Origin of the sequence: Sedimentitalea sp., from assembly GCF_039973035.1 — a bacterium.
In the GTDB taxonomy this organism is placed as follows: Bacteria; Pseudomonadota; Alphaproteobacteria; order Rhodobacterales; family Rhodobacteraceae; genus Sedimentitalea.
In genome coordinates this window covers 1-81,538 of sequence record NZ_JBDWLR010000051.1, presented here as the reverse complement: position 1 = coordinate 81,538, position 81,538 = coordinate 1, and the positions used below count along the sequence as shown (strand labels likewise).

Here is an 81,538-nt window from a genome sequence, read left to right as displayed (position 1 = left end):
CAATCGCATCGAGATCATGTTCGGCAGGTTGAAAGATTGGAGACGGGTCGCGACCCGATACGACAGGTGCCCGAAGGTCTTCCTCTCCGCAATCGCGCTAGCGGCAACCGTCATCTATTGGCTATGAGTCCTGACCCTAGGGCTGAGACCTGCCGACCGCACCTGCAGCATCAGAACCGTGTGCCCTTGGACTCAGCGGGCTCTCTGCCGTTATCTGACAGGTTCACGCAGGCATGCTGAACTCGTGTACGATGCATCGTTTTCAAGCAGGTATCTAATGTCATGTGGAGAACACTAGCGCGATCGACGATCGAACTTGTCTACACCATTCATGTCAACGCCATGTCAACGCACGTACGCCGATTTGGCGCGGTTTGGGCCGGTGAAAGCGGGGCAATGTCGGTGGGTGTCGGAATGGAAAACGCGTGAAAACAAAGGCTTATCTCCTAAGTACTTGAAATCTATAACTTTTTGGAATCGCTGATTTATCGGCTCATAACCTGAAGGTCGTAGGTTCAAATCCTACTCCCGCAACCAAAATCATCACAACATATCAACACGCTAGCGCCCCAAGGGGCGCTGTGCGCGTTCCGGCGTTTCCGCTTGGTGCTACAACGGCGCTACGCTCGGGGCCAAAACAGACGCGCTAAGAACCATTGCAGTGAATGGCACGCAGTCATGGCTAGGGAGACAGTACTGACGATGCTGACGATCAATTATTGAGTTTCTATCCTTATGATGCGTTCACCCGCGCGGCCTTGGCGGTCGGAGGTGATGGATACCCCCTTCCGGAGTTTCCATTCCAATCTTGATGAGGTTTATGAAGACTGCCTCAATCGTCTGGGCAAGCTGGACGATCTGAAGGTGCATCTCTGGTCCACGTTCGAGCAGGGTTTGAACGCGCGCGCCCTGCGCGAATACCTCAAACTGTTGCCGGATTTTGACGATATCGAGGCCGAGGAACAAGCGCTCGATGCTGTCGAAACCGATCCTCGCCTTGGCGCGGCGATCAGCTTCCTGGTCGACTGGCCTGCGCTTGATCGGGCCGCACAGGTCGTGCTGGCACGCTCCGATGAGCTGGACGGTGATAACTACACCACGCTGAGCCACGCCGCGGAGGCGCTGGACGCGCGCCACCCGCTGGCCGCGACGCTGCTGCGCCGCGCGATGGTCGAGGACACGCTGAAGGGTGCGAAATCCACGCGCTACCGCCATGCCGCGCGCCATCTGGCCGAATGCCAGGCGTCCGAACCGGCGATCACCGACTATGGTGCACTCCTGACGCATGAGGGTTTTATCGCAGCGCTTCGGCAGAAACATGGCCGCAAATACGGGTTCTGGTCCCTGGTGGGCGGCTATTGCCAAGTTGCTAAGGTTGAGTGATCCAGCTAGGTCGCGCTAATGAACTTCCCAACGATCATGCCACGCCTGAAGGGTTTTCGCTTTCCTCGTGAGATCATTGCCTACGCGGTTTGGGCTTACCATCGCTTTGCATTGAGCACCGCTGACGTCGAGGATCTGTTGGCTGCGCGGGGCGTGAAGGCGTCCGCCAAGGTGGGCTTGGGCGTCTCTGCCTCTGGGGTCTTGATCGCACGATATAGCAGCGGGTCTTCGTTGCACTGAGCCTCCTCGGCCAAGGCGTCCTTTGCTGCTTCGACGTCTCCTACGATGTCTGAGGTCAGCCGCTCAGCTTCCGCTTCGGCTTCCTTCCAGAGTTGCCTTGGAGACATTCTTGCACGTTCTTCGTCAGAGCGCCTGTAAGCCTCTACGGTGGCCTTAAAAATGTTCATAAAGGCAGCATGCTCGGAGACCAGAGCGGCCCCCTCACGGGCTTTCATAGGCTTCTGCATGAACGACTCACCCAGAGCCTTGCCCACATCCTTGGGCCAACGCCTCCGGAAGCGCTTGCGACCCCCTGCCAGTTCATCAACGTGCTTCAACTTCACGATCATTACCATTTCGATTTGTCCCGTATGTGTCCTGGAAAGTGTCTCGGAACACAGGCGCAAACCCCTGATAGCTAAAGATATATGGGTGATCAAGGTGTGTCGGTGGTGCGGGTGAAGGGACTTGAACCCCCACGCCTTACGGCGCCAGAACCTAAATCTGGTGCGTCTACCAATTCCGCCACACCCGCACGTCTGCACAACAACGCAGTTGGTGTCGTGCAGTACGGCGCTGCTTAGCAAAGCTCTTGGATGGATGCGAGAGGAAATCCGGCATAGCCAGTGTTGGACAGTTCAAAAAATGTAATGACATTGCCTGACGTCAGAGCCGATGGTTCCTAATAGGCGTATCAGCAAGACAATCGAAAGCGCGGGCGAGAACATCGGGGCCGTCACAATCGCCAGCGCGACCAATAAACCCTGCACCCCGAGGCCGCATCGGCACTGTTGCTAACGACCTGCCGTGGTTTCTGGTGGACCGCTTTCCACAGACCCGTATGGAATCAATGCGGACAAGAGTTCGCACGTCTCGATTTTTCCGGCAGGCTGCCCGTCCCTGACGACCATGACAGTGGCGTCAGTCCTGCCCTTGGCAACCCGGATGACCGTCTCAAGCGTATCCTGCCAATCAACTTGCCCGACCACCACCCCGTCCGGGTTACCTTCGGTCGCGATGGTTCCGGCGCGCAGCACGCGGGCGCGGTTGATGTCGCCCACGAAGGCTTCAATATAGGGATCGGCCGGCTGCATCACGATCTGCTGCGGGGCGCCCTGTTGCACAACAGCGCCGTCCTTAAGGATGACCAGATGATCCGCCAGCTTGAGCGCCTCGTCCAGATCGTGGGTGATGAAGATGATTGTCTTGTGCAATTCAGTCTGCAGTTCGAGCAACAGATCCTGCATGTCGGTGCGGATCAACGGATCAAGAGCGGAAAAGGCCTCGTCCAGCAACATGATATCGGTGTCAGCGGTCAGGGCACGGGCGATGCCCACGCGTTGCTGCATGCCGCCCGAAAGCTGTCGGGGATAACGATCCTCGAACCCGGACAGGCCCACGCGGTCGAGCCACTTGCGCGCCTCTGCTTCGCGAACCTCGCGTGCATCCCCGCGAATGCGCGGTGCCATAGCCGCATTTTCCAGCACTGTGTTATGCGGCAGCAAGGCAAATTTCTGAAACACCATCGACATGGATTTGCGGCGCAAGCGGCGCAGGCTTTGTTCGCCAAGCTGCATGACGTCTTCGCCATCCATCAGGATCTCGCCGGCGGTGGGTTCGATAAGTCGGTTTAGATGCCGGATCAGGGTGGACTTGCCCGACCCTGACAGGCCCATGATCACCGAAATCTCTCCGGCTTGCATGTCGATGCTGATATCCTGAAGCCCAAGGACATGACGATGGTTTTCCAACAGTTCGGTCTTTCCGATGCCCTGATCGCGAACGGCTGGCAACACGCGCTGCGGGTGGGGGCCAAAGATCTTATAGAGGTTCTTGACGCGGATTTTGGGTGAGGTCATCGCTGTCTAGTCCGTCTCATGGGTGGGATCGATGCGTTGCAGTGCGGCCTTGGAACAGCGATCAAGCACCACCGCCAGCAAGACGATGCCAAACCCGGCCACCAAACCAACACCCAGTTCAAGATTGCGGATGCCGCGCAGGACCAGCACGCCAAGTCCGGGTGCAGACACCAGCGAGGCAATCACCACCATCGCAAGGCTCATCATGATCGTCTGGTTCACACCGGCCATGATATTGGGCAACGCCAGAGGCAATTGCACCCCGAACAGTTTCTGCCGGTTGGTCATGCCAAAGGCGTCTGCGGCCTCGATCACATCCTGATCCACAAGGCGAATACCAAGGTCGGTCAGCCGGATCACCGGTACGATGGCGTAAAGAATGATCGCGATGCCATAGAGTTTTGGTTCGGTCACCGAAAACAGGAAAATCAGCGGGATCAGATAGACAAAACTCGGCAATGTCTGGAGCATGTCGAGGATGGGCAGCATCACCTTTTGCAAGCGATCCGACCGCGACATCAGGATCCCCACAGGCACACCCAGAAGAACGCTGAGACCGGTGCAAACAAAAATGATCGACAGGGTCTCCAGCGCCACGTCCAGATGATCGATCAAGCCAAAGAACAGGAAGACCGAGGCCACAAAAACAGTGATGCCAACCTTGCGCGTCGCTGCCCACGCAGCCCAGACGAGCAAAGGGATCAGAATCCACCACGGGGTCGTGGTAAAGGCATAGAGCGCCCCTTCGAGCATCCAGGACAGGGGCTGTGTCAGCGGATCGAGCACGAATTTCAGGCTGTCCTTGATTGCAAGGAACCCCTGTTCAACGCTGACGGTCACATCGCGTGTCTGCGGGATCGCATCGCAGGCCTCGTGCAGGGCATCAAGCGATGGAAACGGCAGGACGTCGCCCGTACCATCACCGCCACTGCTCTTGGCGAGGAGTTGGGCCATGCTCATCGGGGACTCCGACGCATCGGCATCACACCAGTCTCGCAATCCCAACCCGTCGAAAATCTGTTCGTAGCTCGACACCTGCATCTCTCCTGCGCGATTTACCTGTGTACCCGGCCGGTTCTGCCCGCCGGGTACGCCCTAAGGTTCATGCTATTTCAGCAGAGCTGACAGTTTTTCGCGTGCCGTATCGTTTAGCCAGTCAGCCCAGATATCCGGGTTACTGGTCAGGAAATACACGGCCCCTTCTTCGGCGGAGGCATTGTTGTCTTCCATCCAGGCCAGAACGCCACCCATCTGTTCGTTGGTGAAGGTGACGTTTGACATCAATTCCGCAATTTCCGGGTTCTTTTCCTGAAAGCTGGTGGTTGCCGCAGTCTTTACCGCCGCCCGTGGATAGGCCGAAATGCCCGGCTCGGCACATTCCTTGCTGCTGTTGCAGGTGTGGGTGTCTGCGTCGTATTCAGCGGTTTCCACCAGAACCATTGGATATTTGCCTAGGATCGCGGTTGGCGCCCAGTAGAAGCCGAACCACGGCTCTTGATCAGCATAGGCCGAGGCGATGGCGGTGGCGAGTGTTTCACCAGATCCGTGGTTGAACACCTCGATGCCAGCGCGCTCCATGTCGATGACGCGGTTCATGTTGTCGTTGACCGTCCGGCATCCCCATCCGTCGGGACAGTTGTCAAACCGGCGTCCAACCAGATCGGGATTGGCGAGAATACCGTCCAGCGTTGCCGCCTCGGGGTTTGCGTCCACAACGTATTGCGGCACCCACCAGCCTTCGATGCCACCGTCAGACAAGACATCGGTCAATTCCACCAGCTTGCCCTCTTCGACCAGCTTGGCATAGGCGGGGGCAGTATTGACCCACAGTTCGGTCAGAATGTCCGGCGTGCCGGTCTCGGCGACCGAGGTCAGCGCGGTGGGGGTCGAGGATGGCACAGTGGTTACGGCGCAGCCATATCCCTGCTCCATCAGGAACTTTGCCACAGACGTCACCACATTCGCCGAAGCCCAATCCATCTGGGTGATCGTGACCTCGCCACAATCTTGTGCCAGAACCGGGGCGGCGAACCCCAGGGTACATACTGATGCCAGAACCAATCGCTTCATGTTCACTCCAATGATATGTGCGCAGCACGGCACGCTGCGGGGCCGCTCATGGTGGGCAAGGCTTCCACGGTTTTTCAGATGGACGGAATGTTTCCGACTTTGTGCGATTTTTTGCGTTTTATGTTCGCAAATTTTGCGATTAAGATGCGCCAATACCCCCTCTGTTCGCCGCAGGTACCATGCCCCGTCAAGCCTCAGCCAAAGACCTCAGCCTCAAGTCACTTGAGCTTTTTCAGATCTGCGCCCAGAAGGGGTCGCTGCAGGCGGCGGCGCGGGAAACAGGGCTGACCGTCAGCACCGTATCGCACCATCTGCGCAATCTCGAAGACCACCTTGGGGTTGATCTGTTCAACCATGCGCGCCGCCCCATGGTGCTGACACCAAAGGGGGCTGCGTTCTTGCGCAACATCGACGGGGCGTTGTTCGCCATCCGCAAGGCCAAGGCCGAGGCCTCAGCTGGCAGCCTGACCGAAGCCAGCTATCTCAGGGTCGGCACGATCGAGGATTTCGACAGCGATATCATCCCGGAACTGGCGGTGTTCCTGTCGTCCTGCATGCCGGCCTGCGATTTCATGTACCAGACCGAATCCAGCCATGCGATCATTGACATGCTGCGCAACCGCCAGCTTGATCTGGGCATCACCGCCGCGCCCGGTGAACGGCTGGGCGAATTGCAGGACAGGCCTTTGCTGCGCGACCCCTTTATCGTGGTGTTGCCGCTGATCAACGAACAATCGCTGTCGGATATTGTGGAAAACCGCACGAAACTGCCCTTTCTGCATTTTTCCGGCAACCTGATGATCGCCCGCCAGATCGAGTCGCAACTGCGTCGCATCGGGGTGACAACACCGCACAAATTCGAATGCAGCAACAACCAGACCCTTATGGCGATGGTGGCCGCCGGTGCTGGTTGGACCATCACCACGCCGCTGCTGTTTTCTCGTGCCAAACGGTTTCAGCCCAAGCTGCGGATGCACCGGTTTCCGGGCAAGAGTTTTTCCAGGACGCTGGCGCTTGTGGCCACACCGGATTGCTCCAGATCGGTGATCGAACTGGTCGATGACAAAATGCGCAACCTGATCCGAAACCATGCATTGACCCCGACCCATCTAAGCAATCCGTGGCTGAAAGACAGTTTCAAACTGCTCAACTGAAACCGATGGTCAAGGTCAGAGAATATTGAACCGGGCACGGATCTCGCTGTCCTGTTCTGGCGTGAGATACTCGGGCTGATGATCCCGCAGAATGGTCTCCGCCTTGCTCCGCGCCCGCGACCAGGCATCTTGCGCGCCTTTTTCGGCCCACGTGCGGGGTTCGTCCCGATCCGCGAGCGACGGATAAAAATAGTCGCGCTCCATCGCCGCATAGGTTTCCTGCGCCCCGAGGAAATGCCCCGGGCCGAGCACCGTGTCACAGATTGCGTCATAGGCAAGGTTTTCGTCTGTCACCTCAATACCCCGCAACGCGCGGTAGGTGTTGGAGTGCATTTCATCATCCAGAACGAACGCCTCAAAACTCGCACCAAGCAGCGAGGCGGTCATGCCCGAGCTTTCATAAATCAGATTGCCCCCTGCGAGCGCGGCCGCCATCGAGGTAATGCCCTTTTCCATCCCATATTGCGCATCTATCGCCTTGGCATCCGTCATCGAGCAGGCCACGCCCGACGGCAGACCCAGCCAGTTTGACAATTGCGCCGAAGCCGCGTTCAGCACCGCGGTTTCCCCGCTGCCGCCGGAAAAGGCACCGGATCGCAGGTCGACCACAAGCGGCCAGTTTGAGAACACCATCGGAAATCCCGGCTGGATCGCGTGCACCATGACAAGGCTGGCCAGCGTTTCCGCCAGCGATTGCGCAAGGAACCCGGCAAGCGTCGCCGGTGCGGTGGCCCCCGCCTGCGCGGCGGTGATGCAGGACATCGGGATGTTGTGCTTGATGCATTCGTAAACCACGTCGACCGCATCCTCGCCATAGCGCATCGGCGAGATGACCGGGCTGATATGGGTCTTCAGGAACGGGCGCTTTGAAAACTCGCCCTCCCCACCCGCTGCGATATCCAGCATTTTGACAATAGGGCCCACATGTTCGGCCAACGTGAACGACGTCGCGGTCGGTTTGGTGGTGTTCTTCAGCAACGCGTAGGCCGTATTTACATCCAGATCGAAATTATCGGGAACATCGGTCGCCACACAGCAACGGGTGAACCAGCTGACATTGGCCAGCGTGTCCTGAAGGCGGGTAAAATCGTGCAGATCCACAAGGGTCGATGGCCGGTACAGACCGCTTGCCATGTCCAGCGTCTGAACAGCAGCACCGCCGGTGCCGAAATGGACCCGGTTGCCGCCAACTTCGATTGACCGGTCCGGATCGCGCCCGTGCAAGACAAATGTCTTGGCCGCCTGATCTACGGCGCTTTCGACAAGGGCGGGCGGAAACGGGACACGTTCGGAACCATTATCGATGGCCCCGACCGCAAGAAGATCGGCGTGCAGGCGCGGCGGCACTTCTCCCATGCCCAGCTTTTCAAGCAGATCAAGCGCGGTGTCATAGATGCGCCGCAGCTCGGTCTCGGACAGCGGTTTATAGCTGCCGCCGATCTGACCGGGCGGACAAGGATCAAGCGTGGGTTTGGCCGAACGCAACGCCATCCGCTCTCGTCTTCCGGTTCTTCTAGCACGGGGCAGTGTCATGTTTCACCTCGCATTTTCTCTAGCAATTCAAGTCGTTTACGCGACCGCCTCGCAATAGGTTCTCGCTTGCGCATATATTATCGAATATAGATTTCGATATTTTCGAATATCATGCGAAGCGTTTGCGATTTCGGGTCATCTCTGCCCCTCTTGGCCGCAACTTGCATCGGAGGCGTTGCCCATGAAATCGCGGACCAAAGTAGTTGTCATCGGCGGCGGCATCGCCGGTTGCTCGACTCTCTATCACCTCACGCAGGAGGGCTGGACCGACGTGGTCCTTGTCGAGCGCAATGAACTGACCAGCGGCACCACATGGCATTCTGCAGCACAGGTGACAAACTTTGGCGGCAACCAAACGATGGTCGGGCTGAAAACCCATTCAATCAATCTCTACAAGAAACTGTCCGAAGACCCGGAATATCCGATCAACTATCACCATGCGGACGGTGGCATCCGGCTCGCGAACACCGAAGAACAGATGCAGGGTTATCGGCACTTTGCCTCGATGGCGCGCGGCATGGGTGTCGAATTTGAAATCATCGACGCCGAAGAATGCGCCCGCAGGCATCCGCTGATTTCTACCACCAACCTGCTGGGCGGGCTTTGGGATCCGCTGGATGGCGATATCGACCCGGCGCAACTGTGTCAGGCGCTCGCCTATCATGCGCGCAAGGCTGGAGCCGAAGTTTACCGCAATACACCAGTCACTTCGCTGACCCAGCACAAGGACGATACCTGGACCGTTCACACGGAAAAGGGCGATATCGACTGTGATGTCGTGGTCAACGCCTGCGGCTATCGTGTGAACGAAGTGGGCGCAATGATGGGTGTGCATCACCCGGTCGCCTCGATGGAGCACCAATATTTCCTGACCGAAGATATCCCCGCCATCGCCGAGGCCGGCCACCGCATGCCGCTCCTACGCTGCCCGATCAGCGACTATTACAGCCGTCAGGAAAAGGGCGGTTTGCTGGTCGGTTTCTATGAACAGGACTGCAAGACCTGGGGCATGGACGGGATCGATCCGAATTTCGTGAATGCCCTGTGTCCCGACGATCTCGACCGTGTCATGGACGTGCTGGCCGGTGCGTTTGAACGTATGCCAGCGCTCGAAGAAACCGGTATCCGCTCCATCGTGAACGGCCCGATCACCTATACCATCGACGGCGCACCACTGGTCGGACCCATCCCGGGCAAGCGGAACGCCTTTTGCATCATCGGCCTGCGTGCCGGTCTGGGCGAAGGCGGCGGGCATGGCTGGCTGCTGGCGCAACAGATCGTGCATGGCGAGGCGTGTTATGACACCTGGTGCATCGATCCCCGCCGGTTCACTGGCCACACCAACGTGGAACTGACCGCGCTGAAGGCGATCGAGGATTACCAGAACGAATTCCGCTTCCACTTCCCGCACGAGCACCGCCCGGCGGGTCGCCCGGCCAAGACCACGCCGCTGACCCCGATCATGGCCGCCGAAGGGGCCGAGTTCACCGTGGTGAACGGCTGGGAACGGGTCGATTACATCAAGCCCACTCCTGATTTCCATCCAACGCTTGGGTTCACGTTTGACGAGGCGTTCGATGTGGTCGCCGCTGAGGTCAGGAATGTGCAGGAAAATGTCGGCCTTTGCGAAGTCAACGGCTTTAACCGGTTCGAGATCACCGGTACCGACCGCCATACGTTCCTTGACCGCATGTTCTGCGGCAATGTCACCAAACGTGCCGGGCGTGTCGGGCTGGGATATCTCTTGAACGACCACGGCATGAACAAAGGCGAAGCGACGATTGCCAACCTGCCCGCCAGTGACCGTGGTCCGGACCGCGTCTGGTACGGGTCAGCTGCCGCCGCCGAATATCACGACATGGACTGGCTGACCGCCCATATCGGCGCAGACGAAGACGTGCAGATCAAATCGCTGACCAATGATCAGACTATTCTGGTTCTGGCCGGACCCAAGGCGCGCGACGTATTGTCGGCCTGCGCCCGGGGCGATTGGTCGAAAGAGGCTTTCCCATGGCTGTCAGTCCGCGAATGTTTCATCGGGTTTTCACCCGCAACCGTGCTGGGCGTCAGCTTTTCCGGCGAACTGGCCTATGAAATCCACGTGCCGAACGCATCGCTCTATGCGGTCTATCTCGCCCTGCGCAAGGCGGGCGAGGTGCATGGGCTGAAACTCTTTGGTGCGCGGGCCGTTGACTCCATGCGCATGGAAAAGGGCTTCCTGCATTGGAAGGCAGATCTGATCACCGAATTTGACCCGTTTGAGACCGGGTTGGACCGCTTCGTAAAACTCGACAAGGGTGATTTTGTCGGCAAGGACGCGCTGGTGAAACGCCACGCCGAAGGCCCGCGCCAAAAGCTGGTCACGCTGAAGATCGACACAACCGATGCACCGGCCTATGGCGGCGGGTCCCTGATGCAGAGCGACAAGGTCGTCGGCACGATCACCTCGGGCGACTGGGGGCATCGGACGGGGATGAACCTGGCCTACGCCTTTGTCACGCCCGATCTGGCCGGTGAAGGCAGCACGATGCAACTCGATCTGTGTGGTCAGATGGTTGCGGCCGAGGTCATCGCGCCATCGCCCTATGATCCGTCTTATGCACTGATGCGCGGGTAAGCGTTGGATGGCACGGGTTTCTGTTACCATTCTGGCTGAACCGGGTTTTGTGCCAACCGAACTGGCGTTGGTGCAGGATGCATTGCGCATTGCAAACCGGCTGGGTCAGGACTTGCAATTCGACGTGCGTATCTGCACCACAACCAAGAGCGATCTTGTCGAAGGTCTCGGCGGCATGCTGGTGCGCACGACGCCCCTGCCGCTGAACGAGGCCGCCTTGTCAGACCACCTTATCGTGCTGGGCGGCAAGGGGATCGGAGCGCGTTTTGATGTGCTTCGCACCCGGCTGCGCTGGTGCGAACGCATGGGTCAGAATATCATCCTGATGTCCGATGCGGCCTTTGAATGGCAACGGCTCAACCCCGATGCAGAACAGATCACGACCCATTGGGAAGATCAGCAGGCCCGGGCAACCTCGATCTGCGAGCCACATAACAAGCTGCCGCTGTTCGCCCGCACCGGACGGGTCACAACAGCGGCTGGCATGATGTCGGCGGCCGATGTCACCCTCAGCCTGATTGTCGCGCCCTGTTCGGCCCTGTTGGCGCAATCGGTGGGCAATATCCTGTTGATGGACCGGATACGTGACGCCGCCGCCGAACAGCCACGCAGCGAAAACGACGTCAACGCCCTGCGGGTGGCCAAGCTGGAAAAAGCGATCGCGGCGATGGAGGCGCATCTCGAAGAGCCGCTCTCGATTACCGAACTGGCTGCGCTTGCCGGCGTGTCGGTGCGCCAGTTTGAGCGCAGGTTCAAGGTGTATCTGGGCCAATCCCCGGCAGCGTTCTATCGTTCGCTGCGCCTGCGCCGTGCCCGGTTGCTGATTGAACAGACCGCTATGCCGGTCGTCGAAATAGGGCTCGCCTGCGGATTTGGCTGTTCCTCGAATTTTGCCAAGCTATTCTCACGTGAATTCGGCATTTCCCCCATACGGCACCAGACCCGATTCCTCGCAATGGCTCATGACGCCAATTCCGACCCAAAACCACAAGGATACCCAGATGCACATTTCCCGCTTTCCCCGTGTTCGCCTCGCCCATCTGCCCACGCCGCTGGAGCCGATGGAGCGCTTGTCCAAAGAGCTGGGCGTTGAAATCTGGATCAAGCGTGACGACTGCACCGGCATGTCCACCGGCGGCAACAAAACCCGCAAGCTGGAATTCCTGATGGGCGAAGCGCAGGAACAGGGCGCCGACATGGTCATGACCCAAGGCGCGACCCAGACCAATCACGGGCGCCAGACCGCCGCCTATGCGGCCAAGCTGGGTCTGGATTGCCACATCCTGCTCGAAGATCGCACCGGCTATGACGACGCCAATTATAACACCAACGGCAACGTCCTGCTGGATCACCTGCACGGCGCGACAACGCAGAAATTTCCCGGCGGCCACGATATGCCCGGTGAAATGGAACGCGCCGCTGAGAAAAAACGCGCCGAGGGCCGCAACGTCTATGTCATTCCCGGCGGCGGATCGAACCCGACCGGTGCGCTAGGCTATGTCAACTGCGCCTTTGAACTGGTGTCACAGGCCAACGACATCGGTCTGAACATTGATCGGCTGACTCACGCAACCGGCTCGTCGGGCACGCAGGCAGGGCTGGTCACTGGCCTGTGTGCGATGAACGCACAGATCCCGGTGTTGGGAATTGGCACCCGTGCGCCGCAGCCCAAGCAGGAGCAGATGGTCTATGATCTGGCCTGCAAGACCGCCGAAAAGCTGGGATGTGCCGGCGTGGCCAAGCGCGAGGATGTGATGGCCAATACCGATTACGTCGGCGACGGCTATGGCCTGCCCACCGACAGCGGCATCGAAGCGATCCGGATGTTTGCCGAACTCGAAGGTATCCTGCTCGATCCCTGCTATTCCGCCAAAGGTGCCGCCGGGTTGATTGATCTTGCACGAAAAGGCGAATTCAAGGACCAGCGCATCGTGTTCCTGCATACCGGGGGTGCCGCAGCACTTGGCGGCTATGATTTCGCTTTTGACAACAGCGCCCGCTGGGTCGAACTGTAGAAAGGAACACCGCCTTGGCACGCAGGTTTACTGGCTCATTCACTCAGCAAGAGGCGATCCCGACCGGAGCTATCGACGCGGCGGTGGCTGTTCTGCAATCAGGTCGCCTGCACCGCTATAACCTCGCCCCCGATGAGATCGGCGAGGTGGCACAACTGGAGTCCGAATTCCGTGATTGGCAAGGCAGCGCCTATTGCCTAGCCGTCACCTCTGGCGGTCAGGCCTTGCAGATAGCGTTACGGGCCTGTGACATCGAACCGGGTGATGCGGTGTTGACCAATGGCTTCACCCTCGCCCCGGTTCCTGGTGCCATCCGCGCAGTCGGCGGCAAGGCGGTTCTCGTCGAGATCGACGAAAATCTGCGACTTGATCTGGGCGATCTGGAGCGCAAGATCGCGGCCTCAGGTGCGCGTATGTTGCTGCTGTCACACATGCGTGGTCACCTCTGCGACATGGACCGGCTCATGGAGATCTGCGATGCCGCCGGTGTCACGGTGATCGAGGATTGCGCCCACACGATGGGTGCGCAGTGGAACGGCAAGCGGTCTGGAAATTTCGGCAAAATCGCCTGTTTCTCCACTCAGACCTACAAACACATGAACTCCGGAGAAGGGGGCTTCCTGACAACCGACATCCCCGACTTCGCCGCGCGCGCGACCATCCTGTCGGGCAGCTATATGCTGTATAATCGCCACGGTGCCGGCCCTGAGGCTGAGGCGTTCGATTTGCCGCGCTATGACATGCCCAACTGCTCAGCGCGGATGGATGCCCTGCGCGCCGCTATCCTGCGCCCCCAACTGGCGCAGCTGGACGCCAATATCGATCGCTGGAACGCTCGCTATCAAGAGGTGGAGCGTGTTCTGAGAGCCTATGCCCGGATTGCCACAATCGCACTGCCCGCTCAGGAGGTGCATGTTGGATCGTCGATCCAGTTTCGCCTGCCGGGCTTTTCCGATGATCAGTGCCGTGCCACGCTTGCATCAGCGGCCGCGCGCGGAGTGGAGCTAAAGTGGTTCGGCGGGAAAGAACCCCATGGTTTCACCTCGTCGCACCACAGTTGGCGCTATGTCGCAGGCCAATCCCTGCCCGAAACCGACCGTATCATGGCGACACTGTTCGACATGCGCCTTCCACTGAGCTTTTCAGAGGCGGATTGCACGTTGATTGCCGAGTTGATCGGGGAAACCGTGGCCGAGGTTTCACAATGACCCGCAATGTCGTCGGTATTCTCGGGGGTATGGGACCGGAGGCCACGATCCTGTTGCAACAGCGTCTGCTGTCGACCGTGCAGGCCCGTGACGATGCCGATCACCTGCCGCTCTTGATCGACATGAACCCGCAGGTTCCTTCGCGTATTGCGCACCTGATCGAGGGCACCGGGATTGATCCCGCGCCTGCGCTTGCCGAAATGGCGCAGCGGCTTGAAACCGCCGGAGCGACAGCGTTGGCAATGCCATGCAATACAGCACACCACTATGCACCGCAGATCGGCGCGGCGGTATCGGTTCCGCTGCTCAACATGGTCGATCTGGCCGTGGCGCGCGCTGCACAGACCATCGCACAGGGCGGCAAAATCGGCATTCTTGCGTCCCCAGCCACACGCATTGCGGGGGTGTTCGATGCGGCGTTGGAAAAGGCAGGACTCCGCGCGGTCTGGCCGGACAACTCTGACCGGATGTTGAGCGCGATCAGATCGATCAAGGCCGATGGGGCAACGCAGGACGCACAGCAAATTCTGTCTGACGCAACGCTCGAACTGACCGGCAATGGCGCAGCACTTGTGCTCGTGGCCTGCTCTGAATTCTCTCTCCTTGCCCCGACCCTCTCCGCCAGCGTTCCGATTATCGACACGATCGATGTTCTGGCCGACGCCATACATGACCACACCCTGACAAGATCGAGTTGACGCCATGGCCATAACCTATCTCAAGACTGCCGCGCCCCGCCCAGCCGTGGAAAACAAGGATGTTCGCGATATCGTCGCCATCATGCTGGCCAATATCGAGCGCGAAGGCGAGGCCGCGGTGCGCGGCTATGCCGAAAAACTCGACGGCTGGACCGGCGAGATCGTGCTGTCGGATGCCGAGCGCAAGGCCGCCTGCGATCGTGTGCCCGATGCGCTCAAGGACGACATCCGGTTCGCCCAGAAAAACATCCGTCGTTTCGCCGAGGCGCAAAAGGCGACGTTGGGCGAATGCGAGATCGAAGTGATGCCCGGCCTGATCGCCGGGCAAAAGCAAATCCCCGTTTCGAGCGCCGGGTGCTACGTGCCAGGCGGTCGGTACAGCCATGTCGCCAGCGCCCTGATGACAATCACCACCGCCAAGGTCGCGGGCGTAAAGCATATTTCTGCAGTGTCCCCCACCCGGCCCGACATCGGCATACCTGACCCGATCGTCTTTGCGATGGACCTGTGCGGTGCGGATTTGATCCTGAACCTCGGTGGCGTGCAAGGGATCGCAGCCATGGCGCAGGGGTTGTTTGGAGGCAAACCCGCGGATATTCTCGTCGGGCCGGGCAACAGCTATGTGGCCGAAGCCAAACGGATGCTGTTCGGAGAGGTGGGGATCGACATGTTCGCAGGCCCGACCGATTCACTGGTCATTGCCGATCACACCGCATCGGCGGATACCGTCGCTTGGGACCTCGTCAGTCAGGCGGAACACGGCATCGACAGTCCGGTCTGGCTGGTCGCGACCGACAAGGTGCTGGCCGAGGCCGTGCTGGACCGTGTCTCGGCCCTGATCGCCAGCCTGCCGCAACCCAACGCCGCTGCCGCCCGCACCGCCTGGGACGAACGCGCCGAAGTGATCCTCTGCGACAGCCGCGAAGAGGCCGTGCAGATTTCAGACCGCTATGCGCCCGAACACCTTCAGGTGCAGGCCGAGGATCTTGACTGGTGGCTTGACCGGCTTTCGGCCTACGGCTCGCTGTTTCTGGGCAAGGAAACCACGGTGGCTTTCGGCGACAAGACCTCTGGTCCGAACCATGTCCTGCCAACCAGCGGCGCTGCGCGTTACACCGGCGGCTTGTCGGTGCATAAGTTCACCAAGACCGTGACTTGGCAGCGCTGCAACGAAGACGCTTCGCACGAGCTGGCCTTGCGCACCGCGCGGATCAGCCGAGCTGAAGGCATGGAAGGGCACGCGAGGTCGGCCGAACTGCGCCTGCGACCCTAGAAGTACGCCCAAGCGCGATGGCCTTTCTCGAGGCCACCGCGCCGGTCCGTTTGGCGGATCACGACGTCTGTGGCAATCGACATCCCTACCGCCACCAGGCTGCGGAACAAAGATGAACGGATCTCTTCCAGGTGCCCCAAAGGGCTAACTCGCGCGTGGCGAGAACCGTATTGTCCGCAACCAGAAACACGAAGTACCCGTCCAGATAGTAGGCGCTGCCCAGATCAATGATCGAGGGGGCATCCGGCGATTCCCTGAAAGGTGTTTCAATCGCGGACGCAAAGTTCACCCTCTCGCCCTGTCATTTCAAATTGCGCAACGGCACTCGGTGTCGAACGCGCAGGCCAACGAGATCATCTCGCGGCATGTCACCCTGGTTCCTGCTCAATGGCGCATTGGGCAGCCCAGCTTGCGTGGTCCAAATTGAAAGTTGGCGTCCACTCAGTCGATGACACTATTCTATGAGCTACTAAGCTCGGCTTTGTTGCAGAGATCGCCGCACCGCTGATATCGTTGCGGTTTGTAGCATTCAGGAATTTGTGAATGCCGCACAAGCTCAACGCTGATCGTCGTGACAAGATCCCAATTCAAAGGCATCGGGTGACCAACTGGGCTGAATACAACGAAGGCCTGCGGCGACGCGGCGATCTGACTGTCTGGATCAGCGAGGACGCGCTTGCCTTGTGGTCGGCCCCGCGCCGAACCACGTGCGGCGGACAGCCGCACTACTCTGATCTGGCGATTGAGATGTGCCTGACGCTGGGCCTGGTCTTCAAGCAGCCGCTGCATCAAACCCAAGGATTGATGCGCTCCCTTGCGAGGCTGCTGGGGGTTGAGATCGCAGTGCCGGACTTTTCCACGCTCTCGCGCCGGGGCAATGGGTTGACGTTGCGCACAAAGCCGAGATCCAAGAGTGACAAACCAGTGCAACTGGTTGTGGACAGCACCGGCCTGAAGGTGATTGGCTTGAGGAGAAGCATAAAAACCGGGCGAAGCGTAAGAATTGGCGCAAGCTCCACCTCGGTCTTGATCTTGTCAGTGGCGAGATCGTTTGCTCCGATTTGACCACAGACGACATTAGTGATCCAACGGCACTGCCAGACCTCTTGGATCAAGTCGACGGTCCGGTTGATCTATTCCTCGCAGACGCGGCTTACGACGGCAGTTCAACCCGTGAACTTCTCGTCGAACGTTTTGGCACAATCGTCAAGATCGCGATCCGGCCCCCCAAAAACGCAACCTTACGCCCGAACGCGGCGCTTCACCCGCACCATCAATCCATGGAAATGAAACCGCTGCGGCATTCGATCTGCCGACTTCGCAGAACCAATGCCAGATGCGAAATGGCCAGCGCAGGTGCTGCGCTGGCCTTTGGTTCAAAGTGTGACCCAAAACTGAAACGCCAGACCGGCCGCGAACGAACCTGAAAGCGCGATGCCAAGGTACAACAGGAACACCGGGCGCTTGACCAGCGCCCAAACCGCGACGGCGGCGGGCAGTGAGGTCACACCACCTGCGACAAGAAACGCCAGCCCGGCACCGGGTGCCATGCCCTGTCCCATCAATCCGCCAACCAAGGGAAGCGCGGCATAGCCGTTAAGGTAGGCAGGAACGCCGACAAGCGTTGCAATTCCGATCGGGGCCAAGCCTGCGCCACCCAGTGTTTGGGCCACCAGGTCTGCGGGCAGCCATGCCAGCATCAGGCTTTCCAGTACAAAGGCAAGCGTCAGCCATTTGGCCAGGAACAGCGTTGTCTTGATACCTTCCTTGGCAAATTTAGAGACCCGCGCATTGTCGCGCCAGAACGCCCAGACGACCGGTTGTGCCGTGCGGACCTTGGCGCCACCACAGCCGCCGTTGCCGACATCTTCGCGCAGCGGGTTCGTCAGGCCACCGGACTTTGCCAGCAGATGCACAACCGTTCCGCCAAAAACGCCGAGACCAATGGCCGCGATGGTCTTGGCAATCGCGAATTCAACACCGAGAACACCGGTGGTCAAAACGAACATCGAAGGGTCCATGACGGGCGAAGCCAACCAAAATGCCATGACCGCCGATAAGGGCACACCCATGGCGAGCAATGCGGCGATCAACGGAATGACACCGCAGGAACAGAAGGGCGACAGGCCCCCGGCCAAAGCCGCGATCAGGATCATGACGGCAGGGGAGCCTGTAAAGGCCCGCGCAATCAACCCGTCCGCGCCGGTTGCGCCGGCATAGGCGGCAATGCCGATCGACAGCACCAGAAACGGAGCGACGTCCAACAGGTTGTTCGCGGTGAACTTTGCACTCTCTGCGCCCTGTTCTGGGGCGAACAGGAACAACAGGATCAAGATCCCCAAAGAGACCAACCAAACCCGTTCCTTTGACCAGATCCTGTGGGCCAAATCGACCGACCAATGCCGGGTGGGTTGCGTGAGTGTACTCATATCCATTCTCCTAGAGAAGTGGTTGTGATTGGTCGCAAAATTTTGACCGGGTATCAGGCGGCGTCATCTCTTGTCAGTTTCACGCCGACACAGCATTCGGCGGTGAGGAACGAAACGGTTTGCTGCATCACGTCAAAATCCACCCGATTGACGATTTGTCGCCCCATGCGTTCCTGAACCACTAGCCCCGCATCAACCAATGACTTCAGGTGGTGGGCGAGCGTCGAGGCGGGCATGGTCAACTCTTGGGCGATGTCGCCGACATTCAGTCCGTCATGCCCAGCCCGGACCAATAGACGAAAGATCGCGAGTCGGGCGTCATGACCAAGGGCGGCGAGAGCGTGAGCAACTGAGGTATTTGTATCCATGCATCAAACATAACTACATTTCTAGTTATGTAAAGACGTTTGTGCACAGCGGCCCAAATTTGCGTTAGCCTAGAGGTCCAATTCCACCGTGCCACCTGCCTGCGTTGCGCGGGATTGGCAGGTGATAATCGACGTCTCGCGTTGCTTTCCGGACAGAACCAGATCGCGATGTTCGACCTCACCGGTCAACAGCCCGCATTTGCAGACACCGCAAATCCCGTCGGAGCATTTGATATCAACGGCGAACCCGTTGGCTTGAAGCACATCCGCGATGCTCTGATCGGCAGGGATATCCAGATCGCGCCCTGACTTGGCAAGATGCACCCGGAAGGGATGGTTTACGTAGTCCGGTGTTTCGGGCACCGAGAAATACTCTAGGTGCCGGGCCTCTTCCGGGAAACCGGCCAGTTTTGCACGTGTCATGACGGCCTGCATATAGCGATCGGCCCCACAGGCATAAATATGCGAACCCGTCTGATAGGGTCCGATCAGCTGGTCAAAATCGGCGCGGCCACCTTCGTTCGAAACATGAAGGCGCACCTGATCGGCCCAGGGAAACTCAGCCAGTTCCGACAGGAACCCGGCATTCTCGCGTGACGGGATCGAATAGTGGAGTTCGAACTCTGCACCCTTGGGGTGCAATTCATGGGCCATCGCAATCATCGGCGTGACACCGATGCCGCCGCCCATCAGCAGGTGACGGCTGGCAGGTTGCGCAACCGGGAAGTGATTGATGGGCCGCGAGATGAAAATCTTGCGTCCTTCGCGAAATATCCGATGCAACAGCTGTGACCCGCCGCGACCTTCATCCTCGCGCAGCACGGCGATCTGATAGCGTGACCGATCCGCCGGGTCACCGCACAGCGAATATTGCCGCAGAAATTCCGGAGCCACCACAATGTCGATATGGGCACCCGCAGTCCATTCCGGCAGGTCGCTGCCATCCAGCGCGCGCAATTCATACTTGGTGATGCCCGGTGCCATTTCCTGTGCCAGCGCAATTTCTACATGTAGGACAGGGCTCGTCACATCTGCCTTGTATTCATGGGTCAGCCCTTCAGTTTGCCCGGCCTCAAGCCGTTTCTGGTATTCCTCGGCGGTGATCATCGCCTGATACGCTTCGATGCCCTGATCGCGATTCATCGGGAACGGATAGGCATAGGGGTGCGGGGCCAGATTGGCGGGATAGACCGCCAATGTCTGATCTTCGTATTTGAGTTCCAGATCCTTTTGCAATTCGCGATGATTGACCGGTGTTGGGGTGGGGTGATAGCCGCCATCCTCGCCCAGTTCCAAATCCCACCACCATTTCTTGACCGGGTTGATTGCGCCCTTGTCGAGCGCATCATCCAGCCACGCGAGCAAAGGGGCCGCCGATGGCATATTCATCGCCGCCCAGCGAAACGGCTTTTCCACAAACAGCCCTTCGAGGTTCCACGGGCAGGTTTTCATGCATCGTCCGCACATCGCCCCGCCTGGCTGCGTGACCCGGTAGGTGGTGCATTTCTGGCTGTCGGATTTCCAGATTTCATAGCCGTTGAACATCAGCTTTGGCCCTGCTGTGATCGCGCCGGATGGGCATTCGCGGGCGCATTTGTTGCAGGACTCGCAGAATTTCTGCAGGCCGAAATCAATTGGCTGATCATGGGTCATCGGCATGTTGGTGGTGACAGCGCCGGATTTCAGGCGGGGGCCGAGAAAGGGGTTCAGGATGACCTCACCAATGCGGCTGACCTCTCCCAACCCGGCGAGTAGCAACAAGGGCGGCTGCAACACCTCTCCATCCATCACCGAATGCGCTTTGGCCTTATAGCCCAGATTGCGCAGCTGCTTGGCCACCACACCGCCAATCAGCGAGAACCGCAGATAGGCCCGCATTGACTGGCTGACCGCGATCCAGTCGTCACCGCTGGCCCCTTCCATGGTTTCAAACCCCTGATCGATGATCATTGACACAGCCTGATCATGTTCGGGCACAATTGGCGCGCCAACGGCGTCATGAGAATACCATGTCCAGTCAGGGCAGGCCGATAGCCCGACCGCATCAGCACCCAGGAAATAGCTGGCCGCCTTGAGGTTGTCGGCGTTGCGGGCCGCGTCGACCGATTGCCGTTCCGCAGCAGGCTCGCCATCCTGCAACAGGGTGAACGCACCCAGCAGTCGACGTTGTGCAAATGACGGGGCCGCCTTGCGCACGTAATGCCCGCCCTTGGCGCTGTCTTGCAGGCGTTTGCCCATTTCGCCGAATTGCGCGCGCGCGAACATGTCGGCCCGCTTTGGCACGCGCGCCACGCGGTCTTCGTCGATGTAGGTCGTGGGTTCTGCCACCCGGCGCAGCGTCTCGAACGGGTGGCCCCCTGCAGCAAAGTCGCGGCTTTCAAACAGGTTCTCTGCCAGTGCAGGGCGCTTTTTCACCCTATTGCCGCTGGCCGACGGGGCGAGGGGCAGATCAGGTTGCATCTCAAACTCGGTGGTCACGACAGCAATACTGAAGCGGCTTCCGACATAGGGGTTCACCAGTTCGCCATTCTGGATGACCGCCAGACCCGAGGCGACGGCGAGTTGGTTCATGCATACATCCGATGTGCTTTGAGTGTGGGCCTGCGCGTCCCAACCCAGAAGCCGGATGTAGTTGGCCATCACCACCGCGATTTCAGATGCGAGGATACAGCCGCGATGGTCTTGGGCGTTCCGGATCCAATCGGCGCCGCGCTCGTCGGGTCGCGGATCGCGCTGGTGTTCGATCAGGATCGTCAGGGCATGGGTATGGGCGGCGATCGACTTTGGCGGAGCCTCCATCGATTCCCGCAGATCAGCCATCACCATGTCGATGCCCGAAGCCAGTGTCTTGGTCTGCTGCGTCTTTAGTGTATCCGCAAGCCGATCAATGTCGGGATTGCGAAAGGGTTGTTCCAGAAGAGACCCGGCGGGTAACCGGGCAATCCCCACCATCGAGGCATCGACAAATTGGCAGAAGGCCTTGATATGATTGGCCCGTTCGACCGGGTCATCCGGGCAGGTGGACTTGCTCTTGTTGACAAACCCGCCGCGGATCGCATCCATCACCGCCTGGTGGTCCCGCATCGCATTTACAATCGATGCCGGATCATCCTCGCGCGAGAATGACAACTGACGGGTTTCGGGAACCTTCGTAAGATCGGGCATGTCCGTCGCCCGTTTCAGCGTTTCAAGCGGGAACCGACCGAGATGGACCGGACGTTTGGCGTTGGAAAAGAAACGGGTCAATGAAGCGCTACCTGACTGCTGAGCCTGACATGATTGCGGCCAACCTATGCGGGAAGCACAACTTCGACAATGCAACAAAGTGCCGATGCACGCCGCGCAAACCAGTCCTATTCGCGGGTCAGAAACGCGCAGATTGCATCGATGGCCGTGCCGAGGTCATTTGAAGACGCATATTCTTCCGGAACATGGCTAACACCGCCTCTACATCTCACGAACAGCATCGCGATCGGGCAGAGGTCCGCCATCGCCGAGGCATCATGGGTCGCGCCAGATGGCAGCGTCAGGGCAGTGCCGCACCGCGCGGTCACGGCCTCGCCAAGCGCACGCGTCAGAACCGGGTCACAGGCCTGCGCGGGCTGCGCATAGGTGCGATCCATCGAAAGGTCGAGCGCCATTCGCGTTGCGGTTTTACTTGCAAATTCACGCAGCGCGGCAGAGGCTGTTTCACGAACGGCATCATCCGGCGATCGCAGCTCGACCGTCATCTGGACAACCTTTGGCACCGCATTGACCACGTTGGGATGCATCTGCAATGCGCCGACCGTGCCCCGCAAATCCGGTGTGGCCGATGCCAACCGGTTCACCTCTGTCACGATCGCCGCCGCGCCGACCAATGCATCGCGGCGTGAGGACATCGGTAATGTCCCGGCATGGCCGGTTTCCCCGGTCAAAGTGATCTGATGGCGTTCGATCCCGCAAATGGCCGTGACAACGCCAAGAGGCTTGCCCGCATCCTCAAGCACGGGACCCTGTTCAATATGGGTTTCCAAATAACCGATTGCGGTTCCGCGATCTCGTTTAAGGGATGTGACCGCATTCGGCGCGAGACCGAAGTCGACCATCGCCTGCCGCAGCGAAATCCCGGCCGTATCGACATAATCCAGAACCGCCGGATCAAATGTTCCAGCCAGTGCACGCGGCCCCATGAGCGCGGTAGGAAAACGCACGCCTTCCTCGTCTGCAAACGCCAACACCTCGACAGAATAGGGCAGGGTAGTGCCGTCTTGTTTCAGACGCTGCATCGCAAGGATTGGCAGCACAATCCCCATGATGCCGTCATAGGCTCCTCCTTGGCGAACGCTGTCCTGATGCGATCCCATATAGAAGGTTCCGCTGCCTTTCGGCCCGGGCTTGCGTCCAATCAGCGTTCCGGCACAATCGAGATTGACACTCAGGCCCGCCTCTTCCATCCATTTGGTCAAGAGTGCGACAGCCTGTTGATGCTCTGGTGTGAACGGCAGCCGGGTGACGCCTGCTCCGGATTCAGAGACTTCAGCGATCTGTGCCAGCCTGCTGGCGGCGACCTTGCACCAATCAGTCAAGGATCCGCTCCCTTTGGGTCAAGGTTGGCACCTGACGACTCCATTCCGCATAGTCCCCAGTCGTTGCGCGTCTATACAGGTCCTCCAACGCCAGAAGGGGTGTTTCGTGATAGTCGACGCGCAAGGTCAACGGGGCATGATCTGGCGAGACGATCAACAGGGCGGCGGATTGAAGCCCGCGCATGTCGCTCCCAGCTTCGTGACCGGCATTCAGGCTGGTCAGGAGGCGCTGGGCGAGGTTGTCCGTAACCTGTTCAAATGTTTCTGCCATCGCGCGCAGAACGTCCTTGTTGGTCAGCATATTGCCAGCGACGATGCCCCCGTTGATCGCGATGCTGCCGTTTTCTCGCAGGTTCTTCGTGCCGGTAAAGGCCGCGCCGTCGCCCGTTAGGCCCAGTGCGGAAAGCTGTCGATGATCTCGCCCGGAGTCGGCCATGACCACTTTGCACACGGCGTCCTCGGCCATTTGCCCTGACCTCATCGCCGCAAGAACATCTTCGCCCCAGAACGTGCTGGGTGACGCGCCTTGGCTGGCGCTCATGCCGGCGCGCGGATCTCCTCGCAACACCCAACCACCTACACACAGGCTGCCGGTGGCGGCAGCACCGCCAATGGCATCTGAATTCATGTCGCGCGCAAGAATTGAAAAGGTCATGGGGCCTCGGTTGAAACGTTCAGCCGTATTTATCATGATAAATTGACGAATGCAATTAATCATGATAAATGCAAACCCAAAACCACCAGGGAGATAGCACAATGAAACCTATGAACTGGACGCGCCGCGGCTTGTGCGCCGTTGCAGGGGCCGCGCTGGCCCTTGGGTCCTTTGCCTTGCCAACCTTTGCCCAGACACCGCCCGGCGTGTTGATCGTCGGCCAGATCGCCGAGCCGAAATCGCTGGACCCGGCCGCTGTTACGGCGGTGAACGATTTCCGTATTCTGGTGAACCTGTACGAGGGTCTGACCCGCTATAAGTCTGGTACGCTGGAGGTCGAACCGGCCTTGGCCGAAAGCTGGACGATCAGCGATGATGGAACCGAATATACTTTCACGCTCAAACCGGGCGTGAAATTTCACGATGGCACCGAATTCAACGCCCAGGCGGTCAAGTTCAATTTCGACCGCATGCTGGATGAAAGCCATCCGTTTCATAATACCGGCCCGTTCCCGCTCAGCTTTTTCTTTGGGTCGGTTGCTTCGACAGAAGTCGTTGATGATCTGACAGTCAAATTCACCCTCAACGCCCCCTATGCCCCGTTCCTATCCAATCTGGCCTATCCCACTGGCCTGATCGTTTCGCCCGCTGCGGTCGAACAACATGGCGCCGATTTCGGGCGTAATCCTTCCGGCACCGGGCCGTTCACCTTTGCCGAATGGCGCTCGAACGAGGCCGTGGTGCTTGAGCGCAACGCCGACTATTGGGGCGATCCCGCCGGAACCGATGTGGTGGTATTCCGCCCGATTACTGATGCCAACACGCGTGTGGCCGAAATGCTGGCCGGTGGCATCGACATGATGGTCGAGGTGCCGCCAACGTCGTTGTCGCAGTTCGAAGGCGATGCCTTTACCGTCGCGCAACAGGCCGGACCGCATGTCTGGTTCCTGATCCTGAACGCCAAGGAAGGGCCGTTTGCCGATGTCCGCGTCCGTCAGGCCGCGAACTATGCGATCAACAAGGAAGCGATTGTGAATGACGTTCTGGAAGGAACCGCAGAGGTTGCTGCCGGGCCGACGCCGCCAGCCTTTGCATGGGCCTATAACGCTGATCTCGAACCCTATCCCTATGATCCCGACAAGGCACGTGAACTATTGGCGGATGCCGGTGCAGAGGGCGCGGAGCTGAAATTCTATGTGACCGAAGGCGGTTCCGGCATGTTGGACCCGATTGCAATGGGAACCGCCATTCAGGCCGATCTCGCGGCTGTTGGGCTGAACGTCAGCATCGAAACCTACGAATGGAATACCTTTCTGGGCGAAGTGAACCCGGGGCTTGAGGGCAAGGCCGACATGGCCGAAATGGCCTGGATGACCAACGATCCCGACACGCTGCCCTATCTTGCCTTGCGTACGGGTGCATGGCCCGATCAGGGTGGCTTCAATTCGGGCTATTACTCCAACCCAAAGGTCGACGAACTGCTGGAAGCGGCGCGAACAGCGACGGATCAGGCAGAGCGCGCGCGCCTCTATCAGGAAATGCAGACCATCGTGCAGCAAGACGCGCCTTGGGTCTTTGTTGCCAACTGGAAACAGAATGCTGTCACCAGCGACCGTGTCGAGGGTTTCGGTCTTGAACCTTCGTTCCTGTTGCACCTGCAAGGTGTGACCAAGAACTGACCTGAATGAATGGGCTGGCATGGGTGGCCCATTCTAAATCTGGGTGGATGAACCGGAGTCCGGTGATATGGCAAGCTATATCCTGAAACGGCTGATCTCTGCGATCCCTGTGCTGCTGGGTATCACGGTGATCGTCTTTCTGATCATGGCGATGATACCGGGCGATCCGGCGACCGCGATACTGGGCGCCTATGCGACACCCGAAAACGTCGAAAAGCTGAACCGCGATCTGGGGCTGGATGCGCCGTTGATCCAGCGGTATTTCATCTGGCTTGGCAATATGCTGACAGGCGATTTTGGCCGTAGCTATTCACTGAACCGTCCGGTTCTGGATGAGATCACAGAACGGTTCAGCGCCACATTGATCCTCGCCGGGGTCAGCTTCGTGCTCTGCTCCCTCGTGGGTATTCTAGCGGGGGTTGTTTCGGCCGCGCGTCAATACGGCTTTGCCGACAAGGCAATCACATTCACGGTTTTGATCGGAATATCGGTCCCGTCATTCTTTCTGGGCATGATGATGATCCTGCTGTTCGCGGTGCGGCTGAAATGGCTGCCAGTCAGTGGCATGTACGCCATTTATGGGGGCGGTGATCTGTGGGACCTGCTTAAACATCTGGTGATGCCCGCTCTGGCCCTGTCTGCGGTCGCGACCGGAGTGATCGCGCGCCTCGCGCGGTCTGCAATGCTCGAAGTCTTGCGGCAGGATTACATACGTACCGCCCGCGCCAAAGGAGCTCCCGAACGACGCGTCGTGATGGGCCATGCTCTGCGTGCCGCGATGGTGTCGATCATCCCAGTGCTTGGCATTCAGGCCGGATTTGTGTTGTCCGGTTCGGTCTTTATCGAGATCGTGTTCCAATGGCCGGGCGTTGGTCGGATGCTGGTGGATGCGATCCTGAAACGGGACCTGCTGCTGGTGCAGGGGGGCGTCGTGTTCGTCGCCGCCTGTTATGTGATGTTCAACATCATGGTCGATGTCGCGCAGAGCATGCTTGATCCGAGGATCAAGACATGACGACGTTTCTCAAGCTGTTGTTTCGCAATCGACTGGCGGCAATGGGCGCGGTGGTGATCTTGGCGATCCTGTTGCTGGTCCTGCTGACACCGCTCTTGCCGTTGCAGGATCCAGATGTCACCGCGACGGCGGATCGATTCCAGCCGCTGTTTTCACCGGGTCATCTGCTGGGAACAGACCATCTTGGCCGGGATCAACTGGCGCGGCTGTTGCACGGCACCCGGCTGAGCCTTGCTGTCGGCATCGCCGCCGCCGCAATCGCCGGAACCATAGGCTCGGCCATTGGCATTATTGCAGGGTACTTCGGTGGCAGAGTCGACAACATCATCATGCGCGGTGTCGATATGTTGATGGCCTTTCCCTACATCCTGCTGGCGCTGGCCATTGTCGCGGCTCTTGGCCCCGGCCTGATGAACGCGCTGATCGCGGTGGCCGCCGTGAACGTGCCATTCTTTGCCCGGAACATCCGAGGGATCACAGTGGGTTTGGCCGGGCGAGAGTTTATTGACGCCGCGCGGCTGGCCGGAATGGGGCACACAAGGATCATTCTATCGGAATTGCTGCCCAATGTTCTGCCGGTCATCATCATTGCGATGTCCACGACTGTGGGCTGGATGATCCTCGAGACTGCGGGCCTCAGCTTTCTTGGTCTTGGGTCGCAACCACCGCAGGCCGATCTTGGCTCCATGCTGGGCGAGGCGCGCTCGGCGCTCATCACCTATCCGTTCACGTCCGTCGTGCCAGGCGTGATGATTTTCCTGATCGTGATGTCGATCAACCTGCTGGGCGACGGGGTGCGCGATGCGCTTGATCCACGCCTGCGCTCCGGCGCGCTGAGCCGTCCGCGTGCGACGACACTGGTTGATCGCAGCGGCCCGGTTCCGCCAGCGACGGATGACTTGTTGGCAATCCAGGACCTGCAAACGCAGTTCCATGTCGGTAACCGCATCTACAAGGCTGTTGGTGGCGTCAGCCTGTCGGTCAGGCCGGGCGAATGTCTTGGCGTCATTGGGGAAAGCGGATCGGGCAAATCCGTCACGGCGCTTTCGGTCATGGGGCTGGTCGCCTCGCCGCCCGGTGTCATCACTGGCGGCGCGGTTTGGTTTCGGGGTGAGGACCTGCTCGGTGCGCCCTACGAGGCTCTGCGCCAGAAACGCGGTGATCGCGTCGCCTATATCTTTCAGGATCCGCTTTCGACGCTTCATCCGCTGTATAAGGTCGGGGATCAGTTGATCGAGGCAATCCAGAGCCACCAAGCCGTCAGCCGGAGCGAAGCGCGCGCCAAGGCGGTCAATCTGTTCAAGGCCGTGCGCATCCCCAATGCCGAAAGCCGTATCGAAAATTATCCTCATGAAATGTCAGGCGGCATGCGGCAGCGGGTTGGGATCGCGATGGCGTTGGCCAATGATCCGGATGTCATTATCGCGGATGAACCTACTACCGCGCTGGATGTTACTGTTCAGGCGCAAATCCTCGCGCTGCTGGATGATTTGCGACGCGACCGGGGTCTGGCGATCATCTTTATCACCCATGACTTTGGCGTCGTTGGCCAACTCTGCGACCGGGTTGCCGTGATGTATGCCGGACGGATTGTCGAGGAAGGGCCGACGCAGGCCATACTCGATGCACCCGCGCATCCCTATACCAAGCGGTTGATCGCTTGTGTGCCCGAGCTGGGGCAAGGGCAGCGCGAGCTTGCAGCCATTCCCGGTCTCCCGCCATCGGTCGATGACCTGCCTCCCGGTTGCGCCTTTGCGTCGCGATGCACCAAGGCAAAAGAGGATTGTCGCTTCGGGGATTTAACCCTTTCCGGGACGTTGGGACGCTCGGTGCGGTGCCTTCATCCCGAGGAGGCGATCTTATGACGGCGCTCAAGATCAGCAACCTATCCAAGACCTTTCCGCTCAAGAAACCACTTTTTGGCAAAGCCCGCGAAGGGGTGCGGGCTGTGCGCCCGATGTCATTTGAGGTTGCCACCGGCGAAACCCTTGGCGTCGTCGGGGAGTCCGGCTGTGGCAAATCCACCTTTGCGCGGATGCTTGTCGGGCTGCTGGAACCTTCGACCGGGCAGATCGAAATCGAGGGCAAGGCCTTGGACAACGCCGACCCGGCGGCGTTCGGCAAGGTGATCCAATATGTCTTTCAGGACCCGACCAGCAGCCTCAACCCGCGCAAGACCATCCGGCAGGTTGTCGAGGCGCCTCTGAAACGTCTGCACGGGATGGGCAAGGCTGACCGGGATGCCCGCATTGCCGAGATTTTTGACAGCGTGAACCTGCGGCAGGAATTCCTGACCCGCTATCCGCACGAATTTTCCGGCGGTCAGGCGCAACGTATCGGCATCGCCCGCGCGCTTGCCGCTGCCCCTCGGATTATCGTGCTGGACGAGCCGGTGTCGGCGCTGGATGTTTCCGTTCAGGCGCAGGTGCTCAACCTGCTGGCCCGTCTGAAGGCGGAATTCAACCTGACCTATCTCTTCATCAGCCATGATCTCGCCGTTGTCGAAGCAGTCAGCCAACGTGTCGTGGTGCTGTATTTCGGATCGGTCGTGGAAATCGGCAAGGCCGAGAACATTTTCAAAGCGCCCAAACATCCTTATACAAAACTTCTGGCTGACAGTGCCCCGGTTGTGGGGCGACCGCTGACAGCACCAGAGCAAAAGGACAGCGAACTGCCCGACCCGCTGAATCCGCCGCCGGGTTGCGCCTTTGCTGGCCGCTGCCCCCGCGCCACGGATCTTTGCCGACGGGACGAGCCGACGCTGACCCAGATGGGAGACGACCAGTTTGCAGCCTGTCACCACCCGATCCAAGGGTGAACCGAAACAAAGCCGCCCTGTGCGTGTTGCCGAAGCCATCAAGGATTGGGTGGTCGAGCAAGGGTTGCAGGTCGGAGATCGGCTGCCGAGCGAGCCGGAACTGATCAGCCGGTTCGGCATGGCTAAGGGTACGATCCGCGAAGCCATGCGCATTCTCGAGGCGCAGGGTCTGGTCAAGACCCGCTCCGGGCCCGGCGGGGGCTGCTTCGTGCACGAGGTGTCCAAAGAGCGCGCGCGCGCCTTGCTGGGCAACTATTTCTACTTCAAGGACCTGACCATCGCCGACATCTACCAGCTGCGCCGCGTGCTGGAGCCGGAACTGGCCGCACAGCTTGCGGGCCAGTTGCCCGAAGATATCCTCGCCCAGCTTGAGGCCAATATCGGGGCCTATTCCGAGCCGGCTAAGACTCTGGATGACGAGCGCGAGCAGCACATTGCCTCGTTGAGGTTTCATGCGCTTCTGGCGGCACAATCTGACAATGACCTGCTGGCGTTTCTCATCGATTTCATGGTGAATATCCTGTCGGATCTGACCGTCTATCGCCGCTTGTATTCTCCGCCCAACATCCAGCTCTGGGCAAACGGACGCGACTATCAAATGCGGTTGGTCGAGGCGTTGCGCCGTGGCGATGCGGACGAAGCGCGCCAGATCATGCGAAATCACATGGAAACCGCGCAGGAACTGATGGAAGGTCAGGAGGCGGAGATGCAGCGCCGGTTCATTTCTGAGTGAACCTTTGTTGGCGGGGTGCTCGCTGTAGTGTGCTGGGCATCAACGTGCATCGCTGATTTGACACGCGGTAAGGGCCTGCTCTGGGTTGGACGAAACCCAAAGCGGCCGATGTGCTGATCGATTCATTTTGCAGTTTCGAAGATGATGTTGCACCGTAACAGGCGCCACTGTCTTGTATTCTTACGAATGAATTGCCCAGCAATCCCAGCGGCAAGGTGCTGAACCGCGACCTTCTTGCTGCTGCCATAACCACAGGAACCGCAGCATGAGCGAGAAACTTCTTTACGAACAGGACGGCCACGTTGTTACGATCACCTTCAACATGCCCGAAACACGCAATGCGCTGACCGACATGGATCTTTGCGCCGCGATTCTTGACACGATGCACAGGATTAATACCGATCAGTCGGTGCGCTGCGCCATCGTGACCGGGGCGGGCAAGGCGTTTTCCTCGGGCGGTAATCTCAAACACATGCAAGAGAAAACTTCGATCTTTGGGGGCGACGCCGTCGACGCCAAGGATGGGTATCGCAACGGCATTCAACGGGTCGCCAAGGCGATGTGGGAATGCGAGGTGCCGCTGATCGCCGCCGCCTATCAGGGCGCTTGTCATCAGACCAAGGACCACGAAGAAGCCGTGGCGTCATTGCTGGAAAAGCGCGAAGCAGAATTCACCGGTCGTTGACTTGAACCCCCTTTGGCAGAGGCCAGAACAATGGGCACCACGTTTTCAGATTTTCTCCACGACACCAAGTATGATGATCTGCCCGAGGAGGTCCGGGCCTTTGCCCGGCGCTGGCTGCTTGATCTGGTCGGAGTGGCAGCGGGAGGCAGTCAGACCGGACTATCTCGGATCATCCGGGATCACGCCGCATCGCAATTTGGCGCCGGTGGGAAATCGGCCCGCATGTTGTTTGACGGCCGCACCGTCAGCCCCGCGGGCGCGGCGCTCGCAGGCGGCATGACCATAGACGCCCTTGATGGCCATGACGGGCACAAGTTGACCAAAGGCCACGTGGGCTGCGGAGTTTTCCCCGCGCTTCTCGCTATGTCAGAGGCCGAAAATCAGACTGATGGTGCCGAGTTTCTGACTGCGCTGGCAGTCGGCTACGAGATCGGTACGAGGGCAGGGCTCGCGTTGCATCGCACCGCAAGTGACTATCACACGACCGGGGCCTGGATCGCGGTGGCGTGTGCGGCGCTTGGCGCGCGTGTTCTGGGGCTGGATGCCACCCGGACCCGCGAGGCAATCGGGATTGCCGAATACCACGGCCCGCGCAGCCAGATGATGCGCTGCATAGACCACCCGACCATGGTCAAGGATGGCTCCGGTTGGGGCGCGATGACCGGCGTGTCGGCGGCGTATCTTGCGGCAGACGGGTTCACTGGGGCGCCCGCGATCACGGTTGAAGGGGATGACGTTTCTGACCTCTGGTCCGACGTCGGGATTAAATGGCGCATTTTCGAACAGTATTACAAACCCCATCCTGTCTGCCGTTGGGCGCAACCCCCACTGCGCGCTGTTCTGGACTTGCGCGCAAGACACAACCTGACCTCGGATCAGGTTGAGCGCATCGAGGTCACGACTTTTCATCAATCGCTTCGTCTGGCTGTGCGTTGCCCGCGCACAACCGAAGAAGCACAATATTCTACGTCGTTCCCCACCGCAGTGGCCATGGTCCGGGGTGATGTCGGCCCCGACGATGTCGCCCAAGGGGCGCTCTCTGATCCCGAGATCCTGCGCCTGTCGGAAAGTATGATCGTGACCGAAAGCGATGCCTATAATGCCGCGTTTCCGGGCAATCGCATTGCCCATGTGTCGCTGGTGCTGAAAGATGGCCGACGGCTGACCTCTGATCCGACCGAAGCCAGCGGCGACCCTGAGACCCCAGCATCGTTGCAAGACGTACGAGAAAAATATTATGCATGGGCAAGCCCGGTGATTGGCGCCGCGCGAACCAAGGCGATTTCCAAAGCCATCGACGCGCTTGGCACGGGTGCTGACAATACGCTGCCTGATCTCATTCTCGCACCTGCAGAGGGACCTGATACATGAACGATCCCGTTCTCTACGAAACGCGCGGCGCGGTCGCCATCCTGACACTGAACCGCCCGGAGCAGCGCAATTCGGTCAACATCGATCTGACCCACGCCTTGCGCGCTGCGCTGGCCCGGTTGGAGGCCGACGAAACGGTGCGCGTCGCGATCCTGACTGGGGCGGGCAATGTGTTCTGCGCGGGTATGGATCTGAAGGCGTTTCTTGACGGCGATGGCGAAACCATCCTTTCGGGCGAAGGGCGATTTGCAGGGTTTGTACAGGCCAAGCGCACCAAACCAATAATAGCAGCCGTCAACGGACCCGCGCTGGCCGGTGGATGCGAACTGGCGCTCGCCTGCGATCTGATCGTCGCCAGCGAAACAGCGTTTTTTGGTCTGCCTGAGCCCGGCGTCGGTATTTTTGCCGGTGCTGGTGGTCCATTCCGACTGGCGCGGAAAATCCCGCTCGGCAAGGCGATGGAGCTTGTCCTCACCGGTGACCGGCTGTCGGCACAGGACGCCCATGCGTATGGCATGGTCAATGACCTCTCTGCACCTGACAAGGTTCTGGATGCGGCGGTATCGCTTGCCGAGCGGATCATCAGAAACGCCCCGCTTTCGGTTTCGGCATCGCTCGAACTGATGCGCGCCGCGAGCCAAGAGGCGGAACAGAACCTCTGGGCGATGAATGATCGCCTTTGGACTGACGTGGTGGCGTCCGATGATGCGCGTGAGGGGCCCAGTGCCTTTATCGAAAAGCGCGCACCTCAATGGAATGGGCGCTAGACGCCTGTACCGTTCGGTTCCCGAGCAATTTCCAGATTAGGCGCGCTAACGGATTCAGCCGGCCATATTCCGCCCGGTGAGGACCTCCGCGTGACGTATGTTGGACAACGTGGGGTGGCGTTTCAGCTTTGAGAGAAATTGTGGTATCGTTTGGCAGGTTCGCCAGCGATGACCGACCAGATTTTATGCAGATTGATTCTGGAGGACCCGCACCGCCGTGACCGGCCAAGCCGGTCGTCGGGATTGGTGATACGTAATCCTGCCGCCGCTGCGGGATCGTGGGGACCGAAATCCTCGCACAATGATCAGGAGGAACGGAGCCGTGTCCGAAACCCGCCCTGTGTCCACTCCGATGGAGGCCAGCGCCGAGGCATCCCAATTAGCCTTGCCTGAAACAACCCTTCCACAAGGCGGTGGTGCGATCCGGGGGCTCGACGAGCGGTTCGCAGTCAATGGCGCGAACGGAACCGCCACCTTTACTGTGCCCTTGCCGGTGTCTCCTGCGCGTGGTGGTGAACCTGCGCTGACGCTGAGCTACAGTTCGGCGGCGGGAAACGGCCCTTTTGGGTTGGGGTGGAGCGTCGATATCCCTTCGATCTCGCGCCGGACCGATCGTGGACTGCCGCAGTATCGGGATGCAGAAGATAGCGACACATATGTGATCTCGGGGCTTGAGGATCTGGTGCCCGCGCGAGATGGGGCGGGATCGTTGATCGAAACGACGCGCGCCGACGAGACGGGTCAGGCCCATCGGGTCCGACGTTATCGGCCGCGCATCGAAGGGTCGTTTTCACGGATCGAGCGTTGGCAGGATCTGTCAAACGGAATTCTGCACTGGCGGGTCACGACGCGCGACAATGTGACTTCGGTTTACGGTGCGGGGCCAGAATCCCGGCTCGCTGACCCCGAGGCACCTGCCCGCATCTTTCGTTGGATGTGCGAGCGGCGTTATGATGATCGTGGCAACCTGACGCTCTATGAATTCAAGGCAGAGGATCGCGACGGTGTCGCGGAAACGCCCGCCGAATTGCATCGCCTCAGCGGCGCAAGCACTGTGGCGCAGATTTACCCCAAGCGTATCCTTTATGGGAACCGCACGCCCTACACGCCGGGTGATCCGTTGCCGGACGAAACAGGGTTCCGCTTTCAGACAGTGTTCGACTATGGTGAGCATGACGACGCGGTGTTCGATGATATGGGCGGGGGTCAGCTCGGCTATGCCGCCGATCCACAACCGGGCGATGGCGGCACGTGGGAAGCGCGACCCGACAGGTTCTCGGCGTGTCGCAGTGGCTTTGATATCCGGACGTATCGCCGATGCCGGAGGGTGATGCTGTTTCACGCCTTTGATACGCCTGAACTCGTGCGGTCGGTCGATCTTGAGTATGACGACGCATCCGGTCTTTCGCAGCTGATCCGTGCCACGACACGCGGCTACATCCGCGACGGGGCGGGCTATACGGCGCGCGCGATGCCGTCGCTGTCGTTTGAGTATGCGACCCATGCCTGGCAGAATGAGGTTCGCGCGCTTGGCCCTCGTGATATCGCCGGTCTGCGCGCGGGGCTTGCGGATGACGCACGGCTGTTCATCGACCTCTATGCCGAGGGTTTGCCCGGTATGTTGACCCGTTCGGACAGCACCTGGCACTTTGCGCGCAATCGGGGCGGTGGGCAGTTCGGGCCACAGGAAGCCGTTGATCCTTTGCCCGCGCTGGCGACGGGGGCCAGCAACCTGATCGATCTCGGCGGTGACGGTCGCCAGAGGCTCGCAAGCCGCGATACCTGCCCGCGTGGTCAATACACGTTGGAACAGGATGAAACCTGGACCGCGTTTGCCCACATACCGCACGCGGTCAATCGATCTGCGGATACGCCCGACGCTCGCCCTGTCGATCTGACCGGCGACGGGCGACCTGATTTGCTGATCACCGAAGGCGAGAGCCTGGTTTGGTACGAAAGCAGGGGCGCCGATGGCCACGCACCTGCGCGAGTCGTGGACCTCTTGGATGACGAGGCGCGCAATCCTCGGGTGGTGTTTTCGGACCCCGAACAGTCGGTGCTGCTGGCTGACATGACCGGCGACGGGCTCAGCGACATCGTGCGGGTGCGCAACGGATCGATCAGCTATTGGCCCAACTGCGGTTATGGACGGTTTGGGCTGCGCGTGGACATGGCCGACGCACCATTGCTTGACGCGCCCGACCGGTTCGACCCGTCACGCCTCAGACTGGCCGATATCGACGGCACCGGCCCTGCGGACCTGATCTATTTGACCGACCGCGCGCAGATCTGGCGCAACCTCTGGGGCAATGGCTGGACAGAGGCCCCGATCGAGATTGCTGGTCTGCCGCATCATGCTGATGCCCGTATCGAAACGGCGGATATTTACGGGCAGGGAACGACCTGTCTTGTCTGGTCTTCGGGCCTGCCTGCGGATGCTGCTGCGCCGCTGCGCGTGGTTGACCTGATGGGCGGGCGCAAGCCGTATCTGATGACAGGATATAGCAACGGATCAGGCGCCGAAGTTGCGGTCGAGTATCGTCATTCCACGGCCTATTACCTCGCCGACCGGGCCGAGGGCCGACCATGGCTGACCAAGTTGCCATTCCCGGTTCATCTCGTTTCGCGGGTGGAAACCCGCGATCTGGTGGCGGAAACTGCGCGGGTTGAAACGTTTTCCTATCACCATGGTCATTACGACACGGTCGAGCGAGAGTTTCGTGGATTTGCGCGGGTCGACCGGCGCGACTCCGAGACGGCGCGCCACTTTACCGCCACCGATGGCGGCGAAACAGAGCCCGACCCACTGGATCAGGCCCCTGTTCTGACCCGCACCTGGTATCACACCGGAGATGGCCCGGATGCGCGGCACCTGCCACGGGGTCTGCAATCCGAGTACTTTCGTGATCCCACCCATCCCGAGCCATCCCTGCCGCCTATCGATCTGCCTGCAACCCTTGATGCCGAGACCGCGCGCGAGGCGGCGCGTGCGCTGAAAGGCAAGACGCTGCGCGAGGAGGTTTTTGCCGAGGACGGCGCGCCCCGCGCAGCGATCCCGTTGACCATTGCCAACACCCGCCATCGGGTAACCCGCGTGCAGGATCGGGCCGACAATACGCCGTCGGTGGTGTTCGCGACGGTGGCTGAGACTTTGACCCTGCATGTGGAGCAGGGGCTTTCAGAGCCACGCCTGTCGCATACCCTAACGCTGGCAGAAGACACATTGGGCAATCCGGTGCGCACCGCGAACGTGGTCTATCCGCGCACCAATGCCGACCCCGCCATTCCTGCGCAAGCCCGAGCCGAGCAGGCAAGGCTGCGCATCACTAGTCAATCCACGACCTACTCCAATGAAATCGATACGCCCACTGCCTATCGTCTGCCCGTCGCCGTCGAGGAGCGGAGTTTTGAGATCGGGGGGATAGCGCCAACCGGAGAGCTTTTCGAATTGAGGGCGCTTGACGCAGCCATCAGCGGCGCTGCGGGCATACCCTTCGAAGCCTCGCTATCGGGCGCGCCTGAACGCCGAATGATTTCCGCCATGCGAACCGAGTTTTGGGATGAGACGGGTACAGTCGCATTGTCTTTTGGTTCCATCGCGGCCCGGGTGCTGGCGCGCCGCAGCCTTGCATTGGCCTTCACGCCCGGTTTGTTGAGCGAGGTCTACGGGACCGATGTTGACGCGGCGGCGATGGCGACTGCGGGCTATGAAAACATTGATGGAGAGTGGTGGCGCCCGACCTCTGTTGTCCACTATGGTCCGTTCTTTCAACCGGTCTCGGTCGAGACGCCGTTTGGCGATGTGGCCAGTCTGACACGCGATGCGGACGCGCTGTTGGTTGAGAGCCGCACCGATTTTGTCGGCAACGTGTCGCAGTTCATCAACGACACGCGCACCTTGTCGCCTGTCGAGAAGATCTCGCCCAATCTCAATCGCACGCAGTTCCGCACCGACGAGTTGGGTTTTGTGATCGCGACCGCGCGACTTGGCAAGGGGACCGAGGGCGATACGCTGGCGGACCCGACCGTGCGCCACAGCTATGACCTTGGGGTGTTTTCGGGGTCCGGTCGCCCCAATTTCGTGCGCACTGAAACAAAAGAACGCCATGGGCCGGGCAGCCCGATACGTGTCAGCATCGAATACACCAACGGTGCGGGTGGCGTGCAAATGACCAAGCGCGAGGCCGAACCGGGGCTTGCACGCGTGCGGACCCCCGGTGGCGTGGTCGAGATCGACACAACCCCTGCACTGCGATGGGTGGCTTCGGGTCGGATTGTGCAGAATAACAAGGGCAACCCAGTCAAGGCCTATGAGCCCTATTTTTCGCCTAGTCCGGAGTATGAGACCGAGTTGGATTTAGTTGAGGTTGGTGTCACCGCGCTTAGGCATTACGATGCTTTGGGCCGCGAAATCCGGACAGACTATCCCGACGGGACGCTTGAGCGGGTCAGCTTTACGCCGTGGCTGGTGGTGCGTCACGATCGCAACGACACGGTGCTCGACAGTGACTGGTACGCCGCACGGGGTGCACCCGATCCGGCGCTTGATCCCGAACCGACCCTCCCGGAGACACGGGCGGCGTGGCTCGCCGCCGCACATGCCGATACACCCACGCGCGAGCATTTTGACACCTTGGGCCGGTCGGTGGCGACGGAAACCGATCCCGGTGGCGGCACAACGCAGACGGTGCGCACAGTCATCGACATTTCGGGGCGCAGTCGCGAGGTGATTGATGCGCGCGGCAATTCGGTCATGCGTTACGTGTTTTCGATTACTGGAGAACGCGTCGCCCAAAACGGCCCTGACAGCGGCGCGCGGCGGCTGTTTCCGGATGTTCTTGGCCGGGTCGTTCTGGGCTGGGACAGTCGGGGGCACAGGACACGGACTGAGTATGACGCCCTTGATCGACCTATTCAAAGCTGGCTCAGCGTTGGTGGTGGTGCCGAGGTTCTGGTCTCGCGGCTGGAGCATGGCGATGGCCCGGATGCCCCTGCCGATGCAGAGGCGCGCAACCTTCGAACACGGCTCTATCGCCGGTTTGATCAGGCCGGGCTGCTAGCGCACGAGGCATTTGATTTCAACGGCAACCTGACACGCATGGCGCGTAGGTTGGTTTCGGCAACGACTGGTATCAGCGACTATGACCTGCCTGACCCCGAGACCCCGCTTGAGACCGAGATTTTCATCAGCGAAACCGTCTATGATGCGCTTTCGCGCCCGGTGCGGATCAGCACCCCTGCCAGCGCGGGTATGTCCGCATCGGTGATCACACCAAGCTATAACGAAGCCCGGGTGCTTGATGGTATCGCGCTTGCGGTGCGCGGTGGCCCGAGCCAGCCGCAGATTAACAACATCGATTATGATGCACATGGCAGGCGCATGGCGGTCGATTATGCCAATGGCACAAGAACCGAGCAGATTTTCGATCCGGAAACCTTTCGGCTGACGCGTTTGTTAACGCTGCGGGCGACGACGCCGTTGCAGGACCTGAGCTATACCTATGATCCAGTCGGCAATGTCACCGAGATCAGCGATGCCGCACAGGCAGATGTCTATTTCGCCGGTGCGGTCGTGGGCGCGCAAAGACAATTCCGGTACACGCCTCTCTATCGGCTGGCGCAGGCGACGGGTCGCGAGCATGTCGGATTGAACCGCCCGCCGGGACCAGAGGACCCCACGCGGAGCGGCCTTGCACATCCCGGCGATGGCGTCGCCTTGCGCAGTTACGTGCAGGGTTATGATTACGATCTGGCGGGCAATATTTTGGAGATCGTGCATCGCGCGGGTGTCGGGGCCTTTGCCGAGCAGTGGCGACAGACCGCTACATACGCGGGCGGGTCCAATCAGCTGATCGACACCACCGCCGCTGGGATCACCGAGAGCTTTTCCCATGACAGTCATGGCAACATGGCGTTGCCGCATCTCGACCTTACGGAATGGGACCAGAACGACCGCCTGCGCCGAGTGGTGCGCGGGACAGCCGAGGCGCATTATACCTATGATGCCGATGGTGTACGTGTCCGCAAGACCGAGATCCGCGGCGCGGTTCGAGAAGAGCGCCTTTATCTTGGTGGGTTCGAGCTCTTCCGCCGCCATAGCGGCACAGGGCTCGTGATCGAGCGTGAAACGGTGCACCTGATGGATGGTGAAAGCCGCTTTGCACTGGCCGAGACGGCAACGATCGATACGACTGCCCCCGCCGGGGTCGGGCTTACGTTGATGCGCCATCAGTATCACGACCATATCGGTTCGGCCGCGTTGGAGCTTGACGAGGCCGGGGCGGTGATTTCCTACGAGGAGTACTATCCCTTTGGTGCGACCGCCTACCAGGCAGGGCGCGATGCGACCGAAACCCGGCGCAAGACCTATCGCTATGTCGGCACCGAACAGGATGATATCACCGGCCTCTACCACATGGGGGCGCGATACTATGCGCCGTGGCTGGGCCGCTGGACGGCGAGTGATCCCGCTGGGCTGGTCGATGGTCCCAACCTGTACCGCTATGCACGCAACAACCCGATGCGGATGAGCGACCGGCAGGGCACGGATCCCGATGACGAGGTCGAAGTGGGGCCGCTGCGGCTCAGGAATATCCGCATTGATGTGTCCGGCGGGGTCGGGACGACGCCGGGCGGGATTCCGATGTTCCTGCCGCCGCGCCCCGGTCCCCGATTGCAATTCTCTGGTTCGCTCAGCCTGGCCCCGATGCCGCCGTCGCTGCCGATGGATGTGCCATCGCCGGATGCAATGCCGCCACCGCGTTCTGACGAAGCGGATGGCGAAGGTGACACCGACAGCGGCACCCCGGTGCGCGCCGAGGCGACGGCGGTCATCTCATCGGATGCTGATTCCGGCACGATCACCGCCAGCACCGAGGCCTTTGGCCTCGTGGGCACCATAGGTTCCGGGGTCTGGGCTTCGCTGCACGCGACGGGCACCTTTACCGCGCCAACACCTGACAGTCCTTCGATCGATCCCTATCTCTTTGCCCGTCACGCGACCGGGCAGGGGCGGTTCTTTGGTTCGGTGCAAGTCCCGGGTCTGACGCTTGGCACCTACTCCGGTGATTTCACGCTCAGGCCTTATGGCCAGTTCGGCTTCAACGCGGAGATCGGGACCATCGGAAACATTGCGCGCCTCAATCTTGATGGGTCGGGGCAACTGCGCGAGGGCGGTGTGGATCTGGAAGCAACCGGGCAGCTGCGCCTCTTTGGCTATCCGCAGCTGCGTCTTAATGTCGAAGGCTCGATCGAAAGCACGGGTGACTACAGCTTTACCGGCGGTGCACAGGGGCTGATCTTTCCGACCCCGCTGCCCATTCCCACAACCTATGCCTTTGGCAGCTTTAGCGCGTCATCCGGCGAGGGCTTTTCAGGACAGGCGCATCTGATCGGGCTTGGCCCGCTGATCCCGTTTCCGGATATTACCGATCCGGCGCCACTGCCAGCGGCGGCGCGGGATCTCATCAATCCACCGGCGGGTCCTTCGATCCGGCCACTGGTTCTCGGTTACGGATTCTTTGACTACCGCCGTGGCCGTTTCAGCGGCGTTTCGGTGGGCGGTGTTCTGTTTGAAGACACTCGCGAGGGTGGCAATCCCATTGGCGTTCCCGGCATCGGCGGTTCCGCCGTGGTCGCATTTTAAAGGCGCAGATCAGTGCGCAACTAGCAACAGGAGGTCGCTCCCATGCCTTTGACAGGTTCGCTGACCATAGGAATGCGCGGCGAGACGGTCGCGCAACTGCAAAAGGCGCTGCGCGCGCTCAACTTGCGTGTCGAGGATCGCGAAGGGATTTTTGGCGACAGCACTCGCCGTGCGGTCCTTGATTTTCAGCGGCGGCACCAGCTTCTCGCGACTGGCAGCTTCAACCCGTCTGATCTGGCTGCGCTTGTCACGGCATTGGGCGATGATCCATTTCGGGCGCTTGATCCCAACCCGGACAGGCCCGACCCCAACGATCCAAGGGAACCTGTACCCAACCCGCCCCGTACCGACGGTTCTGCGTTGATCGTGACCGGCTTGATCCTGCATCCCGATGGCAAACCGATCCGCAGTGCGGTCGTGGCGGGTGTGGCCAAGGGGATCGTGGCCGCAGATGACAAGGATATCGGGTCGGCGCGAACGGATGCCGAGGGGCGATACACATTCAAGGCCGAAGTGGAGGCCGGCAGTATTGATCTGGTGGTCGAAGTGCGGCCCCCTCGCGGCAATGGCCGCGTCACCCGATCGCCATTGATCATCGGGGCGACCGGCAATCGGACGGTGGATTTGGTGGTCAATGCGCCTGACGCATACCCGGCCCAGAACGAGTATGACGAAGTTGCTCGAAAGCTGGAGCCACTGATCGATGGCGTAAATGATCCGTCACAGCTCGACATCGATTCTGTCTCGATGTTGCATGCGAAAACGGGGATTTCGCCGGTACGCATCTCGCACTTCCTTAAGTCACAGGCGTTTGCCCGAGATGGCGGGGCCGATGCGCAGGTCTATTACGGTCTCTTCCGGGCGAACCTTCCGGCGAATGGTCCGGCGCTGGCGGCCATGGATGACAAAGTACTGAAGCGGGCCATCCGCACCGCGTCGGAGGCTGGTGTCATCACGTCCAAGATCGCTGATGCGGGCGAAAAGATCGACGAACTGGTCAAATCCGTGAACGCCGCCGAGGTCAAGACGATCCTTGATCAACCTGACCTGAAGAACGGCGTGCCGTCCTTTGCCACCTTTGTCGGGCTGACCGGGTTGGGCCGGGATGGCAGTCAAAGGTTCGTGGAACTGGTTCAGAGCCATACCGGTAAAGCCGAGGAATTCTGGAAGAAGCTTGAGGCAGATCCCCAAATCGGTCGCAGGGGCCGCACCCAGATCGAGACCACCGCGCGACTGAACGTGCTTACCCTTGGCAACACCGCCCTGACAAAGAAGCTATCCGAGCGCCTGTCCGGCGATGATGATGCAGACCCGCTTTCTCCGTTGGTGTCGCTGACCCGCAAGGATTGGGAGGCGTTGGTAGAAGGGTTGGGGCAGAGCAGTCTGCCGCCCGGGTTCGCGGTGAGTGGCGACAGAAAACCCCAAGCGGTCTATGCGCAGATGATGGCGCGGATGATCGAGGATGCCTATCCGACGCAGACCTTTGCTGCACGCCTGCGTGAAACGGATTTTGACGGCGCCGACAGGGTAGCGCGTTTTCTGCAGGCAAATCCTGACTTTGATTTGTCTTCAAAATCGGTGCGGACTTTTGCCGCTGAACAAAATGTCGAAATCGAGGACAAGACCCGCGCCGCGCTGGAGGGCGTACAGCGCATATTCGCGCTCGCGCCTCGGTTTGAGCGCAATGATATCATGCAGCCTATCCTTGAGCGCGGGCTGACCTCGGCCTATCAAATCCGTGCGATGGGCGAGACACAGTTCATGCGCAGCTTTTCTGAACCACTTGGCGAAACCACGGCCCGCATGGTCTTTGAAGGCGCGCAGTCAAAGACCGCGCTCGCCACCACACTTTTTGGTCGCTACGGCGCGGGTTTCAACAATATCGCGATGAACGTTCTGCCAGCCTGGAACATCCCGGCAATTCTGAGCGAGCTGGCAGCCGCCTTTCCGACGGTTGACGAGGCCACATGGGAAGGACTGTTCGGTAACATCGATTTCTGCGCCTGCGAGCATTGCAATTCGGTCTACAGCCCGGCGGCCTACATGGTCGCGATCTTGAAGTTCCTGCGCGATCGCGGCCTCTTGTCCGAACTCAATTCCCGCCGAGGAGAAATCGGCGCGATGCACCTGACCTGTGACAACACCAATGTTACCCTGCCATACGTTGATCTGGTCAACGAGATCCTCGAAGGGTTCCTGACTGGCACACCTGCCGCACACAGCACCACTGGTGATGTGCGCGACCTGCGCGTGCATCCGGAGCATATCAACGCAGATGCCTATTCGCTGCTGGAAAGCGAGGTCTATCCCTGGTCTTTGCCGTTTTCGCTCTGGACGAAAGAAGCGCGCAGTTATCTTGGCCCGCTTGACACCACGCGGACCGAACTGCTTGATGCGTTCAATGCGGTGCCGCGCACGGATCGCAACCCGACGGATCGGCTTGCGGTGGCCATCGAGCATCTCGGACTGACGGAAACCGAGCGTGATCTCGTGCTGGATGATACGTTCACCGCATCCCATTGGGATGGCGTGTCGCTTGGCAATCTGCGCACGGTCCAGACGCTGATTGATACGGCCCGGATCGAGTTTCAGGACCTGCGCCAAATGCTCGACAGCCGTTTTGTCAATCCCGCCGGGTCCCTGCAGATCCAATATGCAGTGGGTGAAGGTATTGATGCCGAGATCAGCTGCAACCTGTCGACGGCGCGTATCGAGGATCTTGAAACCGACGATTTGAACCGGATCGAACGTTTCACCCGGCTTCGGAACAAGCTGGGCTGGTCAGTGCATGATCTTGATGTCGCGCTCGCGGCAACCGGTGGTGTGCTGGACGCGGATGCGCTGGTGACGCTGTCAGACCTGAAATGGCTGCACGAGACCTACGGAACGGATCTGAGCGTGCTTTCAAGCTGGATCGCCGATCTCGATACACGCGACTGGCTGGACGATACCGACAAGACCCACGTATCCACCTATGCCGGGCTGTTCCTCAATCGGACCATTGGTTCGGCAGAGGATCTTGCGCCCTTCGAACTGGGCGCGTTGGGGGCAGGGGATTTGGGCGATCACGAGGCCGCAATTCTTGCCGCCCTACGGATCATTACGGCCGAGGAACTGTCACAGATCCGCGATCGGCGGCTTGCGGACAGCACCTCGTCATTGGCCAATCTTTCCGAATTGCACCGCATCGCGACGATGAAGCGCGCGATGGGGGTTTCGGTTGACGATCTGCTGGACTTGCTGGACCTGTCCGGGCTTGACCCGTTTGGTCCGGGTCGTCTCGATCAGGCGCGGCGGCTGAAGGAACGGCTCGATCTGGCCGACAACACCGGCTTTGAAATTGCCGAGCTGACCTATCTATTCCGCGACGTTCACCAACCGTCTGCGATTTTCGTGCCCACTGACAGTCAGATCACGGTGTTTCTGCAATCTCTCCGCACCGGGTTGGGCCAGGTGCACGAGGCTTACCGGATTCAGCCCGACCCGACGGGCGAGATTACCGGCCAGATGCTGGCAAGCGTGGTTGATGCGGTCGATTTGCCCACGGTCCTTGCCCTGATTGATCTGACTGCTGACCCGGCCGATTTGCCAGCGGATCCGACGGCAAGCCTCGATCAGGCGTTCACTCCATTCATCGCGGATGTACCGACGCGGGCAGGCATCATCGCTCGGCTTGTTGAGGATACCGATCCGGGCTTTCTGACACCTGAGACAGAGAGGGCCGAACGCTTTGGCCTGGTACTGGGCGCCCTTGCGCCGTTTCTTGAGCGAATTGCCAGCGAGGCGCTGGTCAAGACCAGCTTTGCCGGTCTTTTGGGCCTGTCCGAAGCGGCGGGCGATAGGTTGCTCAGCCTGATGCAGTCGACTGCTGATGCGGCGCAACCGGCGAGTACAGTGTTCCTTGATCCAGCCTTTTCCCAAGCGGAAACCGAGATCGCCGCGACCGCCAATCCCGATCAGTTTGCCATGGCCCGGCGTCTGCTGAAGGCCGGGTTGATCGTGCAAAAGCTGGAAATTCCGACCGAAGATCTTGAAGATCTGTTTGCCACAGCCGCGTCATTCGGCTGGATTGATTTCAACAACCTACCATTGACCGAGGCAGCGGGTGCAACCGGTTTTGCGGCTTGGGTCAACACCGCCAACCTCTATGCGATGACTGACCGTGCGCCAGCGGCTGAAACCTCGCTGCTGCCGCTGGTTCTGCAAGCTGACGCCGGAACCGGTGCCGGCAGTCTTGCAGCCTTCTTGGACGCTCTGCATACCCGCCTCGGCTGGCCGCGTGCAGAAATCGAGGCCTTCGTGGAACCCGCCCATTTCGACCTGAGTGATCTTGATGCAGATTGGCAGGGTCTCGCGGCGCTGAACAACCTCCTGCGGTTGGAAGATGCCTTTGGACTGCTGGGCAAACTCGGCGTCGCGCCTGCGATGGCGTGGACATGGACGGATACCAATGTTTCTCGCGAGATTGCGACCAGCATCAAACAGGCCGCCCGCGCCAAGTATCAGCCAATTCAGTGGTATGACGTGGCAGAACCGGCGCGCGACCGGCTGCGCGATCGTCAGCGTGCAGCCCTTGTCGAGGCCGCGATTGGACGGCTGAATTCGCCCCAGATCCGAGACAGCGAGGATCTTTACAACCATTTCCTGATGGATGTGGAAATGAAGCCCTGCTTTCAGACCTCGCGGATCGTGTTCGCGACCGGCGCGATCCAGACCTTTGTGCAGCGCGTGCTGATGAACCTCGAAGATGGCGCGTCATTGTCCAACGCGGACGCGGAACAGTGGAAGTGGATGAAGAACTATCGCGTCTGGGAAGCCAACGTGAAGGTGTTCATCACGCCCGAGAACTGGATCGAGCCGGAATTGCGGCTCGACAAGTCGCCGTTCTTTCAGGCGCTTGAGGACACGCTATTGCAAGGCGATGTCACGCTTGAAACAGCCGAATTGGCCTATCAGGAGTATCTGGAAAAACTCGACGAAGTTGCCAAGCTACAGGTCGTCGGCGTCTGGCGCGAAAATGACACCAAGACCCTACACGTGATCGGGCGGACGGCGTCCAAACCCAACAAATATTTCTATCGCCGTTGGGAGGAGTCTCGGCGTTGGACGCCGTGGGAAGAGATCCCGGTCGAGATCGAGGCCGAAGTTGTCCAGCCGGTGATCTACAATCGCAGGCTCTATATCTTTTGGTTCGTGACGCTGGTGAAGGCCGACGAAGAGGTGCCCGCGCCTGATACCGGCCAGAAACCCAACCGTTACATGGAAATCAAGCTGGCGTGGAGCCAGTACCGGCAGCGTAAATGGTCTGGCAAGCGGCTGACCGACATCGCCGTCAGGACCACGCGCTCGCGGTATGACAACGTGATCAATGTCAAACAGGAATATTGGCGGCCAACCCCGGTCATCAAGCCAAACGGAGATCTGCTGATCGCGGTTCAGGTGACGCTTGGCAGCTTTGCCGCTTGGTTAGACAGCAACTTTCTGGACGGCTTGACAGCATTTCGCTTTGTTCATGATGGGGATATCTCGCTCGACCGCTATGATAGCGCAGATACTCACCAGTTGCCTTTTGTCGCTAGGGATAATGTCTATCCTGTCGGGTTCGCTGAGCGAGCAGAGGGAGGAACGGCGCTCAGGCTCAGGGGCTATAACGGGACCTATCAGACCGTGCTGGACGACGCGCCGCATGACTTCCGGCTGACCACGCCCCTGCAATACACCCACTGGACTTCGGCGGCGCCGTTGTTCTTTGAGGACAAATACCGATCCTATGTCATCGTGCCTCGGCACGTTTTCGGACATACGCCCAGCTTTGTGGGTGATCTGACCATGGAAGTCCGACCGGAAATCTTCATGGAACTTGAGGATTTTGTCCGTGTGAACGACATCATCAACGGTGGCGTCATCGGGCCCTTGCCTGACCCCGATCCGGTTTTCGGGCCAGATATGCGAATTCAAGGTGCCGTCAATCCGGCCCGCGACCGGTTGCCGGGTATCGGTGGTGCAGATCCGGACCCCACCCAGATGGATGCGAGCGTGCGTGCGATGGGGCAGGTGGTCGGCACCGCGCAACCGTTGCTGGTTCACGATATGGCAACTCCGGTCTTTGGCGGTGACGTGGATGTGGATCTGATGACGGTCCGGCCTGATTTTCAAGGCGGGGCGAACCAGCTTTTCGCGCTGATGTCTGACGATGGGCCTGCGCCTGTCACCCCGGCGACAAGGCTTTTGCGCGGCGACAGCGGTTCCGAGAACTTCACCATCGCAGCGGGCGAGATGGCGCTTGCGGCGGGGGTGATGAACATGGCCGTATTCCCCGGCATCTGGACGTTCCTGCCGCAGAAATACCTGCATACCAAGTATCGTTTCATCAATTTCCACCAACCTTATGTCCCGATGCTGGTGCGCCAGCTCAATCGTTACGGGGTCGCAGGGGTGCTGAACCCGCGCGAAGGTGGCCCGGCAGACAGTCTGCGCCGGCAGCAGACTCGCGAAGCATCAAACCAGGAATTCGACGATATCTACGAACCCGGCCAGCGGCTTGATACCTCCAACCTGCCAGTCGAACAGTTTGATTTTGAATATGGTTCGCCCATGTCGGTCTATAATTGGGAACTGTTCTTCCACATTCCCTTCATGATCGCGAACCACCTGAGTCAGAACCTGCGCTTTGAGGACGCGCAGGCGTGGTATCACTTTATCTTTGACCCCACCGACAATTCTGACGTGCCACTCGCGATGAACCCTTATCGGTTCTGGAAGGTGAAGCCCTTTTACGAAAACACCGATATCCGCACGGTCGAAGAGATGCTGAAGCTGCTGTCATCATCTGACCCGGACGAACTGGCCGCGCGGCGTGACCTCGAAGATCAGATCAAGGACTGGCGCAAGAACCCGTTCCAGCCGCACCGCATCGCCGAGCAACGCCCTGTCGCCTATCAAAAGGCGATCGTGATGAAATACCTCGACAATCTCATCGACTGGGCGGATCAGTTATTCCGGCAGGATACCCGCGAGAGCGTGCGCGAGGCGACACAGATCTATGTGCTGGCCTCGGGCATACTGGGCAAGGCGCCAAACAAGATACCTGCGCCCGAAGGCACCAAGACCATTGGCGGCAATCCGGTGCAGAGCTTCAATGATCTTGCACCACATCTCAATGATCTCGACAATGCCCTCATCATGCTCGAAACCGTTCTGCCTCCGGCAGAGGTGCCGGGTTCCGATCCTGCTGGAGGGCTGGGTGTTGCGACCGAGTTTGTCGCGCCGGGCATCGATGATGGCGGTTCCGGTCCCGGTTTCGGCGGCCCGGACGGGCTGACAACCGGCGAAGAACCCGGAGATCCGCCCGCGCCGGAAATCGTGGGGTCGACGCTGTTCTTTTGTGTTCCTCCGAACCCTAAGCTGTTGGGATATTGGGATACGGTCGCTGACCGGTTGTTCAAAATCCGCCACTGCCTGAATATCGAAGGTGTCGAACGTCAACTTGCGCTCTTTTCACCACCAATTGATCCGGGGCTTTTGGTGCGGGCCACGGCGGCAGGTCTCGATCTGGGTTCGGTACTCTCCGATCTGGGCGCGCCGCGCCCGCATTATCGCTTCCAATCAATGCTGCGCACGGCGTTCGATCTGACGGCAGACGTCAAGGCCTTGGGGCAGGCGCTGCTTACCGCGCTTGAAAAGCGTGACGGCGAAGATTTGGCGCTATTGCGGCAGCGCCATGAAGAGGTTGTGCTGAAATCCGTGCGTGCCGTGCGCAAGCTTCGGATCGACGAGGCCAAAGAAGCGCTGTCGGGATTGAAGAAAAACCTTGAAGGGATCCAATTCCGCAAGACATTTCACGAAACCCGGAATCCGCGCATTCCTAACGAGACTTTGCATATGTCGCAGCTTGAGTTGGCCGACACGTTTGACGAAGTCAGCCGGGCGACCTCGCTTGTCGCATCCGCGCTTGCCGCGATCCCCGAGTTTGATGTGGGTGCCGAAGGCGGGTTTTCCTCGCCCACTGCAAAAGTCCAGTTTGGCGGTGCGAACCTGTCCAAGGCAGCGTCGTTGGCGTCGCAAATCCTTGCTGGTGTGGCCTCTTCTACACGCAGCAATGCGCAACGCGCCTCGATCCGCGCGACCTATGATCGCCGGCAGGAAGAATGGGACTTTGCCGCAGCACAGGCTGGGTTTGACGTGCAGAACATGGAAATCCAGATTGCTGCGGCCGAAGTGCGCCTTGCGGTCGCCGAGCGTGAACTGGAAAATCAGGAACAGCAGATCGAGCAAAGCCAGGAAATCCACCGGTTCATGCGCGACAAGTTCACCAACCGCGACCTTTACAGTTGGATGGTGACACAGGTTTCGGGCCTGTATTTCCAGACCTATCAACTCGCCTATGACCTTGCCAAACGGGCCGAGCGGGCATTCCAGCATGAATTGGCCGACAGTGATGCAAGCTTTGTCGGATTCGGTCACTGGACCGGGCTGCGCAAGGGGCTAGTGGCCGGTGAAAAACTACAGCTTGATCTGCGGCGCATGGAGACCGCCTATCGCGAACAGAACAGGCGCGAATTCGAGCTGACACGCCATTGCTCGTTGACCCAGATCGATCCCGCGGCGTTGATACAGCTACGCCAGACCGGGCGGTGCGAGTTCGAGGTGCCCGAGGCGTTCTTTAACCTCGATCACCCGTCACACTACCTGCGCCGGATTAAGTCGGTTGGGGTGACGGTGCCTTGCGTCACTGGTCCCTACTCCGGCGTGAACGCGACGTTGACGCTCTTGCAGAACCGCATCCGGCGTAATTCGGTGAATGCCGATCAACCCTATACCGGGCCGGATGATGCGAATTTCATCGTCAACACCGGTGGGATTCAATCGGTTGCGATCAGTTCGGGCCGTGATGATGCCGGATTATTCCAGCTCAGCTATCAGGACGAACGCTATCTGCCCTTTGAAGGGGCCGGTGCGGTTTCCCGCTGGCGGATCGAACTGGCAGATCCGTTCCGGGGCTTTGACTATGACAGCATCTCAGATGTGGTTCTCAAGATCGCCTACACTGCGCGTGAAGGGGGACAGGCGGTTGCTGCCCCGGTCATCGCGGCGCTTGATACGCGATTGGGCGAGATCGTGAATGCCACCGCCGCCACCGGTCTGCATCGCCTGTTCCAGCTCCGTCGGGATTTTGGCACGGTGCTGCATCATTTCCTGCATCCTGCCGGCGCAAACGACCATGCCGCCAGCTTTGACCTGTCAGTCGATCACCTGCCTTATGTGTTCCGTGGGCGGACCATCGACATCGACAACGTGACACTGGTGTTGGAGTTGACCGAACCGGCCTTGCATGAAAATGGTGCTCCACTTGCCCTGACGCTGCAACGTGCGGGCGGGGCGACACAGGCGCAGGATCTGGTTACGGCTGGCACGGCCTTTGGCGGATTGCCTCATGCGGAATTCACCAACACGCTGGGCACGCTGTCGACCGCCGAGACCTGGAACCTGAGCACCACTGCCTCAGCCGTTGCGGCCCTGCCCACCGCACTTAGAACAACGGTGGATGTGAGCGGCACCGATGTGCCACGGATCCGTGCCGATCTGGTAAAAGATATCGCCATCCTGATGCATTATACGGTCAGCTGAGCAGCAGAACGGTCAGCCGGTACGGCGTTTGGCGGGCCCGCCTACTTGCCGAAGGGGGAGGCGCAGCGTCAGGCGCGCGCCTTGATCGGAAGGTTCGATATGCACCTCGCCCCCGTGCAGCTTGGCCACTTCGCTTACGATAGACAGACCCAGACCGCTGCCTTCGCCCGGCGCGAGCTGACCAAAGCGCCGAAATGCAGTTTCCGAGTCGCCGGGTGACAGGCCGCGACCATCGTCGGAAACCTCGATGATCGCCTGACCGTCTGCCAAACTCGTGCGGACAGAGATTTCCGAAAGATCGGGGCCACCATGCTGTGTGGCGTTGTCGATCAGGTTCTTGATCGCTTCTCCGACCAATATGGGGTCACCGCGGACTGTCAAAGATGCGGGATGTCGGTCGAAACCAAAGTCGAGATCTCGGGACAGGATTTCTGATCCCATGTCCGAACATAGGGTTTCGGCAACCTCGCCAAGGTCAAAGGTTTCATCGTTCTGTTGTTTGCCATAACGCAACCGCTCCAGCGAAAGCAGTTGTTCTGCAAGCCGGGCAGAATTGCGAGCGGCGCCGATCAGCTCTTGTTCGCGGCGGCTTTTCTGGGTCGCATCCCGAACGTCCGGTAGGGTCTCGGCCAGAGACAGCAAGGCCGCAGCCGGGTTTCGCAACTGGTGCGCCGCGTCCGAGATAAACGCCTGATGTGCCTTGATGCTATGGTCTACCTCGCCAAGCAACCGGTTCAATGTCTGAACGATCCCCGACACTTCGGAAGGCACGGGCCGTTTGATGCGGCGCAAATCGTCCGGTGATCGGCGTTGGATGGCGTCATGCAGGTTGTTCAGAGGCCGCAGGCCCATCTGCACGCCGAACCACACGACAACCGCGAGCGTCGCCATCAGCGCCAAAATCAGCGCGGCGGCCCGAAGGGCGAGTGCCTGCGCAAATATCTCGCGTTCGCGGATCCGTTGCCAGGCGGTGACCACAGTTTTTCCTGTCATGGTGCCGATCGTTGTCGTTTCGGACATGCGAAGCACACGAACCGGTTCGTCACGGTATTCGGCGATCATGTAATGCGGGCCGTCGCCTTCGACTGATATGCGGGAACTGGGCGGATAGGCGTATCCGGTGACGTAAATCCCACCCGGTCCGGTCACATGATAAAAGACTTCTCCGCCACCCGCGTCAGAGATCAGCGCGCGGGTCCGTGGCGACAGCGCATCGCCCTCGGAGATCGCAACATCCCGCGAAATTGCCAGCGCAGCGGCGAGCAGGCCCCGGTCAAACAACTCTTCTGCCGTCGATTGCGCCACCGCAAACCGCCAGAAGCCAAGCAGGATCGAGACCAGCAGAAGTGGCGTCAGAATGAGAAGGAATAGTCGAAGTCGCAACGACATGGGACCAGACGTCATCAGGTCTCGACTTCCAGCATATATCCAAGGCCCCGTGCCGTCTTGATCCGGACACCGTGATTTTCGAGCCGCCGGCGCAGTCGCGAGACATGGGGTTCGATGGCGCTGTCGTCGACTTCGGCACCGGTACCGTAGACATGCGTAACAAGCTGTGGTTTTGACACGATCCGCCCGCGCCTTTCCAAGAGGCACTCAAGCGTTGCGATCTCTTTGCGTGGAACATCAAGCGGGGTATCGCCATCCATGAGCTGCCGGCTGGTTCGGTCAAAAACCAAAAGGCCAATGCTGTCCCGTTCGGCATAAACAAGGCTCTTTCGTCTCGACATCGCGCGAAGTCGGGCCTCGAGTTCGTCCATTTCAAAGGGCTTGGTCAGGTAGTCGTCGGCACCAGCATCCAACCCTGCAACCCGTTCTGCCGTCTCGCTGCGTGCGGTGAGCAGAATGACCGGTGTGCCGTCCCCGCGGCGGCGCATTGCGCGCAGAACTTCCATGCCGTTCATGCCCGGCAGGTTGATATCAAGAACCACGAGATCCGCACCATCCTGTGCCATGAAAGCATCGGCATCTCTGCCGTCATGGAGCACGTCCACGGAGTGTCCGCGGTCACGCAGGCGATAGGCGATTGCGTTGGCCAATGCGGTGTTATCTTCAATGATTGCAATGCGCATGGATTAAACATTGTCATGTAGCGCAAGTTTCACGCAAGGTTAATGGGTCAGGTTTTCTGGCATTGGAGGAGGGATTCGTCCCTTAAATGCAAAAACCGCCGAACCGGATCGCTGATTCCGGGGCGCAACGAATCGTCCATGGGAGGACACCAATGACCGTACGCAAACTTGCCACGACAGTGGCAGCCGGTGCTATAATTGCCGCAGGCATGACTGCCCCGGCCGCAGCCGAGGCCGATTTTTCCGGGAAAACGATTGAATGGGTGATCCCGTTCTCGGAGACCGGTGGTTCGGCCAAATGGGCCAACTTCTTTGCACCGCTTCTGTCCGAGGAATTGCCGGGCAATCCGACCGTGGTGGTAAAATTCATGCCGGGCGCAGGCTCGACCAAGGGCGCCAACTGGTTTCAGGAGCAGGAACACGACGATGGCACGCTGCTGTTCGGCACATCCGGCTCGACGCAGTTCCCCTACCTTCTGGGCGATCCCCGCGTGCGCTATGAATACAGCGACTGGGTGCCTGTCATGGCCTCGGGCACAGGCGGTGTTGCTTATCTGAACCCCGAGGATGGCGCCAAGTTCGACGGCTCGGCCAACAATCTCAAGGACATCGACTTTATCTATGGCTCGCAGGGCGCAACGCGCCTCGATCTTGTGCCGCTTTTAGCGTGGCAGATGCTGGGCATGAACGTCGAGCCGGTCTTTGGTATCAAAGGTCGCGGCGACGGACGTCTGATGTTCGAACGCGGTGAAGCCACCATCGATTATCAGACCTCTTCTGCCTATCTCGGCGCATCTGCGGATCTCGTCGCCAATGGTCAGGCCGTGGCGATGATGACATGGGGCGCGCTGGATGATGACGGTAACATCGTGCGCGACCCAACCTTTCCCGACATTCCGACTTTCAAAGAAGTCTGCGAAGCCACCGATGGTTGCGAAACCAGCGGCGAGGCATGGGATGCATGGAAAGCGTTTTTCATCGCCGGTTTCCCGGTCCAGAAGATCGGTTTCCTGCCTGCAGGCACGCCGGATGACATTCGGATGACCTATGAGCAAGCCTTTGACGCCGTACGCAGCCGTGATGACTTTGCCGAAATCGCATCGGCGCGCGTTGGCAAGTATCCGGTCTTTGTAGGGGACGGCGCTGCCAAGGCGACTAAGGAAGGCACAACAGTGTCCCCCGAAGCCAAGGCCTTTGTGACCAACTGGTTGCAAGAAGCCTATGGCGTCTCGCTGAAATAACGCGACCTTGCGGCCCCGGTCTGACACCGGGGCCGTTCTCCCTTTATTCATAATAACAAGAGGTCGGCGCGATGGACATTCTAGCAACCGCTCTACCCGCTCTGAGCGATGCCTGGGCACTCATCCTGCAACCGATGGTTCTGGGCTATCTGGTTCTTGGCGTGGTCATGGGCCTTGCCGTTGGTGTGTTTCCCGGTCTCGGTGGCATTGCCGGCCTGTCGTTGCTGCTGCCCTTCATGTTTGGCATGGAGCCCGTTCTGGGCCTCGCGCTGATGATCGGCATGGTCGCGGTGGTGCCGACCTCGGATACTTTTGCCTCGGTCCTGATGGGGATACCGGGGTCTTCGGCCTCGCAGGCTACGGTGCTCGATGGTTTCCCGCTGGCCAAGAAAGGGCAGGCGGCACGCGCGCTTTCGGCCGCGTTCACCTCTTCGCTGTTTGGCGGGCTGGTTGGGGCGCTGTTCCTGACCATGTTCATTCTGGTGGCGCGCCCGCTTGTGCTCGCCTTTGGCCTGCCCGAGATGTTGATGATCACAGTGCTTGGGCTGTCGATGGTCGCGGTTCTGGCGGGGCGCGTGGCGCTCAAGGGGCTTGCCGCCGCCGGACTCGGTTTGATGATCGGCACCATTGGCGAGGCCGACGCGGGTGGCAGCCTGCGCATGGCGAGCTATGATATTCCCTACCTCACCGACGGTCTGAAACTGGTGATCGTCGGCCTTGGCATCTTTGCGGTGCCTGAAATCGTATCGCTCCTCCGGCAGGACCAGTCCATCGCCAAAGATGCCAAGCTCGGCTCTGGTTGGGGGGATGGTGTGCGCGATTGGGTCGCCAACAAATGGCTATCGATCCGCTGCTCGCTGATCGGTGTGGTCGTCGGCGTTATCCCGGGCCTTGGTGGATCGGTCGTTGACTGGATCGCCTATGGTCACGCGGTGCAGACCACCAAGGACAAATCGAATTTCGGCAAGGGTGAAATTCGCGGCGTGATCGGGCCGGAAAGCTCGAACAACGCCAAGGAAGGCGGCGGTCTGGTGCCAACGCTTCTGTTCGGTATCCCCGGTTCCGGCTCGATGGCGATCTTTATCGGTGCCATCGCGCTTTTGGGGTCGGGTGACATCGAAGTTGGCCCGTCAATGCTGCGCGACAATCTGGACATCACCTATTCCATCGTCTGGCTGCTGGCTCTGGCCAATGTGGTCGGCACGTTGCTGTGCATCGCGGCCTCGGGCGGTATCGCCAAGTTGACCACGATCCGCTTTACCTATCTCGCACCGTTCCTGTTCATGCTGATCAGCTTTGCGGCATTCCAGTCGGGGCAGAACTTTGAAGACATCCTTGCGCTGTTTGCAATCGGATTGATCGGCATCTTTTTGCGTCGTTTTGACTGGTCGCGCCCGGCCTTTCTGATCGGTTTCGTGCTGTCGAACCCGGTCGAAAAGTTCTCGAACCAGGCGTTCCAGATCGCATCGTTCCGTTTCCGCAAGAGCTTTGAAGAGGGCATGGATTACATCTTTTCGCCGATCGTGATCGTGCTGATCATTATCACCGTTGTTTCGGTTGTTCTTGGCATCCGGCAGGCGAAAAGCATCATGGCCGAAGGCGATGTGAAATCCGGCTCCAAGCGAGCGCCGCTGGTGTTCCTGCTGGTGATTATTGCCTATCTGGTGACGGCGCTGATCAATGCGAACATGATTCCCGACTTCAATCTGACAGACAAGATCGTGCCGTTGGTTGTCGGTGGCATCGCATTGGCCTGCTGCCTGATCATGCTGGTACAGATGATCATGCGGCCTGAAACAGACGTGATCTTTGCCGACAAGGAAGTCGCGGGCGAAGATGCCGATGCACCCTATGGGCTGTGGTCGACGTTGGCGTGGTTTGCGGGGCTGATCGTGGCGACGTGGTTTGTGGGTTTCATCCTTGCGTTGCTTGGTTTCCTAGTTTCCTTCCTGCGCGTCCGTGCCGGGGCCGATTGGCGCAAGACGTTTATCCTGACCGCGTGCGGCCTTGCGCTGATGTGCGTCATGGCCGGTGCGCTGAACCGCGACTTCCCGCCGGGCCTGCTGCAAGGTGCCGTCGATCTACCTTGGCCGCTGAAGTGAGGGCAGAGGCATGACGCAGACTGGTATACCTTTCATATTCATGCGCGGAGGCACCTCGCGCGGGCCCTATTTCAACCGCGCAGATCTGCCAGAGGATCGCGAGGTCCTAGCCGAGGTTCTTATCGCCGCCGTAGGGTCGGGCCATCCGCTCAATATCGACGGGATCGGTGGCGGCGCGGCTGTGACGACCAAGGTTGCGATGCTGTCCCGGTCGGATGATGACTGGGCCGACGTGGATTATTTCTTTGCTCAGGTCTCGGTCGAAGATCGCCTTGTCGACTTTAAGCCGACCTGCGGCAACATCCTGTCGGGCGTCGGTCCTGCGGCGATCGAAATGGGGTTGGTTGAACCGCTGGGTGATGAAACTGAAATCCGCATCCGCGCGGTCAATACTGGTGCCAGGGTCGTGGCAAAGGTGCAGACCCCGAATAGCGCGCTTGACTATCAGGGGGATGCGGCGATCGCCGGTGTTCCCGGCACCGCCGCCCCGATTGCGCTGAACTTCATGGGTGTCGTCGGCTCGTCTACCGGTGCCTTTCTGCCAACCGACACTCTGCGCGATGAGATCGACGGGATAGAGGTCACCTGTATGGATGTTGCGATGCCCATGGTCATCGCAAGGGCTTCTGATTTTGGTCTGACGGGACATGAAAGCGTCGCAGAGCTCGACGCCGACAAGGACTTTTTCGCGCGGATGGAAGCCGTGCGGACAAAGGCTGGCGCGTTGATGGGGATGGGTGATGTGTCCAAATCGGTAACACCTAAATTTGGCATTCTTGCACCCGCGAAAGACGGCGGCACGATTGCGGCGCGCTACTTTATGCCCTGGAATACACATCCAAGCATGGCGGTCACCGGGTCCCAGTGTCTTGCCTCTTGTGCGTTGACACCCGGAACCATTGCCGATGGCCTGCTTGAGCGCCCGACCGAAAGCCCGGCAAATGTTGTCATCGAACACGCGTCGGGAACCATCGAAGTTCTGGTGGACTTTGCCAAGAACAATGGGTTTTCGCTGAATTCCGCCGGGTTGCTGAGGACCGCGCGCAAACTGGCGGATGGCACGATCTATGTCCCGTCGCATATCTGGGAGGGCAAATAACATGCCGATCATGAACCTGCTTGTGGCTTTCAACGGTTCCGATGCCTCGGTCGCGGCACTGCGCTATGCGGCCTCTCTGGCCCGCGCGCGGGGCGCGCATGTGACGGCGATACTTGCCCATTCCACGCATGATGTGATCAATCGGTCGTCGCGCTGGATCCCGAAAGAGGCACGTGCTTTGCTTGACGAGGCCAATGGCGGCATCGTCACGGCCATCGAAAACGCATTTGAATCTCTGCGGGCAGAGCTGGACCTAGGTGACGCCCTGTCCTTTCGCGAGGTCGCAGGTCGCGTGGATACCGTCCTCTCCGATGCGGCGCGCTCGTTTGATGCGATTATCGTCGGGCGCCATATGGATCAGGACGACGGGCATGTTTCATTGCATCCCGACCGTATCGCCTTGTTGTCGGGCCGGCCGGTGATCGTGGTGCCCGAAGGCTATACCGCCGATGCGCGCCACAGCCATGCGGCGCTCGCATGGGACGGCGGTCGCGCGGCGGCGCGTGCCTTGTCGGATGCGCTGCAGTTTCTGGAGGGGCAGGGCAAGGTCAGCGTGCTGACCGTCGGAAGGCGCAGCGACTGGCCGATTACCGATCTGATGACGCATCTGTCGCGTCACGATGTCGAAAGCGTGCACGAGGACTTTCCCGAAACCCATCCGGTTGCCGAGACGGTGCTGTCCTATTGCGCGCGCCATGACCTGTCGCTGCTGGTCATGGGGGCCTATGAGCATTCCAAGTTCCGTGAGGATTTTCTGGGAGGTGTCACTGCCAAGGTTCTGCAAGAGATCAAGATACCCGTTCTACTGTCGCATTGACCCTAGGCTGATTAGCCGCTGCCGCGCGGGTTGCCGAAAAATGCAGCCTTGTATCGAAAACTCCACATTGTATACTACGGTATGCAATGAAAGATGAAGCCATGCCGAAGCCTATGAAGGTTCATATTCTGGACGACTGGTTTGACACACTGCGCGGATTGCCGTGTTTTGAACTGCTCAACGAACATGATGTGACGGTCTGGACTGACCATGTCGAAGACGAGGCCGTTCTCGCAGAACGGTTGGCCGATGCCGAGGTGTTGGTCTTGTTCCGCGAAAGAACCCGCATCACGCGCAGCTTGCTGGATCGCCTGCCAAACCTACGTTTGATCTCTCAGCGCAGCGTTTACCCGCATGTGGACGTTCCGGCCTGTACCGACACAGACGTACTGCTGTGTTCCAACATGCACAGCGATACTCCGTCCTATGCGGCGGCGGAACTGACCTTTGGTCTGATCCTCGCCGCTATGCGCCAAATCCCTGCCCAGATGGCTTCGGCCAAGGCGGGCCATTGGCAGATGGGTGTGGGCAAGACGCTCAGAAACCGCACGCTTGGGCTTTACGGATATGGCCGTATCGGACGGGAAGTTGCCAACTATGCCAGCGCGTTCGGGATGAAGGTGATCTGGTGGAGTTCGGACAGCGGCCGCGCGCGGGCACGTGCGGATGGAGTTGTGGTCGCAGACAGCCGCGAGGCCTTTTTCGCTGACAGTGACGTGGTCTCGGTTCACGTGCGTCTGAAACCTGAAACACGCGGCATCATCACGGGAGCGGATTTTGAGCGGATGCAGCCCGGGGCGCTGTTCGTCAATACGTCGCGCGCGGGCCTTGTTGCTTCTGGTGCACTGCTGGCAGGGCTGAATGCTGGCCGTCCGGGCATGGCGGCGGTTGATGTTTTTGACAGCGAGCCGTTGACCGATCCAACCGACCCTCTGCTGGCACATCCCAACCTGATCTGCACCCCGCATATCGGCTTTGTCACCGAGGACGAATTCGACCTGCAATTCACCGACATTTTTGAGCAGGTGAACGCCTATGCCGCGCAGCGTCCGATCCACATGATCAATCCGGAGGTCTGGAGCGGCGGCGCATAAGCCCGGCCACGATGGGTGCCCCGACGATCACCAGTACGATGCGGGTCAGGTGGTGGGTGATGACAAAGCCCAGATCGGCACCCGTCACGATTGCCAGAACCGTCATTTCGGCCTGACCGCCGGGTGCAAAGGCAAGAAACGCCTCAACCGGCCGACCCAATCCAAGGTGGGTGACGATCAGAGTGAATGCGGCCGCTAGAACCGCGAGCACGATGACATAGGCAACACCCGCTGCAACGATCCGCTGGAGTTCCCGCAGGGTCACACCGATGAAATGGATACCGATCCCGCAGCCGATAAAGAACTGTGCCAAAAGGATCGCTTCGCGTGGCGGGCGCGCGTGGATCAGCCCTGACAGTGACAGGATTGCGGTCACGATCATCGGCCCAAGGATCGACGCTCCGAACAGCCCGACACGCACTCCGCCTTTCCAGCCGATTAACGCCGCCGCCGCCATCAGTGCAAGTTCGTGCAGTGGAATCTCTGTCGCCGGTGCGCCGATTGGGTTGGTCAGCCCCGCGCCATAGAAAACAGTCAGGAAGACCGGCGCCAGCGTCACGATGATCAACACCCGGGTCGCATGGATCAGCGACAGCGCGCGCGGATCCCCACCGGCCTCGGTGCCGAAGATCACCATGTCCTGCAAGCCTCCCGGCATCGCGGCATAATAGGCAGTTGGCGCATCAAAGCCCCAGACGCGTCGGAAGAACGGCACGCCGACCAGACCAATCATGAGGATGAAGACCGGGACCAGAGCGACCGATGCCGCCATTTTGGGCAATTCGGTCGCCAGTTCCGGAGTGATCGACGCCCCGACCGCAACCCCCAGAACGGTCCGCGCCGCGACCGACACCTGCCCAAATCCTTTGATCGGCGCATGGGCCAATGCCGCGATCAGGCAGGCGGTCATGGGTCCAAAGAGAAACGGCAGAGGGAGGCCAAGAGCCCAGAATATCACCACTCCAAGGGCTGCAAGACAGAAGGTCAGCAGACGTTGACCGGCGGGGGGGATGTTTCTGTAAGGCCTTGACAATTTGGACAGTTCCGACTTGGTTGACTCGCGTTGGATGCGTTTGTATACACGTGGATACAAAATTTCAAGAGGGCGTGGGATGAGCGATCACGACGATACGCAGCAGGCGGGTCCGCAAGGCAATTCAAGCTATCAGCGTCTGTTGGACGAGATCCGTGATGGCGTGCTTTTGCCTGGTGCGCGGCTGCGCGAGACCGAACTCGCCGAGCGGCTGGGCGTCAGTCGCACGCCCGTACGTGAAGCGATCCGCCAACTTGAGGCGGACGGGTTGGTCACGCATGTGCCGCGCCACGGCGCGACGCTGCGCAGCCTCGATTACGCCGAGGTGATGGAGCTTTACGAAATGCGGGCAGTGCTTGAGGGGACGGCGGCGAGACTGGCGGCACGCGCGGCGTCGGATGTGGAACTGGATGAGCTTTCGACACTGAACGATCAGTTGAGCAGGATTGGAACGGGTCGCGAGGCCGCGCGCCTGAACACCATCTTTCACGCGACCCTTCTCGATGCAGCCAAGAACCGGTTTCTTGCGAAATCGATGGCATCGCTGACAAAGGCGATGATGATCCTTGGCCCGACCATGCTGTCAGACAGCAATCGCGCCAAGGCCGCCGATGCCGAACATCGACGCTTGATCGAGGCGCTGAAGGCCAGAGATGGGGCCGCCGCCGAGACGGCGATGCGCGCGCATATCGAGGCATCGCAACGCCTGCGCATCCGATCGCTGCGAGACCGCGATCGCAGAGACGACGAGAGTTAAAGGAAACATGACCGTGCAAGAGAATACCGAGCAGTGGGACGTCGCCGTGATCGGCGGTGGCAACGCCGCCTTGTGTGCGGCGATCACCGCCGCAGAGACCGGGGCCCGGGTGCTCATCCTGGAGACCGCGCCCAAACCCTACCGCGGAGGCAATTCCCGCCACACCCGCAATTTTCGGTGTATGCATTCCGGCCCCCTCGGCCCGCTAACCGACAGCTATTCAGAAGATGAATATTTTTCCGACCTGATGAAGGTGACCGGTGGCAAAACCGATGAACATCTGGCCCGGTTGGCAATCCGCACATCAGAGGAATGTCTGCCCTGGATGGAAGAACACGGGGTAAGGTTTCAGCCCTCGCTGTCCGGTACGCTTTCGCTCGCGCGCACCAACGCCTTTTTCCTTGGCGGCGGCAAAAGCCTTGTGAACGCATACTACCGGACAGCGACCGCACTTGGCGTAGACGTCCGTTACGAAGCCAAGGTGACCCATCTCGAACTGAGCGATGATCGCATTGTTCGCATTGATTTCAGCCATGAAGGTCAGGAACAGAGCATTTCGCCAGCCTCTCTCGTGGTGGCCTCAGGTGGTTTTCAGGCTGATACCGATTGGCTGGCCCGTGCGTGGGGTCCGGCGGCGAAAAATTTCCTGATCCGTGGCACGCCGTATAACCGTGGCGTTGTTCTGGCCGATTTGCTGGATCAGGGCGTCACGCAGGTGGGCGACCCGACCCAGTGTCACGCCGTTGCCATTGATGGACGCGCCCCAAAATTCGACGGTGGCATCGTGACCCGGCTCGACTGTGTGCCGTTTTCCATTGTGGTGAACAAGGACGGCGACCGGTTTTATGACGAAGGCGAGGATGTTTGGCCCAAGCGATACGCGATCTGGGGCCGGTTGGTCGCGGCGCAGCCCGATCAGGTTGGGTATGTCATCATCGATTCCCGGTCCTTGAAACTCTTTATGCCATCGGTTTTCCCACCCATCGAGGCCGCGACCATCGAGGAACTGGCCGACAAGATGGGCCTGCCCGCCCAAGCGCTGCGTGCGACGGTGGATGGTTTCAACGCGGCGTGTGGTGACACTTCGAATTTCCATCCCACCGAACTCGACGGGGTTTGTACGACCGGTATCACTCCGCCCAAGACCAATTGGGCCCGACCAATCGCCGAACCACCCTTTTACGGATACAGTCTGCGCACCGGCGTCACATTTACCTATCTGGGGCTTAAGGTCGACGACCGGGCCCAATGTTCCGTCAATAACCGCCCGGTTCGCAACATGTGGGCCGCTGGCGAAACCATGGCGGGGTCGATCCTGGGGCAAGGTTATCTCGCCGGGTTCGGCATGACCATCGGTACGGTCTTTGGACGCATTGCTGGCAAGGAGGCTGCGGCTTATGCAAATTGATTTCCTCACCGAAGCTCGCCGTCAGGCAGAGATTTGTAACGCCTGCCGCTATTGCGAAGGCTATTGTTCGGTCTTTCCGGCGCTGCATGCGGAACGGGCGTTTTCCGATGGCGACCTGACCCAGCTTGCCAATCTCTGCCATAATTGCCGGGGTTGCTATTATGCCTGCCAGTACACTGCGCCCCACGAATTCGATCTGAATTTGCCGCAGGCGTTGGCCAACGTCCGGCAAGACAGCTGGGAGGAATTCGCCTTTCCGCAGGCCGCCGCGCGCGCGTTTCAGAAACGCGGCGCGTTGATCGCGATTGCGACGGTTGTGGGCTTTGCACTTCTCTTCTGGGCGATCCGGGCGATCGGGTCCCATGGGGGCGAAGGCTTTTATGCAGTGCTTTCGCATGGGGCGTTGGTGGCGATCTTTCTGCCCGCATTCTTTTTTCCGCTTGCCAGCATCGGGGTCAGTCTGCGTCGCTACTGGCAGGCAACCGGGGGCGGAACCGTCACGTTCTCAGACATTCGTCATGCCTTTGGTGCGGCGGCCAATATGCGCAACCTTTCCGGTGGGCATGGCGACGGTTGCAATTTCGAAGATGAAGATCGGTTCAGTCAGGCCCGCCGCATCGCACATCAGGCGGTGATGTATGGTTTCCTGCTTTGTTTCGCCTCAACCAGCGTCGCGACATTCATGCACTACTTTCTGAATATGCCAGCGCCCTATGGCCTCTTTTCGCTACCCAAGCTGCTTGGCCTGTCTGGTGGCGTCCTGCTGGTGTTGGGTTGCTTTGAAATGATCCGGCTAAAGCTGCGGTCAGATCGCCACCTTGGCGCAGAGAATGCGTGGGGTGGCGAGATCGGTTTTATCGGCCTTCTCGGCTTTGTCGGATTGAGTGGCCTTTTGCTTTACGTCCTTGGTCAAAGCAGCCTGATGCCGGCTTTGCTGGTTCTGCATCTTGGTGCCGTGCTGACGTTTTTCCTTGTGACGCCGTTCACCAAGATGGCGCACGGCTTTTTCAGGCTGACTGCTCTGACCCGCGATGCACAGCGGATCCGGTTGGGCGCAGCCAGCGTGTAAAAGCGACCGGTTGCGCAGGGTCCGACCAACACGGGACCGGATCTCACACCACGAGCCTGTCCCAGAACGCCAAGGCCGCGGGCGTCAGGGTGCGATCCGGGTTTGCGATCTTGAGCAGGGCGCGGCGGACAGGAAAATCTGGTGGGGCAAAAAAGGCAAAGTCGTCGGATTGCCCCTTGATCGCGCTACGAGGCAGAATGGTCGCGCCCAGCCCGCGCCTGACAAATGACATCAGCGCCGTTGTGTTGCGTGCCTCCAGTGTGCAGGTCAAAAGCAACTGTTCGACGCTCGGATGATCGACCATCCGACAAAGTGGGTTCGCGATCAGCGGTTCGAGTTCGAGAAGGCCCCAACCGCGCTGCTCCGCATCACTCTGCGGCGTGTTGGCGATCGCGCCGTCTACGCGGCTGACAATGCCAAGATCATCATACATGATGACGCTGGCGTCGGCGATCCGGTTCTCGCCTGCGGGCGCTGTTACGATCCCGATATCCGCTTCTTCGTACCTGATCCTGCGATGAACAGCCGCTGAATCGACGTCGCTGATTTCCAGTCGCACATCCGGATATTGCGTACGAAACTTCAACACCATTTCAGGGAGCAGCGTCACGGTGGCCGATGGAACGGTCGCGATGCGAACGGTTCCGGCAACCGATTTGCGGTGTCGTTCAATCGCATCAAGGCTGCGGGCAAAGGCATCGGTGGCGCGGTTGCTTTCCTCAAGTACCAGACGCCCCATCGTGGTCAGGCGGTTCTTGCGGTCGGTCTCAAAAAGGGGCGCGCCGATGTGATCTTCGAGCTGGGCCAGCATCATCGACACGGCCGATGGCGTTCGCCCCAACTCTTTCGCCGCACCGCTCAGGTTGCCCTGCTCTGCCACGACCCGGAAGACTCGGAGCATTTCCAGTTTGATCACGTTTTAGATTTCCTGAAATAACATTCAATACTTCCAGATTGATTGAAATCAAGTCGAATGTCTATGGTCGCCTCAACCAAGAAGGGGCGATTCCATGACCAACCGGACCGAAATTTATGTCAATGGAGCCTGGCAGGCGGGCGTTTCGACCATTGAAAACCGCAACCCGTCCGACATCAGCGATGTGATCGGGCTGTATGCGCAAGCCAGCGCAGACCAGCTCGATGCGGCACTCGATGCGGCGCGTCGTGCGCAGCCAATCTGGTGGGCCGCCGGGGTGCAAAAACGCCACGATGTGCTGATGGCGATCGGCACCGAATTGATGGCACGCGCCGAAGAGATCGGGCGCATGCTCGCCCGCGAGGAAGGCAAGCCGCTCGCGGAGGGCAAGGGCGAGGTTTATCGCGCGGGTCAGTTCTTTACCTATTTCGCAGCCGAAGTCCTGCGCCTGCATGGTGATCTCGCCGAAAGCGTGCGCCCCGGTATCGAAATCGACGTGCGCCGCGAGCCTGTGGGCGTGGTGGCGATCATCAGCCCGTGGAACTTTCCCGTGGCGACGCCAGCATGGAAAATCGCGCCTGCACTGGCCTTTGGCAACGCTGTGGTCTGGAAACCGGCAAACGTGACCCCGGCCAGCGCTGTTGCCCTGACCGAGATCATCGCCCGTCAGGACATTCCCAAAGGCCTGTTCAACCTTGTGAGCGGTGCCGGGCGAGAGGTCGGCCAGCGTCTTGTGGAAAGCCGCAATGTCGACGCCATCAGTTTTACCGGGTCGGTCCCCGTCGGTCGCGGTATTGCGGCCTCGGCCGTGACCAATATGACCAAGGTGCAGATGGAAATGGGGTCGAAAAACCCCATGCTGATCATGGACGACGCCGATCTCGATCTGGCGGTCGCCCATGCGGCAGGCTCGGCCTTTGGTGGCACCGGCCAGAAATGCACCGCCGCCAGCCGTTTGATCGTGCACGAGGCGATCCATGATGCCTTTGTCGAGAAACTGGTTGCTGCCGCACAGGCATTGAAGGTTGGCCACGCGCTCGCAGAAGGCACACAGATCGGCCCTGTGGTCAGCGAAAGCCAGCTTGCGCAAAACCTCGACTATGTCGGGATTGGCAAATCCGAAGGCGCCGAACTGCTCTGCGGTGGCGAGCGTCTGGAACGCCCGACCGATGGGTATTACATGGCGCCCGCTGTCTTTGCCGGCACCCGCAACGACATGCGCATCAACCGAGAAGAGATGTTTGCCCCGATCACCTGCGTGATGAAGGCGGCAAGCTATGACGAGGCCCTGTCGATTGCGAACGACACCGAATTCGGCCTGACGGCCGGGATCATGACTGGCTCTCTGGCGCGGGCCAGCCATTTCCGTGCGTCGATGCGCGCGGGCTGCGTGATGGTCAACCTGCCGACAGCGGGTACCGATTACCATGTGCCGTTTGGTGGTCGGGGCTCTTCGTCCTTTGGCCCGCGCGAGCAGGGACGTTACGCAGCCGAGTTCTATACCTCGGTCAAGACCTCTTATGTCGCTGCGGGAACACCGCAATGAGCATGCTGATTGATGGGCTGCAATATGCCAACTGGTCTGAAAAGATCTTTCGGCAGATGCGGGCAGGGGGCGTGGACGCGGTTCACGTCACCATCACCTATCACGAGAACTTTCGCGAAACGGTTCTGCAGATCGAGAAATGGAACCGCTGGTTCGAGCGGTTCCCAGATCTGATCTTTCAGGGCCGGACTGCTGCAGATGTCACCATCGCGCGGGAAACGGGGCGCACGGCGATCTTTTTCGGCGCGCAGAACCCGTCCTGTATCGAGGATGATATCGGTCTGGTCGAGGTGATGCACACGCTCGGCCTGCGGTTCATGCAACTGACCTATAACAATCAATCGCTGCTGGCGACGGGGTGTTACGAAGCGGAAGACATTGGCCTGACGCGCATGGGCAAGGAAGTCGTGCGCGAGATGAACCGTGTCGGGCTGGTCGTGGACATGAGCCATTCGGGCGCCCGTTCGACACTTCAGGCCATCGAACATTCATCGCGCCCCATCGCGATCACACACGCCAACCCGCACAGCTGGCACCCGGCGCTGCGCAACAAGTCCGACGACCTGCTGCGCGTGCTTGGCGAAAGCGGCGGCATGCTGGGGTTCTCGGTCTATCCGCATCACCTGAGGGATGGCAGCGCTTGCACGATACAGAGCTTTGCAGACATGATCGCGGGCACCATCGACCTGATGGGCGAAGACCATGTCGGGATCGGCACCGACCTGTGCCAGGATCAGCCGGACTCCATCGTCGAATGGATGCGAACCGGCCGTTGGAGCAAGACCGTTGATTTTGGCGAAGGCAGCGCGGATGCGCCCGGCTTTCCCGAGATGCCCAGCTGGTTTCACGACAACCGCGATTTCGGGAACATTTCCGACGGCCTGCGAGCCACGGGAATGGGAGACGCGGTGATTTCCAAGATCATGGGCGGCAACTGGCAGACCTTCTTTGAGAAAAGTTTCGGTCCGCAAGGTGCCGAGAACACGGGAAATACCCGCGCATCGGAGTAGCCCGAGCGCGAACGCAATATCGATCAGGGAGGAAACCATGACCGACATACCCGCTACGACGCTTCGGGCCGTATGGCTTGCGAACGTCAACAAACCACTTTTTGCCGCCACTGGTGGCTTTATCATCCTGTTCTGTCTTCTGGCCCTGTTCAGCATCGACACGCTGTCGGCCATGGTGGATTGGGGGTTCAGTTTCTCCGCGACCTATTTCGGCCTCTACTGGCAGGTCCTCTTGCTCTCGACCTTTCTAATTGGTCTGGTCCTCTGCGTGCTGCCGGGCGGCAAGACGGTGATGGGCGGCCTCGCAACTCCGGAGTTTTCCGCGTTCCAGTGGGGCTCGATGATCATGTGCACGTTGCTGGCTGGCGGTGGCGTGTTCTGGGCCGCGGGCGAGCCGATCGCGCACTACCTGTCATCCCCGCCGATTTTTGGTGATCTGAGTGCGGACCCGCAGGCCGGAGCCTATGCCGCGCTGGCGCAAAGCTATCTGCACTGGGGTTTTCTGGCCTGGGCCATCCTTGGGTCGCTGACCACCGTGATGCTGATGCACTACCACTATGACCGGGGACTGCCGCTGGCTCCGCGAACCTTGCTGTACCCGGTGTTAGGAGAACGTGCGATCCATGGTCCGATCGGGCTGATTGCCGACGCCTGCTGTATCATTGCGGTTGTTGCGGGAACCGTCGGCCCAATCGGGTTCCTCGGATTGCAGATGTCCTACGGGCTGAGCGCGCTCTTTGGCATTCCCGACAGCTTTGCAACCCAAACCGTTGTGATCCTGTTTCTGGCGGGCATCTACACGATCTCGGCAATCTCGGGCCTGTCCAAAGGCATCCAGTTGTTGTCACAGGTCAATGTGATCCTCGCCTTTGTGCTGCTCGCCTTCATGCTGATTGCCGGCCCGACGTTCTTTATCTTTGACGGATTTGCGGGCGGTATGGGTGTCTACCTGTCGAACTTCTTTGACATGGCGCTTTATCGTGGCGATGCGGGGCTCTTTGGCGAGCCGGGTTGGCTGGGTTGGTGGACCGTGTTCTTCTGGGGCTGGTTCATGGGCTATGGTCCGCTGATGGCAATATTCATTGCGCGGGTCAGCCGTGGTCGTTCGATCCGCTCGATCATCATCATGCTGTCGCTGCTTGCCCCGATCGTGACGAATTTCTGGTTCACCATCATCGGAGGTTCCGGGATTGCATTCGAGCAGTTGGCCGCAGGTACGATTTCAGGGCCTTTCGAAGGCTTTAACCTGCCCGCCGGGTTGCTGGCGATCACTCAGGCGATGCCGATGGGCTTCCTGCTGTCGGTGCTGTTTCTGGTTCTGACGCTGATCTTTGTGGCCACTACCAGCGACTCGATGAGCTATGTTATCGCCACATCTATGTCATCGGGCGAACCGTCTGCACCGCTGCGCAGCTTTTGGGGGATCACGATGGGTATTATGGCGCTGATCCTGATCTCGACAGGTGCTGGCGGTATCGGCAAGCTGCAGAGCTTTATCGTGATCACGGCGGTGCCGGTGTCATTGATACTGCTGCCATCGCTTTGGGATGCTTTGCGCATCACCCTGGCTTTGGGCCGCAAGTCGTGACCTTGGCGCGCTGGCGAGTGTCGTCGTCCGCGCCCGCTCTTTCGATCCCGTCAACCGGAAGGCTCAATCAATGATCGGCGCCACCTTAAATCCGAATTCAGAGACCGCAAAATACCGCCGCAGTCCGGCCGAGGTCATGACCCTCGCGCGGATGGGCAGCGCCCACCCGACACGGCTGTCGTTCCTGCGCCACTTGTTGCGTCGCATGACCGGGGGAGACTGGCGATTTGAACGGTCGGTCTGGCAGATCGACGCCAAGGGGGTTGGCCGCGCGGTCTATCGTGCCATTAGTCCTGTCCGCACCTACAGTCTTGTGGCGTTTGCCCATGACCTGCCGCCAGACATGCGATCGGACCGGGTTATCGCAACGGCGTGGGACGCGACATTCACCTTGTTTGATGGCACACCGGATGACGTCGATCTTGAACGACTCGCCGCCAATGTCCCGCTGCAAGAGGCTGGTCGCATCAGTCAGCGGGAACTGTCGCTGAGCCGGGCAAACCGGTCGGTTCGTCTGTTCTCGCATGTCGTCGACTGTCTTGCTGTGGGCCGTCAGCCCGACTTGGTCGAGATTGATGCCGTCGGCTATCTGATGCGAACCACGGCGGTCTACGGATCGGGGAAATTCGGGGCGTCCGACTATGCGCGGATTGCCGGTCGCGCGGAACTGTCGATTCCGTTTCAGGCCGAGATGCTGTCGGTCTGGCTGACCCGTCAGTTTACCATCGACATTGTTGAGCACATGGCAATGGTCAAGGGCGGCGACAGCGCCGTTGCGTTGGACCCCGCAATCAAACAGGCGTTGGGTGTCGGCAATTCCACAGGTCTGGGTATGGCGCCATATCTGGTGCGTCATCCCGTGCTTTTGAACAATTGGACGATGGCACGTGAAGAGGCGCTGGCTCGTGTTCGCGCTCAGCCTGTTGCCACCCCCGATGCGGTTGCGGGGATGAATGCCGCGATTCAGGCTGCCTGCGAGAACGCCGCCCATTGGCGTTCGGAGCATCCGATTCAGGTCACAAAGCTGGATGCGTTGCGGGCAGATCTGCGGGCTGTCGCCGGGTATCTTGTGGACTGGCGTGTTACCGACGACCATCCATGGGATGCGCTGTGGACCTGGGGGGAAACGGCCCTTTCGCCCGAAGGGCAGGAGGCGTTGCTTGCCGCAATGCTTGAGCCGCATGGCGACCTTGTGGACGATTTATGCGGTGGCATGAGCGTCGATGAAACGGTCAGTTTTACCATCAACGGGGCGATGCGCGTCGGCACGCTGCGGCAGGTTCTCAAAGACCGCTATGATTGGGCGCTTAAGATCGATTTTGCCGATCCGGCCAATTGCGCGCGGTTCTGGTATGTCTCCGAAGAAAAGCTGGAACCGCGCCTTGGCAACCGGGACAGCGAATTTGGACAGGACTTGGAGCAACCGCTCTGCACCGGGCGTCTGGCGCGGGAACTGTTTGACGCTTTGGGCGAGTGGGGCAATGACCAGCCCGTCGCGGAATTTTTGCTCGCCAATCCCGACCAGCGCTACATGACGCGCCGTGCACAACGTTGCGCAGAAAACCCATACAGTGAGGTGCGCGACAATCTGATCGCCGATTGCACGCTTCCGATTGACCTGATGCGATGCAAGCTGGCGTTCTTTGGAGCCAGCCGGTTTGATCCGAGATCGGACAAATGGGTGCGCATCAGCCTGTTTCAGGATCAGGTCTATCCCAGCGATTTGAACTGGAGAGTTGTGCAATGACACCTGCGCCGAATGACCCGACCATGTCCGGAACCCCAGTGGAGACTGTCGCGGGCGGTACGCTCTCCCGCTCTGAGATCGAGGCGCTCTCGCTCAAGGCTGCGCGGGGTGCCGGGTTGAGTTGGGGCATGGCCGAGGAAGCCGGGTATGCCGCAACGTGGCTTGAAGCGCGTGGGCTTGATGGCGCATCCACGCTGCTGGCTTTGCTCGACCTTTGTGGCGGCGGCGATCTCGCGTCTTTGGCACCCGATATCGATGGCCGTATCTGGCGGGCAAAGGGGATTCATCTCTGCCCCTTGGCCGTTGGGACCGCGCTTTCGGATCTCCGAGGGCTTGAACCGGCGGACATCACGGCGGGGCCACTTTCCATCGCTAACGTGGCGCATACTTTGCTGTTGCTGCCGTTTGTCCATGCGCTCGCGGAGGCCAGCGGAACTGCCGTGCATCTGACATCGGCAGGCGGCACCTGTGCCGTAGGCCCCAATGGTGCGGTGTGCGGAGACGTTGCCGCCTGTTCGGTACGCGGCGATCTGATCCTGTCGATCGATGGTGACCCCACGAATCCGATCACCCCGCCCAAGACCCCCTGCCTGATCGACAAGGAAACGCTTCGTCGCCTGCAGGATTATGCAATGCGCACCACTGTGCCGGCGTCGGATGCGTCACGCGCAGGGGCCGGTGCATCCACAACGGATAACGACTGAATGGAGACTGAAATGACTGTTACACGCCTCGCCCCCGGCCCCCGCATGAGTGCGGCGGCACAGATCGGCGACATCATCTTTCTAGCCGGACAGGTGCCAGACAACCTCACCGCAGATGTGGCCACCCAGACCCGACAGGTCTTGGCCAACATTGACCGAGTGCTTGACGAATTGGGGTGCACCAAGGCCGATCTTGCATCGGTTCAGGTCTGGCTAAATGACATTGGCGATATCGGTACGATGAACGCGGTGTGGGACGCGTGGGTCGACCGCGGCAACCCACCGGCGCGTGCCACCGGCGGCGTGCGTCTGGCGCGCGCTGGCATGGCCGTCGAAATGATCGCAATTGCGCAGGCGAGAAAGTAGACGCCGAACAGGTACGGGCATGCCTTGCGGTGCGGTTATGATTATCCCGCAAGGGCCAGCGCGATCAAATCTCGCGCTGGCATCCCAACCTTGGCACCAGTTGCGGCAGCGGAGTCATTCACAGCTGAAATGACCCCGTCCTGCCACGTAGACTGGGCCTCTCCGATCCGCGCTGAGTTGGCTGCAACGGTCGCGGCGGCAATACCACGATCCTGCAGGACCGGCAGGCGCGTGGTGGCCGCCCCGCCTGCATCATTGAACAAGGCGAGATAGCCCTGCGCCTTGAGGGCATTGGCAGGATCGGTGCCAAACAAGGCCCCGTGCGAGCCAGTGACGATGACTTGGCCAGCGTCATCAGGTGTTACCAAACTGGCAGAATCGACCAGGATCAACCGGCGCTTGGTCTTTTCCGGGGTTGTCTCAGTCCGTCCTTCCCGAACCTCGGGGCAGGCGCCCGTCGGCATCACCGCAGCCTGCAAACATGCGGTTGCCGCTTTACACGACATACCAGCAACGACGCCGAGCGCGGCAGCGGGCCCGTTGGCATGGGAAATGATACCATGCTCCAATATCTGCGCCGCCTGTCCGATGGCAGCGCTGGCGTGATCGACCGCTGCAGCGGCCATTCCCTGAGCGGCCAACCAGTCGAGCCCTCCGATCCCGGCGCGATCCAGCCCGACACCTGCGTCGTGAAAGATTGCCGCGCGAACACCGGCCTCGCGGGCGAGAAAGGCGGCAAAGATCCCGCCATGCGAACCGGTGACAACGACCCGGCCCGCACAATCGGGGCCGGGCTTTGAAATGCTGTCCGCCAGTAGCGCATCAGGCAATCCGGTCACCCTTCTTCACCTTAACCGCGCGGCTGTCGGCGGCTGGCAGCATTTTGCCCGCGTCGCGTGTCACGACCACGTCCAGAACAGTGGGGCGCCCGGTTTCGGCCAAGGCCTGTTGCAAAGCGCCAGCAAGGGCATCGGGTGTTTCGACGCGCAGCCCAAGACAGCCCATCGCATCGGCGACTTTGGCATAGTTGGTTTCTTCGAGATCCGAGGATTGGTAGTTGCCTTCGCCATACATCAGGTGCTGCAATGCCTTGACGTATCCTGAGGCGGCGTTGTTCACGACGATGATCGTTGGGGCGATACCCAGCCGACGGGCGGTTTCGATCTCGCCCAACACCATGTTGAACCCGCCATCCCCGGTGATCGCCACCACGGCGCGATCAGGTGCCGCCATGCAGGCGCCGATTGCACCGGGCAGACCATACCCGATCGAGGCAAAGCCCCGGTCCGGCACGAACCCGCGTCCGGCTTGGCGACTGTCATACATCAAGCCGCCCCAATGCGCGGCAAAGCCACCATCGGCGATCAGGATGGCGTCGTCTGGCAGGTGTTGATTCAACTCGCCTAGCATCCGGCCCATGGCGACCGGCACCTCTTCGCTTTCAAGCCGGGGGCGGGCCATCTCACGCCATTCATCCATGCGGGTCACGACGCTGTCGCACCATGTCTTGCGCGCAGCAGGCGGTGTTTGGCCGTTCAAGGCATCGGCCAGATCACGGAGCCCTTCGCGCGCGTCGCCCCAGAGCGGCAGTTCGGGGGCATAGGTGCGCCCGATTTCTTCAGCCACGCAATCCAGATGGATCACGGTCTTGCCGGGCGCTGGAACCGTATAGCGCTTGGTAGCGATCTCACCCAGCTTGCAGCCAACGACCAACAGGCAATCGCTTTCTTCGATCAGGCCGTTGGCGATGCGGTCATAGCGTCCGAACAGACCCGCAGAGAGCGGGCTGGTGCAGGGGATCGCGCCCTTACCGCTCATCGTGTGGGCAACCGGGATCTGCGCGGCTTCGGCCAGTTGGGTCAGGACCTCGGCAGCTTGCGAAATATGTACGCCACCGCCTGCAAGGATCAGCGGGCGTTCTGCAGCGGCCAGCATCGCGGCAGCCTTTGCCAGTGCTTCGGCCTCGGGACGACAGCGCAACGCAGGGGCGGATTGATAGCGCGGATCGCAGACAAAATCCGCGTCAACGAACCCGTAGGTGCCGTGACAGACATCCTCGGGCACGATCAGAACGACGGGCCCGGGTCTGCCTGTTGTCGCAACCTGAAAGGCGCGGCGCAGCAATTCGGGGATACGGCGCACCGCCTCGACGCGGATCACTTCTTTGGAGGCAGGGCGCAGGATATCGGCCTGATTGGTTTCCTGCGTCATGTTTTTCCAGCTGTGGTCGCGGTGCGTATCGCCGACGATGGCCACGATGGGCGATCCGGCGTTCAGCGCCTCAACCAGCCCTGTCACAAGGTTGGTGGCTCCGGGCCCAAGTGTGGCATCGACCAAGCCCACGCGCCCGGACACCTTGGCATAGGCGTCGGCGGCAAAGGTGCCGCAGCGCTCATCATTGATCAGGTGGTGGTTCAGCCTCAACCGCCGCGCCGCGTCATAAAACGGCAGCAACTGGAACCCACCCATACCAAAGATTGGGCCAGCGTCGTGGGCCAGAAGGGTGCGGGCGAGGGCTTCGCCCCCGGTCATTTCGTTTGTATCTGTCATATGGTCCTCGGATCAGGTGATGCGATAGCCCAGCATGCGGGGCAGCCAGAGCGCGATTTCAGGAAAGATGATGATGAGTGCCAGCGCCACGGCCATAGCCAGCAACAGCCAGCCGACCCAGCGGAAGGTGGATTCAAGCGGTACGCCGGCGATCTTGGCGGTAACCATCAGGTTGACCGCCACTGGCGGGGTAAACTGGCCCATGGCGATATTGATGGCCAGAACGACGCCGAACCAGACATAGGACCATTCAAAGGCCTCGATGATTGGCACCAGCAACGGCAGCGTGATCAGATAGATCGACACCCCGTCCAGCACCATGCCTGCCAGCAGCATCACGGTCATGACCAGAAACAGGATGACCCACTGGTTGTCGCTGACGCTGAGCAGCAGGTCGGCGGTTGCCGAGAATGCGCCCATGGTCGACCCGGCCCAGGCGAAAAGCCCGGCAAGCGACAGGATCAGCATCAGGACACCAGAAATCTTGGCGCTTTCAGCCAGCACGTTATAGACATCGCGCCAGCCCATGGTGCGATAGAGGACGGTGCCGACGAAGAGGCCATAGAACACGGCGACCACGGCGGTTTCCGTCGGAGTGAACAGGCCCGAGCGCAGTCCGCCAAGAATGATGACCGGGGCCATCAGGCCGGGCAGGGCGCGGCGCAGGCTGGGCCAGAAGGGTGGCCGTTCAGGCTGTTCATCGGCCCCGAAATCGTGACGTCTGCTCAGGATCAGGGTGGGAACGGCGATGGCGAGGCCCAACAACAGGCCCGGGATCATCCCGGCGGCAAACAGCGCACGCAGGTCCATGCCCGGTATGATGACGGAATAGACGATCATCGCGATAGAGGGCGGGATCAGGATGGCAGTTGAGGCGCTGGCGGCGATGACGCTGGCGGTGAACGGCCGGGGATAACCGGCCTTGACCATTGACGGCAGCATCACGGTGGCAACTGCGGCAGCGTCGGCGGGGCCGGATCCGGACATCCCGCCCATGATCATGCAGACCAATATTGCAACCAGTGCCAGACCACCCCGGCGTGGCCCGATCAGTGATTGCGCGAATTCAACCAGCCGCGCAGCAACGCCCGACCGTTCGAACATGGCGCCGGTCAGGATGAACAGCGGAATTGCGATCAGCGGATACTTGGCGACCGCCGCATAAGTATTGGGGCCGATCATGCCAAGCGCGGTCAGGTCCAGTCCGAGCCAAACACCGATTGCACCGCCCAATCCGAGGGCCACGGCGATCGGGGTGCCGATTATCATCAGCCCGATAAAGACCGCCAGCAGGAGAATATTGGCAAGTATCATGCTGTGCGCGCCTTGCGGAACATAGCCCAGGCGCGGCCCAAGACCCGCATCAGAATGGCAATGCAGAGGATCGGCATCCAGATGGTGTAGATCCACGAGGGATTACCGAGACCCGGTGTGGTTTCCTCCCATTTCCATTCGGAATAGGTGACGCGCGCACCGTAATAGATGATCAGGGAAAACATCAGCGTGGTGGCCAGCAAGGTGATCACCTCGCAGAGGCGCTGCCACAGGGGCGGCAGGCGGTCGAGAAAGAACGTGATGCGTATGTGTTCGTTCCCGGCAAAGGCTGCCGAGGCCCCTACGAAGGTCATGAAGACCAGCAGAAAGACCGAGTATTCTTCGGTAAAGGCAAAGGATACGTTGGTCGCATACCGCGCGATCACGTTGGCAAAGGAGATCAGGCAGATCAACGCCATCGCCGCCGCGCCTAGGGCTTCTTCGATCCGGACCGGCACGATAGTGTGATCGGTTCCCGTATCGGTGTTAGGTTTCAGTTCAGGCTGATCCACGCCGCATTTCCCTTTTGGTGGCCGGGCCCTGCCGGGCCCGGCAGTCGTTTGATATTAGCGGTTGGCGATGGATTGTTCGGCCATGTCGACCAGATCAGGTCCGATCTTTTCTTTCCAAGAGTCGTAAACCGGGCGCGTCACATCGACAAAAGCCTGACGTTCTTCGTCGGTCAGGGTGATGACTTCGACGCCGTGGCCTTTGATCTCTTCGATGACACTTTGATCGCCATCGGTCAGGCCCTTGCGCGCGACGTCGATCCCAAAGGCACCCGCGTCAACGGCGGCCTGCCGCAGGATGTCTTGATCTTCCGGAGTGAAGCTCTCCCAGACCTCGGGGTTCACCACAAAGATCAGCGGATCGGCCACATAACCCCACAGGGTCACGTTGGTCTGGCCCAGTTCATGCATGTTCAGGACGGTATAGATCGTCAGCGGATTTTCCTGTCCGTCAACGGCACCGGTTGTCAGGGCAGGCTGTGCATCGGCCCAGCTCATCTGCGTCGGGTTTGCTCCCATCGCGGTGAACATGTCGTTGTAGATCGGGGAACCGACGACGCGCAGCTTCAGACCTTTCATATCCTCAGGCGTGCGGATTGCAGTTTTCGAGTTTGTCACCTCGCGGAAGCCGTTTTCGGCCCATGCCAGCGGAACAGCGCCCTTGGACTCGATGATCTCGAAAATCTTCTCGCCGACCGGCCCTTGGGTCAGCGAATCCAGAGCCGCATAGTCTGGCATCAGGAACGGCAGGCTGAACAGGTTCAGTTCGGTGATCTGCGGCGACCAGTTGATGGTCGAGCCAACCGCCATGTCGATCACGCCTTGACGGATCGCCGTGAACTCGCGGGTCTGGTCACCCTGCACCAACTGCACGCCGGGATAGACCTTGAGATTGATGCGCCCCTCTGTGCGCTCGGCGGTCAGCTCGGCCCATTTCTCTGCGGCAATGCCCCATGGAAACGGCGCCGGCACAACGGTCGAGACGCGGTATTCGGGTTTATAGTCCTGCGCCATTGCGGCACCGAGACCCAGCGTGGCGACCGCCGCACCTGCGGTGATCATGGTCTTGAGTAGTTTCATTCTTGGTCCTCCCTTATCGTCGTGATGGCGGCGAACCGCCGGTTCAATCCGCCGGGCAAGGCGCGACAAGGCCCTGCACAGCGTCAATGATGGCATCGTCACTGACCCGCGCGCGATCCTCCAGCGCGGGGGCATAAGCAACTGGAATCCGTGGCGCGCCCAGCCGGCGCACGGGGGCCTTGAGGTCGTGATGCAGTGCCTCGGCCACGCTGGCGGCGATTTCCGCGCCAAAACCAGAAACGCTGACCGCCTCTTGCACCACCAGCAAGCGGCCGGTGCGTTTGACTGAGTCAAAGACCGTCTCACGATCCCAGGGCCAGAGCGTGCGTAAATCCACGACTTCGGCCTCGATCCCTTGCGTTGCAAGCGTTTCTGCGGCGCGCAGGCATCCGTGACGCATGCCCGACCAGGTGACGATGGTCACCGCATCCCCGGCCCGCGCGATGTCGGCCTTGCCAAGCGGCACCAGATGCTCGCCATCCGGCAATTCGCCTTCCAGCGCCCACAGGTTCTTGTGTTCGAGATAGACCACCGGATCATCATTGCGGATCGCGGATTTCATCAGCCCCAAATTATCGGCTGGCGTCGCGGGGGCGACCACCACCAGACCGGGAATATGCGTGTACCAGGATTCCAGCGATTGCGAATGCTGGGCCGCCGAAGACCGCCACATGCCGATGGGTTCGCGTACCACCATCGGCACTCGCATCTGTCCGCCGAACATGAAACGGGCTTTGGCCGCCTGATTGACCAATTCGTCAACCGCGCAGAGGGCAAAGTCCGAGAACCGCATTTCGACGATTGGCCGTGTGCCTGTCATTGCCGCACCAACAGCGGCCCCCATGATGCAGGCCTCGGAGATCGGTGTATCGGCGATCCGGTCGGCTCCGAACATTTCTTGCAGGCCTCGGTATTGACCGAAAACACCGCCGCGGCCCAAATCCTCGCCCAGTGCCCAGACGGATTTGTCGCGTTCCATCTCTTCGATCACGGCCCGGCGGCCAGCGTTCAGGTAGGTATCAATTGCCATCAGAATGCCCTCTCGCGTGGATCGCCCATATCCTGAACATCGGTGAACGCGGCCAATGGGTCCGGCCAATCGGTCGCTTGCGCCTGCGCGGCGATGCCGTCCATTTCCTGCACGGCCCGCTCGTGGACCTCTTGTAGCTCGGCCTTGTCCATACCGGCCAATGCCAGCGCCGTGCCCAATCGATTGATGGGACAGTTGCCGCGTTGCGCCTCGACCTCTTCCGCCGGGCGATAGGTTGCGGGATCGACAGCGGTGTGGCCGGTGATCCGGTAGGTGCGGCAATGCAGCAGCATGGGCCCTTTGCCGGCCCGAATGTCGGCGATTGCGGTGCGGGCGGCGGCGTCCACGGCCAGCACGTCATTGCCATCGACTTCGACCGCCGGAATGCCAAGGCTTTCGGCGCGTGCAGACGCTCCGGCACCGCCGGTCATGTCGTGAGTGCGGGTGGTCGCCGAGAACCCGTTGTCTTCGCAGACGAACATCACCGGCAGATCAAACACACGTGCCCAATTCAAACCTTCCAGGAACGGACCCCGATTAATCGCGCCGTCGCCAAAAATGCAGGCGACGATCTGGTTGGATCCTTGCAGCTTAAGCCCATGCGCCGCGCCGGTTGCGATCGGAATGTTTGCGCCAACGACCCCGTTCGCACCCAGCATCCCGACGCCAAAGTCAGCGATATGCATCGATCCGCCTTTGCCGCCGCAAGTTCCACCCGCGCGGCCAAACAGCTCGCGCATCATTGCCAGCGGGTCGGCACCTTTTGCCAGCGTGTGACCATGGCCGCGATGGGTCGACAGCATCAGGTCGGCGGGTTGCAGGTTGCCACAGACACCTGCCGCAACCGCCTCTTGTCCGATTGACGGGTGAATTGCGCCCAACACAAGCCCGTCCTTTTGCGCGGCAATCGCGGCCTCTTCAAAGGCACGGATGCGATGCATCAGAGCCAGCACCGCAGCAAATCGCTCGCGATCAAGGTTATGTGCGTTATCCATCGGCACGTGTCGTCCTTTCGGTCTGTTCGGTATTTCGTTGCCCGAGGGCGCGCGATTCGGCCTGCAACAACGCCACCAGTTCGGCGCGGCGCGGTCCCTCCATGCGTTCGCGAATGGCGGCAATGGAAAGCGCGGCAATCACCCGGCCTGAAGGGTCCAGAACCGGCACGCCGACAGCGTTCATCGCATTGACGATTTGCCCGTCGTTAAAGGAATATCCGTCGCGGCGTGTCGCTGTAATCATTTCTCTGAGGGCTGCGTTTCCAAAGCGCTCAAAGCTCGCGCGCTCTGTTGCGCTGGTCGCCAAAACACGGTCGATTTCTTCGTCCGGTTCAAACGCCAACAATGCCAGTGACCCGGCGCCCACGCCGAGCGGGCGGCGGTCACCAATGGACAGAGTCAGCGAGCGGATGGGATAGGGGCCGGTGCGCCGGTCGGAACAGAGGGCCTGATCGCTGTCGCGGACCGACAGGAAAACGGTATCGCCCGTCGTTTTGGCCAGACGGTCCAACGCCGTTCGCGCCTGATCCAACACATGAAACCGGCGGGCCGACAGGCCAAGCGCAAACAGGCCATAGCCAAGGCGATAACGCTTGGCATTGTCGTCGTATTCAACATAGCCAACTTCGCCGAGTGCCCCGAGCAGCCGCAGAGTCGTGCTTTTGCCCAGCTCCGTCGCCTCGGCGACATCGGACAGTCGCAGACCGCCTGAGTCCCCGTCGGACAACACGCGCAGGACCGTAGCGGCCCGGTCAATGGTTTGCATTGCTGGCATTTTGCGTTCCAGATCCCTCGTGGTCCCGCCGGACCTGCTCCTTCAAAAGTTCCATAGAGTGAAACTTTTCCCTCCACTTAATGGGACAATATTTCGCGGCGCATGACAAGAGCTTCTTTCGCAGAATGCGTGCCGACCATGACCAACAGCTGTGAAATGTAGCATAACACTCACAATTTTATGCGCTAAGTTGTTGATTTTAAACATCTCGGCGGATCTTCAATCAAACGAGGGTAGCATCGGCTTCACCGGAAGGAACCGTCGGATTCCCCAAATTACGTCATTTTAGCCGTTTTGGCATCGATAGGCGCAGATTCGGGCGCCGTCCGGGCTTCTGGCCTCGCAGCAACCTTCTCGGCTGATACCTGCAACAAATTGTCGGACTGCACGTCGATATCGGCGCGCAAGTAAACCCTCGTGCCGAGCCACTCCGGATCGATCACCGGCTCAACCCCGTTCTCCTCAACGACCGTTCTTGCTATGCGGTTGTGAATACCGAATGACCTACCGACAAGCCCGAGAGTTGTATACCGTTCTTTAAAGCGCTCGATCGTCAGCCGACGAAACATATGCTTTGCCGGGAAGGTCGCGAGTTATTTTGGCGTGAGCAGCGACCAGCCAGGGCCCGCCCCTTTGCTCAGAGACCAAGCGTTTCACTGCACCCAGATTGGTGCCAAGGATCCGCGCCACGACCGTAAGACGGTGCAAATCAATTCCACGCGAAACAGCTACCAACAGTCGGATTTCAGAAAGGCTAAACCGTAGATGGTCGAGCCGCTTGATACCGTTCAAGAGACCCGTTTCTTTCAATTTCCCTGCCACCTGCCACCCAATGATTTCAGCGGTTGAAGAACGGCCACGCGCCGCATGCGTCAGATCAACGAAACCGTCGGATTCATCTGCACTAATCTGCGTGCCAACGCAGACGCCGTCGAGAAAAACGGATAGATCGTCGAGATTGAAATCACCACAGGTCAGGCCGACTTCCCCTTCCGTCATGGGAACAACAGAAGAAATCAAACCGCTGTGCACCAGCTGTTCAGCGTGGGTCTTGCTGCATCCGAGGACACCTTGAATGCGATTTTGCGGAATGGAATTCTGAATTTTAGCGATCATCGTCTCCGCTTCTTGGGCCGGAAACACGCGTTGGTTCAACGCTGCATCAATGTCCTAATCAAGTAACATCTGAGCTTTACGCATGATCCGGTAAAGCCGATACCGGGTCAGGCCTGTCGCGTTAGTCAGGGAGTTGACAGAATGCACCTTTCTCCGACCAACAATCTCCTCAAGCACCATTTCGCCTGGACCAATTGAGAAGTTTTCGATGATTGCCTCCCGCACCACGTTGCGGATGGGTCCATCATCTCCACTTCTTTCCGACTTCTTCAGCCGGTTAAAGAGCTGTCCGAACGCGGCTTGCGGGCCGGTGCGACCACTACGGCACCCAGCATCAAGCCTTACTTTTGAAAGTGCATCCCTTATTGCGGTGGGACAGAGAGAGCAGATATCAAAGCCGACGCTTCCGACAAGAGCCCAATCTACTTCCGTATACGACTTGATGTCAGCTGTGGGACCACCTGTCACAAGACTGCCAACCATTTCACAGGCCCTTACACCTTGGGCAAGGTCTTGCCGGTTAAGCCAAGGATTATCCCTCTCATGGCCGTTTAGACGGGACAGCACGTATCGCTGCAGTGATCCTGGTGAGAGAGGCCCTAGATTTTCTTGTGGAGCAAGGTCGAGATGATTTTGCGCAAAGAGTTTCTGCAGGTCGAATGCGTTCACCGGGTCTTTCGTTGCCACCGTGACAACAGCGATATTGTGGTCGGGACATGCAACCACAGGCTTTAGAAGCTAACTCCATCGAAAGCGCCAACCGGCTCTTCCCAAGGCAGGAGCCTTATCCTCATCCGCAATCAGGCAGCGTGGGCAAAATCTAACAGAAACCCGTCTGACCATTGGCAATCCAAGAAGCGCGCCCTGCAACCTCAACATGTCGCCTGTATCTTGCTGAATGATGTTGGGTTTAAGACGGAACGAACTCTCACCAGATATGGCAGCGATGACTTCGATGCATTAGCTATTCCCCTTCCGAAAATCGGCACGAGCAAGATCAAAGAAGCGGCAAAACCGTCCAGCATCCGCGCCAGTCTGGAAATGACCGATGCGCGCAAAATACCCTTGGGTAACTGTCACATCCCGGACGATAGTATGGCTGTTTCTCAAACAATTCCGGCTTGAGTTTGTGCCAGTCCTTCATGGCTTGCAAGGGCGTTTTGCTGCCTAATGCTGACTGCGGAAGCTGCTGGTTGTAAAGCCAAACGTAG

The 81,538-nt window shown here is 59.9% G+C and carries 61 protein-coding genes, 1 tRNA gene and 3 pseudogenes; 37 read left to right on the top strand and 28 right to left on the bottom strand.

Going from position 1 to position 81,538, the window contains the following annotated elements; all coding sequences use genetic code 11:
- The 3 genes and pseudogenes from ABJO75_RS12765 to ABJO75_RS12755 all read left to right on the top strand — a co-directional run.
- The coding region (locus tag ABJO75_RS12765) for a transposase (protein WP_333483634.1) at positions 1 to 127 on the top strand (127 nt) is incomplete at its 5' end.
- Between the two features lie 647 nt (positions 128 to 774).
- Positions 775 to 1,383 carry a DUF6880 family protein gene (locus tag ABJO75_RS12760; protein ID WP_348123961.1) on the top strand — a complete coding sequence of 203 codons (609 nt, stop codon included), beginning with the start codon at positions 775 to 777 and terminating at the stop codon, positions 1,381 to 1,383.
- A gap of 18 nt (positions 1,384 to 1,401) precedes the next feature.
- Positions 1,402 to 1,539: pseudogene (locus ABJO75_RS12755) on the top strand (IS6 family transposase); the annotation flags it as partial.
- Here ABJO75_RS12755 and ABJO75_RS12750 read toward each other — a convergent pair.
- The 5 genes from ABJO75_RS12750 to ABJO75_RS12730 all read right to left on the bottom strand — a co-directional run bounded on the left by ABJO75_RS12750 (position 1,479) and on the right by ABJO75_RS12730 (position 5,531).
- Positions 1,479 to 1,958, bottom strand: coding sequence for a hypothetical protein (locus tag ABJO75_RS12750; protein ID WP_348123969.1), 480 nt, complete (start codon positions 1,956 to 1,958; stop codon positions 1,479 to 1,481). The pseudogene ABJO75_RS12755 and the gene ABJO75_RS12750 sit on opposite strands and share 61 nt — an antisense overlap.
- Before the next feature lie 94 nt (positions 1,959 to 2,052).
- A tRNA-Leu gene (locus ABJO75_RS12745) sits at positions 2,053 to 2,137 on the bottom strand.
- A gap of 259 nt (positions 2,138 to 2,396) precedes the next feature.
- Entirely contained in the window at positions 2,397 to 3,461 is a 1,065-nt protein-coding gene (locus ABJO75_RS12740) for a betaine/proline/choline family ABC transporter ATP-binding protein (protein ID WP_348123959.1), read from the bottom strand.
- 6 nt (positions 3,462 to 3,467) lie between these two features.
- A complete protein-coding gene (locus ABJO75_RS12735; protein ID WP_348123958.1) occupies positions 3,468 to 4,496 on the bottom strand; it encodes an ABC transporter permease subunit in 1,029 nt (342 codons plus the stop codon).
- Positions 4,497 to 4,568: 72 nt separating this feature from the next.
- Complete coding sequence (locus ABJO75_RS12730) at positions 4,569 to 5,531, bottom strand: ABC transporter substrate-binding protein (protein ID WP_348123956.1); 963 nt, start codon at positions 5,529 to 5,531, stop codon at positions 4,569 to 4,571.
- 179 nt (positions 5,532 to 5,710) lie between these two features.
- On the opposite strand from ABJO75_RS12730, the gene ABJO75_RS12725 reads away from it, so the two are divergent.
- Positions 5,711 to 6,685, top strand: a complete 975-nt coding sequence (locus tag ABJO75_RS12725; protein WP_348123955.1) for a LysR family transcriptional regulator — start codon at positions 5,711 to 5,713, stop codon at positions 6,683 to 6,685.
- A 15-nt stretch (positions 6,686 to 6,700) separates the two neighbouring features.
- Here ABJO75_RS12725 and ABJO75_RS12720 read toward each other — a convergent pair whose 3' ends face one another.
- Positions 6,701 to 8,218, bottom strand: a complete 1,518-nt coding sequence (locus ABJO75_RS12720; RefSeq protein WP_348123953.1) for a trimethylamine methyltransferase family protein — start codon at positions 8,216 to 8,218, stop codon at positions 6,701 to 6,703.
- Between the two features lie 181 nt (positions 8,219 to 8,399).
- On the opposite strand from ABJO75_RS12720, the gene ABJO75_RS12715 reads away from it, so the two are divergent.
- Genes ABJO75_RS12715 through hisD form a run of 6 tightly spaced genes read left to right on the top strand, consistent with a single transcriptional unit; the run spans position 8,400 to position 16,029 of the window.
- Complete coding sequence (locus ABJO75_RS12715) at positions 8,400 to 10,835, top strand: FAD-dependent oxidoreductase (RefSeq protein WP_348123951.1); 2,436 nt, start codon at positions 8,400 to 8,402, stop codon at positions 10,833 to 10,835.
- A 7-nt stretch (positions 10,836 to 10,842) separates the two neighbouring features.
- On the top strand, positions 10,843 to 11,928 hold the full coding sequence (locus tag ABJO75_RS12710; RefSeq protein ID WP_348123949.1) for a helix-turn-helix domain-containing protein: 1,086 nt from the start codon (positions 10,843 to 10,845) through the stop codon (positions 11,926 to 11,928).
- Positions 11,837 to 12,850, top strand: coding sequence for a D-cysteine desulfhydrase (locus ABJO75_RS12705; RefSeq protein WP_348123947.1), 1,014 nt, complete (start codon positions 11,837 to 11,839; stop codon positions 12,848 to 12,850). The genes ABJO75_RS12710 and ABJO75_RS12705 overlap by 92 nt, the downstream gene beginning before the upstream one ends.
- A 14-nt stretch (positions 12,851 to 12,864) precedes the next feature.
- Positions 12,865 to 14,058, top strand: a complete 1,194-nt coding sequence (locus ABJO75_RS12700) for an aminotransferase class I/II-fold pyridoxal phosphate-dependent enzyme (protein ID WP_348123945.1) — start codon at positions 12,865 to 12,867, stop codon at positions 14,056 to 14,058.
- On the top strand, positions 14,055 to 14,756 hold the full coding sequence (locus ABJO75_RS12695; RefSeq protein ID WP_348123943.1) for an amino acid racemase: 702 nt from the start codon (positions 14,055 to 14,057) through the stop codon (positions 14,754 to 14,756). Before ABJO75_RS12700 ends, ABJO75_RS12695 begins: the two co-directional genes overlap by 4 nt.
- Before the next feature lie 4 nt (positions 14,757 to 14,760).
- Positions 14,761 to 16,029: a histidinol dehydrogenase gene (gene hisD, locus ABJO75_RS12690; RefSeq protein ID WP_348123941.1), complete on the top strand. Its 1,269-nt coding sequence runs from the start codon at positions 14,761 to 14,763 to the stop codon at positions 16,027 to 16,029.
- A gap of 85 nt (positions 16,030 to 16,114) precedes the next feature.
- Here the strand turns inward: hisD and ABJO75_RS12685 are convergent, their stop codons facing one another.
- A complete protein-coding gene (locus ABJO75_RS12685) occupies positions 16,115 to 16,318 on the bottom strand; it encodes a hypothetical protein (RefSeq protein WP_348123939.1) in 204 nt (67 codons plus the stop codon).
- Positions 16,319 to 16,488: 170 nt separating this feature from the next.
- Complete coding sequence (locus tag ABJO75_RS12680) at positions 16,489 to 16,827, bottom strand: hypothetical protein (RefSeq protein ID WP_348123967.1); 339 nt, start codon at positions 16,825 to 16,827, stop codon at positions 16,489 to 16,491.
- Here ABJO75_RS12680 and ABJO75_RS12675 point away from each other — a divergent pair.
- Together ABJO75_RS12675 and ABJO75_RS12670 are read left to right on the top strand one after the other, a co-directional pair.
- Complete coding sequence (locus ABJO75_RS12675; RefSeq protein WP_348123965.1) at positions 16,711 to 17,094, top strand: transposase; 384 nt, start codon at positions 16,711 to 16,713, stop codon at positions 17,092 to 17,094. The genes ABJO75_RS12680 and ABJO75_RS12675 overlap by 117 nt on opposite strands.
- Positions 17,022 to 17,456 (top strand): annotated as a pseudogene (locus ABJO75_RS12670) (transposase); the annotation flags it as partial. The gene ABJO75_RS12675 and the pseudogene ABJO75_RS12670, both read left to right, overlap by 73 nt.
- Here the strand turns inward: ABJO75_RS12670 and ABJO75_RS12665 are convergent.
- The 5 genes from ABJO75_RS12665 to ABJO75_RS12645 all read right to left on the bottom strand — a co-directional run bounded on the left by ABJO75_RS12665 (position 17,406) and on the right by ABJO75_RS12645 (position 24,049).
- Positions 17,406 to 18,458: a permease gene (locus tag ABJO75_RS12665; RefSeq protein WP_348123938.1), complete on the bottom strand. Its 1,053-nt coding sequence runs from the start codon at positions 18,456 to 18,458 to the stop codon at positions 17,406 to 17,408. The pseudogene ABJO75_RS12670 and the gene ABJO75_RS12665 overlap by 51 nt on opposite strands.
- A gap of 53 nt (positions 18,459 to 18,511) precedes the next feature.
- Entirely contained in the window at positions 18,512 to 18,826 is a 315-nt protein-coding gene (locus tag ABJO75_RS12660) for a metalloregulator ArsR/SmtB family transcription factor (protein WP_348123936.1), read from the bottom strand.
- A 69-nt stretch (positions 18,827 to 18,895) separates the two neighbouring features.
- Entirely contained in the window at positions 18,896 to 22,072 is a 3,177-nt protein-coding gene (locus ABJO75_RS12655) for a 2Fe-2S iron-sulfur cluster-binding protein (protein ID WP_348123935.1), read from the bottom strand.
- A gap of 107 nt (positions 22,073 to 22,179) precedes the next feature.
- A complete protein-coding gene (locus ABJO75_RS12650) occupies positions 22,180 to 23,394 on the bottom strand; it encodes a M20 family metallo-hydrolase (protein WP_348123933.1) in 1,215 nt (404 codons plus the stop codon).
- Positions 23,387 to 24,049: a DUF1028 domain-containing protein gene (locus tag ABJO75_RS12645; protein WP_348123932.1), complete on the bottom strand. Its 663-nt coding sequence runs from the start codon at positions 24,047 to 24,049 to the stop codon at positions 23,387 to 23,389. The genes ABJO75_RS12650 and ABJO75_RS12645 overlap by 8 nt, the downstream gene beginning before the upstream one ends.
- A 101-nt stretch (positions 24,050 to 24,150) precedes the next feature.
- Here ABJO75_RS12645 and ABJO75_RS12640 point away from each other — a divergent pair, with 101 nt between their 5' ends.
- From ABJO75_RS12640 to ABJO75_RS12595, 10 genes are all read left to right on the top strand, one after another.
- A complete protein-coding gene (locus ABJO75_RS12640; protein WP_348123930.1) occupies positions 24,151 to 25,728 on the top strand; it encodes an ABC transporter substrate-binding protein in 1,578 nt (525 codons plus the stop codon).
- A gap of 67 nt (positions 25,729 to 25,795) precedes the next feature.
- On the top strand, positions 25,796 to 26,743 hold the full coding sequence (locus ABJO75_RS12635) for an ABC transporter permease (protein ID WP_348123928.1): 948 nt from the start codon (positions 25,796 to 25,798) through the stop codon (positions 26,741 to 26,743).
- Positions 26,740 to 28,608, top strand: a complete 1,869-nt coding sequence (locus ABJO75_RS12630; protein ID WP_348123926.1) for a dipeptide/oligopeptide/nickel ABC transporter permease/ATP-binding protein — start codon at positions 26,740 to 26,742, stop codon at positions 28,606 to 28,608. The genes ABJO75_RS12635 and ABJO75_RS12630 overlap by 4 nt, the downstream gene beginning before the upstream one ends.
- On the top strand, positions 28,605 to 29,561 hold the full coding sequence (locus ABJO75_RS12625; protein ID WP_348123924.1) for an oligopeptide/dipeptide ABC transporter ATP-binding protein: 957 nt from the start codon (positions 28,605 to 28,607) through the stop codon (positions 29,559 to 29,561). Before ABJO75_RS12630 ends, ABJO75_RS12625 begins: the two co-directional genes overlap by 4 nt.
- Positions 29,530 to 30,294 carry an FCD domain-containing protein gene (locus ABJO75_RS12620; RefSeq protein WP_348123923.1) on the top strand — a complete coding sequence of 255 codons (765 nt, stop codon included), beginning with the start codon at positions 29,530 to 29,532 and terminating at the stop codon, positions 30,292 to 30,294. The genes ABJO75_RS12625 and ABJO75_RS12620 overlap by 32 nt, the downstream gene beginning before the upstream one ends.
- A 265-nt stretch (positions 30,295 to 30,559) precedes the next feature.
- On the top strand, positions 30,560 to 30,979 hold the full coding sequence (locus ABJO75_RS12615; protein WP_348123921.1) for an enoyl-CoA hydratase-related protein: 420 nt from the start codon (positions 30,560 to 30,562) through the stop codon (positions 30,977 to 30,979).
- 30 nt (positions 30,980 to 31,009) lie between these two features.
- Positions 31,010 to 32,350 (top strand): MmgE/PrpD family protein, encoded by a 1,341-nt coding sequence (locus ABJO75_RS12610; RefSeq protein ID WP_348123919.1) that lies wholly within the window; start codon positions 31,010 to 31,012, stop codon positions 32,348 to 32,350.
- The gene (locus ABJO75_RS12605) at positions 32,347 to 33,117 is read left to right on the top strand and encodes a crotonase/enoyl-CoA hydratase family protein (protein WP_348123918.1); all 771 of its coding nucleotides are present in this window, start codon (positions 32,347 to 32,349) and stop codon (positions 33,115 to 33,117) included. The genes ABJO75_RS12610 and ABJO75_RS12605 overlap by 4 nt, the downstream gene beginning before the upstream one ends.
- A gap of 322 nt (positions 33,118 to 33,439) precedes the next feature.
- Positions 33,440 to 40,762: a SpvB/TcaC N-terminal domain-containing protein gene (locus tag ABJO75_RS12600; RefSeq protein ID WP_348123916.1), complete on the top strand. Its 7,323-nt coding sequence runs from the start codon at positions 33,440 to 33,442 to the stop codon at positions 40,760 to 40,762.
- 42 nt (positions 40,763 to 40,804) lie between these two features.
- Entirely contained in the window at positions 40,805 to 50,389 is a 9,585-nt protein-coding gene (locus ABJO75_RS12595) for a neuraminidase-like domain-containing protein (RefSeq protein ID WP_348123914.1), read from the top strand.
- A 12-nt stretch (positions 50,390 to 50,401) separates the two neighbouring features.
- Here the strand turns inward: ABJO75_RS12595 and ABJO75_RS12590 are convergent, their stop codons facing one another.
- Together ABJO75_RS12590 and ABJO75_RS12585 are read right to left on the bottom strand one after the other, a co-directional pair.
- Positions 50,402 to 51,793 (bottom strand): sensor histidine kinase, encoded by a 1,392-nt coding sequence (locus ABJO75_RS12590; RefSeq protein ID WP_348123912.1) that lies wholly within the window; start codon positions 51,791 to 51,793, stop codon positions 50,402 to 50,404.
- Positions 51,793 to 52,461, bottom strand: coding sequence for a response regulator transcription factor (locus ABJO75_RS12585; RefSeq protein WP_348123910.1), 669 nt, complete (start codon positions 52,459 to 52,461; stop codon positions 51,793 to 51,795). Before ABJO75_RS12585 ends, ABJO75_RS12590 begins: the two co-directional genes overlap by 1 nt.
- A 152-nt stretch (positions 52,462 to 52,613) precedes the next feature.
- Between ABJO75_RS12585 and ABJO75_RS12580 the strand changes: the two genes are divergently transcribed.
- The 5 genes from ABJO75_RS12580 (at position 52,614) to ABJO75_RS12560 (ending at position 58,814) form a co-directional block, all read left to right on the top strand.
- On the top strand, positions 52,614 to 53,702 hold the full coding sequence (locus ABJO75_RS12580) for a tricarboxylate transporter (RefSeq protein WP_348123908.1): 1,089 nt from the start codon (positions 52,614 to 52,616) through the stop codon (positions 53,700 to 53,702).
- Positions 53,703 to 53,773: 71 nt separating this feature from the next.
- Positions 53,774 to 55,804 carry a tripartite tricarboxylate transporter permease gene (locus ABJO75_RS12575; RefSeq protein WP_348123906.1) on the top strand — a complete coding sequence of 677 codons (2,031 nt, stop codon included), beginning with the start codon at positions 53,774 to 53,776 and terminating at the stop codon, positions 55,802 to 55,804.
- Between the two features lie 10 nt (positions 55,805 to 55,814).
- Entirely contained in the window at positions 55,815 to 56,903 is a 1,089-nt protein-coding gene (locus ABJO75_RS12570; protein ID WP_348123904.1) for a 4-oxalomesaconate tautomerase, read from the top strand.
- Between the two features lies 1 nt (position 56,904).
- Positions 56,905 to 57,720 (top strand): universal stress protein, encoded by an 816-nt coding sequence (locus ABJO75_RS12565; RefSeq protein ID WP_348123902.1) that lies wholly within the window; start codon positions 56,905 to 56,907, stop codon positions 57,718 to 57,720.
- A 113-nt stretch (positions 57,721 to 57,833) separates the two neighbouring features.
- Positions 57,834 to 58,814, top strand: coding sequence for a D-2-hydroxyacid dehydrogenase family protein (locus ABJO75_RS12560; protein WP_348123964.1), 981 nt, complete (start codon positions 57,834 to 57,836; stop codon positions 58,812 to 58,814).
- Here ABJO75_RS12560 and ABJO75_RS12555 read toward each other — a convergent pair.
- The gene (locus ABJO75_RS12555) at positions 58,783 to 59,826 is read right to left on the bottom strand and encodes an AbrB family transcriptional regulator (protein ID WP_348123962.1); all 1,044 of its coding nucleotides are present in this window, start codon (positions 59,824 to 59,826) and stop codon (positions 58,783 to 58,785) included. The two genes, ABJO75_RS12560 and ABJO75_RS12555, sit on opposite strands and share 32 nt — an antisense overlap.
- Positions 59,827 to 59,926: 100 nt before the next feature.
- Between ABJO75_RS12555 and ABJO75_RS12550 the strand changes: the two genes are divergently transcribed.
- The 3 genes from ABJO75_RS12550 to tcuB are packed head-to-tail and all read left to right on the top strand — an operon-like array spanning position 59,927 to position 63,081.
- The gene (locus ABJO75_RS12550) at positions 59,927 to 60,604 is read left to right on the top strand and encodes a GntR family transcriptional regulator (RefSeq protein ID WP_348123900.1); all 678 of its coding nucleotides are present in this window, start codon (positions 59,927 to 59,929) and stop codon (positions 60,602 to 60,604) included.
- A gap of 7 nt (positions 60,605 to 60,611) precedes the next feature.
- Positions 60,612 to 62,012: an FAD-dependent tricarballylate dehydrogenase TcuA gene (gene tcuA, locus ABJO75_RS12545; protein WP_348123898.1), complete on the top strand. Its 1,401-nt coding sequence runs from the start codon at positions 60,612 to 60,614 to the stop codon at positions 62,010 to 62,012.
- Positions 62,002 to 63,081, top strand: coding sequence for a tricarballylate utilization 4Fe-4S protein TcuB (gene tcuB, locus ABJO75_RS12540; RefSeq protein ID WP_348123896.1), 1,080 nt, complete (start codon positions 62,002 to 62,004; stop codon positions 63,079 to 63,081). The genes tcuA and tcuB overlap by 11 nt, the downstream gene beginning before the upstream one ends.
- 43 nt (positions 63,082 to 63,124) lie before the next feature.
- On the opposite strand, the gene ABJO75_RS12535 is transcribed toward tcuB, so the two are convergent.
- Positions 63,125 to 63,997 carry a LysR family transcriptional regulator gene (locus ABJO75_RS12535; protein ID WP_348123894.1) on the bottom strand — a complete coding sequence of 291 codons (873 nt, stop codon included), beginning with the start codon at positions 63,995 to 63,997 and terminating at the stop codon, positions 63,125 to 63,127.
- A gap of 94 nt (positions 63,998 to 64,091) precedes the next feature.
- Between ABJO75_RS12535 and ABJO75_RS12530 the strand changes: the two genes are divergently transcribed.
- From ABJO75_RS12530 to ABJO75_RS12505, 6 genes are all read left to right on the top strand, one after another.
- The gene (locus ABJO75_RS12530; RefSeq protein ID WP_348123892.1) at positions 64,092 to 65,543 is read left to right on the top strand and encodes an aldehyde dehydrogenase family protein; all 1,452 of its coding nucleotides are present in this window, start codon (positions 64,092 to 64,094) and stop codon (positions 65,541 to 65,543) included.
- Positions 65,540 to 66,553 (top strand): membrane dipeptidase, encoded by a 1,014-nt coding sequence (locus ABJO75_RS12525; RefSeq protein WP_348123891.1) that lies wholly within the window; start codon positions 65,540 to 65,542, stop codon positions 66,551 to 66,553. Before ABJO75_RS12530 ends, ABJO75_RS12525 begins: the two co-directional genes overlap by 4 nt.
- Before the next feature lie 37 nt (positions 66,554 to 66,590).
- A complete protein-coding gene (locus tag ABJO75_RS12520; protein WP_348123890.1) occupies positions 66,591 to 68,141 on the top strand; it encodes a BCCT family transporter in 1,551 nt (516 codons plus the stop codon).
- Positions 68,142 to 68,211: 70 nt separating this feature from the next.
- A complete protein-coding gene (locus ABJO75_RS12515) occupies positions 68,212 to 69,888 on the top strand; it encodes a hypothetical protein (protein ID WP_348123888.1) in 1,677 nt (558 codons plus the stop codon).
- Positions 69,885 to 70,592, top strand: a complete 708-nt coding sequence (locus tag ABJO75_RS12510) for a DUF3726 domain-containing protein (RefSeq protein ID WP_348123887.1) — start codon at positions 69,885 to 69,887, stop codon at positions 70,590 to 70,592. The genes ABJO75_RS12515 and ABJO75_RS12510 overlap by 4 nt, the downstream gene beginning before the upstream one ends.
- A gap of 12 nt (positions 70,593 to 70,604) precedes the next feature.
- Positions 70,605 to 70,958: a RidA family protein gene (locus ABJO75_RS12505; RefSeq protein WP_348123886.1), complete on the top strand. Its 354-nt coding sequence runs from the start codon at positions 70,605 to 70,607 to the stop codon at positions 70,956 to 70,958.
- A gap of 41 nt (positions 70,959 to 70,999) precedes the next feature.
- Here the strand turns inward: ABJO75_RS12505 and ABJO75_RS12500 are convergent, their stop codons facing one another.
- From ABJO75_RS12500 to ABJO75_RS12455, 10 genes are all read right to left on the bottom strand, one after another.
- On the bottom strand, positions 71,000 to 71,797 hold the full coding sequence (locus tag ABJO75_RS12500; protein WP_348123885.1) for a hypothetical protein: 798 nt from the start codon (positions 71,795 to 71,797) through the stop codon (positions 71,000 to 71,002).
- Positions 71,781 to 73,508: a thiamine pyrophosphate-binding protein gene (locus tag ABJO75_RS12495; protein ID WP_348123883.1), complete on the bottom strand. Its 1,728-nt coding sequence runs from the start codon at positions 73,506 to 73,508 to the stop codon at positions 71,781 to 71,783. Before ABJO75_RS12495 ends, ABJO75_RS12500 begins: the two co-directional genes overlap by 17 nt.
- 12 nt (positions 73,509 to 73,520) lie before the next feature.
- The gene (locus ABJO75_RS12490; RefSeq protein ID WP_348123881.1) at positions 73,521 to 74,822 is read right to left on the bottom strand and encodes a TRAP transporter large permease; all 1,302 of its coding nucleotides are present in this window, start codon (positions 74,820 to 74,822) and stop codon (positions 73,521 to 73,523) included.
- On the bottom strand, positions 74,819 to 75,334 hold the full coding sequence (locus ABJO75_RS12485; RefSeq protein ID WP_348123879.1) for a TRAP transporter small permease: 516 nt from the start codon (positions 75,332 to 75,334) through the stop codon (positions 74,819 to 74,821). The genes ABJO75_RS12490 and ABJO75_RS12485 overlap by 4 nt, the downstream gene beginning before the upstream one ends.
- A 54-nt stretch (positions 75,335 to 75,388) precedes the next feature.
- Complete coding sequence (locus ABJO75_RS12480) at positions 75,389 to 76,411, bottom strand: DctP family TRAP transporter solute-binding subunit (RefSeq protein WP_348123877.1); 1,023 nt, start codon at positions 76,409 to 76,411, stop codon at positions 75,389 to 75,391.
- Between the two features lie 43 nt (positions 76,412 to 76,454).
- Positions 76,455 to 77,441, bottom strand: coding sequence for an alpha-ketoacid dehydrogenase subunit beta (locus ABJO75_RS12475; RefSeq protein ID WP_348123875.1), 987 nt, complete (start codon positions 77,439 to 77,441; stop codon positions 76,455 to 76,457).
- Positions 77,441 to 78,436, bottom strand: a complete 996-nt coding sequence (locus tag ABJO75_RS12470; protein ID WP_348123874.1) for a thiamine pyrophosphate-dependent dehydrogenase E1 component subunit alpha — start codon at positions 78,434 to 78,436, stop codon at positions 77,441 to 77,443. Before ABJO75_RS12470 ends, ABJO75_RS12475 begins: the two co-directional genes overlap by 1 nt.
- A complete protein-coding gene (locus ABJO75_RS12465; RefSeq protein WP_348123872.1) occupies positions 78,429 to 79,211 on the bottom strand; it encodes an IclR family transcriptional regulator in 783 nt (260 codons plus the stop codon). Before ABJO75_RS12465 ends, ABJO75_RS12470 begins: the two co-directional genes overlap by 8 nt.
- Before the next feature lie 537 nt (positions 79,212 to 79,748).
- The gene (locus tag ABJO75_RS12460) at positions 79,749 to 80,327 is read right to left on the bottom strand and encodes a hypothetical protein (RefSeq protein WP_348123870.1); all 579 of its coding nucleotides are present in this window, start codon (positions 80,325 to 80,327) and stop codon (positions 79,749 to 79,751) included.
- A 54-nt stretch (positions 80,328 to 80,381) separates the two neighbouring features.
- Positions 80,382 to 80,996 (bottom strand): hypothetical protein, encoded by a 615-nt coding sequence (locus ABJO75_RS12455; RefSeq protein ID WP_348414079.1) that lies wholly within the window; start codon positions 80,994 to 80,996, stop codon positions 80,382 to 80,384.
- Positions 80,997 to 81,218: 222 nt separating this feature from the next.
- Between ABJO75_RS12455 and ABJO75_RS12450 the strand changes: the two genes are divergently transcribed.
- Positions 81,219 to 81,452, top strand: a complete 234-nt coding sequence (locus tag ABJO75_RS12450) for a hypothetical protein (protein ID WP_348414083.1) — start codon at positions 81,219 to 81,221, stop codon at positions 81,450 to 81,452.
- On the opposite strand, the pseudogene ABJO75_RS12445 reads toward ABJO75_RS12450, so the two are convergent.
- Positions 81,403 to 81,538: pseudogene (locus tag ABJO75_RS12445) on the bottom strand (IS481 family transposase); the annotation flags it as partial. The gene ABJO75_RS12450 and the pseudogene ABJO75_RS12445 overlap by 50 nt on opposite strands.

Excerpts from the sequence above, each read along its gene's own strand:
- ABJO75_RS12760 (WP_348123961.1), top strand. The coding sequence starts at position 775 with ATGGATACCCCCTTCCGGAGTTTCCATTCCAATCTTGATGAGGTTTAT.
- ABJO75_RS12750 (WP_348123969.1), bottom strand. The coding sequence starts at position 1,958 with ATGGTAATGATCGTGAAGTTGAAGCACGTTGATGAACTGGCAGGGGGT.
- ABJO75_RS12740 (WP_348123959.1), bottom strand. The coding sequence starts at position 3,461 with ATGACCTCACCCAAAATCCGCGTCAAGAACCTCTATAAGATCTTTGGC.
- ABJO75_RS12730 (WP_348123956.1), bottom strand. The coding sequence starts at position 5,531 with ATGAAGCGATTGGTTCTGGCATCAGTATGTACCCTGGGGTTCGCCGCC.
- ABJO75_RS12725 (WP_348123955.1), top strand. The coding sequence starts at position 5,711 with ATGCCCCGTCAAGCCTCAGCCAAAGACCTCAGCCTCAAGTCACTTGAG.
- ABJO75_RS12720 (WP_348123953.1), bottom strand. The coding sequence starts at position 8,218 with ATGACACTGCCCCGTGCTAGAAGAACCGGAAGACGAGAGCGGATGGCG.
- ABJO75_RS12715 (WP_348123951.1), top strand. The coding sequence starts at position 8,400 with ATGAAATCGCGGACCAAAGTAGTTGTCATCGGCGGCGGCATCGCCGGT.
- ABJO75_RS12710 (WP_348123949.1), top strand. The coding sequence starts at position 10,843 with ATGGCACGGGTTTCTGTTACCATTCTGGCTGAACCGGGTTTTGTGCCA.
- ABJO75_RS12705 (WP_348123947.1), top strand. The coding sequence starts at position 11,837 with ATGCACATTTCCCGCTTTCCCCGTGTTCGCCTCGCCCATCTGCCCACG.
- ABJO75_RS12695 (WP_348123943.1), top strand. The coding sequence starts at position 14,055 with ATGACCCGCAATGTCGTCGGTATTCTCGGGGGTATGGGACCGGAGGCC.
- hisD (WP_348123941.1), top strand. The coding sequence starts at position 14,761 with ATGGCCATAACCTATCTCAAGACTGCCGCGCCCCGCCCAGCCGTGGAA.
- ABJO75_RS12665 (WP_348123938.1), bottom strand. The coding sequence starts at position 18,458 with ATGAGTACACTCACGCAACCCACCCGGCATTGGTCGGTCGATTTGGCC.
- ABJO75_RS12660 (WP_348123936.1), bottom strand. The coding sequence starts at position 18,826 with ATGGATACAAATACCTCAGTTGCTCACGCTCTCGCCGCCCTTGGTCAT.
- ABJO75_RS12645 (WP_348123932.1), bottom strand. The coding sequence starts at position 24,049 with ATGACCTTTTCAATTCTTGCGCGCGACATGAATTCAGATGCCATTGGC.
- ABJO75_RS12640 (WP_348123930.1), top strand. The coding sequence starts at position 24,151 with ATGAAACCTATGAACTGGACGCGCCGCGGCTTGTGCGCCGTTGCAGGG.
- ABJO75_RS12635 (WP_348123928.1), top strand. The coding sequence starts at position 25,796 with ATGGCAAGCTATATCCTGAAACGGCTGATCTCTGCGATCCCTGTGCTG.
- ABJO75_RS12630 (WP_348123926.1), top strand. The coding sequence starts at position 26,740 with ATGACGACGTTTCTCAAGCTGTTGTTTCGCAATCGACTGGCGGCAATG.
- ABJO75_RS12625 (WP_348123924.1), top strand. The coding sequence starts at position 28,605 with ATGACGGCGCTCAAGATCAGCAACCTATCCAAGACCTTTCCGCTCAAG.
- ABJO75_RS12615 (WP_348123921.1), top strand. The coding sequence starts at position 30,560 with ATGAGCGAGAAACTTCTTTACGAACAGGACGGCCACGTTGTTACGATC.
- ABJO75_RS12610 (WP_348123919.1), top strand. The coding sequence starts at position 31,010 with ATGGGCACCACGTTTTCAGATTTTCTCCACGACACCAAGTATGATGAT.
- ABJO75_RS12605 (WP_348123918.1), top strand. The coding sequence starts at position 32,347 with ATGAACGATCCCGTTCTCTACGAAACGCGCGGCGCGGTCGCCATCCTG.
- ABJO75_RS12595 (WP_348123914.1), top strand. The coding sequence starts at position 40,805 with ATGCCTTTGACAGGTTCGCTGACCATAGGAATGCGCGGCGAGACGGTC.
- ABJO75_RS12590 (WP_348123912.1), bottom strand. The coding sequence starts at position 51,793 with ATGACGTCTGGTCCCATGTCGTTGCGACTTCGACTATTCCTTCTCATT.
- ABJO75_RS12585 (WP_348123910.1), bottom strand. The coding sequence starts at position 52,461 with ATGCGCATTGCAATCATTGAAGATAACACCGCATTGGCCAACGCAATC.
- ABJO75_RS12580 (WP_348123908.1), top strand. The coding sequence starts at position 52,614 with ATGACCGTACGCAAACTTGCCACGACAGTGGCAGCCGGTGCTATAATT.
- ABJO75_RS12575 (WP_348123906.1), top strand. The coding sequence starts at position 53,774 with ATGGACATTCTAGCAACCGCTCTACCCGCTCTGAGCGATGCCTGGGCA.
- ABJO75_RS12570 (WP_348123904.1), top strand. The coding sequence starts at position 55,815 with ATGACGCAGACTGGTATACCTTTCATATTCATGCGCGGAGGCACCTCG.
- ABJO75_RS12565 (WP_348123902.1), top strand. The coding sequence starts at position 56,905 with ATGCCGATCATGAACCTGCTTGTGGCTTTCAACGGTTCCGATGCCTCG.
- ABJO75_RS12560 (WP_348123964.1), top strand. The coding sequence starts at position 57,834 with ATGAAGGTTCATATTCTGGACGACTGGTTTGACACACTGCGCGGATTG.
- ABJO75_RS12550 (WP_348123900.1), top strand. The coding sequence starts at position 59,927 with ATGAGCGATCACGACGATACGCAGCAGGCGGGTCCGCAAGGCAATTCA.
- tcuA (WP_348123898.1), top strand. The coding sequence starts at position 60,612 with ATGACCGTGCAAGAGAATACCGAGCAGTGGGACGTCGCCGTGATCGGC.
- tcuB (WP_348123896.1), top strand. The coding sequence starts at position 62,002 with ATGCAAATTGATTTCCTCACCGAAGCTCGCCGTCAGGCAGAGATTTGT.
- ABJO75_RS12530 (WP_348123892.1), top strand. The coding sequence starts at position 64,092 with ATGACCAACCGGACCGAAATTTATGTCAATGGAGCCTGGCAGGCGGGC.
- ABJO75_RS12525 (WP_348123891.1), top strand. The coding sequence starts at position 65,540 with ATGAGCATGCTGATTGATGGGCTGCAATATGCCAACTGGTCTGAAAAG.
- ABJO75_RS12520 (WP_348123890.1), top strand. The coding sequence starts at position 66,591 with ATGACCGACATACCCGCTACGACGCTTCGGGCCGTATGGCTTGCGAAC.
- ABJO75_RS12515 (WP_348123888.1), top strand. The coding sequence starts at position 68,212 with ATGATCGGCGCCACCTTAAATCCGAATTCAGAGACCGCAAAATACCGC.
- ABJO75_RS12510 (WP_348123887.1), top strand. The coding sequence starts at position 69,885 with ATGACACCTGCGCCGAATGACCCGACCATGTCCGGAACCCCAGTGGAG.
- ABJO75_RS12505 (WP_348123886.1), top strand. The coding sequence starts at position 70,605 with ATGACTGTTACACGCCTCGCCCCCGGCCCCCGCATGAGTGCGGCGGCA.
- ABJO75_RS12495 (WP_348123883.1), bottom strand. The coding sequence starts at position 73,508 with ATGACAGATACAAACGAAATGACCGGGGGCGAAGCCCTCGCCCGCACC.
- ABJO75_RS12490 (WP_348123881.1), bottom strand. The coding sequence starts at position 74,822 with ATGATACTTGCCAATATTCTCCTGCTGGCGGTCTTTATCGGGCTGATG.
- ABJO75_RS12480 (WP_348123877.1), bottom strand. The coding sequence starts at position 76,411 with ATGAAACTACTCAAGACCATGATCACCGCAGGTGCGGCGGTCGCCACG.
- ABJO75_RS12475 (WP_348123875.1), bottom strand. The coding sequence starts at position 77,441 with ATGGCAATTGATACCTACCTGAACGCTGGCCGCCGGGCCGTGATCGAA.
- ABJO75_RS12470 (WP_348123874.1), bottom strand. The coding sequence starts at position 78,436 with ATGGATAACGCACATAACCTTGATCGCGAGCGATTTGCTGCGGTGCTG.
- ABJO75_RS12465 (WP_348123872.1), bottom strand. The coding sequence starts at position 79,211 with ATGCCAGCAATGCAAACCATTGACCGGGCCGCTACGGTCCTGCGCGTG.
- ABJO75_RS12460 (WP_348123870.1), bottom strand. The coding sequence starts at position 80,327 with ATGATCGCTAAAATTCAGAATTCCATTCCGCAAAATCGCATTCAAGGT.